The 103,840-nt window shown below is 71.3% G+C and carries 103 protein-coding genes and 1 tRNA gene; 47 read left to right on the top strand and 57 right to left on the bottom strand.

The window, feature by feature from the left end:
* Nucleotides 1-120 precede the first annotated feature (120 nt).
* On the bottom strand, nucleotides 121-1,101 hold the full coding sequence (rsgA, locus tag AC0NZQ_RS21485; RefSeq protein WP_474532161.1) for a ribosome small subunit-dependent GTPase A: 981 nt from the start codon (nucleotides 1,099-1,101) through the stop codon (nucleotides 121-123).
* Nucleotides 1,102-1,104: 3 nt separating this feature from the next.
* Nucleotides 1,105-2,364, bottom strand: coding sequence for a 3-phosphoshikimate 1-carboxyvinyltransferase (aroA, locus tag AC0NZQ_RS21480; RefSeq protein WP_474532160.1), 1,260 nt, complete (start codon nucleotides 2,362-2,364; stop codon nucleotides 1,105-1,107).
* A 31-nt stretch (nucleotides 2,365-2,395) separates the two neighbouring features.
* Between aroA and AC0NZQ_RS21475 the strand changes: the two genes are divergently transcribed.
* Both AC0NZQ_RS21475 and AC0NZQ_RS21470 read left to right on the top strand, forming a co-directional pair.
* The gene (locus AC0NZQ_RS21475) at nucleotides 2,396-3,151 is read left to right on the top strand and encodes an SOS response-associated peptidase (protein ID WP_474532159.1); all 756 of its coding nucleotides are present in this window, start codon (nucleotides 2,396-2,398) and stop codon (nucleotides 3,149-3,151) included.
* A gap of 22 nt (nucleotides 3,152-3,173) precedes the next feature.
* Nucleotides 3,174-3,764: an alpha/beta hydrolase family protein gene (locus AC0NZQ_RS21470; RefSeq protein WP_474532158.1), complete on the top strand. Its 591-nt coding sequence runs from the start codon at nucleotides 3,174-3,176 to the stop codon at nucleotides 3,762-3,764.
* On the opposite strand, the gene AC0NZQ_RS21465 is transcribed toward AC0NZQ_RS21470, so the two are convergent.
* The 3 genes from AC0NZQ_RS21465 to AC0NZQ_RS21455 all read right to left on the bottom strand — a co-directional run bounded on the left by AC0NZQ_RS21465 (nucleotide 3,748) and on the right by AC0NZQ_RS21455 (nucleotide 6,740).
* Nucleotides 3,748-4,650 carry an alpha/beta hydrolase gene (locus AC0NZQ_RS21465; protein WP_474532157.1) on the bottom strand — a complete coding sequence of 301 codons (903 nt, stop codon included), beginning with the start codon at nucleotides 4,648-4,650 and terminating at the stop codon, nucleotides 3,748-3,750. The genes AC0NZQ_RS21470 and AC0NZQ_RS21465 overlap by 17 nt on opposite strands.
* A complete protein-coding gene (locus AC0NZQ_RS21460; RefSeq protein ID WP_474532156.1) occupies nucleotides 4,647-5,825 on the bottom strand; it encodes an MFS transporter in 1,179 nt (392 codons plus the stop codon). Before AC0NZQ_RS21460 ends, AC0NZQ_RS21465 begins: the two co-directional genes overlap by 4 nt.
* A gap of 78 nt (nucleotides 5,826-5,903) precedes the next feature.
* On the bottom strand, nucleotides 5,904-6,740 hold the full coding sequence (locus tag AC0NZQ_RS21455; protein WP_474532155.1) for a helix-turn-helix transcriptional regulator: 837 nt from the start codon (nucleotides 6,738-6,740) through the stop codon (nucleotides 5,904-5,906).
* Nucleotides 6,741-6,834: 94 nt separating this feature from the next.
* On the opposite strand from AC0NZQ_RS21455, the gene AC0NZQ_RS21450 reads away from it, so the two are divergent.
* The gene (locus tag AC0NZQ_RS21450) at nucleotides 6,835-8,523 is read left to right on the top strand and encodes an AMP-binding protein (protein ID WP_474532154.1); all 1,689 of its coding nucleotides are present in this window, start codon (nucleotides 6,835-6,837) and stop codon (nucleotides 8,521-8,523) included.
* Between the two features lie 87 nt (nucleotides 8,524-8,610).
* Here the strand turns inward: AC0NZQ_RS21450 and ybaK are convergent, their stop codons facing one another.
* Entirely contained in the window at nucleotides 8,611-9,087 is a 477-nt protein-coding gene (ybaK, locus tag AC0NZQ_RS21445; RefSeq protein WP_474532153.1) for a Cys-tRNA(Pro) deacylase, read from the bottom strand.
* A gap of 74 nt (nucleotides 9,088-9,161) precedes the next feature.
* Between ybaK and AC0NZQ_RS21440 the strand changes: the two genes are divergently transcribed.
* Nucleotides 9,162-9,803 carry a sigma-70 family RNA polymerase sigma factor gene (locus tag AC0NZQ_RS21440; RefSeq protein ID WP_474532165.1) on the top strand — a complete coding sequence of 214 codons (642 nt, stop codon included), beginning with the start codon at nucleotides 9,162-9,164 and terminating at the stop codon, nucleotides 9,801-9,803.
* Nucleotides 9,803-10,078, top strand: coding sequence for a mycothiol system anti-sigma-R factor (rsrA, locus tag AC0NZQ_RS21435; RefSeq protein WP_474532152.1), 276 nt, complete (start codon nucleotides 9,803-9,805; stop codon nucleotides 10,076-10,078). The genes AC0NZQ_RS21440 and rsrA overlap by 1 nt, the downstream gene beginning before the upstream one ends.
* On the opposite strand, the gene AC0NZQ_RS21430 is transcribed toward rsrA, so the two are convergent.
* The gene (locus tag AC0NZQ_RS21430; RefSeq protein ID WP_474532151.1) at nucleotides 10,075-11,034 is read right to left on the bottom strand and encodes a D-alanyl-D-alanine carboxypeptidase family protein; all 960 of its coding nucleotides are present in this window, start codon (nucleotides 11,032-11,034) and stop codon (nucleotides 10,075-10,077) included. The two genes, rsrA and AC0NZQ_RS21430, sit on opposite strands and share 4 nt — an antisense overlap.
* 111 nt (nucleotides 11,035-11,145) lie before the next feature.
* Between AC0NZQ_RS21430 and AC0NZQ_RS21425 the strand changes: the two genes are divergently transcribed.
* Both AC0NZQ_RS21425 and AC0NZQ_RS21420 read left to right on the top strand, forming a co-directional pair.
* Entirely contained in the window at nucleotides 11,146-11,805 is a 660-nt protein-coding gene (locus AC0NZQ_RS21425; RefSeq protein ID WP_474532150.1) for a response regulator transcription factor, read from the top strand.
* Nucleotides 11,806-11,810: 5 nt separating this feature from the next.
* Entirely contained in the window at nucleotides 11,811-12,899 is a 1,089-nt protein-coding gene (locus tag AC0NZQ_RS21420; RefSeq protein WP_474532149.1) for a sensor histidine kinase, read from the top strand.
* Here AC0NZQ_RS21420 and AC0NZQ_RS21415 read toward each other — a convergent pair.
* The gene (locus AC0NZQ_RS21415; RefSeq protein WP_474532148.1) at nucleotides 12,885-13,358 is read right to left on the bottom strand and encodes a nucleotide exchange factor GrpE; all 474 of its coding nucleotides are present in this window, start codon (nucleotides 13,356-13,358) and stop codon (nucleotides 12,885-12,887) included. The two genes, AC0NZQ_RS21420 and AC0NZQ_RS21415, sit on opposite strands and share 15 nt — an antisense overlap.
* A 35-nt stretch (nucleotides 13,359-13,393) precedes the next feature.
* Here AC0NZQ_RS21415 and AC0NZQ_RS21410 point away from each other — a divergent pair, with 35 nt between their 5' ends.
* Together AC0NZQ_RS21410 and AC0NZQ_RS21405 are read left to right on the top strand one after the other, a co-directional pair.
* On the top strand, nucleotides 13,394-15,079 hold the full coding sequence (locus AC0NZQ_RS21410; RefSeq protein WP_474532146.1) for an Hsp70 family protein: 1,686 nt from the start codon (nucleotides 13,394-13,396) through the stop codon (nucleotides 15,077-15,079).
* Entirely contained in the window at nucleotides 15,076-17,112 is a 2,037-nt protein-coding gene (locus AC0NZQ_RS21405; protein ID WP_474532145.1) for a hypothetical protein, read from the top strand. The genes AC0NZQ_RS21410 and AC0NZQ_RS21405 overlap by 4 nt, the downstream gene beginning before the upstream one ends.
* Here the strand turns inward: AC0NZQ_RS21405 and AC0NZQ_RS21400 are convergent.
* The 4 genes from AC0NZQ_RS21400 to AC0NZQ_RS21385 form a co-directional block, all read right to left on the bottom strand.
* Nucleotides 17,109-17,813: an NPCBM/NEW2 domain-containing protein gene (locus AC0NZQ_RS21400; RefSeq protein WP_474532144.1), complete on the bottom strand. Its 705-nt coding sequence runs from the start codon at nucleotides 17,811-17,813 to the stop codon at nucleotides 17,109-17,111. The genes AC0NZQ_RS21405 and AC0NZQ_RS21400 overlap by 4 nt on opposite strands.
* 106 nt (nucleotides 17,814-17,919) lie before the next feature.
* Entirely contained in the window at nucleotides 17,920-18,384 is a 465-nt protein-coding gene (locus AC0NZQ_RS21395) for a tRNA (cytidine(34)-2'-O)-methyltransferase (protein ID WP_474532143.1), read from the bottom strand.
* A gap of 72 nt (nucleotides 18,385-18,456) precedes the next feature.
* Entirely contained in the window at nucleotides 18,457-20,160 is a 1,704-nt protein-coding gene (mctP, locus tag AC0NZQ_RS21390) for a monocarboxylate uptake permease MctP (protein WP_474532141.1), read from the bottom strand.
* Nucleotides 20,157-20,396 (bottom strand): DUF3311 domain-containing protein, encoded by a 240-nt coding sequence (locus tag AC0NZQ_RS21385; RefSeq protein ID WP_474532140.1) that lies wholly within the window; start codon nucleotides 20,394-20,396, stop codon nucleotides 20,157-20,159. The genes mctP and AC0NZQ_RS21385 overlap by 4 nt, the downstream gene beginning before the upstream one ends.
* Before the next feature lie 27 nt (nucleotides 20,397-20,423).
* On the opposite strand from AC0NZQ_RS21385, the gene AC0NZQ_RS21380 reads away from it, so the two are divergent.
* Nucleotides 20,424-21,941 (top strand): sensor histidine kinase, encoded by a 1,518-nt coding sequence (locus AC0NZQ_RS21380; RefSeq protein WP_474532139.1) that lies wholly within the window; start codon nucleotides 20,424-20,426, stop codon nucleotides 21,939-21,941.
* A gap of 108 nt (nucleotides 21,942-22,049) precedes the next feature.
* On the opposite strand, the gene AC0NZQ_RS21375 is transcribed toward AC0NZQ_RS21380, so the two are convergent.
* The gene (locus tag AC0NZQ_RS21375) at nucleotides 22,050-22,301 is read right to left on the bottom strand and encodes a WhiB family transcriptional regulator (RefSeq protein ID WP_073386214.1); all 252 of its coding nucleotides are present in this window, start codon (nucleotides 22,299-22,301) and stop codon (nucleotides 22,050-22,052) included.
* 227 nt (nucleotides 22,302-22,528) lie between these two features.
* Nucleotides 22,529-23,485: a diacylglycerol/lipid kinase family protein gene (locus tag AC0NZQ_RS21370; RefSeq protein WP_474532138.1), complete on the bottom strand. Its 957-nt coding sequence runs from the start codon at nucleotides 23,483-23,485 to the stop codon at nucleotides 22,529-22,531.
* A gap of 37 nt (nucleotides 23,486-23,522) precedes the next feature.
* Here AC0NZQ_RS21370 and AC0NZQ_RS21365 point away from each other — a divergent pair, with 37 nt between their 5' ends.
* Nucleotides 23,523-23,963: a hypothetical protein gene (locus AC0NZQ_RS21365; protein WP_474532137.1), complete on the top strand. Its 441-nt coding sequence runs from the start codon at nucleotides 23,523-23,525 to the stop codon at nucleotides 23,961-23,963.
* A 25-nt stretch (nucleotides 23,964-23,988) separates the two neighbouring features.
* On the opposite strand, the gene AC0NZQ_RS21360 is transcribed toward AC0NZQ_RS21365, so the two are convergent.
* The 4 genes from AC0NZQ_RS21360 to sodN are packed head-to-tail and all read right to left on the bottom strand — an operon-like array spanning nucleotide 23,989 to nucleotide 26,318.
* On the bottom strand, nucleotides 23,989-24,804 hold the full coding sequence (locus tag AC0NZQ_RS21360) for a SigB/SigF/SigG family RNA polymerase sigma factor (RefSeq protein ID WP_474532136.1): 816 nt from the start codon (nucleotides 24,802-24,804) through the stop codon (nucleotides 23,989-23,991).
* Nucleotides 24,801-25,199 (bottom strand): ATP-binding protein, encoded by a 399-nt coding sequence (locus AC0NZQ_RS21355; protein WP_474532135.1) that lies wholly within the window; start codon nucleotides 25,197-25,199, stop codon nucleotides 24,801-24,803. Before AC0NZQ_RS21355 ends, AC0NZQ_RS21360 begins: the two co-directional genes overlap by 4 nt.
* A 47-nt stretch (nucleotides 25,200-25,246) precedes the next feature.
* Nucleotides 25,247-25,894, bottom strand: a complete 648-nt coding sequence (locus AC0NZQ_RS21350; protein WP_474532133.1) for an acid phosphatase — start codon at nucleotides 25,892-25,894, stop codon at nucleotides 25,247-25,249.
* A 19-nt stretch (nucleotides 25,895-25,913) separates the two neighbouring features.
* The gene (gene sodN, locus AC0NZQ_RS21345; RefSeq protein ID WP_474532132.1) at nucleotides 25,914-26,318 is read right to left on the bottom strand and encodes a superoxide dismutase, Ni; all 405 of its coding nucleotides are present in this window, start codon (nucleotides 26,316-26,318) and stop codon (nucleotides 25,914-25,916) included.
* Between the two features lie 132 nt (nucleotides 26,319-26,450).
* On the opposite strand from sodN, the gene AC0NZQ_RS21340 reads away from it, so the two are divergent.
* Complete coding sequence (locus AC0NZQ_RS21340; RefSeq protein WP_474532164.1) at nucleotides 26,451-26,750, top strand: S24/S26 family peptidase; 300 nt, start codon at nucleotides 26,451-26,453, stop codon at nucleotides 26,748-26,750.
* Nucleotides 26,751-26,763: 13 nt separating this feature from the next.
* Here the strand turns inward: AC0NZQ_RS21340 and AC0NZQ_RS21335 are convergent, their stop codons facing one another.
* Entirely contained in the window at nucleotides 26,764-28,002 is a 1,239-nt protein-coding gene (locus AC0NZQ_RS21335) for a S53 family peptidase (protein ID WP_474532131.1), read from the bottom strand.
* A 258-nt stretch (nucleotides 28,003-28,260) separates the two neighbouring features.
* Here AC0NZQ_RS21335 and AC0NZQ_RS21330 point away from each other — a divergent pair, with 258 nt between their 5' ends.
* A complete protein-coding gene (locus tag AC0NZQ_RS21330; RefSeq protein ID WP_474532130.1) occupies nucleotides 28,261-29,439 on the top strand; it encodes an NAD(P)-dependent malic enzyme in 1,179 nt (392 codons plus the stop codon).
* Between the two features lie 173 nt (nucleotides 29,440-29,612).
* Complete coding sequence (locus AC0NZQ_RS21325) at nucleotides 29,613-31,196, top strand: Na+/H+ antiporter (protein WP_474532129.1); 1,584 nt, start codon at nucleotides 29,613-29,615, stop codon at nucleotides 31,194-31,196.
* 17 nt (nucleotides 31,197-31,213) lie between these two features.
* On the opposite strand, the gene yczR is transcribed toward AC0NZQ_RS21325, so the two are convergent.
* Complete coding sequence (gene yczR, locus AC0NZQ_RS21320; protein ID WP_474532128.1) at nucleotides 31,214-32,635, bottom strand: MocR-like transcription factor YczR; 1,422 nt, start codon at nucleotides 32,633-32,635, stop codon at nucleotides 31,214-31,216.
* 101 nt (nucleotides 32,636-32,736) lie between these two features.
* On the opposite strand from yczR, the gene yczE reads away from it, so the two are divergent.
* Nucleotides 32,737-33,360, top strand: a complete 624-nt coding sequence (yczE, locus tag AC0NZQ_RS21315) for a membrane protein YczE (RefSeq protein ID WP_474532127.1) — start codon at nucleotides 32,737-32,739, stop codon at nucleotides 33,358-33,360.
* Nucleotides 33,361-33,363: 3 nt separating this feature from the next.
* Here yczE and AC0NZQ_RS21310 read toward each other — a convergent pair whose 3' ends face one another.
* The gene (locus AC0NZQ_RS21310; RefSeq protein WP_474532126.1) at nucleotides 33,364-33,540 is read right to left on the bottom strand and encodes a DUF6104 family protein; all 177 of its coding nucleotides are present in this window, start codon (nucleotides 33,538-33,540) and stop codon (nucleotides 33,364-33,366) included.
* A 15-nt stretch (nucleotides 33,541-33,555) separates the two neighbouring features.
* Nucleotides 33,556-37,320 carry a multifunctional oxoglutarate decarboxylase/oxoglutarate dehydrogenase thiamine pyrophosphate-binding subunit/dihydrolipoyllysine-residue succinyltransferase subunit gene (locus AC0NZQ_RS21305; protein WP_474532125.1) on the bottom strand — a complete coding sequence of 1,255 codons (3,765 nt, stop codon included), beginning with the start codon at nucleotides 37,318-37,320 and terminating at the stop codon, nucleotides 33,556-33,558.
* Between the two features lie 354 nt (nucleotides 37,321-37,674).
* Between AC0NZQ_RS21305 and AC0NZQ_RS21300 the strand changes: the two genes are divergently transcribed.
* From AC0NZQ_RS21300 to AC0NZQ_RS21290, 3 genes are all read left to right on the top strand, one after another.
* Complete coding sequence (locus tag AC0NZQ_RS21300) at nucleotides 37,675-37,878, top strand: cold-shock protein (protein ID WP_474532124.1); 204 nt, start codon at nucleotides 37,675-37,677, stop codon at nucleotides 37,876-37,878.
* Between the two features lie 81 nt (nucleotides 37,879-37,959).
* Entirely contained in the window at nucleotides 37,960-39,714 is a 1,755-nt protein-coding gene (locus AC0NZQ_RS21295; protein ID WP_474532123.1) for a gamma-glutamyltransferase family protein, read from the top strand.
* 44 nt (nucleotides 39,715-39,758) lie between these two features.
* Entirely contained in the window at nucleotides 39,759-40,337 is a 579-nt protein-coding gene (locus tag AC0NZQ_RS21290) for a TetR/AcrR family transcriptional regulator (RefSeq protein ID WP_474532122.1), read from the top strand.
* On the opposite strand, the gene AC0NZQ_RS21285 is transcribed toward AC0NZQ_RS21290, so the two are convergent.
* Entirely contained in the window at nucleotides 40,279-40,965 is a 687-nt protein-coding gene (locus tag AC0NZQ_RS21285; RefSeq protein WP_474532121.1) for a phosphatase PAP2 family protein, read from the bottom strand. The two genes, AC0NZQ_RS21290 and AC0NZQ_RS21285, sit on opposite strands and share 59 nt — an antisense overlap.
* Before the next feature lie 61 nt (nucleotides 40,966-41,026).
* Nucleotides 41,027-41,377, bottom strand: coding sequence for a hypothetical protein (locus AC0NZQ_RS21280; protein ID WP_474532119.1), 351 nt, complete (start codon nucleotides 41,375-41,377; stop codon nucleotides 41,027-41,029).
* Nucleotides 41,378-41,450: 73 nt separating this feature from the next.
* Here AC0NZQ_RS21280 and AC0NZQ_RS21275 point away from each other — a divergent pair, with 73 nt between their 5' ends.
* Both AC0NZQ_RS21275 and AC0NZQ_RS21270 read left to right on the top strand, forming a co-directional pair.
* Nucleotides 41,451-41,774, top strand: a complete 324-nt coding sequence (locus AC0NZQ_RS21275) for a plasmid stabilization protein (RefSeq protein WP_474532118.1) — start codon at nucleotides 41,451-41,453, stop codon at nucleotides 41,772-41,774.
* Nucleotides 41,775-41,789: 15 nt separating this feature from the next.
* Entirely contained in the window at nucleotides 41,790-42,272 is a 483-nt protein-coding gene (locus tag AC0NZQ_RS21270) for a DUF6328 family protein (protein ID WP_474532117.1), read from the top strand.
* A gap of 11 nt (nucleotides 42,273-42,283) precedes the next feature.
* Here AC0NZQ_RS21270 and AC0NZQ_RS21265 read toward each other — a convergent pair whose 3' ends face one another.
* The 7 genes from AC0NZQ_RS21265 to AC0NZQ_RS21235 all read right to left on the bottom strand — a co-directional run bounded on the left by AC0NZQ_RS21265 (nucleotide 42,284) and on the right by AC0NZQ_RS21235 (nucleotide 49,182).
* A complete protein-coding gene (locus AC0NZQ_RS21265) occupies nucleotides 42,284-44,701 on the bottom strand; it encodes a glycoside hydrolase family 65 protein (protein ID WP_474532116.1) in 2,418 nt (805 codons plus the stop codon).
* Nucleotides 44,698-45,420 (bottom strand): HAD family hydrolase, encoded by a 723-nt coding sequence (locus AC0NZQ_RS21260; RefSeq protein WP_474532115.1) that lies wholly within the window; start codon nucleotides 45,418-45,420, stop codon nucleotides 44,698-44,700. Before AC0NZQ_RS21260 ends, AC0NZQ_RS21265 begins: the two co-directional genes overlap by 4 nt.
* A gap of 19 nt (nucleotides 45,421-45,439) precedes the next feature.
* Nucleotides 45,440-45,745 (bottom strand): chorismate mutase, encoded by a 306-nt coding sequence (locus tag AC0NZQ_RS21255; protein WP_474532114.1) that lies wholly within the window; start codon nucleotides 45,743-45,745, stop codon nucleotides 45,440-45,442.
* Nucleotides 45,742-47,493: a selenocysteine-specific translation elongation factor gene (gene selB / locus AC0NZQ_RS21250; RefSeq protein WP_474532113.1), complete on the bottom strand. Its 1,752-nt coding sequence runs from the start codon at nucleotides 47,491-47,493 to the stop codon at nucleotides 45,742-45,744. The genes AC0NZQ_RS21255 and selB overlap by 4 nt, the downstream gene beginning before the upstream one ends.
* Nucleotides 47,484-48,773, bottom strand: coding sequence for an L-seryl-tRNA(Sec) selenium transferase (selA, locus tag AC0NZQ_RS21245; RefSeq protein WP_474532112.1), 1,290 nt, complete (start codon nucleotides 48,771-48,773; stop codon nucleotides 47,484-47,486). The genes selB and selA overlap by 10 nt, the downstream gene beginning before the upstream one ends.
* Before the next feature lie 21 nt (nucleotides 48,774-48,794).
* A tRNA-Sec gene (locus tag AC0NZQ_RS21240) sits at nucleotides 48,795-48,890 on the bottom strand.
* A 10-nt stretch (nucleotides 48,891-48,900) separates the two neighbouring features.
* Complete coding sequence (locus AC0NZQ_RS21235; protein ID WP_474532111.1) at nucleotides 48,901-49,182, bottom strand: hypothetical protein; 282 nt, start codon at nucleotides 49,180-49,182, stop codon at nucleotides 48,901-48,903.
* Between the two features lie 127 nt (nucleotides 49,183-49,309).
* Between AC0NZQ_RS21235 and AC0NZQ_RS21230 the strand changes: the two genes are divergently transcribed.
* Together AC0NZQ_RS21230 and selD are read left to right on the top strand one after the other, a co-directional pair.
* Nucleotides 49,310-49,435 carry a hypothetical protein gene (locus AC0NZQ_RS21230; protein WP_474532110.1) on the top strand — a complete coding sequence of 42 codons (126 nt, stop codon included), beginning with the start codon at nucleotides 49,310-49,312 and terminating at the stop codon, nucleotides 49,433-49,435.
* 15 nt (nucleotides 49,436-49,450) lie between these two features.
* Nucleotides 49,451-50,443: a selenide, water dikinase SelD gene (gene selD, locus AC0NZQ_RS21225; RefSeq protein WP_474532109.1), complete on the top strand. Its 993-nt coding sequence runs from the start codon at nucleotides 49,451-49,453 to the stop codon at nucleotides 50,441-50,443.
* Nucleotides 50,444-50,488: 45 nt separating this feature from the next.
* Here selD and nrfD read toward each other — a convergent pair whose 3' ends face one another.
* From nrfD to fdh, 3 genes are read right to left on the bottom strand one after another with little or no spacing between them, the layout of a single operon-like run.
* On the bottom strand, nucleotides 50,489-51,505 hold the full coding sequence (gene nrfD / locus AC0NZQ_RS21220; RefSeq protein ID WP_474532108.1) for an NrfD/PsrC family molybdoenzyme membrane anchor subunit: 1,017 nt from the start codon (nucleotides 51,503-51,505) through the stop codon (nucleotides 50,489-50,491).
* A complete protein-coding gene (locus tag AC0NZQ_RS21215; RefSeq protein WP_474532107.1) occupies nucleotides 51,502-52,527 on the bottom strand; it encodes a 4Fe-4S dicluster domain-containing protein in 1,026 nt (341 codons plus the stop codon). Before AC0NZQ_RS21215 ends, nrfD begins: the two co-directional genes overlap by 4 nt.
* Nucleotides 52,524-55,862 (bottom strand): formate dehydrogenase, encoded by a 3,339-nt coding sequence (fdh, locus tag AC0NZQ_RS21210; protein ID WP_474532106.1) that lies wholly within the window; start codon nucleotides 55,860-55,862, stop codon nucleotides 52,524-52,526. The genes AC0NZQ_RS21215 and fdh overlap by 4 nt, the downstream gene beginning before the upstream one ends.
* A gap of 93 nt (nucleotides 55,863-55,955) precedes the next feature.
* Here fdh and AC0NZQ_RS21205 point away from each other — a divergent pair, with 93 nt between their 5' ends.
* Together AC0NZQ_RS21205 and AC0NZQ_RS21200 are read left to right on the top strand one after the other, a co-directional pair.
* Nucleotides 55,956-56,762, top strand: coding sequence for a formate/nitrite transporter family protein (locus tag AC0NZQ_RS21205; RefSeq protein WP_474532105.1), 807 nt, complete (start codon nucleotides 55,956-55,958; stop codon nucleotides 56,760-56,762).
* A 33-nt stretch (nucleotides 56,763-56,795) separates the two neighbouring features.
* Complete coding sequence (locus AC0NZQ_RS21200) at nucleotides 56,796-57,257, top strand: hypothetical protein (RefSeq protein WP_474532104.1); 462 nt, start codon at nucleotides 56,796-56,798, stop codon at nucleotides 57,255-57,257.
* Nucleotides 57,258-57,270: 13 nt separating this feature from the next.
* Here the strand turns inward: AC0NZQ_RS21200 and AC0NZQ_RS21195 are convergent, their stop codons facing one another.
* Nucleotides 57,271-58,233: an AraC family transcriptional regulator gene (locus AC0NZQ_RS21195; protein ID WP_474532103.1), complete on the bottom strand. Its 963-nt coding sequence runs from the start codon at nucleotides 58,231-58,233 to the stop codon at nucleotides 57,271-57,273.
* Between the two features lie 75 nt (nucleotides 58,234-58,308).
* On the opposite strand from AC0NZQ_RS21195, the gene AC0NZQ_RS21190 reads away from it, so the two are divergent.
* Nucleotides 58,309-59,244 carry an NADP-dependent oxidoreductase gene (locus AC0NZQ_RS21190; protein ID WP_474532102.1) on the top strand — a complete coding sequence of 312 codons (936 nt, stop codon included), beginning with the start codon at nucleotides 58,309-58,311 and terminating at the stop codon, nucleotides 59,242-59,244.
* A gap of 55 nt (nucleotides 59,245-59,299) precedes the next feature.
* On the opposite strand, the gene AC0NZQ_RS21185 is transcribed toward AC0NZQ_RS21190, so the two are convergent.
* Complete coding sequence (locus AC0NZQ_RS21185; protein ID WP_474532101.1) at nucleotides 59,300-60,352, bottom strand: NAD(P)-dependent alcohol dehydrogenase; 1,053 nt, start codon at nucleotides 60,350-60,352, stop codon at nucleotides 59,300-59,302.
* Between the two features lie 41 nt (nucleotides 60,353-60,393).
* A complete protein-coding gene (locus AC0NZQ_RS21180; protein WP_474532098.1) occupies nucleotides 60,394-60,867 on the bottom strand; it encodes an NUDIX hydrolase in 474 nt (157 codons plus the stop codon).
* A gap of 63 nt (nucleotides 60,868-60,930) precedes the next feature.
* On the opposite strand from AC0NZQ_RS21180, the gene AC0NZQ_RS21175 reads away from it, so the two are divergent.
* Nucleotides 60,931-62,187: a serine/threonine-protein kinase gene (locus AC0NZQ_RS21175; protein WP_474532097.1), complete on the top strand. Its 1,257-nt coding sequence runs from the start codon at nucleotides 60,931-60,933 to the stop codon at nucleotides 62,185-62,187.
* A gap of 55 nt (nucleotides 62,188-62,242) precedes the next feature.
* Here the strand turns inward: AC0NZQ_RS21175 and AC0NZQ_RS21170 are convergent, their stop codons facing one another.
* On the bottom strand, nucleotides 62,243-63,058 hold the full coding sequence (locus AC0NZQ_RS21170) for a class I SAM-dependent methyltransferase (protein ID WP_474532096.1): 816 nt from the start codon (nucleotides 63,056-63,058) through the stop codon (nucleotides 62,243-62,245).
* 63 nt (nucleotides 63,059-63,121) lie between these two features.
* Here AC0NZQ_RS21170 and AC0NZQ_RS21165 point away from each other — a divergent pair, with 63 nt between their 5' ends.
* The 4 genes from AC0NZQ_RS21165 to AC0NZQ_RS21150 are packed head-to-tail and all read left to right on the top strand — an operon-like array spanning nucleotide 63,122 to nucleotide 66,950.
* The gene (locus tag AC0NZQ_RS21165) at nucleotides 63,122-63,838 is read left to right on the top strand and encodes a class I SAM-dependent methyltransferase (RefSeq protein WP_474532095.1); all 717 of its coding nucleotides are present in this window, start codon (nucleotides 63,122-63,124) and stop codon (nucleotides 63,836-63,838) included.
* Nucleotides 63,839-63,863: 25 nt separating this feature from the next.
* A complete protein-coding gene (locus tag AC0NZQ_RS21160; protein WP_474532094.1) occupies nucleotides 63,864-65,573 on the top strand; it encodes an FAD-binding dehydrogenase in 1,710 nt (569 codons plus the stop codon).
* On the top strand, nucleotides 65,570-66,418 hold the full coding sequence (locus AC0NZQ_RS21155) for an alpha/beta fold hydrolase (protein ID WP_474532093.1): 849 nt from the start codon (nucleotides 65,570-65,572) through the stop codon (nucleotides 66,416-66,418). The genes AC0NZQ_RS21160 and AC0NZQ_RS21155 overlap by 4 nt, the downstream gene beginning before the upstream one ends.
* 19 nt (nucleotides 66,419-66,437) lie before the next feature.
* Nucleotides 66,438-66,950, top strand: a complete 513-nt coding sequence (locus AC0NZQ_RS21150) for a mycothiol transferase (RefSeq protein WP_474532092.1) — start codon at nucleotides 66,438-66,440, stop codon at nucleotides 66,948-66,950.
* Here the strand turns inward: AC0NZQ_RS21150 and AC0NZQ_RS21145 are convergent.
* Nucleotides 66,947-67,570 (bottom strand): endonuclease, encoded by a 624-nt coding sequence (locus tag AC0NZQ_RS21145; protein ID WP_474532091.1) that lies wholly within the window; start codon nucleotides 67,568-67,570, stop codon nucleotides 66,947-66,949. The two genes, AC0NZQ_RS21150 and AC0NZQ_RS21145, sit on opposite strands and share 4 nt — an antisense overlap.
* A gap of 22 nt (nucleotides 67,571-67,592) precedes the next feature.
* On the opposite strand from AC0NZQ_RS21145, the gene AC0NZQ_RS21140 reads away from it, so the two are divergent.
* Nucleotides 67,593-68,267 carry an HAD family hydrolase gene (locus tag AC0NZQ_RS21140; protein ID WP_474532090.1) on the top strand — a complete coding sequence of 225 codons (675 nt, stop codon included), beginning with the start codon at nucleotides 67,593-67,595 and terminating at the stop codon, nucleotides 68,265-68,267.
* A gap of 155 nt (nucleotides 68,268-68,422) precedes the next feature.
* On the opposite strand, the gene AC0NZQ_RS21135 is transcribed toward AC0NZQ_RS21140, so the two are convergent.
* From AC0NZQ_RS21135 to AC0NZQ_RS21125, 3 genes are read right to left on the bottom strand one after another with little or no spacing between them, the layout of a single operon-like run.
* A complete protein-coding gene (locus tag AC0NZQ_RS21135; RefSeq protein ID WP_474532089.1) occupies nucleotides 68,423-69,745 on the bottom strand; it encodes a CYTH domain-containing protein in 1,323 nt (440 codons plus the stop codon).
* Nucleotides 69,746-69,768: 23 nt separating this feature from the next.
* The gene (locus AC0NZQ_RS21130) at nucleotides 69,769-70,437 is read right to left on the bottom strand and encodes a UdgX family uracil-DNA binding protein (protein ID WP_474532088.1); all 669 of its coding nucleotides are present in this window, start codon (nucleotides 70,435-70,437) and stop codon (nucleotides 69,769-69,771) included.
* Nucleotide 70,438: 1 nt separating this feature from the next.
* A complete protein-coding gene (locus tag AC0NZQ_RS21125) occupies nucleotides 70,439-70,741 on the bottom strand; it encodes a hypothetical protein (protein WP_474532087.1) in 303 nt (100 codons plus the stop codon).
* Between the two features lie 177 nt (nucleotides 70,742-70,918).
* Here AC0NZQ_RS21125 and AC0NZQ_RS21120 point away from each other — a divergent pair, with 177 nt between their 5' ends.
* Entirely contained in the window at nucleotides 70,919-71,482 is a 564-nt protein-coding gene (locus AC0NZQ_RS21120; RefSeq protein WP_474532086.1) for a type 1 glutamine amidotransferase domain-containing protein, read from the top strand.
* A 65-nt stretch (nucleotides 71,483-71,547) separates the two neighbouring features.
* Nucleotides 71,548-72,300, top strand: a complete 753-nt coding sequence (locus AC0NZQ_RS21115) for a GAF and ANTAR domain-containing protein (RefSeq protein ID WP_474532085.1) — start codon at nucleotides 71,548-71,550, stop codon at nucleotides 72,298-72,300.
* A 31-nt stretch (nucleotides 72,301-72,331) separates the two neighbouring features.
* Here the strand turns inward: AC0NZQ_RS21115 and AC0NZQ_RS21110 are convergent, their stop codons facing one another.
* Nucleotides 72,332-72,784 carry a hypothetical protein gene (locus AC0NZQ_RS21110; protein ID WP_474532084.1) on the bottom strand — a complete coding sequence of 151 codons (453 nt, stop codon included), beginning with the start codon at nucleotides 72,782-72,784 and terminating at the stop codon, nucleotides 72,332-72,334.
* Between the two features lie 91 nt (nucleotides 72,785-72,875).
* Between AC0NZQ_RS21110 and AC0NZQ_RS21105 the strand changes: the two genes are divergently transcribed.
* Both AC0NZQ_RS21105 and AC0NZQ_RS21100 read left to right on the top strand, forming a co-directional pair.
* Nucleotides 72,876-73,214 carry a DUF6221 family protein gene (locus AC0NZQ_RS21105; RefSeq protein WP_474532083.1) on the top strand — a complete coding sequence of 113 codons (339 nt, stop codon included), beginning with the start codon at nucleotides 72,876-72,878 and terminating at the stop codon, nucleotides 73,212-73,214.
* 371 nt (nucleotides 73,215-73,585) lie between these two features.
* A complete protein-coding gene (locus AC0NZQ_RS21100) occupies nucleotides 73,586-74,626 on the top strand; it encodes an AraC family transcriptional regulator (protein WP_474532082.1) in 1,041 nt (346 codons plus the stop codon).
* 4 nt (nucleotides 74,627-74,630) lie between these two features.
* Here AC0NZQ_RS21100 and AC0NZQ_RS21095 read toward each other — a convergent pair whose 3' ends face one another.
* Nucleotides 74,631-75,275, bottom strand: coding sequence for a nitroreductase family protein (locus tag AC0NZQ_RS21095; protein ID WP_474532081.1), 645 nt, complete (start codon nucleotides 75,273-75,275; stop codon nucleotides 74,631-74,633).
* A gap of 162 nt (nucleotides 75,276-75,437) precedes the next feature.
* On the opposite strand from AC0NZQ_RS21095, the gene AC0NZQ_RS21090 reads away from it, so the two are divergent.
* Complete coding sequence (locus AC0NZQ_RS21090; protein ID WP_474532080.1) at nucleotides 75,438-76,163, top strand: S1 family peptidase; 726 nt, start codon at nucleotides 75,438-75,440, stop codon at nucleotides 76,161-76,163.
* Here AC0NZQ_RS21090 and AC0NZQ_RS21085 read toward each other — a convergent pair whose 3' ends face one another.
* Nucleotides 76,164-76,607, bottom strand: coding sequence for an SET domain-containing protein (locus tag AC0NZQ_RS21085; RefSeq protein ID WP_474532079.1), 444 nt, complete (start codon nucleotides 76,605-76,607; stop codon nucleotides 76,164-76,166).
* Between the two features lie 64 nt (nucleotides 76,608-76,671).
* Between AC0NZQ_RS21085 and AC0NZQ_RS21080 the strand changes: the two genes are divergently transcribed.
* Both AC0NZQ_RS21080 and AC0NZQ_RS21075 read left to right on the top strand, forming a co-directional pair.
* Nucleotides 76,672-78,093, top strand: a complete 1,422-nt coding sequence (locus AC0NZQ_RS21080) for a 3' terminal RNA ribose 2'-O-methyltransferase Hen1 (protein WP_474532078.1) — start codon at nucleotides 76,672-76,674, stop codon at nucleotides 78,091-78,093.
* The gene (locus tag AC0NZQ_RS21075; protein ID WP_474532077.1) at nucleotides 78,090-80,630 is read left to right on the top strand and encodes a polynucleotide kinase-phosphatase; all 2,541 of its coding nucleotides are present in this window, start codon (nucleotides 78,090-78,092) and stop codon (nucleotides 80,628-80,630) included. The genes AC0NZQ_RS21080 and AC0NZQ_RS21075 overlap by 4 nt, the downstream gene beginning before the upstream one ends.
* On the opposite strand, the gene AC0NZQ_RS21070 is transcribed toward AC0NZQ_RS21075, so the two are convergent.
* Genes AC0NZQ_RS21070 through AC0NZQ_RS21060 form a run of 3 tightly spaced genes read right to left on the bottom strand, consistent with a single transcriptional unit; the run spans nucleotide 80,631 to nucleotide 83,667 of the window.
* Nucleotides 80,631-81,299 (bottom strand): glycosyltransferase family 2 protein, encoded by a 669-nt coding sequence (locus AC0NZQ_RS21070; protein WP_474532076.1) that lies wholly within the window; start codon nucleotides 81,297-81,299, stop codon nucleotides 80,631-80,633.
* Nucleotides 81,296-82,645 (bottom strand): PIG-L family deacetylase, encoded by a 1,350-nt coding sequence (locus AC0NZQ_RS21065; RefSeq protein WP_474532075.1) that lies wholly within the window; start codon nucleotides 82,643-82,645, stop codon nucleotides 81,296-81,298. Before AC0NZQ_RS21065 ends, AC0NZQ_RS21070 begins: the two co-directional genes overlap by 4 nt.
* Entirely contained in the window at nucleotides 82,642-83,667 is a 1,026-nt protein-coding gene (locus AC0NZQ_RS21060; protein WP_474532074.1) for an acyl-CoA dehydrogenase family protein, read from the bottom strand. The genes AC0NZQ_RS21065 and AC0NZQ_RS21060 overlap by 4 nt, the downstream gene beginning before the upstream one ends.
* Nucleotides 83,668-83,775: 108 nt before the next feature.
* Here AC0NZQ_RS21060 and AC0NZQ_RS21055 point away from each other — a divergent pair, with 108 nt between their 5' ends.
* A complete protein-coding gene (locus AC0NZQ_RS21055; RefSeq protein ID WP_474532073.1) occupies nucleotides 83,776-85,089 on the top strand; it encodes a cytochrome P450 in 1,314 nt (437 codons plus the stop codon).
* An 18-nt stretch (nucleotides 85,090-85,107) separates the two neighbouring features.
* On the opposite strand, the gene AC0NZQ_RS21050 is transcribed toward AC0NZQ_RS21055, so the two are convergent.
* From AC0NZQ_RS21050 to AC0NZQ_RS21040, 3 genes are all read right to left on the bottom strand, one after another.
* Nucleotides 85,108-85,719: a TetR/AcrR family transcriptional regulator gene (locus tag AC0NZQ_RS21050; RefSeq protein ID WP_474532072.1), complete on the bottom strand. Its 612-nt coding sequence runs from the start codon at nucleotides 85,717-85,719 to the stop codon at nucleotides 85,108-85,110.
* Nucleotides 85,720-85,750: 31 nt separating this feature from the next.
* On the bottom strand, nucleotides 85,751-86,980 hold the full coding sequence (locus AC0NZQ_RS21045) for an EAL and HDOD domain-containing protein (protein ID WP_474532071.1): 1,230 nt from the start codon (nucleotides 86,978-86,980) through the stop codon (nucleotides 85,751-85,753).
* Between the two features lie 114 nt (nucleotides 86,981-87,094).
* Nucleotides 87,095-87,673: a TetR/AcrR family transcriptional regulator gene (locus AC0NZQ_RS21040; RefSeq protein WP_474532070.1), complete on the bottom strand. Its 579-nt coding sequence runs from the start codon at nucleotides 87,671-87,673 to the stop codon at nucleotides 87,095-87,097.
* A 118-nt stretch (nucleotides 87,674-87,791) separates the two neighbouring features.
* Here AC0NZQ_RS21040 and AC0NZQ_RS21035 point away from each other — a divergent pair, with 118 nt between their 5' ends.
* Both AC0NZQ_RS21035 and AC0NZQ_RS21030 read left to right on the top strand, forming a co-directional pair.
* Nucleotides 87,792-88,994, top strand: a complete 1,203-nt coding sequence (locus AC0NZQ_RS21035) for an alpha/beta hydrolase family protein (protein WP_474532069.1) — start codon at nucleotides 87,792-87,794, stop codon at nucleotides 88,992-88,994.
* 28 nt (nucleotides 88,995-89,022) lie between these two features.
* Nucleotides 89,023-89,439, top strand: a complete 417-nt coding sequence (locus AC0NZQ_RS21030; protein WP_474532068.1) for a nuclear transport factor 2 family protein — start codon at nucleotides 89,023-89,025, stop codon at nucleotides 89,437-89,439.
* Nucleotides 89,440-89,441: 2 nt separating this feature from the next.
* Here the strand turns inward: AC0NZQ_RS21030 and AC0NZQ_RS21025 are convergent, their stop codons facing one another.
* Both AC0NZQ_RS21025 and AC0NZQ_RS21020 read right to left on the bottom strand, forming a co-directional pair.
* The gene (locus AC0NZQ_RS21025) at nucleotides 89,442-89,861 is read right to left on the bottom strand and encodes a PPOX class F420-dependent oxidoreductase (protein ID WP_474532067.1); all 420 of its coding nucleotides are present in this window, start codon (nucleotides 89,859-89,861) and stop codon (nucleotides 89,442-89,444) included.
* On the bottom strand, nucleotides 89,858-91,078 hold the full coding sequence (locus AC0NZQ_RS21020) for an epoxide hydrolase family protein (RefSeq protein ID WP_474532163.1): 1,221 nt from the start codon (nucleotides 91,076-91,078) through the stop codon (nucleotides 89,858-89,860). The genes AC0NZQ_RS21025 and AC0NZQ_RS21020 overlap by 4 nt, the downstream gene beginning before the upstream one ends.
* Before the next feature lie 67 nt (nucleotides 91,079-91,145).
* Here AC0NZQ_RS21020 and AC0NZQ_RS21015 point away from each other — a divergent pair, with 67 nt between their 5' ends.
* Together AC0NZQ_RS21015 and AC0NZQ_RS21010 are read left to right on the top strand one after the other, a co-directional pair.
* A complete protein-coding gene (locus tag AC0NZQ_RS21015; protein WP_474532066.1) occupies nucleotides 91,146-91,769 on the top strand; it encodes a TetR/AcrR family transcriptional regulator in 624 nt (207 codons plus the stop codon).
* Between the two features lie 21 nt (nucleotides 91,770-91,790).
* Nucleotides 91,791-92,168: a VOC family protein gene (locus AC0NZQ_RS21010; protein ID WP_474532065.1), complete on the top strand. Its 378-nt coding sequence runs from the start codon at nucleotides 91,791-91,793 to the stop codon at nucleotides 92,166-92,168.
* Between the two features lie 3 nt (nucleotides 92,169-92,171).
* Here the strand turns inward: AC0NZQ_RS21010 and AC0NZQ_RS21005 are convergent, their stop codons facing one another.
* Nucleotides 92,172-92,666, bottom strand: a complete 495-nt coding sequence (locus AC0NZQ_RS21005) for a tetratricopeptide repeat protein (protein ID WP_474532064.1) — start codon at nucleotides 92,664-92,666, stop codon at nucleotides 92,172-92,174.
* Between the two features lie 173 nt (nucleotides 92,667-92,839).
* Between AC0NZQ_RS21005 and AC0NZQ_RS21000 the strand changes: the two genes are divergently transcribed.
* The 3 genes from AC0NZQ_RS21000 (at nucleotide 92,840) to AC0NZQ_RS20990 (ending at nucleotide 101,208) form a co-directional block, all read left to right on the top strand.
* On the top strand, nucleotides 92,840-93,445 hold the full coding sequence (locus AC0NZQ_RS21000; RefSeq protein WP_474532063.1) for an HD domain-containing protein: 606 nt from the start codon (nucleotides 92,840-92,842) through the stop codon (nucleotides 93,443-93,445).
* 761 nt (nucleotides 93,446-94,206) lie between these two features.
* Nucleotides 94,207-100,677 carry a DNRLRE domain-containing protein gene (locus AC0NZQ_RS20995; protein ID WP_474532062.1) on the top strand — a complete coding sequence of 2,157 codons (6,471 nt, stop codon included), beginning with the start codon at nucleotides 94,207-94,209 and terminating at the stop codon, nucleotides 100,675-100,677.
* A gap of 27 nt (nucleotides 100,678-100,704) precedes the next feature.
* A complete protein-coding gene (locus tag AC0NZQ_RS20990; RefSeq protein WP_474532061.1) occupies nucleotides 100,705-101,208 on the top strand; it encodes a hypothetical protein in 504 nt (167 codons plus the stop codon).
* Between the two features lie 271 nt (nucleotides 101,209-101,479).
* Here the strand turns inward: AC0NZQ_RS20990 and AC0NZQ_RS20985 are convergent, their stop codons facing one another.
* From AC0NZQ_RS20985 to AC0NZQ_RS20975, 3 genes are all read right to left on the bottom strand, one after another.
* Nucleotides 101,480-102,001 (bottom strand): transposase, encoded by a 522-nt coding sequence (locus tag AC0NZQ_RS20985; protein ID WP_474532060.1) that lies wholly within the window; start codon nucleotides 101,999-102,001, stop codon nucleotides 101,480-101,482.
* The gene (locus AC0NZQ_RS20980; protein WP_474532059.1) at nucleotides 101,998-102,303 is read right to left on the bottom strand and encodes an IS3 family transposase; all 306 of its coding nucleotides are present in this window, start codon (nucleotides 102,301-102,303) and stop codon (nucleotides 101,998-102,000) included. The genes AC0NZQ_RS20985 and AC0NZQ_RS20980 overlap by 4 nt, the downstream gene beginning before the upstream one ends.
* Nucleotides 102,304-102,377: 74 nt before the next feature.
* Nucleotides 102,378-102,692, bottom strand: a complete 315-nt coding sequence (locus AC0NZQ_RS20975; protein ID WP_474532058.1) for a transposase — start codon at nucleotides 102,690-102,692, stop codon at nucleotides 102,378-102,380.
* Between the two features lie 208 nt (nucleotides 102,693-102,900).
* On the opposite strand from AC0NZQ_RS20975, the gene AC0NZQ_RS20970 reads away from it, so the two are divergent.
* Nucleotides 102,901-103,569 (top strand): hypothetical protein, encoded by a 669-nt coding sequence (locus AC0NZQ_RS20970; RefSeq protein ID WP_474532057.1) that lies wholly within the window; start codon nucleotides 102,901-102,903, stop codon nucleotides 103,567-103,569.
* Nucleotides 103,570-103,840: the final 271 nt, after the last annotated feature.

Here is a 103,840-nt window from a genome sequence, read left to right as displayed (position 1 = left end):
GAAGGCCTCCGGTCAGTGAAGCGGTTCCTAGACAGCTCCACTTCACAACCGGAGGCCTTCGCCTGTCTCAACGACAGGCCGATATCAACTCACCGGTGACAACGTCCCCGGGCATCACACCTAGCGCGAGACCAGCAGCTGCCGGAAGGCGGCCAGCCTCGGCGGTGTCGAGTGCCCCTCGGCCACCCAGGCGTCGAGGTGGCAGCCGATCTCGGCCGACGTGTGCTCGCAGCCGGGCGGGCACTGGGTGGCGCCGTCCTCGAGGTCGGGGAAGGCCCAGAGCAGATCGTCGGCGGTGACGTGCGCGAGCCCGAACGACCGCACGCCGGGGGTGTCGATGACCCAGCCGTCGCGTTCGGGGAGCTCGAGGGCCACCGCCGAGGACGAGGTGTGTCGTCCCTTGCCGATCGCGCTGACCGACCCGGTGGCCCGGTCGGCGGTGGGGACCAGGGCGTTGATGAGCGTCGACTTGCCGACGCCGGAGTGGCCGACCAGCACCGACTCGTGCCCGCGGAGCAGGGCGCGCAGCTCGTCCAGCGGGTCCCCGCGTCGGGTGACGACGGCGGGGACGTCGAGCGCGGCGTAGTGATGGATGACTGCGTCGGCGGAGGCGAGATCTGCCTTGGTGAGGCACAGCACCGGCTCGATGCCCTCGGTGAGGGCGGCGATGAGGCAGCGGTCGATGAAGCCGTACGAGGGCCCCGGATCGGCGAGGGCCGTGACGATCAGGAGCTGGTCGGCGTTGGCGACGATGACCCGCTCGTGGGGGTCGTTGTCGTCCGCGGTGCGGCGCAGCACCGTCTCCCGCTCGTCGAGGCGGACGATGCGGGCGAGGGCGTCGGGACCGCCGGAGAGGTCCCCGACGACGCCCACGCTGTCCCCGACCACCATGGCGGCGCGGCCCAGCTCGCGGGCCCGCATCGCGGTGACGTCTGTGTCACCCACCCGCACGCCGTAGCGACCCCGGTCGACGGCGAAGACGGTCCCGGTCAGAGCGTCGTCGTGGGACGGCCGCTGCTTGGACCGGGGCCGCGTGCCCCGCGGGTTGGCCCGGGAGCGGACGTCGTCCTCGTCCCACCGGCTGGTGTCGCGCCGAGCCACGTGTCAGGCGCCCAGCATGGCCGACCAGAGCCCGTCGAAGTCGGGCAGCGTCTTGGTGGTGCAGGCGATGTCGTCAACGGTCATGCCGGGGACCATCAGACCCAGCACCGCACCCGCCGTCGCCATGCGGTGATCGGCGTAGGCGTGCCAGGTGCCGCCGGTGAGCGGTCGGGGCTCGATCGTCAGGCCGTCCGCGTTCTCGGTGACCGCGCAGCCGAGGGCGGTGAGCTCGTCGTGCAGTGCTCGCAGCCGATCGGTCTCGTGGCCGCGCAGATGCGCGATTCCGCGCAAAGTCGACGGTGTGGACGCCAGCGCCGCGACCGCCGCGATGGTCGGCGTCAGCTCGCCCACGTCACCCAGGTCGGCCGTCAACCCGCGCACGGTACCGGTGCCCCGCAGCGTCAGGCCGCGGCCGTCCAGCGTGAGGTCCCCACCCATCTCGGCGAAGAGGTGGCGCAGCGCGTCCCCGGCCTGGGTGGTGCTCGTCGGCCACGCCGGGATGGTCACCTCGCCACTGGTGATCAGCGCGGCGGCGAGGAAGGGTGCCGCGTTGGAGAGATCCGGCTCGACCCGTTGATCGGTCCCCGCTATCGGCCCGGGGGCGACGACCCAGGTGCCCACCTCGGGAGTCGCCACGTCGACACCCGCGCGGCGCAGCACGTCCACCGTCATGTCCAGGTGGGGCTGAGAGGGGACGTTGCTCGCCCCGGAGTGGATCAGCTCGATGCCCTTGTCGTAGCGAGCGGCGGCGAGCAGCAGACCGCTGACGAACTGCGACGATGCCGAGGCGTCGATGCGGACCGTCCCGCCGGGGACCCCGCCGCGCCCGGAGACGGTGAAGGGGAGTCGACCGCGGCCGCCGTCGTCGACCTCGACGCCGACCTGCCGCAGCCCGTCCAGCAGGGTGGACATCGGCCGCTCGCGCGCGTACTCGTCGCCGTCGAAGCTGACGTCGCCGTCGGCCAGCCCCGCCAGCGGCGGCACGAACCGCATCACCGTCCCGGCCAGGCCGGTGTCGACCTCACCGCCGCGCAGCGGTCCGGGCGTGACCACCCAGTCCTCGCCGTCGTCGACGATCTCCGCGCCGAGCGAGCGGAGGGCGGCCGCCATGAGCAGGGTGTCGCGGGCCCGCAGCGGAGCGCGGAGCCGGGAGGGGGTGCCGGCGGCGGCTGCGAGCACCAGCAGCCTGTTGGTCAGCGACTTCGAGCCGGGCAGCGCCACGGTGGCTCGAACCGGCCCGGCTGCCGAGGGTGCGTCCCACATGACTCCAGTCTGCCGCACGGATACTGGACCCATGTGCGGGCGATATGTCTCGGTGAAGACCGATGGCGACCTGACCGACGAGTTCGACGCCGAGGACCACACCGACGGGCTCTGGCCCGAGGCGGACTTCAACATCGCGCCGACCAAACCGGTGCGGGTCGTGGTCAACCGGCCGCTGCGGGACGCCGACGGCAAGGCGGCGCCCGCGCCGACGCGGCAGCTGCGCGTGGTGTCGTGGGGGCTGGTGCCCTCCTGGGCCAAGGACCGCAAGACGCAGGGCCGCATGTTCAACGCCCGTGCCGAGTCGGTGGCCACCAGCGGTGCCTTCAAGAAGGCCTACGCCGCCCGCCGCTGTCTCGTCCCCGCCGACGGCTGGTACGAGTGGCGCAAGGTCGACGTCGCGGACGGCGTCCGGAAACAGCCCGTGCTGATGACGCCGCCGGACGGCCACTCGCTCGCCTTCGCCGGCCTCTACGAGTTCTGGCGCGACCCCGCCGACACGGCGGCGTCGACCCTCACCACCTGCACCATCATCACCACCGAGTCGACCGGCGTGCTGCACGAGATCCACGACCGGATGCCGCTGGTGCTGCCACGGGATGCCTGGGGACGCTGGCTCGACCCGGCCGAGAAGGATCCGGCGGAGCTGCTCGGACCGTGGGACGAGGCGCGGGGTGAGCAGCTGGAACTGCGTCCGGTCTCCACGCTGGTCAACAAGGTCGACAACAACGGCCCCGACCTGCTCGAGCGGGTCGAGCCCGAGGTCGAGGAGCAGCGGCTCTTCTGACGCCGCATGCGAGGCTGTCGGCGTGCACCTGGAGATCGCCGACGGGCACGTCGAGCTCGACCGGCCGCCACGGGCCCGGGCCCTGCTGCTGCTCACCCACGGCGCCGGCGGGGGAGTCGACACGGTCGACCTGCTCGCCATCCGGGACACCGCCGTCGCGGCCGGTGTCGCGGTCGCGCGGGTGCTGCAGCCCTACCGCGTCGCGGGACGCAAGACGCCGCCGCAGCCCGGCCCCCAGGACGCCGCGTGGCTCCCCATCGTCGCCGGCCTGCGGCGGCGCCGCGGCTTCGGCAGCCTGCCGCTCGTGCTGGGCGGCCGGTCGAATGGGGCACGCGTTGCCTGCCGCACCGCGACTATGACCGGGGCCGCCGGTGTCGTCGCGCTCGCCTTCCCGCTCCACCCGCCCGGCCGTCCCGAGAAGAGCAGGCTGCCCGAGCTGGATGCCGCCGGCGTCCCGACCCTTGTCGTCCAGGGGGAGCGGGACCCCTTCGGCATGCCCCCGCCCGGCGAGCAGCGTGAGGTGGTCGTCTTCGCTGCCGCCGACCACTCCCTCAAGCGCGAGCTGCCGCGGCTCGCCGAGACGGTGACACGCTTCGTCACAGCGTTGTCGTGAGCCAGGCAGCAAGATCCAACTGCAGCCGGACGGCGTCGTCGAGAACAGCGTCCATCCAGTAGAAGCCGTGGATCATGCCGGGGTAGTCGACCGCGGTGACCGGGACCCCGGCGGCCGTCAAGCACCGGGCGAACTGCCGTCCCTCGTCGCGGAGCACGTCGTGCTCCGCCGTCGCGACGAAGGTCGGCGGGAGACCTGCCGGGTCCTCGACGGCACCCGGCGCCGCGTAGCGGTCCGCCGCCGCGCCGGAGAGGTAGTGATCCCAGAACCAGCGCATGTCCGCGCGGGAGAGCCCTGCCCCGTCCGGGTCGTCGGAGGTCTCGCGCAGCAGCGCCGGGTAGAGCAGGGCCAGCGCGGCCGGCTGCGGCCGTCCGGCGTCGCGCAGCCGCAGCGACAGTCCGGCGGCCAGATTGCCGCCCGCGCTGTCGCCCACGACGGCGATCCGGTCGGGGTCGATGTCCAGCTCGGCGGCCCGGCTGCGCAGCCACTCGAAGGCGGCGACGCAGTCGTCGAGCGGCTGCGGGTAGGGGTGCTCGGGCGCCTTCTGGTAGTTCACCGTCACCACCACCATGCCGGTGTCGTCGGCGAGCGCCCGCGCCGGCTCGTCGCAGACGTCCAGGTTGCAGATGACCCAGCCGCTGCCATGGAGCATGAGGATCGCCGGCCCGGCCGGGGCCGCGGCCGCAGGCCGGTAGATGCGCACCGGCAGATCCGCCGTCGGTCCGCTGATGAAGCGGTGCTCGACCGCGGCGAGGCGGCGCGGCGGACGCTGCAACTGCAGGTACCCCCACCCGGCGGTGCGGGCGGCGGGGACGTCCAGGGCATGGATGGGGGCGACGTCGGCGGTGGCGGCCAGGTGGGCGGCGGCCTGCGGGTGGAGGGTCATGCCGACGCCCGTGCGGAGCCGGCGACGAGGACGAATCCGAGCAGGCAGAGCCCGGCGCCGGCCCATGCCGGTGCGGTGAGCCCGACATGCGACAGTGCGAAACCGCCGGCGGCGACGCCGATGGCGTTGCCGAGGTTGAAGGCGGCGATGTTGCCGGCCGACGCCATCACGGGGGCGCCGGTCGCGTGGGCCAGGGCTCGCAGCTGCAGTCCCGGCACGGTCGCGAACCCGACGAACCCCAGCACCGCGAGCAGGACGACGGTGAGGACCCGGCTGTTCGCGCCGAGGGCGTAGCAGCCGAGGATCACCGGCAGCGCGCCGGTGAGGGCGAGCAGGCTGCCGTGCAGCCAGCGATCGGCGAGCCGGCCCCCGACGAGGTTGCCGATCACCAGCCCGCCGCCGAAGACGACGAGCAGCCACGGCACGGTCGCCTCCCCGAACCCGGTCACCCTCGTGACGAGCGGCTCGACGTAGGTGAAGGCCCCGATGACGCCGCCGAAGACGGCCGCCGTGGTGAAGAGCGGCAGCAGCACGCGGCGGTCGGTGAGGACGGACAGCTGCGCCCGCACCGGAGCGTCGTCGCGGGCAGCCAGCGCCGGCACGGCGAGACGGACCGCGACGAGGGCGACGACGCCTACGACCGCGATCGACCAGAAGGTCGCCCGCCAGCTCAGCGTCTGCCCCACCCAGGTGCCGAGCGGGACGCCGAGGACGTTGGCGACGGTGAGGCCGGCGAACATGGCAGAGATGGCCTGCGCCCGGCGCTGCGGCGGCACCAGGTCACCGGCCACGACGGCACCGAGGCCGAAGAACCCACCGTGGCACAGCGCGGCGATGACCCGGCCGACCATCATCACGCCGTAGCCCGAGGCCGCCGCGGAGATGACGTTGCCGAGGACGAAGAGGGTGATGAAGACCAGCAGGGCGGTCCGCGGCGGGCGGTGGAGCAGCAGCGGGGTCAGGGCGAGGGCGCCGACGACAACGGCCAGGGCGTATCCCGTGACGAGCTGCCCGGCGGCGGAGACGCTGACGTCCAGGTCGTCGGCGAGCGGGGTCAGCAGGCCGGCGATGGCGAACTCGGTGAGGCCGATGCCGAAGGCGCCGAGGGCGAGCGCGGCAAGTGCCGGTCCTGCCCGGTGTCGGACCGCCACTTCGGGGGCCAGCAGGTGGGTCATGGGAGTTCCTCCTTGTTCTCGCGCAGGTTTTTGCGCATGCTTGCGCCAACCCCGGCGGACGGGGTCGGGCGTGGGGTCTCAGAGGGTGGTCGAGGCCAGCAGCGCGAGAGCGTCCGCCGCCGCACTACCGGGAACCGCGTGATGGGTCAGCAGCCGTTGGCCGGTGGCCTCGGCCAGGTGGAGCACCTCGTATTCGACGTCCAGTTCGCCGAGGCGGGGGTGCCGCATCAGCTTCGTGCCGGTGGTGCAGAGCTCCACCGGCTGCTGGCGCCACAGCGCGTCGAACTCACGGCTCTCGGCGCGCAGCGCGGCGATGGTGGCGGCGGCCCGCTCGTCGTCGGCGAACTGTCCGGCGACGAAGCGCAGCGACGCCACGGCCCTGGTCGCCTCCTGCGCCCAGTCCCGGTAGAGGCTGCGGACGGCCGGATCCACGAAGAGCAGGCGGGTCCAGTTGACGGTGCCGGTGGTCGGCGCGGCGAAGGGCAGGTGCGGCGCGACCAGGGCATGCCCGATGCGGTTCCAGGCCAGGACGTCCTGGTTGCGGGCCAGGAGCACGGTCGGGACGTCGGCCATGGCGTCGATCAGCCGCAGCGTCGGCATCCGGGCGACGTAGGGCTCGTCGGCCGGTGGCTGGACGCTGCCACCGCGGGCGAGGGCGAAGAGGTGAGCCCGCTCGGAGTCGTCGAGTCGAAGCGCCCGGGCCAGCGCGTCCAGCACGGCGTCGGAGGCGTTCGTGGCGTGGCCCTGCTCCAGCCGGGTGTAGTACGTCGTGGAGACGCCCGCCAGCTCGGCCAGCTCCTCGCGCCGCAGTCCGGTCACCCGGCGCGCGCCGTAGCTGGCGATGCCGGCTGCGGTGGGGTCGAGGGCCGCCCGCCGGGATCGCAGGAACTCGCCGAGACCGAGATCGTTCGTCACGCCTCCCAGTCTGCGGTCCGGGCTCCGGTCGTGCCTGCCCCTGCCAGTGACAGGCACGGGTGACTTCGCTCGTGGGTCGTGCCAGGGTCGAGCCATGAGCTCAGCCGCCGAACAACTGCGCACCGCCCGCGACTTCCTCCTCGCCCACCGAGACGACTACGACACCGCCAAGGCGGGCTTCGGCTGGCCCCGGCCGGAACACTTCAACTTCGCCCTCGACTGGTTCGACGGAGTCCTGGCCGCCGACCACCCCGACCGTCCTGCGCTGCGGCTCATCGAAGCCGACGGCAGCGAGGCGTCGTACACCTTCGCCGAGCTGTCGGCCCGGTCGGACCAGCTCGCGGGTTGGTTGCGCAGCCTGGGGGTGGCCCGCGGCATGCGCGTGCTGGTGTTGCTCGGCAACCAGGTCGAGCTGTGGGAGACCACGCTCGCGGCGATGAAGCTGGGCGCGGTCATGATCCCGGCCACCACCTTGCTCGCCGAGGCCGATCTGCGGGACCGTATCGAGCGCGGTCGTGTCGGCGCGGTGATCGCCCGCAGCGATGTCACCGCCGGGTTCGAGCAGGTGCCCGGCAGCTACCTGCGTATCGCGGTGGGCGAGCCGGTCGAGGGCTGGGCCCGATACGGCGATTCGTCGGTCAGCCTCGAGCCGTTCTCCCCGGACGTCGAGACGCGCGCGGACGACACCCTGCTGCTGTACTTCACCTCCGGCACGACCGCGCTGCCCAAGCTGGTCGAGCACACCCACACCAGCTACCCGATCGGGCACCTCTCGACGATGTACTGGCTGGGGCTGCAGCCGGGCGACGTCCACCTCAACGTCTCGAGTCCCGGCTGGGCCAAGCACGCGTGGTCCTGTGTCTTCGCGCCGTGGCTGGCGGGCGCCACCATCTGCCTCTACAACTACGCGCGCTTCGACGCCGCCGCGATGCTCGATACGCTCCGCGACGCCAAGGTGACGACGTTCTGCGCGCCGCCGACGGTGTGGCGGATGCTCGTCCAGCAGGATCTCGCCGCCTGGCGTGACGAGCTGTCGCTGCGGGAGCTCGCCGGCGCCGGCGAGCCGCTCAACCCCGAGGTGATCGCCGCCGTCGAGCGCGGTCTGGGCATCACCATCCGCGACGGCTTCGGCCAGACCGAGTCCTCGCTGCAGATCGGCAACCCGCCGGGTGCCGAGCTGAAGCCGGGGTCCATGGGACGTCCGATGCCGGGCTTCGAGATCGACCTCGTCGACCCCATCACCGGCGCCGTCGCCGACGAGGGGGAGATCTGCGTGGTCCTGGATCCGCGTCCCGTCGGCCTGATGGTCGGCTACCAGGGCGACGACGAGCGCAACGCCGACGCCTTCGCCGGCGGCAGGTACCACACCGGCGACGTCGCGAGCCGGGACACCGACGGCTACATCACCTACGTCGGTCGCGCCGACGACGTCTTCAAGGCCAGCGACTACCGCATCAGCCCCTTCGAGCTGGAGAGCGTCCTCATCGAGCACCCGGCCGTCGCCGAGGCGGCGGTGGTCCCGGCGCCGGACGAGGTCCGCCTCGCCGTCCCCAAGGCCTACGTCGTCCTCGTCGCCGGGACCGAGCCGAGCCGCGCGCTGGCCGGCGAGATCCTCGCGTTCTGTCGCGAGCACCTGGCCCCGTACAAGCGCATCCGTCGCCTCGAGTTCGCCGACCTCCCCAAGACGATCAGCGGCAAGATCCGCCGCGTCGAGCTGCGCGAGGCCGAGGCGGGGCGGACGGGGCGGAGCGAGACCGAGTACCGCGAGGACGACTTCACCTGACCCGCCCGCCCCGTGACCCCCTCCAGTTTTGGCGGCAGCCGCTCAGATACGAGCGCCTGCCGCCAAAACCGAGAGGGGGAGGCGGGGTCACCAGGCGGCGATGTCGGCGACCACCCCGCCGGTGGCTGCGACGAGGTCCGCCGGCGTCAGCTCCACCTGAAGTCCTCGCTTGCCGGCCGAGACGAAGACGGTGTCGAAGAGCTCGATCGTCTCGTCCAGGACCACTGGCAGCCGCGTCTTCTGTCCGATGGGCGAGATGCCGCCGACGACGTAGCCGGTGGCCCGCGCCGCGGCAGCCGGGTCACCCATCTCGGCCTTCTTGCCGCCGACGGCGGCGGCGAGCGCCTTCAGCGACAGCTTGCCGGCCACCGGGACGACCGCGCAGGTCAGCGCGCCGTCGACCGAGGCGATGAGGGTCTTGAAGATCCGCTCCGGCTCGATCCCGAGCGCCGCCGCGGCCTCGTCGCCGTAGGCCTCGGCGCGCGGGTCGTGCTCGTACGGATGCAGCGTGAAGGCGATGCCCGCACGCGTGAGCAGTGCCGTCGCAGGGGTCCCGGTGGCCATGTGCGGAAACGTACCGGCGGAATGACCGGAGACCGTCGCCTGTTGCACGAGGCATGGCTGCAGCGACGCTGGAGATGGCGCGCCCGTTACTCTCGACCTTCGACGTGAAGGAGTACCGGGTGGCGGAAGAGACGGTCGAGGCGCGACGCGCCCGCTTCGAGCGGGACGCGCTGCCCTTCCTCGATCAGCTGTACGCGGCGGCGATGCGCATGACGCGCAACCCGTCGGATGCCGAGGATCTCGTCCAGGAGACCTTCGTCAAGGCGTACGCGGCGTTTCACCAGTTCCAGGAGGGGACGAACCTCAAGGCCTGGCTGTACCGCATCCTGACGAACACCTTCATCAACAACTACCGCAAGAAGCAGCGGCAGCCGCAGGAGTCCGGCAACGAGGATGTCGAGGACTGGCAGCTCGCGCGGGCCGAGTCCCACACCTCGACCGGGCTGCGCAGCGCCGAGATGGAGGCGCTGGACCACCTCCCGGACTCCGACGTCAAGGAGGCGCTGCAGGCGCTGCCCGAGGACTTCCGCCTCGCGGTCTACCTCGCCGATGTCGAGGGCTTCGCGTACAAGGAGATCGCCGAGATCATGGGGACTCCGATCGGCACCGTCATGTCGCGCCTGCACCGCGGCCGCAAGCAGCTGCAGGGCCTGCTCGGCGACTACGCGCGCGACCGGGGACTCATCCGCAGCGGCGCGGCAGGGGGCGACGAGTGATGGACGGCTTCGACCTGGAACCGGGTGGCATCAACTGCGACGCCGTCCTGGCCGACGTGTACCTCTATCTCGACCACGAGGGCGATCCGCAGCTGCGTGATCGCATCCAGCGCCACCTCGACTCCTGCAGCCCGTGCCTCAAGCATGTCGGGCTGGAGCAGGACGTCCGGGCGCTGATCTCCCGGTGCTGCGGTGGCGACCGGGCCCCGGCGAGCCTGCACGAGCGGGTCCGGCTGCGGATCACCGAGGTCTCGGTCGAGCGGCGGGTCGACTAGCGCACGATCCGCGCCACGAGCTGCGCCGAGGCGTACAGCCCGGCGTCGACCAGGTTGTGCCCCGGTTGTCCCAGGACCACCCCGAGCACGACGACGCGGTGTCCGTTGACGCTCCGGTGTGCCCGGAACATGAAGCAGCCGCCTGCGGCGTCCATGGACCCGGTCTTGGTGCCGACGAAGCCGTCGCGTCCGAGCAGTGTGTCGGTGTTGTGGATGGTCCCCGCCACCGGGATCGACGCCGACCGGGTCCCCGCCAACGCGGTGAAGGTGCTGTCCCGGGCCACGACGCGCGCTAGCTTGAGCTGGTCGGCGGCGGTCGAGACCGTGGCCGGGTCGAAGCCGCTCGGGTCGGCGTAGTGCGTGTCGCGCATCCCCAGGGCCCGCGCCGTGGCGTTCATCCGGGCGACGAAGGCCGCCACGCTGCCCGCCACCCGCCGGGCGAGGAACTCGGCCATGTTGTTGGCCGACGGGAGCAGCAACGCCAGCAGGGCCTGCCGCTCGGAGAGCCATGTCCCGGCCCGGACCGGCACCAGTGACTGGTCCTGGTCGCGCTGCTGCGCGGTACGGCGCGCGTCCGCGTCGGTGATCTGCAGCGGGAAGCCGTCCCGGCCCGGTCGCAGCGGAGAGGCGAGCAGGACGAGGTGCGCCGTCATCACCTTCGCCACGCTGGCGATCGGCGCCGGTCGCTGCCGCGGCCCCACCAGCGCAGGCCCGTCACCCACCACGAGCGCCGCCTGTCCGCTCGCCGGCCAGCCGTCCGCGCCGAGATAGTCACGGCGGCTGTCGTCGGTGAGGTAGCGATACCCGGCGACGAGCGCGAGGCCGGTGACGATCGTCAGCACGATCGTGAGGACGACGAGGTTCCGCAGGCGGTGACGTCGTCGGCCCGAAGCCACGACGGTGGTCTGGCCGAAGACGGCGTGCGGCGTCTCCGAGGGCGTCAGGGTGGCGGTCATGACCTCGACAGTCGCGGACCGCCGTTATCGTCGGCATTCGCGCGCGGCTTACGGCGCGCTTATGACGCCGGTCCGACCATGATCGGATGGTCACCGACGGGAGGGACGATCGTGCGGGTCTTGCTGGCCGACGACGAGCAGTTGCTCGCCGACACCGTGGCGGACGGGCTGCGCAAGCTCGCCATGGCGGTGGACGTCTGCTACGACGGCGAGGCCGCCAGGGAACGCCTGGCCGTCAACGCCTACGACGTCGCCGTCCTCGACCGTGACATGCCCCGGGCCACCGGTGATGACGTCTGCCGGTGGTTGGTGCGCGAGCAGCTCGGCACCCGGGTGCTCATCCTCACCGCGGCGAGCGGGATCCGCGACCGGGTCGACGGGCTCGGTCTCGGCGCCGACGACTACCTGACCAAGCCTTTCGCCTTTGCCGAGCTCGCCGCCCGCATCCAGACGCTGGCCCGCCGCCCACCGACGGCCGCGGCGCCGGTGCTCGAACATGAGGGCGTCGTCGTGGACATCCCCCGTCACCGGGCCTTCCGCGACGGCCGCGTCCTGGACCTGACCCCCAAGGAGTTCGCCGTCCTCACCGTGCTGCTGCGTCACGCCGGCGCCGTGGTGAGCTCGGAGGAGCTGCTGGAGAAGGCCTGGGACGAGCATGCCGACCCGTTCACCAACGCGGTGCGGGTCGCGGTGATGACGCTGCGCAAGAAGCTGGGTGAGCCCGCCGTCCTGCACACCGTGCCGCGGGTCGGTTACCGGCTCGGGAACTGAGCGGCGTGGGCACCGTGCGCCGGCGCGCGCTCCTCGCCGTCCTCGCCGGCTTCCCGGTCGGTTGGGTCTACATCGACGTCGCCTGGCGGCTCGTCGCGGCGCTGCTCTACGCGCTCCGCGGATCGAACCCGAACGACATCGGCTGCGGCGGTGGGGTCGGCCAGCTCGTCGGATCGTTCAACGGCTGCAACAGCCTGAGCTACCGCACCGGGTACGCGATGGTCGAGCTCATCCTGGGCACGGTGATCGCGGTGCTCATCCTCGTGGCGCTGGCCCGCTGGGTGACGGCGCCACTGCGGCAGATGACCGACGCCGTGGAGCAGTTGGGGCCGGCGAATCTCGGACTCCGGTTGCGACGCCGGGGGCGAGCCTCGGACGAGACCCGCCGCCTCGGTGACGCCGTCGACCGGATGCTCGACCGGGTGTCGGAGGGTTACGAGGCGCAGCGGCGCTTCGCCTCCAACGCCTCCCACGAGCTGCGGACGCCGCTCGCGACGCAGCGTGCGCTGATCGAGGTCAGCCTGTCGGCCGCGCTGACGCCCGAGCAGCTGGAGCTGCTGACGCGGCAGCTGCTCGCCACCAACGAGCGGAACGAGAAGCTGATCGAGGGACTGCTGACCCTCGCCGAGACCGACCGGGGAACCGTCACCACCACCCGGTTGCGACTCGACCAGGTCACGGCGGAGGCGACGCAGCTGCTGCGCGCGTCCGCCCTGGAGCGCGGGCTCACGCTCGACATCGAGATGGCACCGGCCGGGATCGTCGGTGAGCAGGCCCTGGTGGAGCGGCTCGTCGCCAACCTGGTGCAGAACGCGATCAAGTACAACCAGCCGGGCGGACGGGTGGAGGTCCGCGTCCTGTCCCCGGCCGTCCTCGTCGTCGGCAACACCGGACCGGCGGTGCCGCCGGATCAGGTGGCGGGACTCTTCGAACCGTTCCGACGGCTCACCGGCGAGCGGCTGGACCACGGTGGCGGCGTCGGTTTGGGGCTCACCATCGTGCGGTCCATCGTCGCCGCGCACCACGGCGTCGTCTCGGCCCGCGCCAACCCCGGCGGCGGGCTCACCGTCGAGGTGCGGCTACCGCCCGCGTGACAGCTGCCGGACGACGACGCGCGCCGGGCGCACCGAGCGGCCCACGGCGGTCAGCGTCAGGCCCGGTGACCGCACCGACTCCACGCTGCGGTCCAGGGCAGGGTCCGTGGTGACCACGACGTCCGCGACCTCCATCGTCGCCGCGTCGAAGGCCGCACCTGGTGCGGGTGCGACCACGGTCCCGCCCCGCCCGGCCAGCACCCGCTCGAGCTGCCCGGCCAGGGCCGCGAAGGCGCGCCGGTCCTTGGCCGCCCGCGCCGTGGTGGCGCAGGCGGCCGCGTCGCGGTGCACCTCGAAGAGGTCCACCAGCAGCGCGACGTCGGCGCCCGCACGGTCGCGACCGTCACGCTCGCGAGCGTCGTCGACCAGCCGGTCCAGGGTCGCCGACTGCCGTGTCACGATCCGTCCGAGATCGGTGACGGCGTCGACCACGTCCTGCCAGGAGGGCTCTGCGTCCATCGGACGATCGTAGGAAGCCTCGGTAGTCTCCGGCGGTGGCCGTCCACGGGATCGATCTCGGTACCACCTGCTCCGCCGTCGCGCGCGTCGATGCCGGCGGCCGTCCCGAGGTGCTCGTGGGCATGACGGGGGAGCCCACCGTGCCGTCGGTGGTGCTCTTCGCCTCGCCGGAGGATTATCTCGTCGGTGAGGGTGCGCGGCGGCAGTCCCGGCTCGACCCGGACCACGTCTGCGCGCTCGTCAAGCGGCGCATGGGCGACAGCGACTGGCGCTTCGTCGCGCACGGCAAGGGCTGGTCGGCCCCGGCGGTCTCGTCGCTGATCCTGAAGTCCCTGGTCGCTGACGCCGAGTTCGGCTCCGGCGAGCGGATCACCTCGGCCGTGATCACCGTCCCGGCCTACTTCGGTGACGAGGAGCGGCGGGCGACGATCCTCGCCGGCACCTACGCCGGCCTGGACGTCGTTGACGTGCTGAGCGAGCCCATCGCGGCGGCGCTGTCGTACGGCTTCGGTCGCCTCGACGGCTCCTTCGGACTGGACAAGAGCGGGGCCTACGAGACGGTCCTGGTCTACGACCTCGGTGGCGGCACCTTCGACGCGACCGTCATCGAGCTGGCCGACCGCCGGATCTCGGTCCTGGCGGTGGACGGCGACCACCAGCTCGGCGGCGCGGACTGGGACGAGCGGATCTGCCTGCACCTGTCGCGGCGGTTCTGCGAGGAGAACCCGGAGGCCGAGGATCCGCTCGACGACTCGACCGGCGGACAGGAGCTCGTCCTCGCCGCCGAACGGGCCAAACGGGAGCTCTCCGAGCGGGAGAGCACCGAGGTGGTCGTCGCGCACGACGGCGCCCGCTCGACCATCACCCTCACCCGAGCCGAGGTCGAGGAGATGACGGCTTCGCTGCTGCGCCGCACCCTGGACCTCACGACCGCCTGCCTGGCCGCCTCCGAGCGCCGCGGGGTCGGCCGGGTGAACCGGGTGCTGATGGTCGGTGGCTCGTCTCGGATGCCGATGGTCGGTCGGGCGCTGCGCGACGAGCTGGGCATCGAGCCGGAGCTGCACGACCCGGACCTCGCGGTGGCCAAGGGCGCGGCGCTCTTCGGGGCCAAGAAGGATCTCGAACGTCTCGTCGCGGCCGACCTCGTGACCCGTGGTCGGCTCGGCGACGGCGCGCCGCTCGAACACGCCCATCCCGACGAGCTGGACGCCGCCTGCCGTCGCGCCGCCGACGCACTCGGCCTGCCGCTGGCGCAGGTGCGGCGCTCCATCGAGATCCGGGTCGACACCGTCGTCTCGCGCGGCTTCGGCGTCCTCGCCGCGAACTCGATGACCGGTGAGTTGGAACCGGTCTGGCTGGTGCACCGCAACGACCGCTTGCCGATCCGGGCGCAGCGCTCCTTCGGCACGGTCCGCCCCGACCAAGACGCCATCGAACTGCGCATCGTGGAGCAGCAGAGCCAGGCCGAGTCCCGCCAGCTGCGCGACGTGAAGCTGCTGGTGGCCGGCTCCATCGACGGCATCCCGCCCGGTTACGAGGCCGGCAGCGAGGTTCAGGTGACCTTCGACATGGGCTTCGACGGGGTGCTCACCGTCTACGCCTTCCACGTCCAGGCGGGACTGCCGCTGACGCTCACCGCCCAGACCGGCGCCACGCTCTCCCAGGCCGAGGTCGCGCGCGAGCGCGAGCAGCTGCAGCGCACGCGGCGGCGCGAGACGTGAGCGTCGGCTTCGACGCCAACGGCTACCGCAAACGGGTGCTCGCCGCGGTGGCCAGGCGCGGGGGTCCCGAGGCGTCGGATGCCTTCGAGCTCTACGACCTGCCGCTCGACGGTGCCGAGCGCCTCCCGGACGCGGCCGTCGCCGAACAGGTCGCGGCGGTGTGGGCGTTCTGGCAGCGGCACCGCGACCACCCCAAGTACGGCACACTCACCGGACTGCTCGTCGAGTCCCATCAGGAGCGCAGCGCTCCGCTGCTCGACCGGCGCCAACGTGCCTCGCTGGCGGTCCGGGTGCGGGCGGAGCGGGCGCGGCGCGAGGAGGAGCGCTACGAGCTGCTCGACCAGGCGGTGAGCCGGCTCGTCGACCGGCACGGCGGGATCCCGCGCGACAAGATTGCCGGTCTCGTCGAGATCGGTGCGCTCGGTGGACTCGATGCCGAGCAGGTGCAGGCGCGGCTGCGCCGGTACCGGGTGATCGATGCGGCCCCGGCCGCGGTACCGGCGCCGAACCGCGAACCGGCGGTCAGCGACCACCGGCGCCGGCAGGTGCGCGACCTGCTCGACGAGTTCGGCCGGCTGCAGGAGGCCCCACCACCGGCGACGCTCTTCGCCCTGCTCGGCCTGGACCCGACGGCGACCCCCGGCGAGATCACCCACCGCGCCGAGGCCTGGCGCGCCCGCGCCCGGGAACTGCCGCCGAGCCGGATGCGTGCCGTCGCCGACGAGCTGCTGGTGCTGGTGCGCGAGCTGCTGGAGTCCGGCGGCCAGGTGCGGGACGGCTACCTCGACGCCGTGGTCCTGGACGTCACCGACCGACTGCGGCCGCGGGTGCGCGCGGCCGTCCTGGTGGAGGACCGGCTCGTCGCCGACGATCACGAGCACCTGGTGACCGAGGCCGTCGAGCTCGGCCTGGACTGGGACCGCGCCCGCAGGACGGTCGCCGGCATCGCCGACGAGCTGGGCGTCGCGGCCGAGCCGTTCGGTGGCGCTGCCCCGCCCCGACCACGGCGCGTCGAGCCGGAGCCGCCCGCGACCCGGCCCTGGGAGCAGCCGTTACGCGACGCGCGTAAGGCGTTGCGCTCCGGACGGCTGCTCGAGGCCCGGCGGTTGGTCGCCCATGCCGCGGCTGCTGCCGTCCGCGACCCGGCCGGGCAGACGCCGGTGCGCGCGGTCGCCGACGAGATCGAGGCCGCGATCGGCGAGGCCGAGCTGCGCTGGCGGGCTGCCGCGACGGCGATCGGGGCCCGGCGCTTCGCCGAGGCCGTCGAGCACCTCGAACACCTCTGCCGCGCAGCCGTCGACGTCCCTAGCCCGGGCGGTGTGGGGCAGGCCGAGCTCGAGCTCGACCGTGCCCGTCGCGAGGTCGCCGCCGCCGACGAGCTGGTCGCGGGCGCTGCGGCCTCCCCGGACCCGGCCGGCGCACTGCTCGCCGTCCTGGAGCGCTGGCCCGAGCATCCCGCCGCGGTGGCCGCTCTGGCCGCAATCCCGCTCCACCCGCCCCGTGGCGTCAAGGCGCATCGCGACCGCGGCGGCACCGTCATCGTCAGCTGGCAGGCCTCGGCCACGGCCGGCGTCGGCTACCGCGTCAGCCGGGTCCTGCCGGACGGCACCACCAAGGTCGTCGGGCGTACCCCGGCCTGCGTCGTGGAGGATGGCGGGGCCGGCTCCTCCGGACCGCTGCCGGACTACGTCGTCGTCGCCACCCGCGCGGGGGACACCTCCGCCGAGGCACGCACCGGGCTCGCGCCGGCCCCGGCTGCACCGGTCACACCGCCGGCGCCGCTCGCCGCCCCGGCCGACCTCGTCGCCAGCCGTCGTCGTGACGGCGGCGTGCTCGTCTCCTGGACCGGACCGGCGGGTGCCGAGTTCAAGGTGTCGCGCCGGGTCGGCGACGGCCGCTGGCAGGTCGTCGGCCGCACCCGGGCGACGTCCCTGGAGGACGGCGGCGCCCCGCTCACCGGCCCACTCCCGACCTACGCCGTCACCGCCTTCCGTGACGGCGCCGTCTCGGCGGAGACGGTCTCGGCGGGTTAGCTCGTGAGGGTCAACGATCCCCAGTCGAAAACGGTTATTCCGCTGTTCCCACAGGAGACCCTTGGAGCCTTGGGGTCATTGATAAACAGTCGGATTCGGTAGGCGTCCGAGACGTCGACATCAAGAGGGTATGTCTCGCCGGGTGACAGGCGTCCAGATTTGTCCGGAGTCGCGGCTCGATTGAGATACACACGCCATTCGATGGGTCCCGAACCCACAGACTGATCGTCGATCCCCAAGGTCCCGGTCAGCTTCTGAAAGTGCGCGGGAATGGAGTAATCGTATGTTACGTCGCCACTGTAGTCGGATTGGCAATTAGCTTTCGCTTGCAGGGAATGTGGAAGGATGTTGCCGCGCAGCGTTGCCGTTGCGTCGTCATCCATGATTCCGCCCGACGAGTCCACGTAGTCAGCAACTTCGGTGAAGTTCTCCTTGCCGGCTGTCGGGACGCCCGGTTCGCCTTCCACCGTGGACGTGGTAGATGAGGTTGCTTTCGGGAGCGGCGATGGTGGTTTCGCTGTCACCGTCGCCGTGGTCGTCGCAGTAGTGGTGACGGTCGGCGCAGAGATGACGTTACTCAGCACAGGAGTCGTACGGCCGAGGATGATGCCCAGAAATGTTAAGACAGCCGCCACGACGACGGCGCCGGCCCCAATCCAGGCGACGCGGAGTTGCGTAGCATGATCGTTTGAACTACTCACGTTGGCCCCCGGTCCGCGAAAGGTCCGAGCATACTCACGCCGCCTTCGTTCGCATCGCGACCTCGGTGACGTTTGGTCGAGTGAAGGTGCCACACGTTTTGAGTCGTCAGTTGGGCGTCGCGAACCCCAGCTGCCGCCACGCCTCATAGGTGGCGACGGCCGCAGAGTTCGAGAGGTTGAGGGAACGTCGTCCCGGCAGCATCGGGATGCGGACCCGGTCGGTGAGATGAGGGTCGGCCAGGACCTCAGGGGCCAGCCCGGTCGGTTCCGGGCCGAACATCAGCACGTCCCCGGCCCGGTAGTCGATGTCGGCGTACGACGTCGTCCCGGAGGTGGTGAAGGCGAAGACGCGCGCCGGCAGCACCGCCGTCCACAGTGCGGCGAGGTCGGCGTGGACGGTGACGGTGGCGAGGTCGTGGTAGTCCAGGCCGGCCCGCCGCAGCTGGGCGTCGGTCATGGTGAACCCCAGCGGCTCGACCAGGTGCAGGTGGGCGCCGGTGGCCGCGACCATCCGGATCGCGTTGCCGGTGTTCGGCGGGATGCGCGGCTCGACGAAGACGACGTGGAACATGGTTCCTCCCGGGATACGCCACGATTCGGGAGCGCTGGTCCCGCTGGGCGGGATCAGCGCTCCCGAATCGGGTCAGTTGGCGAGCTCGGCGGCGACGACGGGGGAGGCCTTGTCCGAGTAGTAGTCGTCCGGGTGCGTCTGGTCCGTCCCGGCCGGCGCCTTCACTGCCCGCAGGACGAAGGTCAGCAGCACGACGACGAGGATGTTGATCACCAGCGCGGTGACGCCGATGTAGACCTTCGTGTGCGTGAAGGGGATCTCGGCGATGGAGGCGCCGAAGTGCCGGACGCCGTCCACAGTGGTGACGGGCTTGCCGTCCACGATCTTGGTCGTTGCGTTCGGCACCTTCTGCAGGTACGCCTCGACCGTGCCGTAGGCCATCCCGGCGGCCCAGCCGGCCAGCAGAGCCCACCGGTGGAACCACCGGGTGTAGAGCCCGGCCACGATGGCGACGAGCGTCTGCAGGATCCACACCCCGCCGAGCAGCTGCATGTTGATGGCGTTCTGCTTGTCCAGCCCGAGCACGAACAGCAGCGCGCCGAACTTCACCAGGATAGAGACGATCTTGGAAACCCGGGCCTCCTGCTTCGGTGTCGCATCCCGCTTGAGGAACTCGCGGAAGATGTTGCGGGTGAAGAGGTTGGCCGCCGCGATGGACATGATCGCCGCCGGCACGAGCGCACCGATGGCGATCGCGGCGAAGGCGACGCCGGCGAACCACGACGGGAAGACGGCCTGGAAGAAGTGTGGCACGGCCAGCTGCGCGTTGACCGTCCCGTCGGAGCCGACGATGTTCATCTTCCCCGCGCCGACGAGCTGGATGGCGGCGAAGCCGAGCAGGGCGAGCAGCGCGAGCATCAGCGAGTACGCCGGCAGGATGGCGGTGTTACGGCGGATGACCGAGCGCGTCTTGCTCGACAGCACGGCCGTCATCGAGTGCGGGTACATGAACAGCGCGAGCGCCGAGCCGAAGGCGAGCGTGCCGTAGGCCCAGTACGTCGCCTCGCCCGTGACGAAGGTGCCGGTCGGCGCCCCGGTGGCCGGCGAGGGTGTCTCCATCTTCGTCTTCGCGGCCGCGAACATGTCACTGAAGCCGATCTGGCTGGCGACGTAGATGATCGCGACGACGATGACGACGTAGATCAACGTGTCCTTGACGAAGGCGATCAGCGCCGGCGCCCGCAGGCCGGAGGAGTAGGTGTAGGCGGCGAGGACTGCGAAGGCGACGATGAGCGGCAGGTCGCGGACGAACTCGTTGGACGATCCGCCGAGGCCCATGGTGTCGAAGACGGCCTGGATGCCGACCAGCTGCAGCGCGATGTAGGGCATCGTGGCGAGGATGCCGGTCACGGCGACGGCCAGGGCGAGGCCGCGGCTGTCGTAGCGGCCGCGCACGAAGTCTGCCGGGGTCACGTAGTCGCGCTTCTGCGCGACGCTCCACAGCCGCGGCAGGAAGACGAAGACAATGGGGTACGCGACGATCGTGTACGGCACCGCGAAGAAGCCCGTGACGGCGCCGGTGGCGTACATGGCGGCCGGGACGGCCACGAAGGTGTACGCGGTGTAGAGGTCACCCCCGAGCAGGAACCAGGTGACGATGGTGCCGAAGCCGCGGCCGCCCAGGCCCCACTCCTCGAGGCTGTCCATCGAGTCGGCCTTGCGCCACCGGACGGCGACGAAGCCACCCGCCGTCACGACGACGAAGAAGAAGATCACGACCGCGAGCTCGACGGTGTTGACCCCGCCGCCGGCGGCGAGCAGCGCCGGCGCGCTCACCGCTGCCGCCGCGCGCGCTTGATGATGGCGTAGGCCGCGTAGGTCAGGATCGGCGTCAGCAGCACCCAGAGCAGCTGATACCAGTAGAAGAAGGGCCAGCCGCCGATCGTGGGTGTCTCCCGCGAGTAGAGCGGCACGGCCGCCAGCGCGACGCACGGGATCAGCAGCAGGACACCGACGGCGACGGCGGCACCGGTGGACAGGCGCGGGGGTCGCCCGTTTTGTGACTCGGACATGGGCGGGACCTTAGTAGGCTGCCCGTGATGTCCGCGCTCACTGACACCCTCGCCGTCCGAACCAGTCTGGACGACGCGCAGGTCGACCACATCGCTCGGCTGGTGGGGGAGTGGCAGCTGCTCGCCGACCTCGCCTTCGCCGATCTGCTGCTCTGGGTGCCGGTCGCGGTCCCCTCGGCCGAGGCCGGCTCGGTGCCCGGCTTCCTCTGCGTCGCGCAGTGCCGCCCCACCACCGGTCCGACGGCCTACCAGCACGACCAGGTCGGCGTCGTGCTGCAGGGCAACCGCGTCGCGCCGCTGCGCATCGCCTGGGCCGAGTCGCGCATCTTCCGCGAGGTGGACCCCGACTGGGACGGTGACCTGCCGATCCGTCGTGAGGCCATCCCGGTCCGCTTCGGCGACGAGGTCATCGCGGTGATCGGCCGCGACGCCAACCTCGCCAGCGTCCGCACCCCCAGCCAGCTGGAGCTGGTCTACCTGCAGAGTGCGGCGGATCTGGCCGGCATGGTCGCCGACGGGACCTTCCCGGCGCCGGACGACGTCCCGGCCGAGGAGGGATCGGGCCCGCGCGTCGGTGACGGCCTCGTCCGCCTGGAACCGGACGGCACCATCATCTACGCCAGCCCCAACGCGCTCTCGGCGTTCAGCCGCCTGGGTGTGACGGGCCCGGTGCTCTCGGAGCCCATCGACGCCCTCACCAGCTCCGTCGCCGACGACCCCTTCGACGCCAGCGACCTGGCCGGCGCCGTGGCCGAGGCCATCGACGGCGGCCACCCGGCCAGTATCGAGGTCGAGGCGCAGGGCGCGACCATCCTGTTCCGGGCGTGGCCGCTGCGGCCGCGAGGCGAGACGCTCGGTGCGCTGCTGCTGATGCAGGACGTCACCGAGTTGCGCCGGCGGGATCGCCAGATCATGAGCAAGGACGCCACGATCCGCGAGATCCACCACCGCGTGAAGAACAACCTGCAGACGGTGGCCGCGCTGCTCCGGCTCCAGGCGCGCCGGGTCTCCGTCCCGGAGGCTCGGACGGCGCTGGAGGAGTCGATGCGGCGGGTCCAGTCCATCGCTCTCGTCCACGAGACGCTCTCGGTCTCGGTGGACGAGGCGGTCGACTTCGACGAGATCGTCGACCGGCTCCTCACCATGCTCGCCGACGTCATGGGCTCCGAGCAGCGGGTCACGGGCCGTCGGGACGGAAGCTTCGGCGACATCCCCGCAGCGGTCGCGACCCCACTGGTGCTGGTGCTGACCGAGCTGGTCCAGAACGCCATCGAGCATGCCTTCCCCGGCGACGCCGAGGGGACGGTCACGGTGCTGGCCGAGCGGCGCCGAGGTGTGCTCGCGGTGATCATCCGCGACGACGGGGTGGGGCTGCCCGAGGGCTTCTCCGGCGCCAAGTCCGACCGGCTGGGCCTGCAGATCGTCAACACCCTGGTCTCGGCCGAGCTCGGCGGCGAGGTCGCCTACCGGGCCAGCGAGGCCGGCCGGGGTACCGACGCTGTCGTCGAGGTGCCGCTCACCGCCCGCCGGCGCCGCGACGGCTGACCGCCTCCGGCTGACCGCAGGCTGACCGCCGCAGGCGCCGCCACAAACGAACACGCGCCGTCGACGGGGACGGCGCGTGTGGCGTGCCCCGACCTGCGGGGCGTGGGGTCAGGCGAGCCGGGCGCGGGCGCGGGCGTTACGACGCTTGAGCGCGCGGCGCTCGTCTTCGCTCAAACCGCCCCAGACGCCGGCGTCCTGGCCGGACTCGAGCGCCCACGTCAAGCAGTCCTGGATGACCGGGCAGCGTCGGCACACAGCCTTCGCCTGCTCGATCTGCAGTATCGCGGGCCCGGTGTTCCCGATCGGGAAGAACAGCTCGGGATCCTCGTCACGGCATATCGCGCGGTGCCGCCAGTCCATCAGTCTTTCTCTCCTCACTCGGCGCGGTGGGGGCACATTCGCCCGCTGACCACGCTTGTGAATCCTTTCACGAGCTCTGGCACGGTTCAAGGAGCGGCGATGCACATCACCGGCTCGTGTCTCAGTCAGAACGCCGTGGTGGCAGGGATTCGGCCTGTCCTCCGACTCCGGGCGACGGTACGCGTGATCGACGGGCGGGTCGAGTCTTCTGCACGACGAAGGCGAAATTAATCCGACAATTCGGGTGGGGACACCACGACTCGGATCGCATTCGGGACCGACCGGAAGGTCACCTTGTCGCGGAAGCTCAGGGCGTCGCCGTCCACCTGGAAGGGCATGGGCTCGTCGGCGAGGACGGTGATGTGGTCGAGGTCATGCAGGCTGTGGGCCCCGAAACGCCCCACGCGAGGCCGGTTTCCCGAGAGTCGCGCCATGCTGACCAGCACGCCCAAGGTCCGCATCCGTCTCCTGGCGTAGACGCCGAGGCCCGAGCTGAAGGTGACCTCGGGGGTGGGCCGTAGCGGCCGGTTGCCGACGTAGGTCCAGGGGTCGGCGTTGGTGACGACGATGAAGTGGATGTCGTCCCAGCGGGTCCCGTCCGGCAGCTCGACCGACAGGTGCGGGTGCCGGCGGTCGGACTTGAAGAACTCCGCCACGCCGACGCGGCTGTAGAGCAGGTGTGTGGAGCGCTTGCCCTTGCGGCGCATCCGCTCCACGCCGTGGACGATGGCCGCGTCGAAGCCGATGCCGGCGGCGAAGCAGAAGTAGCGCTCCTCGCCGCTGGCCATGCTGGCCAGTCCCATGCTGACCGAGCGTGTCGTCCCGGCACGAAGCCCCTCCAGCAGCGAGCCGGTCGCCTCGATGCGGTCGTTCGGCAGGCCCAGGGCGCGGACGAAGACATTCGTCGATCCGGCCGGGACGATCCCGAGCGCCGGGACACCGTCGTGCACCCCGTCGGTCAGCAGCCCGTTGATCACCTCGTTGACGGTGCCGTCGCCACCGAGCGCGACGACGGCGTCGACGCCGGCGCGCATGGCCCGGCAGGCAAGTGCGGCCGCGTGCCCGCGATTGGCGGTCTCGGCCACCTCGAGCTCGGCGTCGCTGGCCAGGGCATGGGCGAGGACGTCGCGTTCACGACCGCTCATCGCGGTGGCGCGGGGATTAGTGACGACGAGGACTCGCACGCTCGCCCACACTACTGACGCCGTTAGGCTGGGTGCCGTGGACGATCGCTCGGCGGCCTCGCAGCCGGACCTTCCGGACACCGGTCCCGGCCGCGCCGTCCCGCAGCAGGTCCGGGCCGCCTGCGGCATCCTCGCCCTGGAGGGACTCGCGCTCGTCGGTGCCGGGCTCTTCCTCGTCTACGGCGCTGTCTTCGAGCACCCGCACGGTGTGCTGCGCCCACTGCTCGCGGCCGTGATGGCCTTCGCCGGAGCAGCCGCGCTGGTCGCCGGGGCTCGTGGTCTGCTGCGCCTCAGCTCCGGCGCCCGCTCGCCCATGGTCGTGCTGCAGGTACTGGCCCTGCCGGTCGGCTACAGCCTGGTCGTCGACGCCGGACGGGTCGGCTGGGGCGGCCCGATCGTCATCGCCGCCGTGGCCGTGATCTACCTGCTCTTCACGCCGCCGGCCCGTGAGGTGCTGGACCGCGCCCCACTGGACTAGCTGGTCTGCCGGACGACCGCGCCGCTCAGCTCTTGCGGCGCCGGGGCTCGGTCGGCGGCTCCGGCGCGCCCAGGCTCTCGCGCAGCCGCCGCAGACCGCGGGCGACGAGCCGCGAGACCTGCATCTGCGATACCCCGACGATGGCGGCGATCTCGGTCTGCGTCTTGTTGGCGATGAAGCGCAGCAGCAGGATCTCGCGCTCGGCCTCGGGCAGGTTCGCGATGACCTTGCGCAGCATCGCGCGCTGTTCGACCTGCTCGAAACCCTCGTCGGTGATGCCGAGCATGGGGTGCTCGGGGACGCTCTCGCCGGGTGCGGCGAGGACGTCGATCGGCACGCCGGAGTAAGCGCGTGCGGCGTCGAGCGCCTCGAGCACCGTCTCCTCGTCCACCTCGATGCGCGCCGAGATCTCCTTGACCGTCGGGGCGCGGCCGAGCTCCTGGCTGAGGTCGGCCCGGGCCGAGTTAAGGGTGGTCTGCAGCTCCTGCGCGCGGCGCGGCACGTGGATCAGCCAGCCGGTGTCACGGAAGTGCCGCTTGATCTCACCCAGGATGGTGGGGGTCGCGTAGGTCGAGAACTCGAGCTTGCGTTCCGGGTCGAAGCGGTCGATGGCCTTGATCAACCCGATGGCACCGACCTGGACCAGGTCGTTCATCGGCTCGTTGCGGCCGGAGAAACGGCGCGCCAGGTAGACGACGAGGGGCATGTGCTGCTCGACGAGCTGGTCGCGCAGCGACTGCCGGCGAGGGCTGTCCTCGGGGAGGTCGTGGAGCTCGGCGAGCAGGCGGGCTGCCTCGCCGTGATCACGACTCGCCCGCGCGGGCTTCTTGGGTGAGGTCACCGCGGGGCGCGCTTCTTGACGACGGAGATGGTGAGGCGCTGCGGGGCGGGCTCGACGGCGATCTCGGTGGCGAGCGCACCGAGAACAGTCCAGGCGAAGCCGTTGCGGTCGGGCTCGGCCGTGTCGGAGGTCGCCACGCTGGTGTGGACGCGCAGCACGCCGCTGCCGACCTCGAAACGGGCGTCCAGGGTGGCGGCGGCGGTCGCGTGCGGCAGCAGCAGGGCGCAGGCCTCGTCCACGGCCAGGCGCAGGTCCTCGATGTCGTCGATGGTGAGATCGCAGCGTGAGGCCAGGCTGGCGGCAGTGAGGCGCAGGGTGGACACGTAGACCACGTCGGCGGGCGTGCGCACCTCGACGATGTCGACGTCAGTACCCACCTGGTCCGGGGTCGTCATGGGTGTCCTCGGTTCTGTCTCGCGTTCGGGGAGTCGGCGGTGCCGGCTCAGGTCGGGTTGGGAAGGTTCCAATGTCGCAGCGTAGGGGTCGCGTGCTGGGCCCCGAGCAGCGACGGTGCCGCGGTGTCGAGCAGCAGGTTCGCGCCGCCGCGGATCGGCATGCCGATCCAGCGCGCGCCGAGCGCCCGACTGAAGTGGCCGTGGCCGACCAGGACCACCGGGCCGTCGGCCAGCCGGGGCAGGACCCGGTGCAGCAGCCGGTCGGCGCGCTCGCGGACGTCGGCCATGGACTCGCCGCCGGGACAGCCGTGGGTCCAGACGGTCCAGTCCGGCACCGTCTCGTGAATCTGGGCCGAGGTCAGCCCCTCGTAGTCGCCGTAGTCCCACTCGGCGAGGTCCTCGGTGTACTCGTCGACCCGCAGGCCGGCCAGCTCGGCGGTGTCGCGGGCCCGCTGTCGCGGGCTGCAGAGCACCAGCGCCGGCTCGACGCCGGCGAGCGTGTCGCGGACGGCCGCGGCCTGTCGGCGGCCCCGCTCGGTGAGGGGGATGTCGCTCGCGCCGGTGTGCTGGCCGGAGACGGACCACTCCGTCTCGCCGTGGCGGACGAGCCAGAGCTGCAGGTCGTCGGCCAGCCGGGTGCCGGCGGGCACGACGAAGGCCGGCTCCTCGACGGAGCCGGCCTTCGCGTCGCTCATGCTGCGGTGCCGTGGGTGATCAGGCGGCGTTCTTCGTCTCCCAGAAGATGGTGTCGATCTCCTTGATGTAGTCGAGGAGCTTCTGCCCCTCGGCCGGGTCGACCTCGCCCTTGCCGCCGGCAGCGCCAGCCGCCTTGGTGGCCTTGTTGAAGAGCTCGTGCAGCTGCGGGTACTTCTCGAAGTGCGGCGGCTTGAAGTAGTCGGTCCAGAGCACCCAGAGGTGGTGCTTGACCAGCTCGGCGCGCTGCTCCTTGATGATCAGCGCACGGGTGCGGAAGACCGGGTCCTCGTTGCCCTGGTACTTCTCCATGATGGCCTTGACCGACTCGGCCTCGATGCGGGCCTGAGCGGGGTCGTAGACGCCGCACGGCAGGTCGCAGTGGGCGTAGGCAACGGTGGCGGGGGTGCTTCGGAACAAGCGCATGGGTGTGGCTCCTCCAGCGAATAGACGACAGGGCCGGGACGATGTCGACCTTACTCATGGCACCATCCCCGACCGGAGGCGTGGCAAAACGTGGAACTGCCCTGGCTGCGGGTCGTGGTGTCCGGACCGTCGATGGTCCCGACGCTGCGTCACGGTGACGTGCTGCTCGTCCGCCGCGCTCCGGCGGCGGTGCGCGCCGGCGACGTCGTGCTCGCGCGCTTCCGCGACCTGCCGGACCGTCTCGTGGTGAAGCGGGCGGTCCGACCCGTCGACGGTGGCTGGTGGCTGGCCTCGGACAACCCCTTCGCCGGCGGGGACAGCGAGGCGCACGGTGCCGCGGACGTCGTCGGTCGGGTGACCTACGTGCTCGGCCCCGGCCGGCCGCGCCGGATGGGGCGCGGCCGACCGGGGCCGGGAGACGTGCGGGACTAGCTGAGCGGACGGACTAGAAGGCGTACGTGCCGTTCGGCGTGCCGAGGCCGGTGGGGCCGTCCCAGCCGGAGCCGGAGGTGCACCAGACGGCCGGCGAGCAGCTGCCGTTGCTGCCGGAGGTCACGTCGTTGAGGCCGCTGGTGTGGGACCAGGTGTAGCTGGCCGGGTAGCCGGAGAGGTTGCCACCCTGCGCGTAGACGCTGGCGACGAACGGCGCCGAGGCGCTGGTGCCGCCGTAGACCTGCCAGCCCGAGGAACCCTGGTAGGCGGTCGAGTCGTAGACCGCGACGCCGGTGTTGGGGTCGGCCACCGAGGAGACGTCGGCGTTGGCCTTGCCCGAGCACTGCGTGGCGCTGGTCTGCCAGCTGGGCTTCGAGTTGTAGGTGGAGCAGCCGCTGCCGGCACCGCTCCACGCCGACTCGCTCCAGCCGCGCGAGTTCGAGGACTTGGTCAGGCTGGTGCCGCCGACGGCGACAACCGAGTCGTAGCTGGCCGGGGACTCGACGCCGTAGCCGTCGTCACCAGTGGAGGCGGTGATGGCGATGCCGGGGTGGTCGTAGGCCGACGAGGCCGACGAGTCGCTGCCGCCGTAGCTGTTGCTGATCGCGGCCACGCCCTGCTTGGCCGCGTAGTTCACGGCCGTGCCGAGGTTCGAGAACGACGCCGAGTTGGCCTCGACGAGCAGGATCTTGCAGTCGGGGCAGGCCGCCGAGACCATGTCGAGGTCCAGGCTGATCTCGGTCGCCCAGCCGGCGTCCGTGCTCGGCAGGCTCGTGGTGCTGCCGGTCTGGCTGACCTTCTTGAAGCAGCCGTTGCTGGTGGTGCAGGACGGCAGGCCGTACTGCGAGCGGTAGACGCCGAGGTCCTTCTCCGCCGTCGGGTCGTTGTAGGCGTCGACGATGGCCACGGTCTTGCCGCCGGAGCTGGCCGAGCCGAGGTTGTAGGCCGAGCGCAGGTCCGACGGTCCGTAACCGGCCGGAGCGGCCAGGGCGACCGGGTCACCCTTGGAGTCGGTGACGACCCGGGCGAAGCACGAGGCGTGACCGACCTTGACGTGCGTGGCGCAGGTGCGCTCGTTGCCGTGGGCGCGAGCCTTGAACTGTGCGACCGCGGCGCTCCGAGCTGCAGCGGACGCCGGGGTCGGCGTGGCCGGTGCGGGAGTCGCGGTGGCCGGCGCGGAGAGGGCAGCGGCGGTTGCCGCAGTGCTCAGCGCCAGGGTGGCGGCGAGGATGTAACGCCTGGGACGGGACATGGGTGACGGGCCTCCGGTTCGTGAACCTAAGAGTCATTGATGAATGCAGCGAATACTGCCCTTCCGGACATTTGCCGTCTAGATGGAAACCGCGACATTTTTCGGGGCACGTTGGCGATCTCTCAGGTAGCACCGGGCGCCCTGGTTTTCGGCCTCGTGACAGACTGGGGAGGCAGGGCGAACCCCGGCACCGCAACCGTCAGCCGCTCTCACCGGAGCAGGCGCCGCAGTCACCGATCAGCGAAGCAGGAGCAGGACGTGGGGTTCGATCCGCAGAGTGCGGTGTTCGTCGCGCACGAGGGCGGCAAGCTGGCGCTCTCCAGCACGATGCCGCTCGTCGACCGCGAGTCGTTGTCGCTCGCCTACACGCCGGGCGTGGCGGAGGTGTGCACGGCCATCGCCGAGGACGAGTCGCGTGCTCGCGACTACACCTGGCGTTCGCGGCTGGTCGCGGTGGTGAGCGACGGGACGGCGGTGCTGGGGCTGGGCAACATCGGAGCCGCCGCGTCGCTGCCGGTCATGGAGGGCAAGGCAGCTCTCTTCAGCGAGTTCGCCGGCCTCAACTCGGTGCCCATCGTGCTCTCCACCACCGACGTGGACGAGATCGTCGAGACGGTGGAGCGCATCGCGCCCTCCTTCGGTGGCATCAACCTCGAGGACATCTCGGCACCGCGTTGCTTCGAGATCGAAGCCAGGCTGCGCGAACGGCTCTCCATCCCGGTCTTCCACGACGACCAGCACGGCACCGCCATCGTCACGCTCGCGGCGCTGCGCAATGCCGCCACCGTCACCGGACGGACGCTGGGCGACCTGCGGGTCGTCGTCTCCGGAGCCGGTGCGGCGGGCGTCGCCTGCACCAAGATCCTGCTCGCGGCGGGCATCGGCGACATCGCCGTCGCCGACTCGAAGGGCATCGTCCACGGCGGACGGGAGAACCTCTCGTCGGTGAAGGCCGAGCTGGCGCGGCTCACCAACAAGGCCGGGCTCACCGGTTCGTTGGAGGAGGCTCTGGCCGGCGCGGACGTCTTCCTGGGCCTGAGCGCCGGCCGGGTGGGCGAGGCCGCCGTCGCCACCATGGCCTCGGACGCGATCATCTTCGCCCTCGCCAATCCCGACCCCGAGGTCGACCCCGAGGTTGCGCACCGGCACGCCGCCATCGTCGCCACCGGACGCAGCGACTACCCGAACCAGATCAACAACGTCCTGGCCTTCCCCGGTGTCTTCGCCGGCGCCTTCGACGCGCACGCCACCGCCATCACCGAGAACATGAAGCTCGCCGCCGCCGAGGCGCTGAGCGGGGTCGTCGCCGAAGCGCTCACGCCCGACTACATCGTCCCGACACCGTTCGACGCGCGGGTGGCTCCGGCGGTCCGGCAGGCCGTCGCGGCACAGGCCGTGACCGACGGCGTCAGCGCGCTCGCCCCTGTCGGGAGCTGACCCAGCGGCTGCGCTGGTCCGTCCGCTGCGCTGGCCCGCCCGCGCACGGCGGGGGCGCGTACGGACCGGGGGCGTACGGACCGGGGGCGTACGGACCGGGGGCGTACGGACGGGTGTCGGTCGGGAGCGAGTGGGTGCGATCGGGAATGCGAGCAGCCCGCACCTGGTAGTACATGACCGTGCTGGGTCTCGAGATGGTGGTGGTGCTGGGCATCGCGCTGCTGCTGGCCGGTCTGCTGGCGCGGCGCTTCCCGGTCGCGCCGGCGCTGCTGCTGCTCGCCATCGGAGTAGCGGCCGGCTTCGTGCCGGAGTTCCGCCGCGCCGAACTGCCCCCGGAGGTGGTGCTGCTGGTCTTCCTGCCGGCGCTGCTCTACTGGGAGAGCCTGACCACCTCGCTGCGCGAGATCCGCAACAACCTGCGCGCGGTTATGCTGGCGAGCACCGCCCTCGTCGTGGCCACCGCCGGCGCGGTGGCGACCGTGGCCCACCTGCTCGGCATGCCGTGGGGACCGGCCTGGGTGCTCGGTGCCGCCGTCGCCCCCACCGACGCCACGGCGGTCGGCGTCCTGGCCCGGGCGCTGCCCCGCCGGACGGTGACGGTGCTGCGCGCCGAGAGCCTCGTCAACGACGGCACCGCCCTGGTCGTCTACGGCCTCGCCGTCGGAGTCACGGTCGGCACCGAACAGCTGGACACGCTGCACGTCTCCTGGCTGATCGTCCTCTCCTACGGCGGCGGGGCGCTCGCCGGAGCGCTCGTCGGGGTGATCAGCTGGCAGCTGCGACAGCGGATGGACGACCCCATCCTGGAGAACATCGCGATCCTGGTGACGCCCTTCGCGGCCTTCCTGCTCGCCGAGTCCATCCACGCCTCCGGGGTGCTCGCCGTCGTCGTCTGCGGCCTGATGATGAGCCAGGTGTCACCGCGCATCACCGGTGCCGCCGCGCGACAGCAGATGTCCGGCTTCTGGGTGCTGGCCACCACGGTGCTGAGCAGCGCGCTCTTCGTCCTCGTCGGCCTCGAGGCCCACACCGCCGCGCTGGACCTCACCAGCGTCTCGCCCGGACGCGCGCTGGCCTACGTCCTGGCGGTGACGGGCGTGGTGATCGGCGTCCGGTGGGCGTGGCTGTACACGACGCCCTACCTGATCCGCATGATCGACCGCCGTCCGCAGCAGCGGCTGCGCCGGGTCGGTGCCCGAGCCCGGACGGTCAACGCCGTCGCCGGCTTCCGCGGTGCCGTCTCGCTCGCCGCGGCCCTGGCCGTACCGAAGGAGCTCGACAACGGCCTGCCCTTCCCGGACCGTGACCTCATCGTCGTCGTCACCTCCGGCGTCATCGTCCTGACGCTGCTGCAGGCGGTGGTGCTGCCCGCGGTGGTCCGCTTCGCCCGCCTGCCCGACGACACCTCGGTCGCCGAGGAGCGCCGGCTGGCCGAGACCCGGACGACCGAGGCCGCCTTCGAGGCGCTGGACGAGCTCGCCGCCGACCTCGGCAGCGAGCAGCGCGTGGTCGAGCGGGTGCGCCGCGAGATGGAGAAGCGCCGCAAGCTGCTGGCCGCCGACGGTGGCAGCGAGGACCCGATCGTCGTCCACGACGACCAGTACACGGCGCTGCGGCTGGCGCTGCTGGGCCACAAGCGGGCCACGCTGCTCGCGCTGCGGGACGATCAGCTGATCGACGACATCGTGTTGCGGCAGGTGCAGGCCGGCCTGGACATCGAGGAGGTCCGGCTCTCGCGCTCGGCCGTCATCGAGTAGCACCCGAGCGGAGAGGCTCAGGCCACGACCAGCGGCCCCGGACGGCCGGTCCCCGACCCCAGCTCGCGCCACGCCGCGCCGAGCCGGGCCACCGCCTCCTGCAGCCGCGGGACGGGCTGCGTGAAGGGCAACCGCAGGAATCGTTCGAAGCTGCCGTCCAGGCCGAAGCGAGGGCCCGGCACCAGGATGACGCCGGACCGCTCGGCGAGGGCCGCCAGCGGGGTGGCGAGCGGGGCGTCGAGCTCGACCCAGAGCCCCAGGCCGCCCCGCGGAGCCACGCTGCGCCAGCCGGGCAGCTCGTCGGCGAGCGCGTCGCGCAGCGCGGCACAGTTGCCCCGAAGCTCCGCTCGCCGCTCGGCGGCGATCTCGTCCAGCGACGCCAGCAGCCGGGCGGCCAGCAGCTGCTCGAGCACGGGGCCGCCGATGTCGATCGTGCTCCGCAGCGCCGCGAGACGGTTCACCATGTCGGTGGCGGCCCGGACCCAGCCGATGCGCAGGCCGCCCCAGACCGACTTCGACAGCGACCCGAGCGTGATCACGCCGGCGTCGTGGGTCGCCGTCGGCGCGGGGGGATCGACGTCGAAGCCGAGCTCGACGAAGGTCTCGTCGACCACCACGGTGGTGCCGGTGCGTCGGGTCCGGCGCAGCAGCTCCCGGCGTTCGGCGTCAGTGGCCAGCGCCCCGGTGGGGTTGTGGAAGTCCGGCGTGAGGTACGCCAGCCGCGGCGTGCGGTGTCGCAGCACGGAGTCCCACTGCTCGCCGAGCCAGGCGGCCTCGGCCTCGATCGGGGCCGCGGCGACGCGCCCACCGTTCTGGGTGATCGCCGCCAGTGCGGCCGGGTAGTTCGGGACCTCGGTGAGGACGTGGTCGCCGGGGGAGAGCAGCAGCCGGAGGACGAGGTCCAGCGCATGCAGGGACCCGTTGGTGACGAGGATCTGATCCGGCCGTGTCGGCAGGCCGCGCCGCTCGAAGCGCCGGGCGATCGCCGCCCGCAGCTCGGGCAGGCCCGCGGGCTCGTAGCCGATGTCGTGCAGATGGGGGCCGAGATCATCGGCGGCGGCCACCGCAGCGCCGGCCAGGGCCGCGGGCGCACCGGGAAACATGGCCATGGAGAGGTCGATCGGGTCCGCCGCGGCCGGCCCGACGTGCCATCCGGCGGCGGTGCGCGGCCGCGCCCCGGCGGGGACGCGGACGAAGCTGCCCGCCCCCGTGCGGCTGTCGAGCAGGCCATCGGCGCGGAGTTGGTCGTACGCCGCCGTCACCGTCGCCCGGCTCCGGCCAAGAGCGGCAGCCAAATCGCGCTCGCTCGGCAACCGCGTCCCCACCGGGATACGGCCGTCGACGACGAGCCGTCCCAACGCCGTGGCGAGCACGGCGTACGCGGCGCCCGGCGCGGCACTGCCGTCCGGGAGCAGACGTGCCAGGGCCGTACCACTCACTCGCGCAGCGGAGACCACGGCTGCGATCATGCCACACGACCAGACCATTGTCAGCGCAATTGGACCGGTTATTGGAGGTCCTGCTGTGTCAGAGTGGTCCGGTGATCCTCACCCGACGATTGGTCCAGCTCTACGTGGGGCTCGGGCTCTATGGCTTCTCGTGCGCGCTCTTCGTCCGCTCCGGCCTGGGCCTCGACCCGTGGGACGTCCTGCACCAGGGCGTCAGCGAGCGGCTCGGACTGGCCATCGGGACGATCACCATCCTCGTGAGCGGGATTGTGCTGCTGTTCTGGATCCCGCTGCGGCAGTGGCCGGGTCTCGGGACCGTGAGCAACGCGCTGCTCGTGGGCTTCGCCCTGAACGTGAGCCTGGACGTCCTGCCCGGTGAGGCACCGCTCCCGGTTCGGATCGGCGAGCTCCTCGGCGGCATCGTCCTGCTCGGGGCCGCGACGGGCATGTACATCGGGGCCGGCTTCGGTCCCGGGCCACGGGACGGGCTGATGACGGGACTGGCCCGCCGCACCGGTCGCTCGATCCGGCTGGTGCGCACCGGGATCGAGCTGACGGTGCTCGCCGTCGGCTTCTGCCTCGGCGGCACGGTCGGCCTCGGCACGCTGCTCTTCGCCTTCGGCATCGGACCGATCACGCAGTTCTTCCTGCCGCGCTTCGACCTGCGGCCGTCGGTCGAGCCCGCCGCCGAGCTCACACCGGTCGAGGCCTGCTGAGGCTCACTCGTCGTCCTCGTCGTCTCGCGCCAACCAGGTGGCGAGTCGGTCGATCGCCGTCTCGAACTCGGGGTGCGCGTCGACGAAGGCCTGCAGACGGTCGCCGAGCCACTCGACGTCCACCTGCTCGCCCTCGCGCCGCGCGACCAGCTCCTCGATGCCGCGGTCGGTGAAGTACATCCGCTCGCCCCCGGACTAGCTGAAGGCGGCGGCGACGACCTCGCGCTGCTGCGACTCGTGCACCGACATCGAGCCGACGGCGGGCGACGCCGACGCCTTGCGCGAGGCGAGCATGAGGCTGCGGCCACCGAGGTGCTCGGGAAGGTTCAGCGCCATGAAGGGCCAGGCGCCCTGGTTGGCCGGCTCCTCCTGCACCCAGACCAGGTCCGCGTCCGGGTACTTCGCCAGCTCGGCGGCGATCGACTCGGCCGGCAGCGGGTAGAGCTGCTCGACCCGGACGATCGCCACGTCGTCGCGCCCTGACTTCTCCCGCTCGGCGGCGAGGTCGTAGTAGACCTTGCCGGCGCAGAGCAGCACGCGCGTCACCTTGCCCGCATCGGCGTTGGCGTCCGGCAGCACCGGCTGGAAGGTGCCGGTCGTGAAGTCGTCCAACTCGCTCACCGCGGCCTTGAGGCGCAGCAGGGACTTGGGCGTCATGGCGATCAGCGGCCGGCGGACGGGCGAAAGCCCCTGCCGCCGCAGCAGGTGGAAGTAGTTCGCCGGCGACGAGCACATGGCGACCGTCATGTTGTTCTCGGCGCAGAGCTGCAGGAATCGCTCCGGGCGGGCCGACGAGTGGTCCGGCCCCTGCCCCTCGTAACCGTGCGGCAGCAGCAGGGTGACGGCCGAGCGCTGTCCCCACTTGGCCTCGCCGGAGCTGATGAACTCGTCGATGATGGTCTGGGCGCCGTCGACGAAGTCGCCGAACTGCGCCTCCCAGCAGACCAGCGCGTCCTCGCGGGCCACCGAGTAGCCGTACTCGAAGCCCACGGCGGCGAATTCGCTGAGCAGCGAGTCGTACGGGAAGAACGGTGCTTGGTCGTCCGTGAGCTGCTTCAGCGGCGTGTACTCCGCACCGGTCTCGCGGTCGATGAGCGTCGCGTGCCGCTGCGTGAACGTCCCGCGGCGGGAGTCCTGACCCGAGAGCCGGACGGTGCGGCCGTCCATCACCAGCGAGCCGAAGGCGAAGAGCTCGGCGGTGGCCCAGTCGATCTTGCCGCTGCTCGCCATCGCGACACGGCGGTCAATCTGCGGCTTGAGACGCGGGTGGATGGTGAAGCCCTCGGGCGGATTCGCGTACGCCTCGGCGATCCGCTTGATGGCGTCGATGCTGACGGCGGTGGTGACCTGCTGCGACGGCGTCTCCCGCTCGATGTCGTGCTGCGGCGCAGCCTTGTCGCTGCTGTCACGGGTCTCGACGAAGACCTTCTCCAGCTGTGACTGGAAGTCCTTCAGCGCCGCCTCGGCATCTTCGAGGGTGATGTCGCCGCGGCCGACGAGGGCCTCGGTGTAGAGCTTCCGCACGCTGCGCTTGCCGTCGATGATGTCGTACATCAGCGGCTGCGTGAACGACGGGTTGTCGGCCTCGTTGTGGCCGCGGCGCCGGTAGCAGACCATGTCGATGACGACGTCCTTGTGGAACTCGCGCCGGAACTGCACCGCGAGCTTGGCCACCCGGACGCACGCCTCGGGGTCGTCGCCGTTCACGTGGAAGATCGGCGCGGCGATCATGCGCGCGATGTCGGTGCAGTACAGCGACGAGCGCGACGACGACGGCGAGGTCGTGAAGCCCACCTGGTTGTTGACGACGACGTGGACGGTGCCGCCGGTGCGGTAGCCCCGCAGCTGCGAGAGGTTCAGGGTCTCGGCCACCACGCCCTGACCGGCGAAGGCGGCGTCACCGTGCATCATCACCGGCAGCACGGTGTAGCCACCGTGACCCTTGTCCAGCAGGTCCTGCTTGGCGCGGACGATGCCTTCGAGCACCGGGTCGACGGCCTCGAGGTGGGACGGGTTCGCGGTGAGCGAGACCGCGACCTCGTTGCCGCTCGGGGCGTGGAAGGTGCCCTCGGCGCCGAGGTGATACTTCACGTCGCCGGAGCCCTGTGCGGTGCCGGGGTCGATGTTGCCCTCGAACTCGTTGAAGATCTTGGCGTAGGGCTTGCCGACGATGTTCGCGAGCATGTTGAGCCGGCCGCGGTGCGGCATGCCGATGACGACCTCGTCGAGTTCCTGATCGGCCGCCTCGGCGAGGATGCCGTCCATGAGCGCGATGACGGTCTCGCCGCCTTCGAGGCTGAAGCGCTTCTGCCCGACGTACTTGGTCTGCAGGAAGGTCTCGAAGGCCTCCGCCGCGTTCAGCCGGCCGAGGATGTGCAGCTGCTCCTCCCGCGAGGGCTGCTCGTGCTTGACCTCGATGCGCGCCTCGAGCCAGCGGCGCTGCTCGGGGTCGGTGATGTGTCGGTACTCGACGCCGACCCGACGGCAGTACGCGTCGCGCAGCGTGCCGAGGATGTCGCGCAGCTTCATCATCTTCTCGCCGGCGAAGCCGCCGACGGGGAACTCGCGGTCCAGGTCCCAGAGCGTGAGGCCGTAGCTGGTGATGTCCAGGTCGGGGTGCTTGCGGACGGTGTACTCGAGCGGATCGGTGTCGGCCATGAGGTGACCGCGGGTGCGGTAGGCGTTGATCAGCTCGATGACATGGGCTTCCTTGCTGATCTGCCCCTCGTGGGCTGCGAAGCTGTCGACGCGCCAGCGCACCGGCTCGTAGGGGATCTTCAGCGAGGCGAAGATCTCGTCGTAGAAGTCGTCGCTGAGCAGCAGCTCGTGGATGACCTTGAGGAACTCGCCGGACTGCGCGCCCTGGATGATGCGGTGGTCGTAGGTGGAGGTCAGCGTCATGATCTTGCTGATCGCGCGGTCGATGAGCTGGTCGGGGTTCATCCCGCTGAACTCGGCCGGGTAGTCCATGGAGCCGACGCCGACGATGGTGCCCTGACCCTGCATCAGCCGCGGGACCGAGTGGTTGGTGCCGATGCCGCCGGGGTTGGTGAGGCTGATGGTGGTGCCGGCGAAGTCATCGGCGCCGAGCTTGCCGTTGCGGGCGCGCCGGATGATGTCCTCGTAGGTGTTCCAGAACGTCGCGAAGTCCATCGTCTCGGCCTGCTTGATGGCCGCGACGACGAGGGACCGCGAGCCGTTCTTGCCCACGAGGTCGATGGCGATGCCGAGTCCGACATGCTCCGGCGTGACGAGGGCGGGCTTGCCGTCCACCTCGGCGTAGTGGTTGTTCATCTCCGGGTGGACGGCGAGCGCCTTGACGATCGCGTACCCGATGAGATGGGTGAAGCTGACCTTGCCGCCGCGCGCCCGCTTGAGGTGGTTGTTGATCACGACGCGGTTGTCGAAGAGCAGCTTCACCGGCACGGCGCGCACGCTCGTCGCGGTGGGCAGGTGCAGCGAGTTCTCCATGTTCTGCACGACCCGGGCTGCGGCACCGCGCAGTGGCGCGGTGCCCGGGTTCTCGACCTTCGGCGCCGGGGTGCTCGGCGCGGGCTTGCCCGCGACGGTGTTCTCGGCGGCCGGCGCCTCGGCGGGCTTGCCCTCCTTCACGGTCGCCGCGGGAGTGGGCCGGTTCTGCGCCGACGCCGGGGGCGGCGTGGCCGCGGCCGGGGTGGGACGGGGAGCAGAGCCGGCGGGAGCGTCGACGCCGTTCGAGACGCCGTTCGAGCTCGGGGCTGCGTTGCTGCTGGTGCCGCCACCGTTGCCGTTGGCAGCACCATTCGGGGAGCCGTTCGCAGAACCCGGCCGGAAGTCGTCGAAGAAGTCGTGCCAGGCGGCGTCGACGCTGTTCGGATCGGCCAGGTAGCGCTCGTACATGTCCTCGACGAGCCACTCGTTGGCGCCGAAGTCACCGCGGGTGGAGGGGTTGTCAGATTCCGTCGACTGGTCCGTCGCCACGTGTCTCGGCCGTCCTCGAGTGTCAGATCTAGTGCATCGGATGCATCTGAAGACCTTACGCGGTGAGCCTCGGCCGGGCATGTGTACGCGGGGCTGGTGTGCGGTAGTAGACGCCGCGGCCGGCGCGCAACGCGGGGACACGCCGGGAGGCAGGTCGGGGACGGGCGAGCCTGGTACGATTTGCCCCGGTGGTCAGCACTCCTCCCTCGGCACAGACAGCGAAGCGCAGGATTTGTTGAAGTTGCTCCTGTCGTAGCCCCGGAATCCACCCGGAAGCCACGCCCACGCGCATCACCCACCGGGACCGCGTGCACACGGCACACGGTCAACGGTTTCCGGAAAGGACCGAGTTTCATGGCACAGGGCATCGTCAAGTGGTTCAACAGCGAGAAGGGCTTCGGCTTCATCGCCCCCGAGGACGGTTCGGCTGACGTCTTCGTCCACCACACCGCGATCATCGCCGACGGCTACCGCAGCCTCGACGAGAACCAGCGCGTCGAGTTCGACACCACCCAGGGCCAGAAGGGCCCGCAGGCGGAGAACGTCCGCGCTATCTGATTCAGCTCGTACCCGGCCCCGGTCGGACGCCCTCGACGGCGTCCGACCGGGGCTGAGTCGTCTTCGGGTAAGGATGGGGGGATGACGACGCCTCCGACCCGACCCGAGCTCTCCGGCGACTTCGGCATGGTCGCCTCCACGCACTGGCTGGCCAGCGCGGTCGGCATGGGAATCCTCGAGCGGGGTGGCAACGCCTTCGACGCCGCCGCCGCGGCCGGCTTCACGTTGCAGGTCGTCGAGCCGCACCTCAACGGCCCCGGTGGTGAGGTGCCGATGCTCATCGCCCCCGCCGGGAGCGGCGAGGTCCTGGTGGTCGCCGGGCAGGGGCCGGCGCCGGCCGCGGCCACCCCGGAGCTGTACCGCTCGCTCGGCCTGGACCTCGTCCCCGGCACCGGCCACCTCGCCGCCACCGTCCCCGGCGCCTTCGACGCCTGGCTCACCCTGCTGGAGCGCTGGGGGACGCTGCCGCTGGCCGACGTGCTGGCCCCGGCCATCGGCTACGCGCGTCGCGGTATCCCGGTGCTGCCGGCCATCACCCGGACCATCGCCGCGGTCGAGTCGCTGCTGCGCGAGCACTGGCCCACCTCCGCGGCGGTGTGGCTCCCCGGCGGTCGGGTGCCGCAGCCGGGCGAGTTCCTCACCAATCCCCGGCTCGCCGACACCTACGAGCGGCTCGCGGCCATGACCGTCGGCGCCGCGCGGGACGACTTCTACCGCGGCTCGATCGCCGCGGCCGTCGACGCCTTCGTCCGGACCCCGGCCATGGACACCTCAGGCACTCCGCACGCCGGGGTGCTGACTGCTGCCGACCTGGCGGGGTGGAGCACGCCCATCGAGGCGCCGGCCACCCTGGACCTCGGCCGCTACCGCCTGGCCAAGACGCGCGCGTGGGGGCAGGGTCCGGTGCTGCTGCAGCAACTGGCCCTGCTCGCCGGCTTCGACCTCGCCGACACCACCCCGAACGACCCGCAGCTGGCCCACGTGGTGCTCGAGTGCGCCAAGCTCGCCTTCGCCGACCGGGAGGCGTGGTACGGCGACGTGCCCGACGTCCCGCTCGCTACGCTGCTCAGCCGCGGGTACGCCGACGAGCGGCGGGCGCTCGTCACCGACACCGCCAGTGCGGAGCTGCGGCCGGGGCGCCCGGACGGTCGTGATCCCCGGCTGGCGAGTTTCGCCGCGACCGCGCGCGCGGCGGGGACCGGAGAGCCGACGCTGCAGGTCGAGCCCGCCGTCGACGCGCGGGGGGGCACCCGCGGCGACACCTGTCACGTGGACGTCGTCGACCGCTGGGGGAACATGGTCTCGGCCACGCCGAGTGGCGGCTGGCTGCAGAGCTCCCCGGTGATCCCGTCGCTGGGTTTCGGGCTGGGGACGCGGGCGCAGATGTTCACCGTGACGCCGGGGCTGCCGAACTCCGTGGCACCCGGCAAGCGGCCGCGGACCACCCTCTCGCCGTCGCTGGCGTGGCGCGACGGCGAGCCCTACCTGGCCTTCGGGACGCCGGGTGGCGACCAGCAGGACCAGTGGCAGCTGCAGTTCTGGCTCTTCCACACCGTCCACGGGCTCAACCTGCAGGAGGCGATCGACGCAGCGACGTGGCACTCCACCCACTTCCCGTCGTCGTTCTTCCCCCGCGACGCCGAGCCGCGCGGGGTGGTGGCCGAGGATCGGCTCGGCCCCGAGACGATCGCGGAGCTGCGCCGCCGCGGCCACGAGGTCACCGTCGCCGACGGCTGGACGCTGGGACGGCTGAGCGCGGTGTCGCGGACCCCGGACGGCCGGCTCCGGGCGGCCGCGAACCCGCGTGGCGCACAGGGTTACGCCGCCGGTCGCTGACGGGCTGCCAACATAGGGGTCCGGGGACGGGGAGGGTCACTCGCATGACAGCCGCACCACTCACGGCGCAGGACTACTACCGCACCGCGCTCGGCGTGCTGGGCGAGCTCGGCAGCGGTGCGCTGACGATCTCGCAGGTCTGTGATCGCCTCGGCATCACCAAGGGGTCGTTCTACCACCACTTCGGCAGCATGGCGGGCTTCGTGACGGGGCTGCTGGCGCACTGGGAGCGCGAGCACAACGACCAGCTGATCGCTGCCACCGAGGCCGAGCCCGATGCGGGTCTGCGGCTCTACCGGCTCATCGAGTACGGCGTGTCCCTGCCGCACGCGCCCGAGGCGGCCATCAGGGCGTGGGCGCACAGCAGCGACGAGGTCGCCGACACGGTCGCCCGGGTCGATGCCCGCCGCGACGCCACCGTCACCGAGGCCATCGTCGGCGTCGGACTGCCCCTCGACCGGGCCCGGGTCTTCTCCGATCTGGCCCTCACGCTGCTGGTGGGCATCCAGAACCGGGACCGGGAGCCGGACCTCGGGCGGGTGCAGGCGCTCTTCGGTGAGCTGCTCAGGATGGTGGCGCTGGAGACCGAACCCGGCCGGCTGGAGCTGCCGCCCGCGGTGTGAGGGTGCCACCCCGGTCCCACCGCCGGGCAGCACCGAGGCAGAGCAGCATCCAGCTCACCGCGAGCAGCCAGCCCGCCACCACGTCGCTGAGGTAGTGGACGCCGAGCCCGAGCCTGCTGAATCCGACGAGGAGCACCACGGCGACCCCGGCCACCACCAGCGCCCGCCGGACGGCGCGCCCGCCGCGGGGGAGGCGGGGGAGCAGCACCAGCAGCAGCACCGTCACCCCCGTCAGGGAGGCGGTGGCATGTCCGCTCGGAAACGAGAGGCCGTGGGCATGGCTGAGCTCGTCGGGCACGGTGGGTCGGTCCCGCCTCACGACGAGCTTGATGATGTTGTTGATCAGGCTCGCCAGCACGACCGTCGCCACGGTGACCAGGGCCGCCGCCCGCTCGCCGCGCCGGAGGAGCAGCAGGGCGGTGACCGCCGCGAGCACCTGCCAGGTGGCGGGTTGGCCGACCTCGCTGACGACCTTCAGCAGCGTCACCAGCGTCGGGTGCGGCGCGATCGCGTCGTTGAGTCCGGAGGCCACGTCGAGGTCGAGCCGGCGCAGCGGATTCCAGTGCGTCACGACGAGGACCGCCAGCAGCAGGAATCCCGCCGGGGCGAGCAGACCGAGACGTCTCACCCGGACATGCTTCCCACCGCTGCTGAGGGAAGCTCGTGGCATCGCGCGGAGGCGGTACCGGTCAGCGCCCGCCCCGACGGCGCAGTCGCATCGCGAGGACGACGGTGCCGACGACGACACCGGCGAGCGTCGTCAGCACGCCGGGCCGCTGCAGCGGACCTCGACTGACCGCCACCAGCTCCTTGCTCGGTGCCGACGGTGCCGACGGCTCGGGCGCGCCGGGCGATGCCGCCGGCTCGGGGGCGGCCGACGCCGGGTCGGGCTCCGGGGCGCTGGGGGCGGCAGAGGCCGCCGCTGGCTGCTCGCTGCCCCGCGCGGCCAGCGCCTCGGCCGCGGCGGCGAGGCTGGCGCGAGCCTGCTCGATGCGGGCGCGCAGGTCGTCCACCCCGTCGGACCCCGATTCCTGACTCACGGTGTCTGTCTATCAGTTTCGTCTCGGGACGTCGGCGCGAGGTGACGTCGGCATCGACGGGTATCCCGTTGCCATGCCACAGGGATGGAGCAAGAAGCGCGAGCGCCAGTACGAGGAGATCGAGCAGAGCCTGGAGGACCGCGGCCGGCCGAAGAAGCAGGCCAAGGAGATCGCTGCTCGCACCGTCAACAAGAACCGGGCGCAGGCAGGCGAGTCGAAGCAGGCGAGCAAGACCTCGACGGACGACATCTCCGCCTCCCGGCGCGGCGGCCTCCGTTCCCACCAGGGTGCGCAGGGCCGGACCAAGGCGCAGCTCTACGAGGAGGCGAAGCGCAAGAATGTCTCCGGCCGGTCGTCGATGAGCAAGGCAGAACTGGAGCAGGCGGTCGGCCGCTGAGCTGAGGAGACGTCGATGGCGCAGGTGCCGGCGGAGTACGAACGCGACGAGAGCGCCGCGCACCGCTTCGATCGCAACTACGGCGAGCTGCTGCAGGAACTCCGCGTCGCGCAGACCGGGGTGCAGATCCTTTTCGCCTTCCTGCTCGGCATCGCCTTCCAGCAACGCTTCGGCGAGCTCACCGACGGCGAGCGGGCGCTCTACCTCGTCACGCTGGTGGCTTCGGCGCTCGCCGCGGTCCTGCTCATCGGACCCGTCGCGGCGCACCGGGTGCTCTTCGGCCGTCGTCGCAAGAACGAGCTGGTGGCGATCACCGGCCGGCTCGCCACGGCCGGGTTGGTCGCCCTCGCCGTGGCGATGCTCTGCGCGGTCGCGCTCATCGTGACCTTCGTGGTGAACCTGACGGCCGCGCTCATCGTGGGTGGCGCCCTCGCCGCGGTGGTCGTCGGCACCTGGATCGTGCTGCCGTGGCGGGCGCGGCGGCACGACGTCGACTGACGCCCTGACCGCTACCCCGCGGTGCCGCCGGCGTCGCGGGCGACGGCGCGGTGGGGCTCGCGACCCTTGGGCTGCCGGGGTCGCGGAGTGAGCGGCTTCACCGGCTGCCACGGCCGGGTGACGGCCTCGGTGCCGTTGACGGTGAAGTCCTCTCGGTCCCCGTTGTCGGAGAGGTGGGTGATGGGCACGGCGCCCTCGCCGTCCACGGTGTAGGTGACGGTGTCGCGGTCGATGGCGACGTGCAGCTTCGCCCCGCGGTAGCGGACCCCGAAGCGCAGGGCGTTCCACGCCGGCGGCAGCTGCGGCCGGAAGGTGAGCCGATCGCCGTAGTCACGCAGCCCGCCGAAACCGGCCACGACGGCGATCCAGCCGCCGGCCAGCGAGGCGATGTGGAGGCCGTCGCTGCCGTTGCGGTTCAGATCGTGCAGGTCCATCAGCGCGGCCTCGGCCAGGTAGTCGGTCGCGAGCTCGAGGTGCCCGACCTCGGCGGCGACGACGGCCTGGGTGCAGGCCGACAGCGACGAGTCGCGCACCGTCAACGGCTCGTAGTAGGCGAAGGCCTTCGCCTTCTCCTCGGCGGTGAAGCAGTCGCCGGCCCAGTGCAGGGCCAGCGCGAGATCGGACTGCTTGACGACCTGCATCCGGTACAGGTTGAAGTACGGCGCGTTGAGCAGCAGCGGGTAGTCGTCGTACTTCGCCGACCGGTCGAAGTTCCAGACCTCCAGGGAGGTGTAGCCGCGCGACTGCTCGTAGACGTCCAAGGCCGCGTTGAAAGGCATGGCGACGATCTCCGAGGTCCGCAGCCAGGTCGACCGCTCGTCGTCGGTGACGCCGTAGGCGGCGGCCGCCTGCCCGTTGTTGTGGACGGTGGCCGCCGCGGCCGCGAGGTTCTGCGCCGCGAGCAGGTTCGTGTAGGTGTTGTCGTGGACGATGGCGCTGTACTCGTCCGGACCGGTGACACCGTCGATGTGGAAGGCGCCGTCGTTGCCGGTGTAGCCCAGCGACATCCACATCCGGGCGGTCTCGACGAGGACCGGCAGCGCAACCTCGCGCTCGAAGACCTCGTCGTCGTTCCAGCGCAGGTAGCGGGTGATCGCCGCGGCGATGTCGGCGTTGACGTGCATGGCGGCGGTGCCGGCCGGCCAGTAGGCCGAGCACTCCTGACCGCGGATGGTGCGCCACGGGAAGGTGGCGCCCCGCAGCCGGAGCGTGTTTGCGCGCTCCTTCGCCAAATCCAGGGTAGAGGCGCGCCACCGCAGCGCGTCGGCGGCGGACTCCGGCGCCACCGCGGTGAGTAGCGGCAGCACGAACATCTCGGTGTCCCAGAAGGCGTGGCCGTCGTAACCGGGGCCGGTGAGGCCCTTGGCCGGGATCGCGCGCTGCTCGGCGCGGGCACCGGCCTGGTAGCTGTGGAAGATGCCGAAACGGACGGCCTGCTGCAGCTCGTCGTCGCCGTCGATCACCACGTCGGCGGCGTCCCAGAACTCGGCGAGGTCCTCGGTCTGCTCGCGTTCGAGGAGGTCCCAGCCGGCGTAGAGGGCACTGACGACGGCGGCGCTGACCTGGTCACGCAGCGCCGGGGTGGAGCGCTGGCTCGACCAGCCGTACCCGATGACCTTGGTGAGCTCCAGCTCCTGACCCGCCGCCAGGTGCGACGGGAACATCAGCCGCGCCCAGTTGTCGTGGACCTCCAGCTCGGTGCCGCTGTCGTCCGGGGTGGTGATGGCGTGGTCCATCATGGCGGCCATCTGCAGCTTGCTGCCCGCGGTGCGGTGGATCAGGTAGGCGCGAGTGCCCGAGCCGCCGCGCTCGACCGGCTTCAGCGCGTTCTTGATCACCTCCGCGACGCGGGGGTCCTTGGACTGCTTCGGCAGCCGCTCGTTGGCCACCAGCTCGGACTGCACCACGACGCGGACGGCGGAGTCCAGCGCCTGCACGCGGTAGCGGATGCCGACGATGGAGCGGTGCCGCAGCGAGACCAGGCGGCTGCTGCGCAGCCGGATGCGGGTGCCGGCGGGGGAGGCCCAGATCAGATCGCGCTCGAGGATGCCGCGCTTCATGTCCAGCACCCGCTCGTGGCTCTCGATGGTGCCGTAGCGCAGATCGAGCGGCTCGTCGTCGACCAGCAGCCGGATCAGCTTGCCGTTGGTGACGTTGAGGATGGTCTGGCCGGACTCCGGGTAGCCGTAGCCGGCCTCGGCGTACGGCAGCGGGCGGCTCTCGTAGAACGAGTTCAAGTAGGTGCCCGGCAGCCCGCTCGGGTCACCCTCGTCGAGATTGCCGCGCAGGCCGATGTGGCCGTTGGAGAGGGCGAAGAGCGACTCGGACTGACCGAGGAAGCGCTGGTCCAGACCGACCTCGCGCACCAGCCAGGGATCGACCGGGAAACGGCCGTCGCGGGGGGAGTGGTCGGTGATGTCGTGGCTCACAGCAGGTCCCCCAGGTCGGAGACGACGACGCTCGCGCCGTTGTCCCGCAGATCGTTCGCATGGTCGTCGCCGTAGCGGTTGACGCCGACGACGTAGCCGAAGTTGCCTCGCTTGCCCGCCTCCACACCGGAGGTCGCGTCCTCGAAGACGCAGGCCGCCGAAGGTTCCGCGCCGGCCTTCTCGGCCCCGGCCAGGAAGGAGTCCGGGGCGGGTTTGCCCTTGATGCCGGTCTGCTTGATGGTGACGCCGTCGACGCGGTCCTCGACCAGCTCGGCGAGTCCGGTGACCTCGAGGACGTCCTTGGTGTTGGCGCTGGACGACACCACGATCCGCCGCAGGCCCGCGTCGCGGGCGGCCTCGAGGTAGCGGCGTGAGCCCTCGAAGACCTTGACGCCGTCGCGCTTGATGCGGGCCAGGACGTCCTCGTTCTTCTTGGTGCCGATGCCGTTGACGGTGAGATCGTCGGCGCCGTCGCTGTCGGTGCCCTCGGGGACGTCGATGTCGCGGGAGGCGAGGAAGTCGCGGACGCCGTCCAGCCGCGGCTTGCCGTCGACGTAGCGCGCGTAGTCGGAGTCGGTGAACTCGCTCTGGTCGTGGTCGGCGAGGATCGGGTCGAAGGTCGCCTTCCACGCCGCTCGGTGCACGGCCGCGGTGTCGGTCAGGACACCGTCGAGGTCGAACAGGCAGGTCGTGATCGCGTCAGGGAGTCCGAGAGGCACCGGACCAGGATGCCCGATGTCAGCTGCGTTCACGCGCGATCGCCTCGTGGTGGCGCACCACCTCGGCGACGATGAAGTTCAGGAAGGCCTCAGCGAAGGCCGGGTCGAGGTGTGATTCGTCGGCCAGCGAGCGCAGCCGGGCGATCTGCCGCTCCTCACGCTGCTTGTCCGCCGGAGGCAGTCCCGCGTCGGCCTTGAGCTGACCCACGGTGCGGGTGAGCTTGAAGCGCTCGGCCAGCAGGTGGACGAGTGCGGCGTCGAGGTTGTCGATGCTGTCGCGCAGCCCGGCGAGCCGGGCCGTCACGGCGGGATCTGGGGTGCTCACGCCACGACCGTACGAGACCCGGCATCCGGGCGCGTGGTCACCCCGATCGCGTCGAGGTGTTCCAGCAGCGGGATGGCGACCCGTCGCGTCGTGCCGAGGGCCTGTCGGGCCTGGCTCGTGGTGAAGGGCTGCGGCAGCTCGGCGAGCAGTGCGCGGGCCCGCTGCGGTGCGTCCGGGGCCAGCACGACCTCGCCGGTGTCGGCCGAGAGCACGAGCAGGGTGCCGTCCTTGACCGCCGCGGCAAGCTCGCGACGGCCGAGGCCGAGCCGGGTGAGGTCGTCGCGCTCGGGAGCGGCGAAGGGGGTGGCGGCGAGCCGATCGAGCAGGGCACGGACATTGGCCGGTACCGGCCGGGGCGCGGCGTCGGGGCGCGTCACCCGTCCCTCGGCGACGTGCATCCCGGCGTCGGCAGCCAGCGGGGTGACGAGAGAGGGGTCGGGGAGGTCGAGCAGATCGCGCACGGCTGCAAGGGTCGGGGCGGGGTCCAGCGGCTCGGCCGCGGCCCGGGCATCGAGCACGGACGGCAGCGCGTCGCGCCACCGCTGCCAGCGGTCCGGGTCGACGACCCATGCCGCGTGCTCGACCGCGTCGTCGGGGAGGGTGAGGCCGAGCCGGGCGAGATGGTCGCGCCGCATCGCGCCGCGCCGGCGCAGCTCGGCGGCAGGGTCCGGACGCTCCCCGGCGGCGGCCAGCTCGGCTGCTCGTGCCGTGGCGGCGCCGCGCCGGTCGAGTGGGGGCGGGTCGGCGTCGAGGACGAGAACGCCGGCGGCGACCGCCTGCGCCCCCGGATTGCGCAGAACCGCGCGATCTCCGGCGCGTAGCGGCAGCGGCGCGGTCAGCGTCAGCCGCGCGTGCTCGTCGTCCAGCGGTCGCAACCGCACCGGCACCGAGGCGGTACCGACGTGCAGCATCAGCTCCGCCGGCTGCGGTCCGGCCGGGGTGAGGCGGACGTCCACGCAGTCGGTGTGCCACCAGGTGTCCGGAGTCAGCAGGACCTCGCCGCGGCCGAGCTCGTCGGCCGGAACGCCACGCAGGTTGAGCGCGACCCGGGCCACCGCCGCCACCCGGTCCAGTCGTTGCTCGGCCGACTGCACGCCGCGCACCGTCACCCGCCGTCCCCGCAGCTCCAGGACGTCGCCGACCGCGACGCTACCTTCGGCGAGCGTGCCGGTGACGACCGTTCCGGCGCCGCGCACGCTGAAGCTCCGGTCGAGCCAGAGCCGGATGGGTGCGTGGACGTCGGGTGCGGGGAGTGTGGCGACGAGGGTGTCGAGGGCCAGGCGCAGCTCGTCCAGGCCGGAGCCGGTCCGTCCGGAGACCCCGACGGCGGCCACCGGGTTGAGGCCTGCCTCGTCCAGCCGCCGGCGGGCGTCGGCCAGCACCGGCGCCGGATCGGCGAGATCCGAGCGGGTCACCGCCAGCACGCCGTGCCGGACGCGCAGTGCCGCGACGGCGGCGAGGTGCTCGTCGGACTGCCGCGACCAGCCCTCGTCGGCCGCGACCACGAACATCACCGCCGGGGCCGGACCGAGGCCGGCGAGCATGGTGCCGATGAAGCGCTGGTGCCCCGGCACGTCGACGAAGGCGATCTGCTCGCCGGACGGCAGCGCTGTCCAGGCGTAGCCGAGGTCGATGGTGAGGCCGCGGCGCTGCTCCTCGGCGAGCCGGTCGGGCTCGCGTCCGGTGAGGGCGCGGACCAGGGTCGACTTGCCGTGGTCCACGTGGCCGGCGGTGGCGACTACGTGCATGCGTCCGAGGCAGCCCGGATCGCGGCGACGACGGCCGTGTCGTCGGAGGGGGCGATACAGCGCAGGTCCAGCAGCAGCCGGCCGTCGGTGACCCGGCCGACCACCGGGGGGTGCGCGGTGCGCAGTGGCGCCGCGAGGTCCTGCGCCACCGCCACGGCCCACCCCGCCAGGGCGAGGCCGGGGGCGCTGCCGCCGCCGACCGCCCCATCGCTGGGGACGACCTCGGCCGGCGTCTCATTCCCGACGGCGGTGGCGATCGTCTCGGCGCGTCGCCGCAGGCCGTCGGGCTCGGCGGTGAGCGCCTGCCACGTCGGGGTCCGCTCCTCGCGCACCGACGCCTCGAGGGCGGCCAGGGTGACCTTGTCCAGCCGGAACGCCCGGTAGAGCGGATGCCGGCGCAGCGCGGCCAGGACGTCGGCGTCACCGAAGAGGAGCCCTGCCTGCGGCCCGCCGAGGAGCTTGTCGCCGCTGCAGGTGACCACGGCGGCCCCCGCGCGCAGGGCAGTGGTGACGTCCGGCTCGTCGGGCAGCAGCGGGTGCGGTGCCAGCAGGCCGCTGCCGACGTCGACGATCACGGGCCGACCGAGCCGCGCGAGCTCGCGCACCGGCACGCTGCCGGTGAAACCCTCGATGCGGAAGTTGCTGGGGTGGACCTTGAGGACGGCGCCGGTGGCGTCCCCGATGGCCGCCGCGTAGTCGGCTGCGGTGACGCGGTTGGTCGTGCCGACCTCGCGCAGCCGCGTGCCGGTGGACTCGATCAGGTCGGGGAGGCGGAAGCCGTCCCCGATCTCCACCATCTCGCCGCGGCTGATCACGATTTCCCGGCCGGCGCCGAGGGCGGTGGTCGCCAGCGCCAGCGCCGCCGCCCCGTTGTTGACGGCGAGGACGGCGCCGGCGTCCGGGACCGCCGCCTGCAGCGCCGCCAGCGCGCCGCGACCACGGGTGGCCCGTCGACCGTCGGCGAGGTCGAACTCGACATCGGTGTAACCGGCGGCCTGGGCGGCGGCCGCCACCGCTCGCGGCGACAGTGGCGCCCGGCCGAGGTTGGTGTGCAGGACGACGCCGGTCGCATTGATCACCCGGCGGGGCGGCTCGGGCAGCCGGCGCAGCGCGAGGTCTGCCGCGGCTTCGGGCGGGGCCTCGCCGTGCCGCACCGCGTCGAGGGCGGCGGTGACGGCCAGCTTCACCTCGGCGCGGCCCAGGCGCTCGGCCGCCGACACCAGCCGCGGATCGGCGAGGACCGCGTCCGTCCGCGGCACGGCGCGTCTCGGATCGGTCACGCTGCCTCCGCGGGGTCGGATTGGCGGAGACGGACGGGAATCGAACCCGCCGAACCGAGTTGCTCGGCTCCACCGGTTTTGAAGACCGGGAGGGCCACCAGACACCTGTACGCCTCCGCAGCGAACGCTACCCGCGGGTGCGCAGGCGCGAACGCAGCGGCCACCCCAGTGTCACGAACACGGCTGTCGACACCGCGAGCTGAACGAAGAACAGCGTCCACGAGTCGGTGCCGGTCGCGTCGGCGACAACTGCGGACCCGATCACGCCGATGATCCCATAGAGCGCAGGTGCGATGCCGCCGCGAAGGCGCTCCGGCAGCCGCTCGGCTGCCCATGTCGTCGTCTCGAGCCAGGCGAGCCCGACGACGATCGCACCAATAATCGCGCCGACGATGACCGCCATGATCATGAGGGGCCCTTCCGGGGCTGCCGGTATCTGGCTGCCCACTATGCACCAATAGTTCCAAAGATCTGTGCACATAATCGAGGTTGTCGGGTATCCCGACGTTGACCGGAGCCGCACGAAGGGAGCAACGATGAGCGAACCGACGATCGATCGCGAGGCCGACGAGGCCGACGTGGTCGAGCAGCAGCTCGAGGTGCCACCGGGCGACGACGAACGGACCGATCCCGAACCCAGCGACACCCACTACCCGGCCTGACGTACGGTCGATCCGGTGACGATCACCGACGCACCGCTGCGGCTCACCCGGTACGCCCACGGCGGGGGATGCGCCTGCAAGATCCCGCCTGGCGAGCTGGAGGAGATCGTCGCCGGCCTGCTCGGCGACGACGGTCCGGACGTGATCGTCGGCCTGGACGACGGTGACGACGCCGCGGTGGTCCGGCTCGACGAGACCACCGCGGTCGTCACCACCGCCGACTTCTTCACCCCGGTCGTGGACGATCCGTACGACTTCGGCCGCATCGCCGCGGCGAATGCGCTCTCCGATGTCTACGCCATGGGTGGCCGTCCGCTGGTCGCCGTCAATCTCGTCGGCTGGCCGCGCGACGTGCTGCCCGGTGAGGCGCTGCGCGAGGTGCTGCGCGGCGGCCTGGACATCGCCCGGCTGGCGGGCTGTCATGTCGGCGGCGGGCACAGCATCGACGATCCGGAGCCCAAGTACGGCATGGCCGTCACCGGCACCGCGGACCCGGCGCGGCTGCTGCGCAACGCCGCGGCCGAGGCAGGTCTGCCGATCACCCTCACCAAGCCGCTCGGGGTCGGGGTGCTCAACAACCGTCACAAGTCGACGGGTGAGGTGTTCGCCCACGCCATCGCATCGATGACCGCGCTGAACGCCGAGGCATCGGTCGCGGCCCTTGCCGCCGGCGCTCGCGCTGCTACGGACGTCACCGGCTTCGGCCTGCTCGGCCACCTCTACAAGATGGCGCGGGCCTCGAACGTCTCGGTGACGATCGAGGCGGCGGCCGTCCCGTACCTCGACGGCGCCCGCGAGGCGCTGCGGGACGGCTTCGTCAGCGGCGGGACGAAGCGCAACCTCGACTGGGTGCGGCCGCAGCTCGCCTCCTCGGTCGACGAGGACGAGCTGCTACTGCTCGCCGACGCGCAGACCAGCGGTGGTCTGCTCGTCGTGGGTGAGGTGCCGGGTTACCCCGTCGTCGGCGAGACCACCGTGCGCGGCGAGGCTGTCGTCACGGTGCGCTGACCGCCCCTCGCCTGCCCTGGCCCCACAGGCGGGGGGCGTATCGAACTACGAGCCCGCGGTCTCGCCGCGCTCGATCCGCTCCCGCTGCGGGACGATCGTGTACTTCGGGTCCCGGGCCGAGTCCTGGCCGGCCTCGAAGACGCCGAAGCGGGTACAGGCCGAGCCGGCCACCAGCGCGGCGCCCGCGACGGCGGAGGCGAGGCGGGAACGACGTCCGGCGACGGCGGCCAGCAGCGCTCCGCCGGCGGTGAGCGCCTTACTCGCCTGCATGAGCTTGCCGGCGCGTCCCTGGTGCAGCGCCTCGGCGGCGAGACCCATGGACTGCTCCATCCGATGCTCGGCGGCCAGCTCGGCAACGGCACCGGTGATCGCCAGGCGCCGGGCCGGGGCGGCCTGGGCGACCGGCGAACCGATCATGCCCAGGCCACCCGAGGCAGCGGCGGCCGAGCCGACGAAGACGAAGGGCAGCTCGCGGTGCGCCTCGTGCCAGGCGGGGGTCGCGGTGTCGGCCAGCAGCACCGCCGTGTACGACGCGACGGCGGGGCCGGTGAGGGCGGCGCCCAGCCCGGCCGGACGGGCCAGCGCGCGCAGCAGCCGCGTCGTCCAGCGCAGCTTGCGCGGCAGCACCGCGTCCAGCACCGGTGCAAGCTCGGCGGCACCGGCGATGCCGGCGGCGGGACCGTACGCCGAGAGGATCCAGGTCCCCACCGACATGGGGGAGGTGGGCTTGGCGACCCGCAGCATGTTGACGAATCGCGCCGGCTTGCCGAGATCGTGGACCAGCGCGGCGAAGGAGATCGAGATGCCGACCAGCCCGCCGAGCCGGCCGGTGCGCCGCAGCGCCGGGCGGTTCGTCAGGTCGGCACCGGCGCCGAGCAGCGACGACCCCGCCGCCAGGCCACCGAGGAAGAGGTAGGCCGGGATGTCGGCCTCCCACGGCGAGGCCTTGAGGACGGGCCGGCCGTAGTAGGAGGTGAACTCGACATCCGGGACGACGGGCGCGCCATCGCCGCCCGCCCTGCCGCGGCCGCCCTTGCGGCGCCGCGGCCGGGTGTCGGTCACGAGCGACCACCCAGGAACGCGCCGGCGGCGGCGGCGAGCAGTCCCACCGCGGCCAGGCCTGCCTTGCGCCACATGGTGGGGAGGTCCTTGGTGGTGACGACGGGGTCCGGCGGCAGGCCGTAAACCTCGGGCTGATCCAGCAGCAGGAAGATCGAGCCGGCGCCGCCGATGCCGTCGTCCGGCGACTCGCCGTAGAGCTGGGCCGAGGACACCCCCCGCTCATGCAGCGCGTCCACCCGCTTTTGCGCACGCTCGCGCAATTCGTCGAGGTCGCCGAACTGGATCGACTGGGTGGGGCAGGCCTTGGCGCAGGCGGGCTGCTCGCCGGCCTGCAGCCGGTCGTAGCAGAGCGTGCACTTCTGGGCGATGCCGACGTTCTTGGTCCCCTTCTCGCCGACCCGCCGGTCGATGACGCCGAAGGGGCAGGCCGGCACGCAGTAACCGCAGCCGTTGCAGATGTCGTCCTGGACCACCACCGTCCCGAACTCCGTGCGGAAGAGCGAGCCGGTGGGGCAGACGTCCAGGCAGGCGGCATGGGTGCAGTGCTTGCAGACGTCCGAGCTCATCAGCCAGCGGAACTCGGTGCGCTTGCCGTCCGGATCGACGGCGCCGGGCAGGGCCGTCCCCGGCATGCCCAGCGAGACCTTCGTGGTGTCGGAGCCGAGCATGGAGCGGTCGCCGCTGAGGGCCTCGTCCGCAGCCTTGTTAAGCGCGTCCGTCGCGGGCGGCCCGACCGGCAGGCCGGCCAGGCCCGGGTCGACGCCGGGAAGGGTCTTGGGCTGCTCGATGAAGGCCACGTGGCGCCACGTCGAGGCGCCGAGGGCACCGGTGTTGTCGTAGGACGACCCGAGGAGATTGAAGCCGTCGTCCGGGACGCCGTTCCACTCCTTGCACGCCACCTCGCAGGCCTTGCAGCCGATGCAGATCGAGGTGTCGGTGAAGAAGCCCTTGCGCGGCGGCGGCTCCTCCCAGCCGGAGCGCTGCGCGACGTGGGGGTCGGGCCCGTGGAACTGCGAGGTCACGAGGGGCCTTCCGTCGGGGTCAGTTCGTGGTTGCCGGTCTCGATCGTGATACCCGCCCGGCTCTGGTACTCCGCGACGTAGCGCAGCAGAGCGGGTCCGGTGGGGCGGCGGCCGGGCTGGATGTCGCAGGAGGCCACCTTGGACTCCTGGATGTGCACGTTCGGGTCCAGCGTCACGCCGAAGAGGTCGTTGGCCGAGTCGCCGGTGACGAGCGCCGACGAGCCGACGCCCCAGTGGTACGGCAGGCCGACCTGGTGCACGACCTTGCCGGCGACGGTGAGCGGCGTCATCCTGTCGGTCACCAGCACCCGGGCCTCGATCGCGGTCCGGGCCGTGACGATGGTGGCCCAGCCGAGGTGCTCCAGGCCGCGCTCGCGTGCCAGCTCCGGCGAGATCTCGCAGAAGAACTCCGGCTGCAGCTCCGACAGGTAGGGCAGCCAGCGGCTCATCCCCCCGGCCGTGTGGTGCTCGGTGAGCCGGTAGGTCGTGAAGACGTAGGGGAAGACGTCGCTGTTCGCCTCCGGCGGCGAGGGGTTCTGCAGGTTGTCCTTGCGCCGGAAGACCTCGCGAGTCGGGTTGGCCTGCTGCGAGTACAGCGGGTTGCGGACCGGCGACTCGGCCGGCTCGTAGTGGGCCGGCAGCGGACCGTCCAGCAGGCCGGCCGGAGCATAGAGCCACGCCTTGCCGTCGGCCTGCATGATGAAGGCGTCGTCACCGGCGAGGCCGTCGACCCCACCGGTGCCGCGTTCCGGGCGGTAGGACGGCGGGCGGTCGGCGATGAAGTCCGGGACGTCGTGCCCGGTCCACTTCTGCTGCTCCTCGTCCCACCAGACGTAGGCCTTGCGCTCGCTCCACGGCCGCCCCTCGGGGTCGGCCGAGGCACGGTTGTAGAGGGTGCGGCGGTTGGCCGGCCAGGCCCAGCCCCACTCCAGGGCGGTCCACTCCTGCTCCCGGCCGGGCTTGCGGCGCGCGGCCTGGTTCACGTCGTCGGCGTAGACGCCGGTGTAGATCCAGCAGCCGCCGGAGGTCGAGCCGTCGTCCTTCATCTCGGTGAAGGAGTTGAGCGGACGGCCGGCCTTCTCGCCGGTGAGGTGGAAGCCGTTGATCTCCTTGAGCACGTCCTCGGCGGACGGCTCACCCTTCTCGTCGACCGAGTAGTCCCAGGTGAGGTCCAGCAGCGGACGGTCCCGCTGCTCGGTCGAGCCGGCGAGACGCTCGCGCAGCTTGCGGCCGAGGTGGAAGAAGAAGTGCAGCTCGCTGCGGCAGTCGCCCGGTGGCTCGACGGCTTTGTGGTGCCACTGCAGCATGCGCTGCGTCTGCGTGAAGGTGCCGTCCTTCTCGACGTGCGAGGCGGCGGGGAAGAAGAAGACCTCGGTCTGGATGTCCTCGGTCTTCAGCTCGCCGGTCTCGATCTCCGGGCCGTCCTTCCAGAACGTCGCCGACTCGATCATGTTCAGGTCGCGGACGACCAGCCACTTGAGATGGGACATGCCGAGGCGCTGCATGCGCCCGTGGGCCGATCCCACAGCAGGGTTCTGCCCCAGCAGGAAGTACCCCTCGACCTTGTCGTCGAGCATGTCCATCACCGTGCGGTACGTGCCGTGGTCGTCGTTGATGCGCGGCAGGTACCCGAAGGCGTAGTCGTTCTCGGCCGTTGCCGCGTCGCCCCAGTACGCCTTGAGCAGCGAGGTCGAGTACGCGCGCGCGTTGGCCCAGAACCCCTTCTGCGCGGGCGAGGTGATAGTGGCGACGTAGTCGTCGAAGGTGTCGTGCTCGCCCGCCTTCGGCATCGGCAGGTAGCCCGGCAGCAGGTTGAACAGTGTCGGGATGTCGGTGGAGCCCTGGATGCTGGCGTGCCCGCGCAGGGCGAGGATGCCGCCGCCGGGGCGGCCGATGTTGCCCAGCAGTAGCTGGATGATGGCCGAGCCGCGGATGTACTGGATGCCGACGGAGTGGTGCGTCCACCCGACGGAGTAGACCCAGGAGGTCGTCCGTTCCCGGCCGCTGTTGGCGGTGACGGCCTGGCAGACCTTGAGGAAGGTCTCGACCGGGACGCCGCAGGTCTCGGCCACCATCTCCGGGGTGTAGCGGGCGTAGTGCCGCTTGAGCACCTGGAAGACGCAGCGCGGGTGCTGCAGCGTGTCGTCCCGCTCGATCTCGGCGTGGTGCAGCGAGGCGCCGTGCCCGCCGAGCTCGTAGGCCGCCTCGCGATCCTTGCGGGACTGGTCGTCCTCGCCGCGGGTGTCGCCCGGCTCGGCATCCCCGTCGTCGTCCTTGCGGACGTCGGCGATGTCGCGCTGCCCGCCGGCGGCGACCTCGTCGACCCCCTCGTACTGCCAGGACGTGGTGTCGTAGGTGTTCGTCTCGGGGTCGTAGCCGGAGAAGAGCCCGTCCAGGTCCTCGGTGTCCTGGAAGTCCTCACGCAAGATCGTCGAGGCGTTGGTGTATGCCTTCACGTACTCGTCGAACCACAGCTCGTTGTCGAGGATGTACTTGACGATCCCGCCGAGGAAGACGATGTCGCTGCCGGCGCGCAGCGGCACGTGCAGGTCCGAGACCGCCGAGGTGCGGGTGAAGCGCGGGTCGACGTGGATCACCGTGGCGCCGCGTGCCTTGGCCTCCATCACCCACTGGAACCCGACCGGATGGCACTCGGCCATGTTCGAGCCCTGGATGACGATGCAGTCGCTGTTGGCGAGGTCCTGCTGGAAACTGGTGGCGCCGCCGCGCCCGAGCGAGGCCCCCAAACTGGGGACGGTGGCGGAGTGTCAAATACGGGCCTGGTTCTCGATCTGCACCGCGCCCATCGCGGTGAAGATCTTCTTGATGAGGTAGTTCTCCTCGTTGTCCAGGGTCGCGCCGCCGAGGGCTGCGATCCCCAACGTCCTGTTGACGACGTCGCCGCCGTCGGTCTCCTGCCACGTCCGCGACCGGGTCTCGAGGATGCGGTCGGCGATCATGTCGGTCGCCGTCTCGAGGTCCAGCGGCTCCCACTCGGTGCCGCCCGGCCGCCGGTAGAGCATCGCGGTCTGCCGGCCGGGGGAGTTGACGAGCTGCTCGCTGGCCGAGCCCTTCGGGCAGAGCCGGCCGCGGCTCACCGGCGAATCCGGGTCGCCCTCGATCTGGGTGACTCGGCCGTCTTTGACGTAGATGTTCTGCCCGCAGCCGACGGCGCAGTAGGGGCAGACGCTCTTGACGACCTTGTCGGCCGTCTCGGTCCGGGCGACCTTCTCGCGGGTGGCTGCCGACTGCGCGGCCGTGCCACGCCCCAGTCGGTCGGTGCCGGTGAGCTGCCGGACGACCGGCCAGCCGAGGAACGCCTTGCCAAGGGTCACGTTCCGCACGCTACCCCTCGGATCGGACGCCGTATCCGGTTGCAGCGCTTCTCGTGCGGTTCGCGAACACTGTGCAACGGGTAAGGGGCGGAGATGAGCTTCAATGCGCCGCCGGAGATCACCGCGCTCGCGGTCAAGAGCGGAACCGCCAAGGCCAACCTCTCCGCGCCGAAGGCACTGGTCGGCGGGTTCCTCGCCGGGGCGTACATCGCCTTCGGCGCCCTGCTCGCCGTCGTCGCCTCCTCCGGGCTGAACCCCGAGACCTGGGGCGGCTTGATCACGGTGGTCACCGGGCTGGTCTTCAGCCTCGGCCTGATCCTCGTGGTGGTCGGCGGGGCGGAGCTGCTCACCGGCAACATGGCGCTGGTGCCGTTGGCGGTCTTCGCCAAGCAGGTGACCGTCGCCAAGATGCTGCTCAACTGGCTGTGGGTGACGATCGGCAACCTCGCGGGATCGCTCTTCGTCGCCTACGTGCTGGCCGACAAGACCGGCGTGATCGCCAAGGGAGCGCCGGGGACCGCGGGTGCGTCGTGGACCCGGCTGCAGGCCATCGCCGCAGGCAAGGGCATGACCGAGACCCACGTCGAGCAATTCCTGCGGGCGCTGGGCTGCAACTGGCTGGTCTGCCTCGCCGTCTGGCTGGCGCTGGCCGCCACCACGGTCGGCGGCAAGATCCTCGCGATCGTCTTCCCGATCACCGCCTTCGTCGCCCTCGGCTTCGATCACGTCGTCGCCAACATGTTCTTCCTGCCGTTGGCGATCTTCGAGAACACCGGGCTGACCGGGGGCGCGATGGTCCTGAACCTGGTGTGGGCATTCCTCGGCAACGCGGTGGGGGCAGCCGTCTTCGTGGCGGGCGCTTACTGGTATCTCTATGGGCAGTCTTCGCGTACGGAGTAAGCCGTTCGCAATTGAATTGTCCCGGGAGGGCTAGTGTCACCGCGTTCCACCTTCGGCCGATCGCTCACGGCCGGAGCGCTGCTCGTGCTCACCACCGCGCTCGCCGCCTGCGGCAGCGACTCCAGCTCGCCCGCAGGCTCGTCCGCACCGAAGCCGGCCTCGACGACGGCGTCGGGTTCGTCGGTCACGTCGCCGGCCACGACGGGCACCTCGGCCGCCGGCTCCACGGCCGCGCAGGCGAGCGGCAGCGACAAGCTGTTCTGCAGCGTCTACAACCCCAAGACCGCCGCTGCCGCCCGCACCAATCTGTCGGCGGCCCGCACGCTGCTGGAACGAGTGAGCGAGGTCGCGCCGGCTGCCATCAAGGCCGACGCCGAGCTGCTCAACCGCAGCCTGCTCGACGTGATGCAGAACAAGACCTCGGCCGACGTGGCGAGCAAGGTCCGGATCGCCTCGGTGCGGGTGTCGACCTACTACTCGCAGCACTGCCGCTGACCGCGCCCCCTCGCTAAGACGGGGAGGACGCGACCGACGGCCCGGCGCCTGGCCGCGCTGCTGCCCGTCGCCACTGCCCCGGAGCCATCCCGACGCGCCGCTTGAAGGCGGAGGCGAACGAGAACTCCGAGGCGTAGCCGACCGCAGCGGCGATGGCGGCCAGGCCCTCGGTGCCGTCGCGCAGCTGCTCCTTGGCCAGCGCGATCCGCCACTCGGTGAGGTACTCCAACGGTGGGGCGCCGACGACCTCGGCGAAGCGTCGGGCGAAGCCCGATCGCGACTCGTGGGCGATCCCGGCGAGCTCGTTCACCGTCCAGGATCGGGCAGGGTCGGCGTGGACGGCCCGCAGTGCCGCGCCGAGGCCGGGGTCGTCCATGGCGCGGAACCAGCCGGGGACCTCGCTCGCCGTCCCGAACCACGTGCGCAGCGCCTGGACCAGCGCGACGTCGAGCAGGCGGTCCAGCAGCGCCTGCTGGCCCGGTCCGCCGCCGAGCATCTCGGCGGCGAGCAGGTCGATGGTCAGGCGCAGCGGGCTGCCTGCGGTGGGGCGCAGTCGGACCAGCGGTGGCAGCGCGTCGAGCAGCGGTCGCGACAGATCGCCTTCGAACATGTACGCGCCGCAGCAGAACTCTGCGGCCGGGCCGTCGTCCGGGTCGCCGCTGCGCACGTGCAACGCAGGCTCCTCGCCGCCGCAGGCGCGCTGCAGGAAATCGGCGAAGGGCACCGTCGACTGCCCCGGCGCGGCGGCGAGGAAGTGCGGGTTGGCGCGCAGCAGCACGACATCGCCGCCGGCCACGCGGATCGGATCGTCGGCGGTGTCGGCGGTCCATGCCACCAGCTCGCCGTCGACGATCGCGTGAATGGCGAGCGCTCCGGCCATCGGGAACTCGATGCCCCAGTCGCCGTGCAGCGTGCTGCGTGAGAAGGCGGCGCCGCGGGCACGGGAACGTTGCAGCAGGTCTGTCAGGACGTCCATGGGCTTGGACGTTGACACAAATATCTGGCGCTTTCAAGCATGGAGCGTCTGCCGCCGCCGGTGTTGGCTGTTGCCATGACCAACGATGAGAAGTCGACGATGAAGGCAGTGCGCTACGACCGGTTCGGGGGTGTGGAGGTCCTCGAGGTCCGAGAGGTGGAGCGCCCCGTCCCCGGCGCGGACGAGGTCCTCGTCCGCGTCCGGGCAGCCGGCATCAATCCCGGCGAGGCGAAGATCCGGGCGGGGGTGCTCGCGGAGATGTTTCCCTCCACCTTTCCCTCGGGGCAGGGCAGCGATCTCGCCGGGACCGTTGTCGCCGACGGCTACGGCTTCACCGCCGGGGACGAGGTGCTGGGCTGGGTCGACACCCGGTCGAGCCACGCGGAGTACGCGGCCGTGCCGGCCGAGCAGCTCCTGCCCAAGCCGGCGAGCCTGCCGTGGGAGCAGGCGGGGGCGCTCTTCGTCGCCGGCGCCACGGCCTGGGCGGCGACCCGGGCCGTCGAGCTGCGGGAGGGGGAGACCGTGGTGGTGGCTGGCGCGGCCGGCGGTGTCGGCGGTCTGGTCGTCCAGCTCGCCGTCGAACGGGGAGCCACCGTGATCGGGTTGGCGAGCGAGCACAACCACGACTGGCTCCGCGGCTACGGCGTCGTCCCGATCGCCTACGGCGATGGGGTCGCGGAGCGGATCCGGGCAGCCGCGCCAGCCGGGGTGGCCGCGTTCGTCGACACGGTCGGCACCGGTTACGTCGACCTTGCCCTCGAGCTGGGGGTCGAGGCCGGCCGCATCGACACCATCGCCGATTTCCCCGCGCTGGAGCGGGTGCCGGGCCTCAAGGCCGAGGGCAACGCCCAGGGGGCGAACCGCGCCGACATGTCGGCTCTGGTCGAGCGGCTCACCGACGGCCGGCTGGAGCTGCCGATCGCGGCGACCTATCCGCTGGCCGAGGTCCGGGACGCCTTCGCCGAGCTCGAACGCAACCACACCCGCGGAAAGATCGTGCTGCTGCCGTGAGAAACGACGAGGCCCCCACCCGATGCGGTGGGGGCCTCGTGACGTGCGGGGACGATCAGTCGCGCATGGTGTCGATGTCGATGACGTAGCGGTAGCGCACCTTGGAATCCACGGTGTTGTCGTACGCCTCGTCGATCTTGCTGGCCGGGATGACCTCGACGGTGGCGCCGATGTTGTGCTCGCCGCAGAAGTCCAGCATCTCCTGCGTCTCCTTGATGCCGCCGATCATGGAGCCTGCCCAGCGCTTGCCTCCGGAGAGCAGGCCGAAGGCGTTGACCTCCATCTTCTCGGCCGGGGCGCCGACGTTGACCAGCGTGCCGTGCGTCTTGAGCAGCGACAGGTACTGCTCGATCGGCAGCTGCGCGGAGACGGTGTTGATGATGAGGTCGAAGGTGCCGGCGAGCTTCTTGAAGGTCTCGCGCTCCTTCGTGGCGTAGTACTCCTTCGCGCCGAACTTCTTGCCGTCCTCCTCCTTGTTCGTCGTCTGCGACAGGACGGTGACCTCGGCCCCCATGGCGTCAGCGATCTTGACGGCCATGTGGCCGAGCCCGCCCATGCCCACGACGGCGACCTTCTTGCCGGGGCCGGCGCCGAAGCGGTGCAGCGGCGAGTAGGTGGTGATGCCGGCGCAGAGCAGCGGGGCGGCCTGGTCCAGCGGGATGTTCTCCGGGATGTGCAGCGTGAACCGCTCGTCGCAGACGATCTCGGTGCTGTAGCCACCGGCGGTCGGCTTGCCCTCGACCCGGTCGATGGCGTTGTAGGTGCCGGTCATCCCACCGTTGAGGCAGAACTGCTCTTCGTCGTTCTTGCAGTTCTCGCACTCGCGACAGGAGTCGACCATGCAGCCGATGCCGGCGTGATCGCCCACCTTGAAGCCGGTGACCTCGGCGCCGACCTCCTCGACGACACCGGCGATCTCGTGGCCGGGGACGAGCGGGTACATCGCCTCGCCCCACTCGTCGCGCGCCGTGTGGATGTCGCTGTGGCAGATGCCGGCGTAGGCGATCTTGATGCGGACGTCGTGGGGGCCGACCTCGCGCCGCTCGATGGTGGCCTTCTCGAACGGGGCCTTGGCGGCGGGAGTCTGGTAAGCGGTGACCTGCGTCATGGGCGCGGTCTCCTCTCTGTCGAAGATTGTGGACAACTCACCTAATGGGTTACCCGGCGGAGGCGGTCGAGGAACGCGGTCTGGGCAGCGACGAGTTTCACGTTGGCGGTGTCGAGGTCGACCCACTCGGCGCGATCCACCTCGGGGAAGCTCTGCCGCCGACCGGAGCGCGGCGGCCATTCCAGCTCGAAGGTGTTGCTGACGACGGTCGTGACGTCGAGGTCGCCCTCGAGCGCCCAGGCGCTGACGATCTTGCCGTTGCGCTGTGTGACCTCGCCGAGCGGTACCGGGTCGCCGGCGGGTGCGGGGGAGCCGAGCTCCTCGGCGAACTCCCGGTAAGCGGCGTCGAGAGGGTCTTCCTCGGGCAGGTACTCCCCCTTGGGGATGGACCAGGCGCGCTCGTCCTTGCGCGCCCAGAGCGGACCGCCCATGTGGGCGAGGAGCACCTCGATGCCGCCGGGGGCAGCCGGTTGTGGGTGCCAGAGCAGCAGACCGGCGCTGGGGGTGGGAGCCACGATGGGGAGTCTTCCCCTTGCCGGATCCTGCGAGGTGTGGCGGGTGCGTGACACCATCGGCGGGTGCCGACCCTGGAACTGCAGGTCTCCGACCCGGTGGGGGTCGGTCCGTACCGGCTGCTGCGCCGGCTCGGCTCCGGGGGCATGGGCGTCGTCTATCTGGGCGAGGACGCGTCAGGCGAGCTCGTCGCGGTCAAGTGCCTGCCGCCGGGCGTGAGCGGTGAGACGCGGGACCGGCTGCGCCGGGAGGCGGGTTTCCTGGAGCAGGTGCGTCACCGCCGGGTGGCCGCCTTCGTCGCCGCCGACACCCGAGCGGACCGCCCGTGGATCGCCATGCAGTACGTGCCGGGCCCGTCGCTGGCGCAGGCGTCGGTGCCGCTCGGTCCGGTCCAGGTGCGGCACCTGGCCGAGGGCCTCGCCGACGCCCTCGTGGCGCTGCATCGCCAGGGTTTGACGCATCGGGACGTGAAGCCGGGGAATGTGATCCTCACCCACGACGGTCCCGTGCTCGTCGATCTCGGCATCGCCCTCGGCAACGACCTCACCGCGATCACCGCGGTGGGGATGGTCGTGGGCACCCCGGAGTGGATGGCGCCGGAGCAGCTCACCGGCCTCGCCACCACGCACGCCGTCGACGTCTGGGGTTGGGCTGCGGTGGCGACCTACGCCGCGACCGGGCGGCCGCCGTTCGGGTCCGGTGCGGTGGAGGCGCTGGCCCACCGGATCCGGCACGAGCAGCCTGATCTGACCGGGGTCCCGGACTGGCTGCGCGGGGCGGTCGTCGCGGCCTTCGCCAAGGATCCCCGGCAGCGGCCGGGGATGGACCAGCTCGCCGCGGTGGACGGGATCCGCAAGGTCGGTGCGCGGGTGCCGCAGCCCGTCGTCCCGGCTGCCCCGGCGCCCCGGCCGGTGCCGCCGGCCACGCTGGTGGCGCCCAATCCGCCGCCCCTTGTGCGTCCTCCTGTGCCGGGACCAATGCCACCGGTGCGGCGGCCCGAACCGGCGCCGTCGCGCCCGGCGGCGCCGCCCGCTGCCCCCGCCCGAGCCCCGAAGCGGGACGTCCGACGGGCGGCCCGGCAGGACGAGAGACGAGCCGGCAAACCGGCACGGCAGGCGCCGCCACCGCGTCCGCGCCGCCGCCGGTCATGGCTCCATCGCGTGCTGCGCAGGATCGCGTTCCTGATGCTGCTATTCGCGGCGCTGATCGTGCTCGCCACCATGGCCTACGGCTGGGTGCGCAGCCAGCTCGACCACGTCTCGTGGTCTCGGGCAGTCCGCGACATCCGTGATCAGGTGCAGCGGCTGCTCGACGGCGGGTGATCATCGCCGAGTTCTACAACGGCGGCCGGATCGGGGGCCGTCGACCCGGCGGCGGCTAGCCTGCCGCCGGTCGCTGCGCCGAGAGCAGGACGGCGACGGCCGGAAGGTCGACACGCCCGTCGCCACGGCCGAACTGCTCACCGGCAGCCACGACGTAGCGGTGACGCGCCTGCGCCCGCAGCTCCGGCCCCGCCTGCGCGAGCACCGCGCCGGTGCGCGGGGTGGCGTCGGCGATGACGTCGAACCACCAGCCGGGCTCGACGGTCATGGTCCAGCGCACCCGCTCGACCCGGACGCCCTCCCACGACGCGAGCAGCTGCCGCGCCTGCGCCTCGTCGGCGTAGCGGTACGGGTCGGGCCCGTCCGGGACGGTCGCGGTCAGCCCCATGTCGGCGACGACGCCGCCGATGCTGCCGATCGCGACGTTCGTCGCCGGGACGTCCCAGATCGTCATGGCCAGCCGGCCACCCGGGACGAGCACGCGCCCGAGTTCCCGGACGGCCGCGTCGGGCCTCGGCAGGTGGTTGAGCAGGTAGCTCGCCGTCACGGCATCGAACTCGCCGTCCGGGAACGGCAGCGTCTCGGCGTCGGCCGCGACGGCGTCCACCCCGGCCGCGGTCGCGATCGCCACCATCGCGTTGGACTGGTCCGCCGCCGTCACGGCAGCCCCCCGCTCGGCCGCGACGAGCGCGACGTAGCCGGGTCCGCTGCCCACGTCGAGCAGGCGGGATCCGGCGGTGACGCCGACGGCCTCGAGCAGGGCATCGATGCTGCCGCGGGTGAGATCGCCGAAGGCCGCGGCGTAGGCCCGCGCGCGCTGCTCCCACGAGTCGCGTTCCCAGGCCGCGAAGGCCGCACTCTCGTCGCTCATCGGCGCATCGTCGCATCCTGCTCGACGCCGAAATGACTGGCCGGGGCGATTAGCGTCGCTGGCGTGAGCGACTACGACTCCCGCCTCGTCGCGCTCTACGACGAGGACAACCCGGACGGGCCGGATCACGACTTCTACCGCGACCTCGCCGCACCGGCCGGCGCCGTCGTGGACCTCGGCTGCGGCACCGGCATGCTGACCGTCTCGCTCGCGGCACCGGGACGCTCGGTCGTGGGCGTCGACCCGTCGGCGGCCATGATCGACTTCGCTCGCCGGCGTCCGGGCGGCGAGGGGGTGACGTGGCTGGTCGGGGACAGCAGGGTCGTCCCGGCGCGGCGGTTCGACCTCGCGCTGATGACCGGCAACGTCGCGCAGCACATCGGTGCAGCGGACTGGCCACGGACGCTGCAGGATCTGGCCGCCGCGCTCCGTCCCGGTGGTCGGCTCGCCTTCGAGACCCGCAACCCGGCCGTCAGGGCCTGGGAGAGCTGGGCGGCGGCCGGACCCAGTTCCCGGCAGACCGCCGACGGCGAGCTCGTCGAGTGGTTCGAGGTCGACCACGACCCGTCCGGTGTCGTGACGCTGGTCAGCTGCACCCGGCTGGTCGAGACGGGGGAGGTGCTCCGGCACACCCAGCTGCTGACCTTCCGCGAGCGGGCGGAGGTGGCCGCGGCGCTCGACGGGGCCGGCTTCGAGGTGGAGGCCGTCTACGGCGACTGGCATCGCACCCCCATGACGGCAGCGTCCCCGGTGATGGTCTTCGTCGCCCGGCGGCGATGACCCCGGTCGGGGTAGCGTCGCCGCCATGAGCGCAGCGGGCAGCATCCCCGACAACGCCGACGTGATCGTGGTGGGGGCGGGGCTCGCCGGCCTGGTCGCGACCTACGAGCTCACCAAGGCCGGACGGCGGGTGCTCGTCATCGACCAGGAGAACCGCAAGAATCTCGGCGGCCAGGCGTTCTGGTCCCTCGGTGGGCTCTTCATGGTCGACACCCCCGAGCAGCGCCGCCTCGGGATCAAGGACTCCTACGAGCTGGCCCTGCAGGACTGGCTCGGCAGTGCCGGCTTCGACCGGCTGGAGGGCGAGAACCCGGAGGACCGCTGGCCCCGGCAGTGGGCCGAGGCCTACGTCCGCTTCGCCGCAACCGAGAAGCGTGACTACCTGCACGGGCTCGGCCTGCGTATCACGCCGGTCGTCGGCTGGGCCGAGCGCGGCGGGCACGACGCCACCGGCCACGGCAACTCCGTCCCGCGTTTCCACCTCACCTGGGGCACCGGACCGGAGGTGGTCCGCGTCTTCGCCGAACCCGTCCTCGCTGCCGAACGGCAGGGCCTGGTCACCTTCGCCTTCCGGCACCAGGTGGACGAGCTGGTCGCCGACGCCGGCGTCGTCGTCGGCGTCCGCGGCAGCCGGCTCAGCAGCACCCCCGCCGACGAGGCCCTGGAACGCGGCAAGGCGAGCAGCCGCGAGACCGACGGCGACTTCGAGTTCCGTGCCAAGGCCGTGATCGTCACCAGCGGCGGCATCGGCCACAACCACGAGCTGATCCGCCGCAACTGGCCCGTGGACCGGCTCGGCCCGGTGCCGAAGACCATGATCGCCGGCGTCCCGGCTCACGTGGACGGCCGCATGCTGGCAATCAGCGAGCAGGCGGGCGCACGCCTCGTCAACCGTGACCGCATGTGGCACTACACCGAGGGCATCAACAACTGGGATCCTATCTGGCCGATGCACGCGATCCGCATCATCCCCGGCCCCTCCTCGCTCTGGTTCGACGCGCTCGGCAAGCGGCTGCCCGCCCCCAACTTCCCGGGTTTCGACACCAACGGGACGATGAAGGCCATCCTCGCCACCGGCCACGACTACTCGTGGTTCGTGCTGACGCAGTCGATCATCGAGAAGGAGTTCGCGCTGTCGGGCTCCGAGCAGAACCCCGACATCACGGGCAAGGATCTCAAGCTGACGCTGAAGACCCGGGTCAGCAAGGGCGCAGCCGAGCCGGTCGAGAAGTTCAAGGAGCACGGCGAGGACTTCGTCGTCGCCGACAACCTGCGCGACCTCGTCGCCGGCATGAACAAGCTCGGCCGCGACGGTGCGCAGATCGACCCGGACGACCTGGAGCGGCAGATCGTCGCCCGGGACCGGGAGATCGACAATAAGTACTCCAAGGACCTGCAGCTCATGGCTGTCCAGAACGCGCGGTCCTACCTCGGCGACAAGATCTCCCGCGTCGCCAAGCCGCACCGCATCCTCGATCCGGCCCACGGTCCGTTGATCGCCGTGCGGCTGAACGTCCTCACCCGCAAGACGCTCGGCGGGATCGAGACCGACCTGGACGCACGGGCCATCGGGGCAGACGGCGCGCCCATCCCCGGTCTCTACGCCGCCGGTGAGGTGGCGGGCTTCGGCGGCGGCGGCGTCCACGGTTACAACGCGCTCGAGGGCACCTTCCTCGGCGGCTGCATCTTCTCGGGTCGGGCGGCCGGCCTCGCGCTGGCCAAGGCGATCGGGTGAGCACCCGGCGCCCCGGCACGAGGGTCGTCGTCGCCACCGACGACTTCCGCGGCCCGGTCCTGGTCCGGGAGGACGGTCCGGTCGCCGGGTCGGCCGTCCTGCTGATCCACGGGTTCTGCGGCTCCGGCGGCTGGTACGACCAGGTCGCGGCGCAGCTCGCCGACCGATTCCGCGTCATCCGCCCCGACCTGCTCGGGCACGGCGGCACCGGCGGCCGTGCCGCGGATGCGCCGCAGCAGGCGCGGGTGCTCGCCGGCCTGCTGGACCGGCTCGCCGTCCGCACGGTGACGGTCGTCGGACATTCCTTCGGGGCGGACGTCGCCGTCGCGCTGGCCGAGATCTCCGACCGGGTGGAACGGGTCATGATCATCTGTCAGGCGCCGGACTACAGCGACATCAACCTCCCCGGCGCCAGTGGGGTCGCGACCGCGCCCGTCCTCGGCCAGCTGCTGATCGGCTCCGCCCGGCTGGCGTCGCATGGCCTCGGCGCCGTGCTGGCCGTCCGGCCGCCGAAGGATCCCGCGGCGCGGTTGCTGGCGCGGCGCGCGCTGGCCGACTTCCGAGCGCTCGACCACGGCATGTTCCGGGTGATCCTGAACGAGCGGCGCGACCGGCTGGCGGGACGCCCGCTGGACGACCAGCTCCGCGACGCCGGCAAGCCGGCGCTCGTGCTCCTCGCCGGCAACGACCACTTCTACGGTGACCGGTCCGCCGCGCGATACCGGGCCGCCGGGGCGCGGGTGGAGATCGTCGCCGAGGCCGGGCACTCGCTGCAGATCGAGCAGCCCGGCTACGTCGCCGGTCAGCTCCGGGACTTCGTCGACGCCCCGGTGCCCGCCGGATAGGTCGGGGTAGGTAAGCAGCATGACTGCTGCCACCGAACTCCTCCTCGACGGCTTCGGCCGGGTCAACGAGCGCGTGCACGCCGTCCTCGACGGTGCCGACGAGCAGTTGTTGACCGCGCGCCTCGACCCCGAAGCCAACAGCATCGGCTGGCTGGTCTGGCATCTGCTGCGGGTGCAGGACGACCACGTCGCGGGCGTCGCGGAGACCGAGCAGGTCTGGACCGCGGAGGGCTGGCATGAACGTTTCGGTCTACCGTTCCCGCCCGAGGCCCACGGCTACGGGCAGAGCAGCGCCGACGTGGCGCAGGTCCGCGACATCAGCGTCGAGGACTTCACCGGGTACGCCGACGCCGTCCACGCCGCCACCCGACGCTACGTCGAGAGCCTCACCGACGACGACCTCTCCCGCGTCGTCGACGACAACTGGGACCCGCCGGTGACCCTCGCCGTCCGGCTGGTCAGTGTCATCGACGACGACCTGGAGCATGCCGGTCAGGCCGCTTTTGCGCGCGGCGTGCTCGAAAGGCGTTAGGCGCTGACCGTGGCGACGAGTTCGTCGTCCAGCGTGACCCGGACGAGCGCGGCAGCCAGCCGGGCGTGATTGTCCGGCGCGACCAGATCGCCGAGACGTGAGACCGGCAGTCCCAGCGCCTTCGCTCCGTCGCGGGCGCGCTCGTCGAAGAACGGGCGCAGCCAGGGCCACACCGCCTGCGCCTCGCGAAGGAAGATGTCCGCGCCCGCCGGGCCGATGCCGGGAATCTGCTGCAGCTCCGCGCGGGCTGCTCCCATGTCCTGTGTCAGACGGCGCAGGTCGCCGTGCCAGCGGTCCAGGACGAACTGCGCCGCCTCCGCCGTCCTGGTGGCGGTGCTCTCGTCGAAGCGGCGGTAATGCGCGCGGACGCAGGCGTCGACGCGCTGCTGCCAGCTGAGGTCCAGGGTGCGGCGGGGGGTGGTGCAGCCGGCCCGACGCAGCTCCCTGGCGGCGGCGACGCCGAGCTCGCTGCCGATCGGCTTGGCCAGGACGATCACGAGCACGGCCAGTTGCCACAGCGAGGCGGGCTTGTCCCGCAGCATGACGCCGGCCTCGTCGGTGAAGGTGCGGCCAGCGCTGTCCAGCAGCCGCCGAGCCACCTGCCGTGGATCGCTGCTCATGCCGTCGGGGTACCCCGCCGGCATGACGGAACGCAGCGGAGTCCTCTTCGACGTCGACGGCACGCTCGTCGACACCACCTTCCTGCATGCGGTCTGCTGGTTCGAGGCGATGCGTCAGAACGGGCACACGGTCCCGATGGCGGTGGTGCACCATGCCATCGGCATGGGCGGGGACGAGCTGCTCGACCACTGTCTCGGCGCCGACCGGGACCATGGCGACGACGATGCGATCCACGCGGCGCGGCTGGCGCTCTACCAGCAGTACTGGGGCCGGCTCACCCTGCTTCCCGGCGCGCGCGAGCTGCTCGCCGCCTGCGCGCACCGCGGGCTGGCGGTCGTGCTGGCCTCGTCGGCCTCGGAGAACGAGCTCGCCGCGCTCACCGACGTCCTCGACAGCGACGAGGTCATCACGTTGGCGACCAGTTCCAGCGACGCCGACGCCGGCAAGCCCGACCCCGACATCCTGCAGGCCGCGCTCGAGCAGAGCGGCCTCGCCGCGGCGAACTGCGTCTTCGTCGGGGATGCGGTGTGGGACGGCGCCGCCGCGGCGAAGGTGGGTGTCACCTTCGTCGCCCTCACCTGCGGTGGGACCCCCGAGCCGCTGCTTCGCGACGCCGGGGCGAGCGAGGTCTACGACGATCCCGCTGCTCTGCTCGCGGCGCTGGACGAGAGCGCCCTCGGCCGGCTGGGCCGCTGAGGGCTGGAGAGTCAGCCGCCGAGAGAGTCAGCCGCCGAGGGAGTCGGCTGCCGAGGGAGTCGGCTGCCGAGGGAGTCGGCTGCCGAGGGAGTCGGCTGCCGAGGGAGTCGGCTGCCGAGGGAGTCGGCTGCCGAGAAAGTCGGCTGCCGAGGAAGTCAGCCGCTAAGGGAGTCGGCCGCCGGGCGCGTCGCCACCAGCCGGGCGTCCCGTGCCCGGTCGGCGTCGATCTCGAAGCGGAGCAGCCGACGGCGGGGACGCCGTCCCGTCGCCTCGACGGCGTACCGGGCGCGTCGCGCGGCCTTGACGGCGCGCCGTACCCGCCGCGGGTCGTCGTCCCGGCGTGCCCGGCGGATCCGGCGCAGCGCGGTGCGTTCGGCGTGATCGGCCAGCGCGCGCAGGTCGCGCCGCGAGACACCCGGTCGGGCCGGGTCGCCGCCGGCGAGAGCGGCGAGCACTGCGAGCAGACGCCGATACCGGTTGGTCCGGACCGCAGCGACGAGGGCGGCCCGTGCCTCGGCGCCCTCGCGGTCGGCGGGCGGCTGCTGGTCCGGCTGCGACTCCGGCTCGGAGAGCAGCGTGGCCACCACGGCGGCGTCGCGCACCGCGCGGACGTGCCGGCGGTACCAAGCCAGCTCGGCTTGCAGCGCCCGCGCCGTGGTGTCGCTGCGGGCGGACGGGACGGCTTCGACCGCCAGGACCGGACGGAAGACGCGGACGAGGGCGTGCAGCCGGTCGAGGGCGGCGAGCAGGACGGCGGCGTCGAGGCTCGCCGCCTCGTTTGGACCACGCCGCAACGCGATGTCGGCCGCTACCAGGATGCGATGTGACTCGCCGAGAGCAGCGGCCAGCGTGCGCCCCGCCGGGGTTCGCGTGATGTCGTCGGCGTCGCGGCCCAGGGCACGGGCCAGCTTCGATCCGCTGCGCGACGGCCGAGCGCCCGCGCGCCGCAGCAGTGTGGCGTACCGAGCGAGGTCCGCCTCGTCGCCGGCGGGGCCGAGCTCGATCTCGAGCTCGCGCCAACGCAACGCGCGAGCCTCACCCACAGCGGCGCTGACGTGGTCGTCGGCGATCTCGACGACGAGGTCGTCCCCACGTCGCAACCGGGTCAGGTGTCGCTGGGTGGAGAGCGTGGCGACGGGCACGAGCTGCTCGCCCCGCACGACGCCGGCCAGCAGGTCACGCAGCTCGGACGGGACCGGCTCGTCCGGCTCGCCGAGCGGGACGGCGAGTTCCTGCCGCGCGACTCCGGCGGGGATCTTGAGCTGCCAGCCGGTGTCGGTGTCCCCGGTGCGTCGGCGCAGCGTGATGCGCTGGGCAAGCAGGTCGAGATCGGGGGAGTCGTAGTAGGTGGACCGCAGCGCCACCGTGCCCCGTTCGACCTGCAGCTCGTTGCCCCGCGGCTGCAGCTCCGGCACGACGAACCCGCTCGGCGCCTCGAACTTGAGCTCGCGTTCGCGGTGGCTGCTCGTCCGGCTCACCGGGTCCTCCGTTCTGTCCGTCCTCACCGGGCCAGCGTGGCGGCGACGACCGACAGGTCATGTACCAGGCCGGCGTAGGCGTCGTCGCGTTCCTCGTCCGGGGTTCGCAGTATGGCCGAGGGGTGGATCGTCGCGAAGGCGGCCGCCACGTCGATCTGCGTGCCGGCGAAGGGACCGCGGACCGGCGGCCAGTCGACCGCGCGACCCCGCGCGGCGGTGAGCCGGAACTGCGGTCCGTAGAGCGAGCCCGCGGCGGTGGCGCCGAGTGCGAGGAGGACCGCGGGCCGCACCGCGGCGAGCTCCGCCGCCAGCCAGGGCCGGCAGGCCGTCACCTGGGCGGCGGTGGGCTTCTCGTGGATGCGCCGCTTGCCCCGCTCGGTGAAGCGGAAGTGCTTCACCGCGTTGGTGGTCCACGTGGGGGTCTCGTCCAGGCCGGCGTCGCGCAGCGCCCGGCGCAGCAGGGCCCCGGCCGGTCCCACGAAGGGTTCCCCGCGCTGGTCCTCCACGTCGCCGGGCTGCTCGCCGACCAGCATCAGCTCGGCGGTGACGGTGCCGTCCCCGAAGACGGCCTGGGTCGCCGGCGCGTGGAGGTCACAGCCCTGACACCCGTCCGCCGCGCTACGCAGCCGCGCCAGGTCGCCGGTGTCAGGGACGAACTGCGCGGCGCCGGGGTGCGTGACTCGGGCCGCCACCTCAGCCGGCGGCGAGGCTGTCGGCGTCGGCGGTGAACCACGCGGGCACCGGAAAACCGCGCATCCACGCCAGGGTCCGCCAGTCACCGGGGGCAGCGGCGAGAGCGTCGTCCCCGGTGCGCCAGACGGCGACGCGACGGTCGTCGGTGTCGGCGTACATGAGCGCGTGCTCCGGTCCGTGGCCGGACCAGAGCTGGCAGCGGTGCTCCTCGGTTCCCGGCGCCGAGCCGGGGGCAAGGGCCGCGCACCGCAGGTCCACGGTGCGCGCGGCGAAGGTGGTCGGACGGTCCTGCGCCAACGTCATGGGCACTTCCTCTGCAGACCGACGCCGGGGGCTCCGCGCCGCGGCCCGAGCCGGGCCTGAGGGTGATCTATCCGCTCTGCCCGAATCGCAAACCTCGACACGGCGGTGAGGCCGCGGTGCGCGTCGGGCAGCACGTCGGAGAGGCCGTTTCCCGTACACCCACACCTGGAGGTTCCCGTGTCCGACGAACTCGCCGGCAAGACCATCGCCTTTCTCCTCGCCAATTCCGGGGTCGAGCAGGTGGAGCTGACCACTCCCTGGCAGGCGGTGCGTGACGCCGGTGGCTCCCCGGTGCTCGTCGCACCGGAGAAGGACACCGTCCAGGCCTTCACCAACGATGTCGAGAAGGCCGACACCTTCGAGGCCGACCGCGCCGTCGCCGACGTCTCGGTCGACGACTTCGACGGGCTGGTGCTGCCCGGCGGCACGACGAACCCCGACCAGCTGCGGATGGACTCCGACGCGGTGGCCTTCGTCAAGGCCTTCGCCGCCGCCGGCAAGCCCATCGCCGCCATCTGTCACGGGCCGTGGACGCTCGTCGAGGCGGGCGTGCTGACCGGCAAGACGCTGACGTCGTGGCCCAGCCTGCAGACCGACATCCGCAATGCCGGCGCGGCCGAGTGGCGCGACGAGGAGGCAGTCACCTGTCCCGAAGCGGGCTACACGCTGGTCACGAGCCGTAACCCCGACGACCTGCCGGCGTTCGGAAAGGCCGCTGTCGCCGCCTTCGCGCAGGGTTGATGTCCGGCTGACCGGTCGGTCTCTCTTATGATCACGGGCGCGTGCCATGAGAGAGGAACAACCGGGTGCTGGACCATGACCCCACCGGCGGGCCTGCTGATCTGACCGATGTCGGCGCCTCGGCGTTGAACGAGTTCGACGCCCTCGGCGAGATCGCCCGGGCGATGCATGTCCCTTCCGGCGACATCGAGCAGACGCTGCAGGCCATCGTCCGGGCCGCCGTGGTCGCCATCGACGAGGCCGACGACGCCGGGCTGATCCTGCTGGGCCGGCACAACCTCGAGCCCGTGGCCACGACGGGACGGCGGCCCGAGCTGCTCGACGGCCGGCAGCAAGAGGTCGGGGAGGGGCCCTGTTTCGACTCGGCGGCCGGTCAGCAGATCACGCTCGTCGGCGACCTGACACGCGACGACCGCTGGAGCTCGCTGCACGAGTTCGCGGCGGAGATCGGTGTCGCGAGCATGGCCTGCGTCCCGCTGCGGGTCGGCAGCAAGACGACCGGAGCGTTGAGCCTGTACAGCACGCGGGTGAACGCCTTCGACGGCGTCGATCTGCACTACGTCGAGCTCTTCGCCACGCTGGCGGCGCTCGCGCTGGCCGACGCCCAGCGTGCCGATCAGCTGCGCAACGCCATGCAGAGCCGGGACATTCTGGGCCAGGCCAAGGGCATCCTCATGGAGCGTCGCAGGGTTGGTGCCGACGAGGCCTTCGCGCTGCTCTCGACCGCATCCCAGGTCACCAACACCAAGGTCACCGCGGTCGCCGAGCACCTGGTCCGCACCGGGGAGCTGCTGGAGCCCGGCTCGCGCGTGCGCTGACGTCGAGCCGGGGCGAGCCGGTCCGGACGGGCTACTGCTGCTCGCGATGTTTCATCTCGGCCTCCAGCAGGTGGGGTGGTGCGTCGAGGGCCTGCCGGACGTGCTCCTCGGCGGCGCGGAAGACGTCGTGGTATTCCCGGTCGTAGCGCTCGACCAGCTCGAAGGTCCACATGCCGGCGATGACGTCCCGTCCGACCAGGCAGGCCTCGAGATCGTCGGCCAGCTCACCGGCGCCGGCGTCGCGCAGCTTGGCCACTGCCTCCTGCAGCGTCAGATCCGCATTGCCGGAGAGCCGGTGGAAGGCATACAGGTGCCCCCGGGCGTGCTCGGCCGCCTCGAAGGCCTCGCCGAGCTTGCCGAGCGCCTCGACGAGATCGTCGCCGACGCCGGCGGGGCGGGCGTGCACCGGGGGGCGCTCGGGGTGGGCAGCGCGGCCGAAACGGTCGACGAGCGTGGGGCCGGCTGAGGGTCGCGTGGGTGTCATGACCAGAGCCTGCCCCGCTGTCGGAGGTACGCGGTAGGTTGGAAGGACAGGTCGAGACAAGGCCGGAAATCCTGAAAGTCCCGGAGTTCTCGTGCCTCAAACACTTCCCGTACCCGTTGCTACGGACATTATCCGATTCCTGCTCGACCGCCTCGACGAGGACGACGATCAGGTTCGTCAGCTCGCGCGGGACGAGACCCGCAGCGGGGCTCCCGCGGGCGCCGGTCTGCGTTCCTCGGAGCGACTTCGCTCGGAGATCATCGCCAAGCGGCACGTCATCGGAGACCTGCAGCAGCTGCTCGTGCTGCGTGACCTGCCGTCGGAGAAGACGGTGCGCGACGCGGCCACCCAGGCGCTGCGCGCCCTCGCTGCCCCGTACACCGAGCACCGGCAATACCGCCCCGAATGGCGCGCACCCAAAAGACGCTGAGAACGCCGCGAAATCTTCGCGGATCGGACATTGTGGCCTCGAAAACGTACTGATGAGTACGATTTTTCCGGTGGCGCACTATTCATTAGGGCACGTTTTGGCCCGTGGGCGAAAGCGGGAGCCTCGATGCGACCGCTGAGAACTGGTCATCTTGCGTCGTCTGGGGTTCGTTGGCTGGATGTTGAGAAGCGGCTGTTCCCCCGACTGCCGCTGACGGTCCTGCCGGTGGTGCACCGCCGGCAGGACCGCTCACGGGCAGTACCCGTCCGAGCGCCCGGGAGGCGACGATGACGGAGTGGCACGACATGCAAGCCCGGCAGGTCCAAACTGAGGCCCGGCAGGCACCAGATGATGTGGCGGCTTCCAGGCACATGACCGGACTCAAAGACGGATACAGCAACGGATTCGGAAATGCGGTTCGCGAGGACGCCGGGGCGGTCACGCCCGGCGGTGCGGACCGTTTCGAGTACGCGACCGACGACCCCGCGGCGGCGCGGGACTTCATTGCGCGACTGGTAGCTCCGCACGTCCCGGTCATCACCGGTCCGACGGATCGCTGCCGTTTCCGGGTGACGTCGACCAGTCTCGACGACTTCCGGATCCAGTCCTTCGAGCACAGCATGACCGGTCACACGGCCATGGAGCCGGGTGGCTGGGTGATGGTGGCGCACCTGCTCGGCGGCAGTCTGGAGCTCGCCCGGCCAGGGCACACCGTCCGCGTCAACCGCGGCGAGAGCCACCTGTACCAGGCGCACGGCCCGGTCGAGGTCCACTGGAGCGACGCGCGGATCGGCGTCGTCCGGCTGGAACTCTCCGAGGTGGAGAAGCTGGCCACCGAGGTCTGTGGTGTCGACGCCGCCGAGTTGCGCTTCCTCGACACCAAGCCACGCTCGCCCGAGGCGGAGCGCTACTGGCAGTCGGTCGTCCGGATGGTGAACCGCGAGGTGCTGCCGAACGAGTTCGCGGCCCGCAATCCGGTGGTGCAGGCGTCCATCGGACGGCTCCTCGGCGTGGCGCTGCTGCAGACCTTCCCGAACACGGCCACGACGGGTTCGAGCGGGCTGACTCGCACCACCGGCCGGATCCCGCCGGCGGCGCTGCGCCGCGCGGTCGAGTACATCCAGGCCCACGCCGCCGACGCGATCACGATGGACGACATCGCCAGCGTGGCCCGCGTGACGCCGCGCTCGCTGCAGCACGGTTTCCGCCGGATCTGGAACACGACGCCGACGGCCTACCTGCGTCAGGTCCGTCTGGAGCGGGCCCACCGCGATCTGCAGGCGGCGGACCCGAGCCGCGGTGACACCGTCGCGGCGATCGCTGCGAAGTGGGGCTTCGGCAACGTCGGCCGGTTCGCGGCGCGCTATCGCGAGGCCTACGGCCGGACGCCGCACGAGGTGCTGCGGAGCTGAGCCGCTACCAGCGGTCCAGGTGGAGCACGCTCTCCAGCGGCGCGCGCTGGGCCGGCTTGAAGGTCTCTCCGGTGAAGTACGCCGTCGGCAGGAGCGCGCCCTGGTGGACGCCGTCCGGGATGCCGAGCAGCTCGGCGATCTCCCGCTCGCGGGAGATGGTGAAGCTGGTCCAGGCCGTGCCGAGACCGCGACTGCGGGCGGCGAGGGCGTAGCTCCAGGCGGCCGGGAGCAGCGATCCCCAGAGTCCGGCCTGATTGCCCGGCGGCAGCGGCGCACCGGTCTCGATGAGGGCGAAGACGTGAACGGGCACCTCGGCCAGGTGCTCGGCGAGCCACAGCGCACTATCCCCGACGCGGCGCTGGGTCGCGGCCCGGTCCGGATCGTCGCTGTGCAGGTTGCTCGCCGACGCCTGCGAGGCGAAGTAGCGTTCGCCCACCTTGGCGTAGTAGCGGCCGATCTCGCGGCGCAGGTCCGGGTCGGTGACGACGAGCCAGTGCCAGCCCTGCCGGTTGGAGCCCGAGGGTGCCTGCAGGGCAATCTCCAGGCATTCGCGGACGAGTTCCAACGGCACCGGCCGGGTCAGGTCCAGGCGCTTGCGGACCGTGCGCGTGGTGGTGAGGAGCTCGTCCGGAGTCAACGGCAGCGTCATGAGCCCACTGTCGCGCACCACGCGTGAGGAGGCGTGGCCGGGGTGCGACATCGATGAAATTCGGCGCAATGTCCGTATTGCCATGGTTCGGGAGCTGTGTAAGGGTCTGTACCACCTGTTCAGGTCTTCCCCATCGACACGACAAGACGGGACACAGAACGCATGAAGAAGCTCCGGACGATCACCACCGCCGCGGCCACCCTCGCCGCCGCTGGATCGCTCCTGTTCGCCGGCCAGGCCACCGCCACCGCGGCCGCCACGCCGAACATCATCGGCGGCTCGACCGCTTCGGTCGCCTGGGAGGTGCAGCTGCTGTTCCAACAGGGCGGCTCGGGCACCTACGGCTGCACCGGTGAGCAGCTCAACGCCAGCTGGGTGCTCACCGCGAACCACTGCGCCGACGGCACCACGGCGATGAACGTCTACCAGTCCAACAGCACCAGCAACCGCGGAACCGCCCACGCCGTCGACGCGCTGTACTCCGCCCCCAACGGTGACATCGCGCTCGCGCACCTGGCCTCGCCGGCGTCGCTGAGCAGCTACGCGCCCCTGAACCTCGGCTTCTCGCCGCAGTCCTCGGGCACCGGCGTCATCATGGGCTACGGCGCCCGCGCCAACGGTGCCCCGTCGTCCGGGCTGTACAAGGCGTCGGTGAATCTCACCGGGGCCTCCACGGACGCCTACAACGGCACCGCGCAGCACGTGAACGGCATCGACGGCGCCGCCAACCACGGCGACTCCGGCGGCGCGCTGACCGTCAACGGCAGCGTCGTGGCCGTCTGCTCCACCGGTGACGAGGCCGACCCGGGCTCGAACACGAACGCCGGCTCCAACTACGCCGTGCTGAGCCAGAGCGCGAGCTGGATCCGCAGCACCGCCGGGGTCTGATCACCCCGCAGCGAGCATCGTCCCTCGACAGCCGGCGGCCCCGCAGGCGCACGCGTACAGCGCGCGTTCTGCGGGGTCGCTCGGTTCGTCGATGATCAGGCTGTAGTCGATGAGCAGTTCCTCGCCCGCGACGATGGCGCGCAGCGTGCTGATGGTGACCCGCTGGCCGTCGCTCTCGGTCTCGCAGTTCGGCTCGCAGCCGTGGTTGATGAAGCGCGCCTCGTTGCCGTTGGTCCCGCCGTCGATGACGGTGCCGTCGCCGAGGTCGAAGTAGAACGTGTGACCGGCTGTCCCGGCGGCCTCGTGGTCGGCCGTCGCCTGCTCCCAGCTGATGATCTCGCCGGCGTAGTCGAGCAGGATCTCACCGGCCGGGATATCGACCGCGGCGAAGACCCCCGTGCCGTGGACGGGGGAGTCGCGGACCTCGAAACGTGGATCAGTCACGTGTCGATCATGCCAAGCCGCCGTCTGCGGATAACCCCTACGCGCACAGGACAGACTGGGGCGCGTGCTGCTGACCATCTCGACCACTCACCGACCCGCCACCGACCTCGGCTTCCTGCTGCACAAGCATCCGGCGCGGGTGCAGTCCTTCCCGCAGTCCGCGGGTGTCGCGCACGTCTTCTATCCCGAGGCAGGCGAGCAGCGCTGTACCGCGGCACTGCTGCTCGAGGTCGACCCGATCGGCCTCGTCCGCAACCGGCGCAGCACTCCGGATTCCTTTGCGCTGGGGCAGTACGTCAACGATCGCCCGTACGCCGCCTCCAGCCTGTTGGCGCTGGCACTGAAGGACGTCTTCGGCAGCGCGATGGCCGGTCGCAGTCGCGAGCGCGCCGAGCTCGTGACGACCCCGCTGCCGCTGGAGATCACCGTCGCCGCGCTGCCGTGCCGCGGCGGGATCGAGCTGCTCCGCCGACTGGTCGAGCCGCTCGGCTGGGAGCTGACGGCGGACGCGGTGCCGCTCGATCCGACCGTCCCCGAGTGGGGTGACTCGCGCTATCTGCAGGCGACGCTGCGCGGCACCCTCGTGCTCGGTGAGGCGCTGCGCCAGCTCTACGTCCTGCTCCCCGTCCTGGACGACAGCAAGCACTACTGGGTGAGCAGCGACGAGATCGACAAGCTGCTCCGCGCCGGCGAGGGCTGGTTGGCGACCCATCCGGAGCGGGAGCTGATCAGCCGGCGGTACCTGGCGCACAAGGGCGACTTCACCCGCACCGCGCTGGACCGCCTCGCCGAGGTCGACGACACCGACCCCGACGACCTCACGACCTCCGGTGCCGTCGTGCTGGACGCGCCCGACCGGCCCGCACCGCTGGCGCAGCTGCGGCGCGAAGCCGTGCTTGCCGCAGTCCGGGCCAGTGGCGCGACCAGCGTCGCCGACCTCGGCTGTGGCGAGGGTGCGCTGCTGCGGGACCTGCTCGCCGAACGGACGCTACGACGCATCGTCGCCACCGACGTCTCGGCGCGGACCCTGCAGGTGGCCGCACGACGGCTGGGACTCGAGCGCATGGGGGAGCGGGAACGCGAGCGCATCGACCTGTTCCAGTCCGCGCTCACCTATCGCGACGACCGGCTCGCGGGCCTGGATGCCGCCGTGCTCATGGAGGTCGTCGAGCACCTCGACCCGCCCCGACTGCCCGCCCTGGCCCGCAGCGTCTTCGGCCACGCGAGGCCGGGGACGGTGATCGTCACGACCCCGAATCGCGAGCACAACGTGCGTTTCGAGACGCTGCCGGCGGGTCGGCTGCGCCATCGGGACCACCGCTTCGAATGGACCCGCGCCGAGTTCCGCGGCTGGGCCGACGAGGTCGCCGCGCAGTACGGGTACGCGGTGCGCTACTCGCCGGTCGGCCCCGACGACCCCGAGGTCGGAGCGCCGACCCAGCTCGCCGTCTTCAGCCGTTCCGCTGTCGAGGAGGTGTCGGCATGACCCGCGAGATCGGCGTCCCCGAACTGAGCCTGGTCGTCCTCGTCGGCACCAGCGGTTCGGGCAAGACCACCTTCGGCAGGACGCACTTCCGGCCCACCGAGGTCATCTCGTCGGACTTCTGTCGCGGCCTTGTCGCCGACGACGAGAACGACCAGAGCGCCACGCCGGCCGCCTTCGCGCTGCTGCACCACATCGCCGGGGTCCGGCTGGCCGCAGGAAGGCTCACCGTCGTCGACGCCACCAACGTCCAGCCCGACGCACGCAAGAAGCTGGTCGCGCTCGCCCGCGAGCACGACGTGCTGCCGGTCGCAATCGTGCTCGACGTCCCGGCAGAGACCTGCCTGGAGCGCAATGCAGCCCGGCCGGACCGGGACTTCCCGGCCGCGGTGATCCGTCGCCAGCGCGATCAGCTGCGGCGCGGCCTGCGCAGCCTGTCCCGGGAGGGGTTCCGCACCGTCCACACCCTGCCCGCCGACGAGATCGACGACGTCCGAGTGGTCCGGCAGCGGCTTTACACCGACAAGCGGGACGAGCACGGCCCCTTCGACGTCATCGGCGACGTCCACGGCTGCCGTGCCGAGCTCGAGGCGCTGCTCGCCGAGCTCGGCTACGGGCTGCGGCGCGACGCCGAGGGTCGCGCCGTCGGCGCCCACCACGAGAGCCGACGCGCGATCTTCGTCGGCGACCTCGTGGACCGCGGCCCGGACACGCCGGGCGTGCTGCGCCTCGTCATGGGCATGGTCGCCGACGGTGACGCCCACTGCGTCTCGGGCAATCACGAGGCCAAACTGCTCAAGGCGCTGCGTGGCCGGAAGGTGACGGCCTCGCACGGGCTGGCCGAGTCGCTCGCGCAGCTGGCCGGTGAGTCCGCGGACTTCCGCGAGCGCCTGGAACCGTTCCTCGACAGCCTGCTGAGCCACTACGTCCTCGACGACGGCCGCCTCGTCGTCGCCCACGCCGGCCTGATCGAGAAGTACCAGGGCCGCGCCTCCGGACGGGTCCGCTCGTTCTGCCTCTACGGCGAGACAACCGGCGAGACCGACGAGTACGGCCTGCCGGTGCGTTATCCCTGGGCCGAGGAGTACCGGGGTCGGGCGATGGTGCTCTACGGCCACACGCCGGTGCCCGAGACGCAGTGGATCAACAACACCTTGTGCCTGGACACCGGCTGCGTCTTCGGCGGCCGGCTCACCGCGCTGCGCTACCCCGAGCGGGAGGTCGTCTCCGTCCCGGCAGCGGCGGTCCACTACGAGCCGGTGAAGCCGTTCCCGACCGATGCATCCGTTGCCTCCGGGCGGCACGCCTCCGACCTGCACCTGAGCGACGTCACCGGCAGCCGGGTCATCGAGACCCGCTACCAGCGGCGCATCGGCGTCCGGGAGGAGAACGCCGCCGCGGCCTTGGAGATCATGAGTCGCTTCGCCGTCGACCCCCGCTGGCTGGCTTACCTGCCGCCGACGATGGCGCCGGTGGCGACGTCCACGCTGCCGGGCCTGCTGGAGCATCCCGCGCAGGCGTTCGACTCCTTCCGGGCCGACGGCGTCGCCGAGGTCGTCTGCGAGGAGAAGCACATGGGGTCGCGCGCCGTCGCCCTGATCGGGCGCGACGAGCAGGCGATCCGGGAGCGCTTCGGCATCGAGGGCCTCGGCCAGGTGTGGACACGTACCGGCCGCGCCTTCTTCGATGACATGCTCACCGCCGAGCTGGTCGACCGGCTGCGGACGGCGGCGGCGCGGGCGGGGCTCTTCGACGAGCTGGACACTGGCTGGCTGCTGCTCGACGCCGAGTTGCTGCCCTGGTCGGCCAAGGCCGGACAGCTGCTGCGCGACCAGTACGCCGCGGTGGGTGCTGCCGCCCGCGCCGCGCTGCCGTCGGCAGTGGCCGTCCTCGAGCAGGCGGCGGCCCACGGGCTGGATGTCGGCGAGCTGCATGAGCGCACGCTGTCCCGTGCCGCGAACGCCGAGGCGTACACCGCCGCGTACTGGCGGTACTGCTGGCCCACCGACGGGCTCACCGGCGTGCGGCTCGCTCCGTTCCAGGTGCTGGCCACCGAGGGCCGGGCGCACCAAACCGAGCCGCACCGCTGGCACCTGGAGCTCGCCGACCGGCTCGTCGCCGCAGCGCCGGAGTTGCTCGCCCCGACGCGACGACTGGCGGTCGACACCACCGACGACGCCTCCACCGCAGCCGGGACGCGGTGGTGGACCGAACTCACCGGTGCCGGCGGCGAGGGCATGGTGGTCAAGCCCGCGGCCAATCTCGTCCGGGGGCCGAAGGGTCTCGTCCAGCCAGGGTTGAAGGTGCGTGGGCCGGAGTACCTGCGCATCATCTACGGCCCCGACTACACCGAGCCGCGGCACCTGGAGCGGCTGCGGTCGCGAGGGCTCGGGCACAAGCGCTCGCTGGCGCAGCGTGAGTACGCGCTGGGGCTCGAGGCGCTGGACCGTCTTGCGAACGGCGAACCGCTGTGGCGCGTGCACGAGTGCGTCTTCGCCGTCCTCGCGCTGGAGTCCGAACCGGTCGATCCGCGGTTGTGATCACCCGTCCAGGGCACGGACGTAGGTGCTGAAGCCGTGCGGCACCCGGCTGGTGCGGCGCGCGCTGGTGAGGACGGGGAGGGCGGCGGTGCTGTGGACGCGCAGCCCCGCCGCGCGGGCCCGGTCGGCGAGGTCCACGTCCTCACCGGTGGGCAGCGCCTGCCAGCCACCGAGCGCGCGGTAGGCGCCCGCGGTGATCGCGAGGTTGGCGCCGTGGACGTAGGGGTGGCCGTCGGTCAGCTCGTGCCGGGCGTACCAGGCGTCGCGGGCGGCGTCGTGCAGGGTGTCGTCGGGGACGACGGTGCCGAGCACCACGTCGGCCCGCTGCAGGATCCGCCACAGGCCGACGAGCCAGTCGGCGGGCACCCGCGAATCGGCGTCCGTGCTCGCGAGCACCGCGTCGTCCGGCAGGCCGTGCAGTGCCTGCTCGGCGCCCAGCGCCCGGGTACGGCCGACGCAGCGGCAGGAGGTCTCCACGGCGATCACCCCGGTGTGGCCGCGCACGATCTCGGCGGTGCGGTCGCGGCAGCCGTCCTGGACCACCACGATCCGCACCGGGACGGGGCCCTCGGCGTCGTGCAGCCGCGCCACGGCGACGGCGACGGCGTCCAAGCAGCCGCCGATGACGGCCTCCTCGTCGGCGGCGGGGACCACGACCGCGATGCTCATGCGATGCCGTCCGTCTCGGCGACCGAGCGGCCGACCCGGCTCCAGACATCGAGGACGAAGTCGCCCTCGGTGTGGTGGACGAGCCGGTGCAGCCCGGCGCCGACGGCGGCGTGGACCTCCTCGGCGCGGTGAGGGTGGTCGGCGGCGTCGCGTCGCCAGTGGCAGGCGAGCAGGACGCCGTCGTCGGTGAGCGAGTCGCGCACCCGCGCGGCGAGCAGCTCGAGATCCTCGCAGTAGTAGCCCACCTCGCTGAGGACGATGAGCTCGAAATGGCCCGGCGGCCACTGCTCGGGGATCCGTCCGGCCTCGACGCTGACGTTGTCGTATGCCTCGAGCCGGCGCCGGGCGTTCTCCCGGGCGGCGTCGGCGAGGTCCCAGGCAACGAGCTCGTCGGTGCGCTCGGCCAGCCGGGCCGTCAACGCGCCGGTGGCGCAGCCGGGCTCGAAGCTGCGACGGAAGCGCCACCGCGGCAGCGCGGCGAGCAGCACCTCGCGCTTGCGTCGCTCGTAGAAGCGCTCGTCCAGTCCCCAGGGATCCTCCGAGCCCGCGTAGAGGGCGTCGAAGTAGGCGCCGCGGGAGGCCGCGGGTGCGGCGACGAAGCACTCGAAGGGCCGGTCGAAGTGGCTGAGCACAGCGGGGGTCAGGATGGCCTCGTCGCCCGGCCGCTGCGACAGCGCGGCGTGCTGACTGCGGTACTCGGCCAGCGCCGCGGTCTTGGCCTCACGGTCGGCGTCGGTGAGCGGCAGGATCCGGCAGCGGCTCCGCGGCAGGTCGTCGCCGGTCGGATCGCCCCAGTGCCAGAACCAGATCGGGTATTCCCACAGCTCGGCCTGGGTCGCCTGGGCGACCCGCGCCGCCGATCGCGCGCAGGCCTCGTGGTCGGGGTGGCCGTCGGCGCGATAGGGCGCGACGACCCGGACATCGGCCGAGGTGACGAAGGTCCGCAAGGCGGCGTCGAGGGCGCCCGGATAGTCGGCGAGGCGTCCGTCGGGCAGGCCGAGCCAGCGGACCGTCGCCTGCGGGGCGAGCTGGGCGACAGCCGCCGTCACCTCGGCGCGGCGGATCTCGGCCAGCCGGGCCGGGGTGTGGGTGGGGGAGAGCGGATGGGACGCCTCGCCGTCGCTGGCCACCAGCACGGTGACGGCGGCACCCGCCCGGGCAGAGGCGGTGATGAGACCCCCGGCGCCGAGGGTCTCGTCGTCGGGGTGAGCAGCGAGGACGACCAGCGGCCGCTGGCACGCCGAGACATGCGCGACGCCCTGCAGCAGGGGCGCCCAGGATGCCTCGGCGGTCCCGGTGTCGCGGTGGTCGAAGGCGGCTCCGTCGGAGTCCCGGCCGGGGTTCACGCCGGCTCCGCCAGCAGTGCGCCCAGCTCGGCGAGGTCGTTCTCGGCGTGGTGCTGGCGGACGTAGACGCTGAGGTCGGCGACCCGCCGGGCGTGCTCCTCGTCGAAGGCCAGCGGGGCGGGTCCGAGCGCGTGGAAGGCGTGACGCAGCACGGACTCGACGGCATCGGCCACCACGGAGCGCACCTGCAGCGCCAGCAGCCGACCGTCCCGCCCGGTGGCGCTGCCCTCAACCATCCGGGCAGCGGCATCCCGGAGGGTGGCGCGGGCAGCGTGCAGCGCAACGTCGGCGGCGCCCAGGTGCATCCGGACGATCGGGTCGTCTCGCCGCCGGGCACGGTCCCGCAGCGCGTCGGCGACCCCGACCGCCCCGCCGAACCAGCAGGCGGCGACGCCGAGCCCGCCGTAGCTGAAACCGGCCCGTTCGAGATACCACCCCGGCGCACCCACCGGCTGTGCCGGGACGCCGTCGAAGTCCACGGGCGCGCTCGTCACCGCCCGCAGCCCGCGGGAGACCCAGCCCTCGGCGGGATGCGGTCGGACACCGGGTTGCCGGAGCAGCACCCGGAACAGCTGCCGTCCCGCCGCCGTGTGGGCCGTGACCAGGGCGGCGTCGAGGCAGGACGCGAGCGAGCACCAGGCTTTGGTGCCGTGGAGCGTGACGCTGTCGCCGGGACCCTCGGCCGGTCGGGCGTCGAGCCGGACGCCGGGCGCCTCGGCGGCGAAGACACCCCAGGTCAGCTCCGGGTCGGCCGGTGTCCCGGCCTCGTTGAGGATGGCCAGCGCGTCGGCATGGGCCTCCAGCACGCGGGCGACGGTGAGGTTGGCGGCGGCGATGTCGGCGAGCAGGCTCCAGCGCTGCAGCGTGCCGCTGCCCGGCGGGGGCAGCGTCGCGCCGAGCCGGCGGGCGAGGTCGAGAGCGCCGGGGATGTCCTCACCGAGGGCGACGGCCGTGGCAACGGCGTCCCGGGTGCCGGCGGGTGCCTGGCCGAGAGTGTCCTGCTGCCGGGGTTCGGCGGTCATACCGAGCGGTTACCCCGGCGCGCAACGGCGTAACGACGGCCCTTGACCCCGGCGGTACGGCTACGTACCGTCGACGGGGTACACCGCCGTACCAGGTTGGGAGCCGCCATGACCGCCACCCTCACTCCCGCACCGGCCGTTCCGCCGGGGCCGGCGCTGCCCACGGCGGTCCAGGGCCTCGCTGCGGTGGTGGACCGGCGCCGCGCGCTCGCCGCCCTGCAGCGCCGCTACGGCACCGCGTTCCGGATCTCGATGCCGACCTTCGGGCAGTGCGTGGTGCTCAGCGACCCGGCCGAGGTCAAGGCGCTCTTCACGACCTCACCGGACCTGGTGGACGTCACCGAGGTGAACCTGGGTCGCGTCCTGGGTGGGAACTCGATGTTCGCGCTGCGCGACCAGCGGCATCGCAAGCACCGCAAGATGCTGGTGCCGCCCTTCCACGGTCGGCGGCTCGCGGCCTACGAGGCGCTGATGGAGCGCAGTGCGCGGGCGGAGTTCGCCGCCTGGCGCGAGGGTGAGGAGTTCGCCTCGCTGCCGTCGACCATGCGCGTGACCCTGGACATCATCCTGCGGGCGGTCTTCGGCGCCGAGGGCGAGGAGCTGCGCCGACTCGGCGAGCTGCTGCCGGGGTGGGTCGAGCTGGGTTCCAAGCTGGCCGTGCTGCCATTGCCGCAGTGGGATCTCTGGGGCATCGCGCCGTGGGGACGCTTCCGCCGCCAGCGCGCCGAGTACGACCGCATCGTCGACATCCTCATCGAGCGGGCCCGCCACGATCCGCGGCTCGATGAGCGCGACGATGTCCTGGCGCTGCTGTTGCAGACCCGCTACGACGACGGCTCGGCACTCACCCGCGACGAGATCGCCGACCAGTTGATCACGCTGCTCACCGCTGGCCACGAGACCACCGCGACCTCGCTGGCGTGGATCCTCGAGCGACTCCGCCGTCACCCCGCGGTGCTGGCGCGGCTGGTGGCCGAGGTGGACGCCGGCGGCAGCGACCTGCTCGCCGCGGTGATCACCGAGACGCAGCGGGTGCGGCCGGTCATCGACGTCACCTTCCGGCAGGTGCGGGCCGAACGCCTCGAGCTGGGGCGCTGGACCTTCACCCGCGGCCAGACGCTGATGGTGGGCATCGGGCTGCTGCACCACGACCCGGACCTCTTCGCTGACCCGGAGAGCTTCGACCCGGACCGCTTCCTCGGCGTGCGGCCGGACACCTACTCGTGGATCCCCTTCGGCGGTGGCACCCGTCGCTGCATCGGCGCGGCCTTCGCCGACATGGAGATGAAGGTGGTGCTGCGGACGCTGCTGCGGGACTTCACGCTGCACCCCACCGCCGAGCCGGACGAGCGCTTCCACTCCCGCGGCATCGCCTACGCACCCCAGCGGGGCGGTCGGATCGCGGTGACGCGTCGCCGCTGACCCGGGGCTGTCCCACGGTCAGGCGGTGTCCAGCAGGGCGATGACCGCGGTGGTCGCCACGTCGACGAGGTCGGACAGTGGACGGCCCGCCTCCACCTGTGTCGCGATCAGCTCGCGCAGGCCGCCGACGAGGATGACGCTCACCTCGCTCGGCACCGGGCCGTGGTCGTCGCGGAAGAGCGGGCTGTCCACGAGCTCGCCGATGAGTTCGATGAAGCGATCTTGTGCCTCGACCTGGACCGAACGCGCCGAGGGGAGGGCGGGGGAGTCTCGGATCCAGGCCAGGGTCAGCTCAGGCAGGGCTGTGGAGCCGTCCAGCCAGGCCTCGACGGCTTGGCGGACCTGTGTCCGCCACGGGGCGCCGCGGTCCACGGCGCCGGCGATGTGCGCGATCAGCTGATGGTTGACGACGTCCAGCAGCGCGACGAAGCAGGCTTCCCGTGAGTCGAAGTGCTCGTAGAACGTGCGGCGGGAGGTCCGCGCGTTGCGGACCACGTCGGCGACGGTGACCGCGGGAAAGCCCTTCGCGGCGATAGCCTCGGCCATGCCGGTGAGGAGCCGGCCGCGAGGGGTGTCGTCGGTGAAGACGCTGCCGGCAAGGCCGGGACTCACCTGCGACGGTTCGGACACACCTGCGACGCTAGTGGCACCGGGCCCGTGGTCAGCGCCCGGCGGTGAGCGTGTCGATGCTCCAGTTGAAGGCCGAGGCGAAGGCGTCGTGGAAGCGCTCGGTGGCGATGCCGCTGGCGCTGGCGACGCCGTCCTCGGCACCGGGTGAGGCCGCGCCGGCGCGATAGCGGTAGTCGGCGACATCGCGGACGAGCGCGGCCAGCGGACCCGCCGTGCCGAAGGCGCCCTCCTGCAGTTCCGGGCTCAGCGCGAGCTGCTCGGCGATCTCGTCACCGGGCATCTGCAGCAGCTCGTCGAGGGCCGACAGCATCCCGGCGGTGAAGGCGGTGCCCGGCGCAACGCCGGGGACGTCGGCGGCCAGCAGCTCGCAGGCCCGCGCCCGGAGCAGGACGTTGACGAATTCGTCGGCCGGAGCGGAGGTGCTCCCCGAACGCGCCAGCAGCAGCGTCAGCCACCGGCGCACCGCCACCGTTCCGGCGAAGACGAGCGCATCTCGCAGCGAGTTGATGCGCCGCGCGGTCTCGCCCGGCCGGCCGGCTGCCGCCAGCCGCATGATCTGATGCGCCAGGGCGGGGTCGCGGCGGATGACGTCCTCCAGGACGTCGAAGTCGGCGTCGTCGTTGCCCACGACGGCGGCTTGCTGCAGCCGGCCCAGGGTCGCCGGAGCGAGGGTACGACCGGAGACGAGCTGCGGTCGGTCGAGGTCGTGGCCCTGGAAGAGCGTGAAGCCGTGGGCGCGGAGCCGGCCGACGGCGGCGCGATCGCTGACCTGGTTGGCGAGTAGCTCCACCGGGTGGTTCCGGCAGTCGCGGACGAGCTGGTCCACCGCGTCGGGGGGTGTGAGGCGCATGTCGACGCGGACGACCGAGGCCAGTGGCAGCAGCGGTTTTGAGGCCTCCAGCACCGCGCCGCCGTCGAAGGCGAGCCGATAACCCGAGCCGTGCAGCTTCGTCACGCCGGCGTGGACGTCGTCGTCCAACTCGACGTGGGGCGGGATCTGGATGACCGTCTGCTCCGGCGGCAGGACGACCGGGATCGAGCCGGTGAGCACCTCGCGGTCGGCGCTGCAGAAGAGCAGCCGGTCGCCGACGAGGGACTCCAGCCCCAGCGTCACCGCGCCGAAGATCAACTCGGCCGTCATCTGGCCACCGCTGAGCCGGCCGGGGCGGGCGACGCTGCTGCGGAAGAGCAGTTCGTAACCGGCCAGGCCCTCCTCGCGATAGATGCCCTGTCGCCCGACGGCAACGCTCGCTGTGCTCACTGGGTCGGGGCCCTCTCGCTGACTACGTCGACATCGCCCGGAGGCTTGCGTGAGTAATCGGCTAGGCGCGCGACATCTTGAGGACAGTCGGCTGTGCCGATGATCTCGGCGAGGTCAGGGCTCGGTGCGCGCGCGGTGGCGGCGTTCGTTCTCGGCCAGGGCCCGGTCGACGAGCGCATCCACCTCGACAGGCGCGTAGCCGAAGAGCACCCGGAGGTAGATCGGGGCGAGGATGCCGTCATACAGCACGACCGGGTCCAGCGGCGGCGCGCCGGGTGTGCGCGCGGCGGACTCCTGCAGCTGCTCGAAGCGGCGCTGGTTCAACTCGGTGATGCCGAGGGTGGGGTCCTGGCCGTGGCGCAGCCGGATCTCGATCATGGTGCGGATCAGTCGCAACCCGCCCGCCTCGATCGAGGCGGCGGCGCTGTGAGCCCAGGCTCGGACGTCGGTCTCCAGGTCTCCGGTGACCACGATCGGTAGCCGCGTCTCGAGGTCGGCGACGGCCGCCTCGAGCACCAGGGCCTCCACCGATCCCCACCGGCGGTAGATGGTGACGTCACTGACTCCCGCGCGCTCGGCCACCGCGGCGACGGTGATCGGCCAGACGTCTTCGTCGAGCAACTCCGCGGCTGCCGCCAGCGCGTCCGCGCGCACCCGCGCCGATCGGCCACCGGGACGACTGCCGGCCGTCACGGGCGGGCGCCGGTCGGTGCGATGCCACTCACGAGCACGTCCTCTCTGTCGCGGGTGCAACCTTAGGTGGCCTCCGCTAAAGTAGTAGTTACTACTTTAAGACCGGAAGGGGTCAGTCATGTCCATCGCCTTCGCCGACGAGACCTTCGAGTTCGAGTTCGTCCGCAACCTGGGACTGATGTACTACGGCGGCGCCGATCTCGGCGACATGCTGGCGGCCGCGAATCGCATCGACGAGCCGGACTTCGAGAGTTGGTACGAGGGCTGGCGCGCACAAGCCGTCCGCGTCGAGGAGCGCGCCCGGACCAGCGAGGCGCGCGGCCACCTCCGCAGCGCCGCCGAGGGGTACCTGCGCTCGTCGACGTACCACCGCATGTCGGAGTTCTTCCTGCACGGCAATCGCTCCGACCCTCGCATCCTGTCCGCCTCCCATGCCGCGCAGCAGGCCTACTCCCGCGCCGCCGCGCTCGCCGGGCCGACCTGGGAGCAGGTGGAGATCCCCTATGAGGGCACCACGATGCCGGGCTACCTCTACCGGGTCGACGACACCGACACGCCCCGCCCCACCGTGATCTTCCACGGCGGCTACGACTCCAGCCTCGAGGAGCTCGGCTTCTTCGGAGCCCTGGCCGCGGTGCGTCGCGGCTACCACTGCCTCACCTTCGACGGACCGGGGCAGGGACGCCCGGCGCGGGAGCAGCAGCTGTTCTTCCGCCACGACTGGGAGAACGTCGTCACCCCGGCGCTCGACTTCGTCATCGACCGGCCCTTCGTCGACCCGAGCCGGGTCGCGCTCATGGGGCTGAGCCTGGGCGGCTACCTCGCGGCGCGCGCCGCCGCCTTCGAGCCCCGGTTCGCCGCGGTCGTGCTCTACGACGGCATGTACAGCTTCCACGAGACGGTCCGCTCGCAGCTCCCGGCGGACGCCCTCGCGCGACTGGACGCCGGCGACGCCGACGAGTGCGACCGACTGCTCACCGAGGCCATGCGGACGGATCCCGCACTGACCTGGATGGTCACCCAGGGCGTCTGGTCCTTCGGGGTGCAGCGACCCTCGGAGTTCCTCACCGGTGACCTCACCCGGTTCACCCTCGACGGCATCGCCGACCGGATCACGATGCCGTCACTGGTGCTTCGCGCCGACGGCGAGACCATCGGCGGTGCCGGACAGGCCGACCAGGTCTACGCCGCCCTTCCGGAACCCAAGCAGCTCGTCGGCTTCGGCCCGGAGGACGGCGCGCAGCGCCACTGCCAGGCGGGTGCCTACGCCTTCGCCCACCAGCGCATCTTCGACTGGCTGGACGAGACGCTCCCGTCCTGACCCTCCGACACCGACCGAAAGGACCGACATGACCACGCCATCGACCCGCGCCGCTCACCTGCGCACTGCCCTGGAGGCGTTCTTTAGCGGCGACATCGACACGTTCCTCACCCTCTACGGCGACGACTCCGTGCACACGTTCCCGTTCGCGCCACCCGGCATGCCCGGTCGAGTCGAAGGCAGAGCGGAGATCGCGCGGTGGATGCGGGGCGTGCCCGAGATCATGATCTTCCGCGACGGCGTCCGGGAGCTGCGGATCCACGAGGGGGCCGACGCGCTGACCGCCGAGTGGAACGCCACCGGCTACTTTCCCGACGGCACGCCCAGCGAGATGTCCTACGTCGCGGTCGTGACCTATGACGGTGACAAGGTGGTCGAGTATCACGACTACATGAACCCGCTCGGCCTGAGACACCCCACGGCGCCGTCCGCAGCGGCGGGTTGAGGTCAGAAGCCGATGCCGTGGAGTCGCTCGGCGGCGATGCGGAGGATGACCCGGACCTCACCCGCGCCGCTGTAGGACGGATAGGGGCCGCCGAGGTAGCGATGGGCGAGCGCCTCGATGTGCTCGGCGGCGCCGTCGGTGGTGATCTCGACGACCCGGCCCCGGACGGCGAAGTACCGGAAGGTGTCCTCGGGGTCGGTGATGTTCAGTGCCACCCGGGGATCGCGGGTGACATTGCGGAGCTTCTGGTGCCCCTGCACGGTGTTGACGAGGACGTGGGTCCCGTCGGTATCGACCCAGGTCTGCGTGAGCTGCGGCGACCCGTCCGGCATGCGGGTCGCGATGAAGCACGCACTCCGGCGCCGCAGGATGCCAAGGAGGGCGGCCGGCAACGGAAGGGTGCTCTCGGGTGGCGTGCTCACTGGTGGTCTCGGGTCTCGGTGGGGGGCTGTCGGCGGAGGGCGTCGAAGGTGGCGCGGATGTCGGCGGTGAGCTGCGCGGGCTGCTCCAGGGCGGCGAAGTGGCCGCCGCGTTCCGCCTGGCGGTAGAAGACGGTCCGGGGATAGCGGGCCTCGACCCACCGCCGGGAGGCACGGACCGCCTCCCGCGGGAAGATGCTGAACCCCGCCGGCATCGGGTTGGGGTCCTGTCGGCTGGGAAAGCGTGGCTGCTCGCGGCCGGCTTCGCGGTAGAGGCGGGCCGAGGAGGTGGCGGCGCGGGGCAGCCAGTACAGCATCACGTCATCGAGGATGTCGTCGAGCGCGACGACATCGGTGGGGTCCCCGTCGTGGTCGCCGACCCGCAGGAAGAGGTCGTAGATCCAGGCGGCCAGGCCGACGGGGGAGTCGTCGAGGCCGTAGCCGACGGCGGCCGGGCGCGATGCCATCACCGCGGCATACCCGGAGCCGTGCTGCTGGTAGGCGGCGGCGTCGGCGATCATCCGGCGCTCCTCGTCGTCGGCGTCCGCCGCCTCGCGGTCGTCGGGGAAGACCAGCGGCAGGTTGACGTGCATGCCGATGCAGCCGGGCGGGTGCAGTCGGCTGATGGCCTCGACGACGGCGCTGCCCCAGTCACCGCCGTGCATGCCCCACTGGCGATGTCCCAGCCGCCGCATCAGCTCCACCCAGGCGCGGGCAATGCGCTGCGGGCCCCAGCCGGACACCTCCGGCGCGCCCGAGAAGCCGAAGCCGGGCATGGCGGGGATGACGAGCTCGAAGGCCTGCCCGGGGTCCATCCCCTGACGGGTGGGGTCGACGAGGTCGTCGACCATGTGCCGGAACTCCAGGACGCTGCCGGGCCAGCCGTGACAGAGCAGCAGCGGCAATGCGTCGGGGTGCGGCGAACGCACGTGCAGGAACCAGATGTCAACGCCGTCGATCGTGGTGACCGAGGCGCCGAGACGGTGGAGCTCCGCGGCGCAGGCGTCCCAGTCGTAGCCGCCGGCCCACCGTGCCACCAGCCGCCGCAGCTGATCCACCGGCGGTCCGTCGTCGCTTCCGCTGCCGTCGCCGGAGCCGTCTGAGACCGGCCGCGGTTGTGGCCACCGGGTGTCGAGCAGTCGCTCGCGCAGCATGGCGAGCTCGCGGGGCGGGATGTCCGGCTGCCACGGCGTGACGGTCTCGGCGAGGTCTGGCGAAATCGGAGGCACGAAACGGAGCGTACTCTCCGTTCGGAGGAAACGCTCCGCTCCGGTTAGGATCGGCCGCATGTCGGAGGCACGCCCATTGCGCCGGGACGCGCTGCGCAATCGCGAGCGGGTCGTGGCCGCGGCGGCCACGCTGATGGCGACGCGCGGTCTCGGCGTCAGCTACGACGACATCGCCGATGCCGCGGAGGTCGGCGTCGGGACCGTCTATCGCCACTTCCCGGCGCGCCGCGATCTCGTCGCCGCCCTCTTCCGGGGACATCTCGACGACGTCGTCACCGCGGCGCAGCAGGCCGCAGCCGATCCCGACCCCGTCGCCGGCATCGCCGGCTTCCTGACCTCGTTGACCGAGCGGCAGGCGACGCACCGCGGACTGGCCGAGGTGCTGCGCGGCGGCGGCGACCCCGAGCTGGTGCGGGAGGCCAGCGCCCGCGTCACGCCGCTGGTCGCCGACCTGGTGTCGCGCGCCCGGTCAGCCGGACGGGTCGGGCCCGATCTCCTGCCCGGCGATCTCGTGCTCGTCGAGTTCATGGTCACCGCGCTGATCGACGCCGCCGGGGAGCGTGACCCGGACCTCTGGCGGCGCGGCCTCGCCTTGCTGCTCGCCGGCCTCGTCGCCGCCGACACGCTGCCCGCACCGGTGCCGGACGCCGCGCTGGTCGACCGGTTGTACCTGGGCCGGTAGGCGAGCGCTTATCGTCGCCCCATGGCCGTGCTCGCCACCTTCGCCCGGTTGTACGTCCGCGACCTGGATCAGGCGCTGGCCGCGCTCGCCGCCTGCGGCGTGTCACCGGTGCGGCTGCGTTTCGGCCACGCGTCGGGCATCGAGCTCGCTGTGGTCGGCGACGTCCTGGTCCTGGCTGCCGCGGACGAGGTGCTCGAGACCTTCCGGTCGACGGACCTCACCGTCGTCGTGGACGACCTCGAGCAGGCGATGGACGGAGCCCGAGGCGGTGGTGCGGTGATCGTCCGCGAGCCGGCGCAGCAGGCGACCGGACGCAACGTCACGCTGGCCTTCCCGGGCGGACCCGTCATCGAGTTCGTCGAATGGGACGAGCAGACACGCTCCACGGCGAGGGTGTGACGGCTACGCGCCGTCGTCCTCGGTGAGGGCCTCGGCGTAGGCCCGGACCGAGCGGCGGTAACGGGGCAGCGTCGGCTCGAGTTCCTCGATCACGACGCGGAGTGCCTCGTCGTGGCGGCCGGCACTGTGCAGCGCAAGGGCGAGGAAGATCGCCGGGGCCGCGCCTGTGGTCGGGTGCCTCGGCGCGTCGCGCAGCATGGCAACGGCCTCGTCGACCCTGCCGAGGTTGCGCAGCGTCGAGGCGTGTTGCACCACCAGCTGCGCGGCTCGGGCGGGGTCCACGGTGGCGAGGCCCACGGCGGTCGCCGCCGCATAGTGGCGGTCGGCCTCGGCCTCGCGGCCGCCGGAGTCGCAGGCACCGCCGAGCTCGAAGGCGCCGAGGGCGGGATGCGGTGCGCTGCCGGCGAGGTCCCGCATGCGGTCGATGCGTGCCCGGGCGTCGATCTCGTCGTCGGCCCAGAGGGCCGCGACGCGCTCCTCCCAGTTGCCAGCGTCCATGCCTGCAGGATATGGCGCCCGGGGTGTCGTGACCTCGACGGTCATTGCGCGCACGGTGCCGTCACGGCTGGTCCCGAACGTGGGTGGTGGTGGCAGTGAGTGCGCGTCGCAGCGATCCGCGGCGAGCACGGGCCGCAGCGATCCTCGCTTTGCCGCCCGTGCGAGCATCGGGCGTGCGCATCGCTGACTTTTCCGAGCCGCAGACCGACGCCGCTCGTGGTGCCCTCGCGCTGGCGGCGCAATACCAGTCCCCGGCGATGACGGCACACTCGATCCGCTCATGGCTGTGGGCCGAGGCGTTTGGCGTCGTCGAGGACCTCCGCGACATCGACCACGAGCTGCTCTACGTTGCCGCGATCCTGCACGACATCGGTACGACGCCCGAATACGACAACCATACGATCTCCTATGAACATGCCGGCGGACACGTCGGCGTTGCCTTGACCGCGGGAGCCGGCTGGACCGCCGCGCGCCGCCAGCGGGTGCTCGACGTGATCGTTCGTCACAACTGGACGAGCGTCGACCCCCGACTGGATGTCGAGGGGCATCTGCTGGAGACCGCCACCGGCCTGGACATCTCCGGAGCCCGATACGACGACCTCCCGGAGGAGTTCTTGCGTGAGGTGCTCGCGGCGCACCCGCGCGGTGACCTGGCTCAGGAGTTCGCGTCGTGCGTAGCGGATCAAGCCGAACGCAAACCCACGACTGCGGCACGCCGGCTCGTCGACAACGGTGTGGCTGACAAGCTCGAGCACAATCCGCTCGAACGGCTGCACTGACGCACGCGACGTCGTTGCCGTCCCCTTCGGTGGGGCCCGCGGTTGAGTTGCCCGGACGCGCGACGGGCGCCGCGCGCCCGTGGCCACTCGATCGGCTCGGCACCGTCGAGCAAGCTCGCCGTGCGCTCGCCTCACTCGGGCCGCCCGCCTCCGCAGGGCGAGAGGACGAGATTGATCTTGTTTGAGGCGCCAGAACCCCAATGAATGCGGGGCCTCATCCGTTGGTAGGTGATGGTTTCAGCTGGGTGAGGCCGAACCTCGTGTTGCCAATTCGTTGCCACATCGGAGGGTTCATTCGGCCGGGGGTTGCAGATCTCGATCGGCAAGTGAGCGGTAGCTGTCTAGAGGCTCCGAATGAAGGAAGGGAGTCCCCCCGGGTGCCCATGCGTTGGACTTGCGTCCCGATGGGTCAGCCGTGCCGATCGGCGCGCTGCCCGCAGCGCGGTGACCTTGACCGGCGCAGTCGAGCTTCCACGGCCCGGCACGAGACGTAGCTGCTCGTCCGACTTAAGGTCCGCTTCGGTCGGCTCGGCCTCGTCGAGTTCAAGTGTTGGCGGGCACGTCTGACGCGGCTGAGGCGGGACGTAGGACCCCAACGCGGGGGACCGAGGACATCCGAGGTGTCCGTATTGGTGTGATCATCCTAAGCCTCACGTAAGAGTGCTCTCAGCCGGTCCGGTGAATGCTGAAGCAGCGCTTAGAGTCCCTCCGATTGATCTTGGCTTTCCAAGATCGAGTTCGCCTCGGGAGGGTGTTTTCGTATGCAAGCTCGTGCACTGACGCGCGTTCTGTTCCGCACGACCGCTGGCGATGCTCGTTCGCGGCGCGGCCGTCTCGTGGCGTTCGCTCTGTGCGGTGCGTTGGCGGCAGTCGATCTCGAGGTCGTGACGCCGAATGCGTCGGCGTCGGCGTCGGCGCGGCGGCCACTGTCGGCACCAGCCGCCGGGAAGACCGAACCACTGGTTGCCGCGGACGTGGCGTCGGCACAGTTGACGGCGCGGGTGCGGGGGGTGCGAGTCGAGGTGTTGTCTGCGCGAGGGGAAGAGGAGACCACCTACGCCAACCCGGACGGCTCGTTCACGACCGAGAACTACCTGGCCCCGGTGCGGGTGCGAGACAGCAAGAATGAGCACGGCTGGTCGGATGTGGACTTGACGCTGACGGCGTCCGCTGACGGTGCGGTGGTGCCTGAGCAGCACTCGCACAAGATCAAGTTGGCCGGCAAGGCGGCCGCGAACGGGGTGCTGACGCAGATCGACGGTGGCAAGGGTCGGCAGATCGGTTACCGATGGCTCAAGAAGCTGCCGACGCCGGTGTTGGAGGGCAATCGCGCCACCTACCGGGGGGTTGAGCCGGGTGTTGACCTGGTGCAGGAAGTCACTCGTACCAGCGTCGAGCAGTTCGTGATTCTGAAAGACCGTGCAGCAGCTGACACTGTGGCCGAGCAGGCTGTTGAAGGGGTGTACCACCTACGGATCCCGGTGCAGCTTCGGGGCTTGTCGCCCCGTGAGCGCGCCGATGGAGGTATCGATTTCCTCGACGCCAAGGGTGTCGTAGCGCAGACCGTGCCGGCGCCTCGCGCGTGGGACGCAGCCTTGGTGCCCAACGCCGATGTTCCGGCGAACGTCATCGAACCCAAGATGACCTTCGAGGCCCGGGGAAGCAGCCGGAGCCGAGGAGATCTCGTGGTCGCGGTCGATGCGGCGTGGCTGCAGGATCCGGCGCGGCAGTTCCCGATCACGATCGACCCCACGACCACAATGGCGGCAGCACACGACACCTACGTGCAGTCGGACACCACCAGCCCACAGGCCGGCTCGAGTGAGCTGCGGGTCGGCACTTTCAACGGGTCCACCAAGGCCCGTTCTTTCATGAAGTGGTCCACGTCTGCCTTCCGCGGGGCGAGCGTTACCTCCGCGACGCTGTCGTTGTGGAACTTCCACTCCTGGTCCTGCACGGCCAAGCCGATGAACATTCACTCCTCGGCAACTACGGACGTCAACACGACGTGGGCCAATCAGCCATCGGCCGGCACGCTGCGGTACTCCCCGTCCTTCGCGAAGGGTTACTCCGGCTGCGCCGCCGGATGGCAGAACATTAACGTCACCTCCCTGGCGCAGGCATGGGCGGCCAGCACCGCCACCGCGCAGGGAATCCGGCTGTCAGCCTCGGAGTCAGACGTGAGCGGATGGAAGAAGTTCAACTCCGCCAACGCGTCGAGCAACGTGCCGAAGCTGTCGGTCACCTACAACCGATACCCGAACACAGCAGGAACGACGACCCACACACCGGGGACTGCGTCGGCGACGAGCACGGCCGGTTGGGCGACCTCGGCGACCCCGACGGTCAAGGCCGTCGTCTCCGACCCCGACGGCGGATCCGTCAAAGGCCTGTTCAGCGTCTACCTCAACGGCACGGGCAGCCCGATCATCGACAAGGCCTCCGGCTCGACGGTTACCTCGGGCGGCACCTCGCAGTACGCGATTCCCGCAGGGAAGCTCGCCAACGGGTCCCGCTACCTCGTACGTGCGTGGGCCTCTGACGGGACACTGGTCTCGAAGACCTACGGCGGTTATGACAACTTCGTTGTCGACAACACGGCCCCGGCCACACCGACTGTGGCCTCGTCGACATCGCCCGAGAATCAGTGGTCAGCCACCGTCGACGGCAACGGCAAGGTCGCGTTCAGCGCCACCAGCTCGGCGGCTGACACCGCCAAGATGCAGTACTCGTTGGACACTGCCACCTACGCCAGCACTGTCACCGCCTCGGCGAACCAGGCTGTCAGTATCGCGCTGGCCACGCCCGCGACCGGCAAGCACACGCTCTATGTCCGTGCACTGGATAAGGCCGGCAATGCGTCGCCCGGCAAGGCCTACGTCTTCTACTTCGGCTCCGGCATCGCCCTGGCGCAGCCGGTCGAGAACCACGTCACGGCTCGACGCATCCCGCTGCAGCTACAGATCGACCCCGGCCAGGTCAGCGCGTTGGGCGCGCACTCCTACCAGTACCGCCGCGGCGCCACCGACTCCTGGAGAACGGTGCCGCTGACCGACGTCACCAACGCCGCCGGCACCACCCTGACCGCATGGCCATCCACCGCTGCCCCCACCACCGCAGTCTCCTACTGGGACGCGGCCAAGACTCTCAGCGGGGGAGGGGTCATCGACGTCCGCGCAACGTTCGCCGGCAACAGCTCGACCACCGACCCGAACACAGTTGTTGTCGACATCAACGCGGGTCAGGCCGGTACCGCGCAGGCTGGTCCCGGTGAGGTAAACCTGCTGACCGGTGAGTACAGCGTGTCCGCGAACGACGCGACACTGTTCGGCGCGAGCATCGGCCGGAGCTACGGCTCCCGCTCGCTGACCGCGGGGCAGGACAATGGTCAGGGCGGCGCGTTCGGGCCGCAGTGGAACCTCTCCAGCGGCGACGAGTACCTCGACACCAGCTGGAAGTTCGTGCGCAAGACGTCGACGGTGTCGGTCGAACTCCAGAACGCAGACGGCTCGGTCGTGGCCTTCACCGCTGCCAACGGCGGCGGCTGGACTCCGGAGCCCGGCTCTGAGGAACTTGAGCTCACGGGGTCGCTCGCCGGATCGTTCACTCTCACCGACACCGACGGAAATTCGACTACCTTCGCCAAGCCGACGGGTGTCACTGGTGCGGCCGCTGACGTGTGGCCGGCCAGCTCGGCCAGCTCGGCCGCCAGCGGCGGCACGGCCCGATACGGCTACACCGTCGACACTGCCGGCAAACTGCGCCTGGCCCGCATCGCAGCACCCAACGCAGCGCTGAGCGGTACCGCGCTGCGGGCCTGTGCCGACCCAACGAGCAACCTGCTCGCTGCGGACCGCCGAGGCTGCCGCATCCTGGAGCTGGTGTGGTCCAGCCCGGCAGACGCTCAAACCGGCGGGTACGCCGGTCAGCGCGTCACCGCCGTCAAGTCCTACGCCTGGGACCCGGCGACCGCCAACGGCGCCGGAGCGATGACCAGCCGCACCGAAGCCACCTACGGTTACGACAGCACCGGCCAGCTCACCAGCGTCACCGACCCCCGCCCCGGCCAGGCGCCGGGCGGTCGAGCGTTGACCACCAGCTACAGGTACGACAGCAACGGGCTTCTCACTGGGCTCACCCCGCCCGGCCGGCAGCCCTGGACCTTTAGCTACGCCACCAGCGCTACCGCAGGACCAGCCTGGGACCGCGACCTGCCGACCTCGAAGGGCCGTCTCACGACAGTCGAGCGACCCATCCTTGCTGCCGGAACCGCCAGCACGGTCAACGGCACCGCACGCACCGCCGTGGTCTACGGCGTGCCCCTGACTACGGCCGCCGGCGGCCCGGCCGACCTCAACCTGGCCACCACCGGCCAGTGGGGTCAGAACGTCGCCCCGGTCGACGGAACCGCCGTCTTCGACATCGACGCCGCCGCCCAGCCCACCAACGATCACTGGGCGGGCGACGACACCACCGCCCGATCATGGAGCCGAGCCAGCGTCACCTACATGGACGTCAACGGTCGCGAGGTCAACACCCGCAACCGCGACGGCCTGATGGACGCCACCGTCTACGACCGCAACGGCAACACCGTGTTCGAACTCGACGGCGGAAACCGCGCCCTCGCCCTCGGCCAAGGCGTCGACGCCGACGCAACGCTGGCCGAACTCGGCCTCGACGGGCTGACCACCGACGCCCGCGCCACCAACCTGGCTACCGTCACCATCTACGAAACCGGCGCCAGCGGCGCCGCCCGCGCCAAGACCGTGCAAAGCCCGGTCCGCACCGTCGTCACCGCCTCCGGCGCGCAGGAACAGCAGCGCCCCACCCAGCGGCTCACCTACGACGCCGGACGACCCGACACCGCCACCACCAGCGACAGGGTCACCAGCGACACCACCGGTGGCCTCGGTATCGATAGCGACCCCGCCACCGCGACACTGGATAACGCTCGCACCACCACCACCAGCTACGACTGGAGCCTGGGCCTGCCGCTCGACGTCACCAGCGACCCGTCCCCAGCCAGCGGTGACGAGATCACCGTCCGGACCCGGTACGACGCCAAGGGCCGCACCATCAAGCAGCAGCAGCCCGCCGACAACGACGGCAGCACCGCAGGCACTCGAGTCACCACCTACTGGGGCGAAGCCAACGGCCCATGCGCCGACCGGCCCGAATGGGGAGACCTCGTCTGCCGCACCAGCTACGCCGCAGCCATCAGCGGCTCGACCGGCAACACCGACCTGCCCACCACCACCACTAGCTACAACCGCGCCGGCGCAGCCGCCAGCACGGCCGAAACCGCCAACGGCGTCACCCGCACCAGCACCACCACCTACGACGCCGCTGACCGTCCCACGACCACCAGCATCGCCGGCGACAACCTCGGCGGACCGATCGCCACCCGGACACTGACCTACGCCGCCGACACCGGCGAAATGCGCACCCTCACCGCCGATGGCAAAACCATCACCACCATCACCGACAGCCTCGGCCGGCCCATCAGCTACACCGACGCCACCGGCCTGCGCGGCACCACCACCTACGACGCCCTCGGCCGCCCGCTGCAGGCCAGCGAGACCGACACGGCAGCCGGCGGACTCGACCGCAGCTTCACCCGCACGACCACCTACGACGACAACACCGGCCGTGTCACCTCCGTTGATGAGACCCAGGCCGGCGCGGTCACCGTCGGTTACGACGCGGCCGGCAACGTGGCCAAGCAAACCCACACCGCATCGGATGCCGGTGGGCTGCAGGTCGCCTCGCGGTACGACACCACCGGCGCCGAGGTCGAACGCGTCTGGACCATGACCGGCTTGGCAGAGCCGGTGCTCTCGGAATCTGTCGTGCAGAACATCCATGGCCAGCAGGTCGACCACACCCAGATGCCGGGCGGGCACCGCACCTACACCTACGACAACACGGGCCGGCTCGCCAACACCGTCGAGCTCGACGCCGATCAGTGCACCGTCCGGGCCTACCGCTTCGACCAGAACTCCAACCGCACCGGCCGAAACATCGCGACTACCGACGCCGGAGTGGACGGCAACGGCGACGCCGTCGTCTGCCCCACCCCAGCGACCCCGTCGGTCGATGCCAGCTACGACACCGGCGACCGGCTCACCAACGCCGGATACGTCTACGACGCATTCGGTCGCACGACCCGCATGCCCGACAGCGACGGGCGGGTGATGCGACTCGGGTTCCACGTCAACGACCTCGTCGCCACCCAAACGCTGTTCGCCAACGCGACCGACGCCGACGCCAACAACGGTGCCGGACAGAATCCCGTCCAGTCCACCACCTACACGCTCGACCCCACGAGCGACCGGGTCGCCAGCCGGACCATGACGGCCGTCAACCCCGACACCAACACCACCGACACCGTCACCAAGACACTGCGTTACAGCTCCGGAAACGACGCGCCCACGTGGACCGACGAAGGCGACGGCACCATCACCCGCAGTATCAGCGGGCCCGGCGGCGACCTCGCCGCGACAGCCACCATTACTAAGGCCGGCACCGCGACCGACGTCGTCACCCGACAAATCACGAGCATCCACGGCGACGTCGCCGCCACTCTCCCCGCTAACGAAGCCGAACCACTGCAGATCAGCCGCTCCGACGAATACGGCAGTGACAGTGACGACACGCCCCGCTACGGCTGGCTCGGCGCGAAGGAACGCGCCAGCGACACCCCCGGCGGCCTCGTCCTCATGGGAATTCGTCTCTATAGCCCCGACACCGGCCGGTTCCTCACCACTGACCCCGTGTACGGCGGAAACGCGAACACCTACACTTACCCCACCGATCCCGTAAACATGTACGACCTGGATGGCCGATGCGGTTTTCCGGGCCTGCCGTGGGTGAAGTGCAAAAAGCCGGGGGGCACGTTTGTTACCGATATGTACGGAAACAAGTATCGGGTGCGAAAGAAGATTGTCAAGAAGATCGAGTCTAAGCACAATTTTACAATGGCCGCCTTGAAACGCTTCATGCGCGTCGCGAGCGCTTTCTATGAAGGCGGCACTACTTACGAATACCTCGGTTACGCAAAGCGATATTCTTGCTCTGGCATTTTATGGTGGGCAAAATGCAAGCTCGTTGAGCAACGCGTAGTCCGAGCAGTTGTCGATACTCGGCGGGTCGGCAAGGGAAGCTACGGCGTGGTCACGGCCTACTGTGTGGGCTCAGTGAAATGCCCAGGTTGGGTCAACAATGCGTTCTGATTCAACGGCCGGTTAGAGGAACGATCGATGATTGAGGATGCGCCAGTTCGCGTTTGGGTAAGAGTTTCAGCGTGGATGATCGCAGATGATCAGTCCCTCTTGATACGCCAAGCGCCGTTCGAACTTGACTTCGGGATCCGAGCTGTGCGCAAGTCAGGGACGATGACCAACGCTGGTGAGCACGACAGGCTCAAGCGTCGGGATCCAGCGGAGTCCGATCAGTATCCCGTGTTCTACGAGGTTGCGGGATTAGTCCATCCATGCCCAACTGGCGCCGGCGAAGCCGGAGACGAGGCGCAGCTGCTTCGGGTTCACAAAATGGACATCCTTTTATCGCCAGGTGTCAGAGAGGCTGATCTCACCGCCAGCTCCCGTGCAGCTTTCACCTGTCATTTTGAGATGATTGGCGAGTACGAATTTGATGCCTTTTCGTGGCCGGACGTGCGGAGGAAGTTGAAAATCCTGGAAGTTCGGAGAGAACTTCGGCTCGGAGACTTCGATCATTGGCTTCTCGCCGAGTGGCCAAGCTAACCCACGGGAGCCGGGCCGTTGGGTCCCGTGCTCGACCACAACGAGTCGGGGGTCAGTGGACCATACGGATCGCCGACCCCCGATTTCGGTCCTCGCGTCGACGCCCACCCGACCCGGGCGCCCAAAGCAAGGCTGCTATCGAAGCCGTCAGCGGCCAGCTCAGAGATCAGCCGGAACCCGACTTTGGGAGCGCGTTCTCCCGCGCGAAGTAGGCCGAGGCGCGCTTGAGGATCTCGTTCTCCATGACCTGGACCCCGTCGTCGTTGTCGGTTCAGGTCGCCAGGGTTTGTAGGTTCTCGGGTTCGGGGTTAGGTCGCCAGGTGGCGGCGACTTCGGTGGGGGTGCGGTAGCCGACCCCGGAGGGGGGTCGGTGGTGATAGCGGTGGATGTAGTCGCCGATCTCGGCCCGCGCCTGCTCGATCGTCTCCCACTCTGCGCGCCAGGCGCAGCGCTTCGTGAACTGCCCGAACCAGGACTCGATGAACGCCTGGGATTCCGGGTCGGATTCCGGGTCGCGGTAGCCGCCGCGACGGTGGGAGACGCCGCGTGCCGAGAGGTGTTTGCGGAACTCGCGGGCGGTGAACTGGCTGCCGTTGTCCGAGCCGAGGGTGAGCGGGCCGGGTGAAACGGCGCGGGCGAGTAGCCCGGCCTCGACGCAGGCGATCGCCTCCTCGGCGCGGGTGCGCAGATCCACGCGCCAGCAGGCGACCTCGCGGGTGCAGCAGTCGACCGCGACGTGGAGATAGACCCAGCCCTGAGCGGCGGTCCGGACCTTGGTCATGTATCTGGTCATGTCCGGATGCCAGAGCTCGTCGGGGCGGGTGACCCGGAAAAACCCCGGCCGACGGCGACGGTCGGGGTTGCGGCTGCGCTGCAGCAGGCGTGCTCGCGCATCACCCGCTGCACCCGCTTGCGGTTCACCGGCTCGCCCAGCTCGCGGGAGGCGAGGGCTGCGACCATGCGGGTGCCGTCGGTCGGGTTCGCTTTCGCGACCTCGACGATCGACTCGTCACCGGGCCGGCTGCGACGGCCGTCGCCGGGGCCGGCGGCGGCTGATCGGCCGATAGACCGCCTGCCGGGAGACGCCGGCGACACGAGCGACGACCGCAGGTTTGCGCCCGGTGGCGATCACGGCGCGGGCCCTGAACTGGCACCTGGACACCCGGTGCTCACGTCCAGTCCCGCGAGAGTTCCCCCGCGATCTCCAACTCATACGTTTTGCGCCCCAGCGCCCGTTCCAGGCTGGCGATCTTCTTCTTCGCCTCGGCCAACTCGGCCGCCTCGGGCGGCTTCTTGTCCCGCGACGTCGCCAGAGCGGCCTTGCCGCCCTCGAGCAGCCAGTCGCGCCACTGGTAGAACAACGCCTCGTTGATCTCGTACTCACGGCACACGTCACGCATCGACCGGTCGCCGCGCAGCCCGGCCAGCACGATCTCGGTCTTCTGTTCCGGCGTGAACGTCCGGTACTTCCGCTTCTCGCTCATCCACCCTCCAAGGGCGACCAGAGCGACCATCCTCTCTCAAGCCATCGCCAAGAGGAGCCGTCAACGAGCCACCGGGGTCCGCGTCATCCGGCATCAGCCAAGGAGTGCGGCAGCTGAGGCGATACATTCAAGCCTTCGGCCGCGGCCAGGGTTACCTCTACACCTACGACGCGAACGGGGACATGACGTTGTATCAGGTGGTCACCCCTTGACACCGGCCAACGCACTCTCGCGGGCCACGGCGCTGAAACGCATCGCGGCCCGTGGTCTCGGGGATCCGCTCAGCCCGCTGGGATTCGAGCCGGGCCCCGGCGTCTCGTGGCTCCGGGATACCGGTGAGCTGCTCCACGTCATCGCCCTCATGCCCAGGTGGGGTAGTCGCAACGTCCAGTGGGGTGTCGTGTCGGCAGAGATCGTTCCCGTTCTGTGGGAGGAGAAAATTGATCCGCGCACAGTTGCCGCGTCCGCCATGACCGGTGGACCGGGCGGTATTCACCACCCGCCGGCGTGCCCTGGATTTAAGCTTGAGGACCGGGTGAAGCCGGAGGAAATCGACACGATCGGCGCAGCGCTGGCCTCTGATGCCCTCCGATTCGAGGCATGGGTCCGGGAGTTAGCCACGAGGCGGAAGCTTCGCGAGTTCCTTCTCGACAACCACGAGCGGTCCGAACCTCGCGGGTTCGTTATCCCGTCCGGCCTTGGTTTGAAGCTGCTCACGGCTGCGGCTCTTGCAGCCGTCGACGGGGACCCGGCTGCGGTCGAGCTGGCTTCTGAGGCCGAGGTTGCGTTGGCCAAGCACCGCGGCGGCAAGATCACCGAAGGGCGTCTCAAGAGACTGCAGACGTTGTTCGCGACCACGCTGCCTAATGGGTTGTAGAAGCGTCTGCGCTAGCTGATCCGACCACGGACGTTGGTGACGGACCTGCGGCACCCACGCCACGATCTCGACCGCAGCGCGGTGCAGCGCGCCGGCGGCGGCTGCCTCAACGAGACGCTGTAGAGGTGGTGCTCTGGGGGGTCTGCTGCACCGATCTGTGACATCTTGACCTGGCCCACCAGTTCTGTTCCAGTCGATCTGGCTAACTGACTGCGGCGACGGTGGTCTGTTGGGACAGTAGTTCGTGCTGGATCGGGGTGCGGTAGTCGAG

The organism is Jatrophihabitans sp. sgz311053 (assembly GCF_056135305.1).
The sequence above is the reverse complement of the archived record's forward strand: the minus strand, read 5'-3'. Positions and strand labels throughout refer to the sequence as shown.

What these genes read in the sequence shown, in the direction of transcription:
- aroA (WP_474532160.1), bottom strand. Translation starts at nt 2,364, where the DNA reads ATGTGGGACGCACCCTCGGCAGCCGGGCCGGTTCGAGCCACCGTGGCG.
- AC0NZQ_RS21475 (WP_474532159.1), top strand. Translation starts at nt 2,396, where the DNA reads ATGTGCGGGCGATATGTCTCGGTGAAGACCGATGGCGACCTGACCGAC.
- AC0NZQ_RS21465 (WP_474532157.1), bottom strand. Translation starts at nt 4,650, where the DNA reads ATGACCCTCCACCCGCAGGCCGCCGCCCACCTGGCCGCCACCGCCGAC.
- AC0NZQ_RS21460 (WP_474532156.1), bottom strand. Translation starts at nt 5,825, where the DNA reads ATGACCCACCTGCTGGCCCCCGAAGTGGCGGTCCGACACCGGGCAGGA.
- AC0NZQ_RS21450 (WP_474532154.1), top strand. Translation starts at nt 6,835, where the DNA reads ATGAGCTCAGCCGCCGAACAACTGCGCACCGCCCGCGACTTCCTCCTC.
- ybaK (WP_474532153.1), bottom strand. Translation starts at nt 9,087, where the DNA reads ATGGCCACCGGGACCCCTGCGACGGCACTGCTCACGCGTGCGGGCATC.
- AC0NZQ_RS21440 (WP_474532165.1), top strand. Translation starts at nt 9,162, where the DNA reads ATGGCGCGCCCGTTACTCTCGACCTTCGACGTGAAGGAGTACCGGGTG.
- rsrA (WP_474532152.1), top strand. Translation starts at nt 9,803, where the DNA reads ATGGACGGCTTCGACCTGGAACCGGGTGGCATCAACTGCGACGCCGTC.
- AC0NZQ_RS21430 (WP_474532151.1), bottom strand. Translation starts at nt 11,034, where the DNA reads ATGACCGCCACCCTGACGCCCTCGGAGACGCCGCACGCCGTCTTCGGC.
- AC0NZQ_RS21415 (WP_474532148.1), bottom strand. Translation starts at nt 13,358, where the DNA reads ATGGACGCAGAGCCCTCCTGGCAGGACGTGGTCGACGCCGTCACCGAT.
- AC0NZQ_RS21395 (WP_474532143.1), bottom strand. Translation starts at nt 18,384, where the DNA reads ATGTTCCACGTCGTCTTCGTCGAGCCGCGCATCCCGCCGAACACCGGC.
- AC0NZQ_RS21385 (WP_474532140.1), bottom strand. Translation starts at nt 20,396, where the DNA reads ATGTCCGAGTCACAAAACGGGCGACCCCCGCGCCTGTCCACCGGTGCC.
- AC0NZQ_RS21380 (WP_474532139.1), top strand. Translation starts at nt 20,424, where the DNA reads ATGTCCGCGCTCACTGACACCCTCGCCGTCCGAACCAGTCTGGACGAC.
- AC0NZQ_RS21375 (WP_073386214.1), bottom strand. Translation starts at nt 22,301, where the DNA reads ATGGACTGGCGGCACCGCGCGATATGCCGTGACGAGGATCCCGAGCTG.
- AC0NZQ_RS21355 (WP_474532135.1), bottom strand. Translation starts at nt 25,199, where the DNA reads ATGACGACCCCGGACCAGGTGGGTACTGACGTCGACATCGTCGAGGTG.
- AC0NZQ_RS21350 (WP_474532133.1), bottom strand. Translation starts at nt 25,894, where the DNA reads ATGAGCGACGCGAAGGCCGGCTCCGTCGAGGAGCCGGCCTTCGTCGTG.
- sodN (WP_474532132.1), bottom strand. Translation starts at nt 26,318, where the DNA reads ATGCGCTTGTTCCGAAGCACCCCCGCCACCGTTGCCTACGCCCACTGC.
- AC0NZQ_RS21340 (WP_474532164.1), top strand. Translation starts at nt 26,451, where the DNA reads ATGGTCCCGACGCTGCGTCACGGTGACGTGCTGCTCGTCCGCCGCGCT.
- AC0NZQ_RS21335 (WP_474532131.1), bottom strand. Translation starts at nt 28,002, where the DNA reads ATGTCCCGTCCCAGGCGTTACATCCTCGCCGCCACCCTGGCGCTGAGC.
- AC0NZQ_RS21325 (WP_474532129.1), top strand. Translation starts at nt 29,613, where the DNA reads ATGACCGTGCTGGGTCTCGAGATGGTGGTGGTGCTGGGCATCGCGCTG.
- AC0NZQ_RS21310 (WP_474532126.1), bottom strand. Translation starts at nt 33,540, where the DNA reads ATGTACTTCACCGACCGCGGCATCGAGGAGCTGGTCGCGCGGCGCGAG.
- AC0NZQ_RS21300 (WP_474532124.1), top strand. Translation starts at nt 37,675, where the DNA reads ATGGCACAGGGCATCGTCAAGTGGTTCAACAGCGAGAAGGGCTTCGGC.
- AC0NZQ_RS21295 (WP_474532123.1), top strand. Translation starts at nt 37,960, where the DNA reads ATGACGACGCCTCCGACCCGACCCGAGCTCTCCGGCGACTTCGGCATG.
- AC0NZQ_RS21290 (WP_474532122.1), top strand. Translation starts at nt 39,759, where the DNA reads ATGACAGCCGCACCACTCACGGCGCAGGACTACTACCGCACCGCGCTC.
- AC0NZQ_RS21275 (WP_474532118.1), top strand. Translation starts at nt 41,451, where the DNA reads ATGCCACAGGGATGGAGCAAGAAGCGCGAGCGCCAGTACGAGGAGATC.
- AC0NZQ_RS21270 (WP_474532117.1), top strand. Translation starts at nt 41,790, where the DNA reads ATGGCGCAGGTGCCGGCGGAGTACGAACGCGACGAGAGCGCCGCGCAC.
- selB (WP_474532113.1), bottom strand. Translation starts at nt 47,493, where the DNA reads ATGCACGTAGTCGCCACCGCCGGCCACGTGGACCACGGCAAGTCGACC.
- AC0NZQ_RS21235 (WP_474532111.1), bottom strand. Translation starts at nt 49,182, where the DNA reads ATGATCATGGCGGTCATCGTCGGCGCGATTATTGGTGCGATCGTCGTC.
- AC0NZQ_RS21230 (WP_474532110.1), top strand. Translation starts at nt 49,310, where the DNA reads ATGAGCGAACCGACGATCGATCGCGAGGCCGACGAGGCCGACGTGGTC.
- AC0NZQ_RS21205 (WP_474532105.1), top strand. Translation starts at nt 55,956, where the DNA reads ATGAGCTTCAATGCGCCGCCGGAGATCACCGCGCTCGCGGTCAAGAGC.
- AC0NZQ_RS21195 (WP_474532103.1), bottom strand. Translation starts at nt 58,233, where the DNA reads ATGGACGTCCTGACAGACCTGCTGCAACGTTCCCGTGCCCGCGGCGCC.
- AC0NZQ_RS21190 (WP_474532102.1), top strand. Translation starts at nt 58,309, where the DNA reads ATGACCAACGATGAGAAGTCGACGATGAAGGCAGTGCGCTACGACCGG.
- AC0NZQ_RS21185 (WP_474532101.1), bottom strand. Translation starts at nt 60,352, where the DNA reads ATGACGCAGGTCACCGCTTACCAGACTCCCGCCGCCAAGGCCCCGTTC.
- AC0NZQ_RS21170 (WP_474532096.1), bottom strand. Translation starts at nt 63,058, where the DNA reads ATGAGCGACGAGAGTGCGGCCTTCGCGGCCTGGGAACGCGACTCGTGG.
- AC0NZQ_RS21160 (WP_474532094.1), top strand. Translation starts at nt 63,864, where the DNA reads ATGAGCGCAGCGGGCAGCATCCCCGACAACGCCGACGTGATCGTGGTG.
- AC0NZQ_RS21150 (WP_474532092.1), top strand. Translation starts at nt 66,438, where the DNA reads ATGACTGCTGCCACCGAACTCCTCCTCGACGGCTTCGGCCGGGTCAAC.
- AC0NZQ_RS21145 (WP_474532091.1), bottom strand. Translation starts at nt 67,570, where the DNA reads ATGAGCAGCGATCCACGGCAGGTGGCTCGGCGGCTGCTGGACAGCGCT.
- AC0NZQ_RS21140 (WP_474532090.1), top strand. Translation starts at nt 67,593, where the DNA reads ATGACGGAACGCAGCGGAGTCCTCTTCGACGTCGACGGCACGCTCGTC.
- AC0NZQ_RS21125 (WP_474532087.1), bottom strand. Translation starts at nt 70,741, where the DNA reads ATGACGTTGGCGCAGGACCGTCCGACCACCTTCGCCGCGCGCACCGTG.
- AC0NZQ_RS21110 (WP_474532084.1), bottom strand. Translation starts at nt 72,784, where the DNA reads ATGACACCCACGCGACCCTCAGCCGGCCCCACGCTCGTCGACCGTTTC.
- AC0NZQ_RS21100 (WP_474532082.1), top strand. Translation starts at nt 73,586, where the DNA reads ATGACCGGACTCAAAGACGGATACAGCAACGGATTCGGAAATGCGGTT.
- AC0NZQ_RS21095 (WP_474532081.1), bottom strand. Translation starts at nt 75,275, where the DNA reads ATGACGCTGCCGTTGACTCCGGACGAGCTCCTCACCACCACGCGCACG.
- AC0NZQ_RS21090 (WP_474532080.1), top strand. Translation starts at nt 75,438, where the DNA reads ATGAAGAAGCTCCGGACGATCACCACCGCCGCGGCCACCCTCGCCGCC.
- AC0NZQ_RS21075 (WP_474532077.1), top strand. Translation starts at nt 78,090, where the DNA reads ATGACCCGCGAGATCGGCGTCCCCGAACTGAGCCTGGTCGTCCTCGTC.
- AC0NZQ_RS21070 (WP_474532076.1), bottom strand. Translation starts at nt 81,299, where the DNA reads ATGAGCATCGCGGTCGTGGTCCCCGCCGCCGACGAGGAGGCCGTCATC.
- AC0NZQ_RS21060 (WP_474532074.1), bottom strand. Translation starts at nt 83,667, where the DNA reads ATGACCGCCGAACCCCGGCAGCAGGACACTCTCGGCCAGGCACCCGCC.
- AC0NZQ_RS21055 (WP_474532073.1), top strand. Translation starts at nt 83,776, where the DNA reads ATGACCGCCACCCTCACTCCCGCACCGGCCGTTCCGCCGGGGCCGGCG.
- AC0NZQ_RS21035 (WP_474532069.1), top strand. Translation starts at nt 87,792, where the DNA reads ATGTCCATCGCCTTCGCCGACGAGACCTTCGAGTTCGAGTTCGTCCGC.
- AC0NZQ_RS21030 (WP_474532068.1), top strand. Translation starts at nt 89,023, where the DNA reads ATGACCACGCCATCGACCCGCGCCGCTCACCTGCGCACTGCCCTGGAG.
- AC0NZQ_RS21015 (WP_474532066.1), top strand. Translation starts at nt 91,146, where the DNA reads ATGTCGGAGGCACGCCCATTGCGCCGGGACGCGCTGCGCAATCGCGAG.
- AC0NZQ_RS21010 (WP_474532065.1), top strand. Translation starts at nt 91,791, where the DNA reads ATGGCCGTGCTCGCCACCTTCGCCCGGTTGTACGTCCGCGACCTGGAT.
- AC0NZQ_RS21005 (WP_474532064.1), bottom strand. Translation starts at nt 92,666, where the DNA reads ATGGACGCTGGCAACTGGGAGGAGCGCGTCGCGGCCCTCTGGGCCGAC.
- AC0NZQ_RS20995 (WP_474532062.1), top strand. Translation starts at nt 94,207, where the DNA reads ATGCAAGCTCGTGCACTGACGCGCGTTCTGTTCCGCACGACCGCTGGC.
- AC0NZQ_RS20990 (WP_474532061.1), top strand. Translation starts at nt 100,705, where the DNA reads ATGATTGAGGATGCGCCAGTTCGCGTTTGGGTAAGAGTTTCAGCGTGG.
- AC0NZQ_RS20985 (WP_474532060.1), bottom strand. Translation starts at nt 102,001, where the DNA reads ATGACCAGATACATGACCAAGGTCCGGACCGCCGCTCAGGGCTGGGTC.
- AC0NZQ_RS20975 (WP_474532058.1), bottom strand. Translation starts at nt 102,692, where the DNA reads ATGAGCGAGAAGCGGAAGTACCGGACGTTCACGCCGGAACAGAAGACC.